This window comes from Halomonas sp. THAF12 (genome assembly GCF_009363675.1).
Taxonomy (GTDB): domain Bacteria; phylum Pseudomonadota; class Gammaproteobacteria; order Pseudomonadales; family Halomonadaceae; genus Halomonas; species Halomonas smyrnensis.
On sequence record NZ_CP045399.1, the window covers coordinates 3,597,796 to 3,707,985 of the forward strand.

Annotated in this window: 112 protein-coding genes, 1 tRNA gene and 3 pseudogenes (2 of these 116 cut by a window edge); 63 read left to right on the forward strand and 53 right to left on the reverse strand. The window is 66.2% G+C overall.

The features are described from left to right. Window positions 1–871, forward strand: partial view of a TRAP transporter substrate-binding protein gene (locus FIU88_RS16725; protein WP_152479937.1) — the 3' portion only. Its footprint begins 236 nt before the window's first position; only the last 871 of its 1,107 coding nucleotides appear in the window; its start codon lies off the left edge, out of view; the stop codon is at window positions 869–871. A gap of 64 nt (window positions 872–935) precedes the next feature. Here the strand turns inward: FIU88_RS16725 and FIU88_RS16730 are convergent, their stop codons facing one another. Next, complete coding sequence (locus FIU88_RS16730) at window positions 936–1,367, reverse strand: YqaA family protein (protein WP_152479938.1); 432 nt, start codon at window positions 1,365–1,367, stop codon at window positions 936–938. Between the two features lie 62 nt (window positions 1,368–1,429). On the opposite strand from FIU88_RS16730, the gene thiD reads away from it, so the two are divergent. The 4 genes from thiD (at window position 1,430) to dtd (ending at window position 4,425) form a co-directional block, all read left to right on the forward strand. Continuing rightward, window positions 1,430–2,251 (forward strand): bifunctional hydroxymethylpyrimidine kinase/phosphomethylpyrimidine kinase, encoded by an 822-nt coding sequence (gene thiD / locus FIU88_RS16735; protein ID WP_152479939.1) that lies wholly within the window; start codon window positions 1,430–1,432, stop codon window positions 2,249–2,251. A 99-nt stretch (window positions 2,252–2,350) separates the two neighbouring features. Then, window positions 2,351–3,196, forward strand: a complete 846-nt coding sequence (locus tag FIU88_RS16740; RefSeq protein ID WP_152479940.1) for a universal stress protein — start codon at window positions 2,351–2,353, stop codon at window positions 3,194–3,196. 148 nt (window positions 3,197–3,344) lie between these two features. Further along, the gene (locus FIU88_RS16745) at window positions 3,345–3,923 is read left to right on the forward strand and encodes a chalcone isomerase family protein (RefSeq protein ID WP_152479941.1); all 579 of its coding nucleotides are present in this window, start codon (window positions 3,345–3,347) and stop codon (window positions 3,921–3,923) included. A gap of 64 nt (window positions 3,924–3,987) precedes the next feature. After that, the gene (gene dtd / locus FIU88_RS16750) at window positions 3,988–4,425 is read left to right on the forward strand and encodes a D-aminoacyl-tRNA deacylase (RefSeq protein ID WP_152479942.1); all 438 of its coding nucleotides are present in this window, start codon (window positions 3,988–3,990) and stop codon (window positions 4,423–4,425) included. A 9-nt stretch (window positions 4,426–4,434) separates the two neighbouring features. Here dtd and FIU88_RS16755 read toward each other — a convergent pair whose 3' ends face one another. Further along, window positions 4,435–6,381, reverse strand: a complete 1,947-nt coding sequence (locus tag FIU88_RS16755; protein WP_152479943.1) for an ABC-F family ATP-binding cassette domain-containing protein — start codon at window positions 6,379–6,381, stop codon at window positions 4,435–4,437. 50 nt (window positions 6,382–6,431) lie between these two features. Between FIU88_RS16755 and FIU88_RS16760 the strand changes: the two genes are divergently transcribed. From FIU88_RS16760 to FIU88_RS16790, 7 genes are all read left to right on the forward strand, one after another. Further along, complete coding sequence (locus FIU88_RS16760) at window positions 6,432–6,947, forward strand: TIGR02444 family protein (RefSeq protein ID WP_016855885.1); 516 nt, start codon at window positions 6,432–6,434, stop codon at window positions 6,945–6,947. A 112-nt stretch (window positions 6,948–7,059) separates the two neighbouring features. Continuing rightward, window positions 7,060–8,082 (forward strand): TRAP transporter substrate-binding protein DctP, encoded by a 1,023-nt coding sequence (dctP, locus tag FIU88_RS16765; protein ID WP_152479944.1) that lies wholly within the window; start codon window positions 7,060–7,062, stop codon window positions 8,080–8,082. Between the two features lie 183 nt (window positions 8,083–8,265). Next, complete coding sequence (locus FIU88_RS16770) at window positions 8,266–8,844, forward strand: TRAP transporter small permease (protein WP_016855887.1); 579 nt, start codon at window positions 8,266–8,268, stop codon at window positions 8,842–8,844. A gap of 31 nt (window positions 8,845–8,875) precedes the next feature. After that, on the forward strand, window positions 8,876–10,162 hold the full coding sequence (locus FIU88_RS16775) for a TRAP transporter large permease (RefSeq protein ID WP_026068539.1): 1,287 nt from the start codon (window positions 8,876–8,878) through the stop codon (window positions 10,160–10,162). 25 nt (window positions 10,163–10,187) lie between these two features. Next, window positions 10,188–10,631: a universal stress protein gene (locus FIU88_RS16780; protein WP_152480264.1), complete on the forward strand. Its 444-nt coding sequence runs from the start codon at window positions 10,188–10,190 to the stop codon at window positions 10,629–10,631. Window positions 10,632–10,764: 133 nt separating this feature from the next. Beyond that, window positions 10,765–11,463 (forward strand): FKBP-type peptidyl-prolyl cis-trans isomerase, encoded by a 699-nt coding sequence (locus FIU88_RS16785; RefSeq protein ID WP_152479945.1) that lies wholly within the window; start codon window positions 10,765–10,767, stop codon window positions 11,461–11,463. Between the two features lie 120 nt (window positions 11,464–11,583). Beyond that, window positions 11,584–12,498 (forward strand): AEC family transporter, encoded by a 915-nt coding sequence (locus FIU88_RS16790; RefSeq protein ID WP_152479946.1) that lies wholly within the window; start codon window positions 11,584–11,586, stop codon window positions 12,496–12,498. Window positions 12,499–12,863: 365 nt separating this feature from the next. Here FIU88_RS16790 and trmB read toward each other — a convergent pair whose 3' ends face one another. The 3 genes from trmB to thiS all read right to left on the reverse strand — a co-directional run bounded on the left by trmB (window position 12,864) and on the right by thiS (window position 14,883). Beyond that, a complete protein-coding gene (gene trmB, locus FIU88_RS16795) occupies window positions 12,864–13,610 on the reverse strand; it encodes a tRNA (guanosine(46)-N7)-methyltransferase TrmB (RefSeq protein ID WP_152479947.1) in 747 nt (248 codons plus the stop codon). 38 nt (window positions 13,611–13,648) lie between these two features. Continuing rightward, complete coding sequence (locus FIU88_RS16800; RefSeq protein ID WP_152479948.1) at window positions 13,649–14,446, reverse strand: thiazole synthase; 798 nt, start codon at window positions 14,444–14,446, stop codon at window positions 13,649–13,651. 236 nt (window positions 14,447–14,682) lie between these two features. Further along, on the reverse strand, window positions 14,683–14,883 hold the full coding sequence (thiS, locus tag FIU88_RS16805; protein ID WP_016855894.1) for a sulfur carrier protein ThiS: 201 nt from the start codon (window positions 14,881–14,883) through the stop codon (window positions 14,683–14,685). Window positions 14,884–15,115: 232 nt separating this feature from the next. Here thiS and FIU88_RS16810 point away from each other — a divergent pair, with 232 nt between their 5' ends. Further along, window positions 15,116–15,508, forward strand: coding sequence for a DUF423 domain-containing protein (locus tag FIU88_RS16810; RefSeq protein WP_152479949.1), 393 nt, complete (start codon window positions 15,116–15,118; stop codon window positions 15,506–15,508). Here the strand turns inward: FIU88_RS16810 and FIU88_RS16815 are convergent. Both FIU88_RS16815 and FIU88_RS16820 read right to left on the reverse strand, forming a co-directional pair. Then, on the reverse strand, window positions 15,484–15,897 hold the full coding sequence (locus FIU88_RS16815; protein ID WP_016855896.1) for a PaaI family thioesterase: 414 nt from the start codon (window positions 15,895–15,897) through the stop codon (window positions 15,484–15,486). The genes FIU88_RS16810 and FIU88_RS16815 overlap by 25 nt on opposite strands. A gap of 153 nt (window positions 15,898–16,050) precedes the next feature. Beyond that, window positions 16,051–18,225, reverse strand: coding sequence for a malate synthase G (locus FIU88_RS16820; protein ID WP_152479950.1), 2,175 nt, complete (start codon window positions 18,223–18,225; stop codon window positions 16,051–16,053). A gap of 230 nt (window positions 18,226–18,455) precedes the next feature. Here FIU88_RS16820 and FIU88_RS16825 point away from each other — a divergent pair, with 230 nt between their 5' ends. Both FIU88_RS16825 and FIU88_RS16830 read left to right on the forward strand, forming a co-directional pair. Then, window positions 18,456–19,439, forward strand: a complete 984-nt coding sequence (locus tag FIU88_RS16825; protein WP_016855898.1) for an alpha/beta hydrolase — start codon at window positions 18,456–18,458, stop codon at window positions 19,437–19,439. Next, window positions 19,436–19,945 (forward strand): hypothetical protein, encoded by a 510-nt coding sequence (locus tag FIU88_RS16830; RefSeq protein WP_152479951.1) that lies wholly within the window; start codon window positions 19,436–19,438, stop codon window positions 19,943–19,945. Before FIU88_RS16825 ends, FIU88_RS16830 begins: the two co-directional genes overlap by 4 nt. A gap of 45 nt (window positions 19,946–19,990) precedes the next feature. Here FIU88_RS16830 and FIU88_RS16835 read toward each other — a convergent pair whose 3' ends face one another. Continuing rightward, entirely contained in the window at window positions 19,991–21,496 is a 1,506-nt protein-coding gene (locus FIU88_RS16835) for a YifB family Mg chelatase-like AAA ATPase (RefSeq protein ID WP_016855900.1), read from the reverse strand. Between the two features lie 74 nt (window positions 21,497–21,570). Then, a complete protein-coding gene (locus tag FIU88_RS16840) occupies window positions 21,571–21,972 on the reverse strand; it encodes an accessory factor UbiK family protein (RefSeq protein WP_152479952.1) in 402 nt (133 codons plus the stop codon). A gap of 301 nt (window positions 21,973–22,273) precedes the next feature. Here FIU88_RS16840 and FIU88_RS16845 point away from each other — a divergent pair, with 301 nt between their 5' ends. The 4 genes and pseudogenes from FIU88_RS16845 to FIU88_RS19460 form a co-directional block, all read left to right on the forward strand. Continuing rightward, window positions 22,274–22,612 carry a P-II family nitrogen regulator gene (locus FIU88_RS16845; RefSeq protein WP_016855902.1) on the forward strand — a complete coding sequence of 113 codons (339 nt, stop codon included), beginning with the start codon at window positions 22,274–22,276 and terminating at the stop codon, window positions 22,610–22,612. 39 nt (window positions 22,613–22,651) lie between these two features. Further along, entirely contained in the window at window positions 22,652–23,974 is a 1,323-nt protein-coding gene (locus FIU88_RS16850) for an ammonium transporter (RefSeq protein ID WP_016855903.1), read from the forward strand. Window positions 23,975–24,118: 144 nt separating this feature from the next. Next, window positions 24,119–24,457, forward strand: coding sequence for a P-II family nitrogen regulator (glnK, locus tag FIU88_RS16855; protein WP_016855904.1), 339 nt, complete (start codon window positions 24,119–24,121; stop codon window positions 24,455–24,457). Between the two features lie 28 nt (window positions 24,458–24,485). After that, window positions 24,486–24,587: pseudogene (locus FIU88_RS19460) on the forward strand (P-II family nitrogen regulator); the annotation flags it as partial. An 83-nt stretch (window positions 24,588–24,670) separates the two neighbouring features. On the opposite strand, the gene FIU88_RS16860 reads toward FIU88_RS19460, so the two are convergent. After that, window positions 24,671–25,447, reverse strand: coding sequence for a ferredoxin--NADP reductase (locus FIU88_RS16860; protein WP_016855905.1), 777 nt, complete (start codon window positions 25,445–25,447; stop codon window positions 24,671–24,673). A gap of 159 nt (window positions 25,448–25,606) precedes the next feature. On the opposite strand from FIU88_RS16860, the gene FIU88_RS16865 reads away from it, so the two are divergent. Further along, window positions 25,607–26,533 (forward strand): LysR family transcriptional regulator, encoded by a 927-nt coding sequence (locus FIU88_RS16865; RefSeq protein ID WP_152479953.1) that lies wholly within the window; start codon window positions 25,607–25,609, stop codon window positions 26,531–26,533. A gap of 25 nt (window positions 26,534–26,558) precedes the next feature. Here FIU88_RS16865 and FIU88_RS16870 read toward each other — a convergent pair whose 3' ends face one another. Beyond that, complete coding sequence (locus FIU88_RS16870; protein WP_152479954.1) at window positions 26,559–28,412, reverse strand: methyl-accepting chemotaxis protein; 1,854 nt, start codon at window positions 28,410–28,412, stop codon at window positions 26,559–26,561. Between the two features lie 225 nt (window positions 28,413–28,637). On the opposite strand from FIU88_RS16870, the gene ftsZ reads away from it, so the two are divergent. Further along, window positions 28,638–29,747, forward strand: a complete 1,110-nt coding sequence (ftsZ, locus tag FIU88_RS16875) for a cell division protein FtsZ (RefSeq protein WP_152479955.1) — start codon at window positions 28,638–28,640, stop codon at window positions 29,745–29,747. A 226-nt stretch (window positions 29,748–29,973) separates the two neighbouring features. On the opposite strand, the gene FIU88_RS16880 is transcribed toward ftsZ, so the two are convergent. Both FIU88_RS16880 and FIU88_RS16885 read right to left on the reverse strand, forming a co-directional pair. Beyond that, window positions 29,974–31,776, reverse strand: a complete 1,803-nt coding sequence (locus tag FIU88_RS16880; RefSeq protein ID WP_253742599.1) for a bifunctional diguanylate cyclase/phosphodiesterase — start codon at window positions 31,774–31,776, stop codon at window positions 29,974–29,976. Between the two features lie 14 nt (window positions 31,777–31,790). Beyond that, entirely contained in the window at window positions 31,791–33,428 is a 1,638-nt protein-coding gene (locus tag FIU88_RS16885; RefSeq protein ID WP_152479956.1) for a methyl-accepting chemotaxis protein, read from the reverse strand. Between the two features lie 230 nt (window positions 33,429–33,658). On the opposite strand from FIU88_RS16885, the gene FIU88_RS16890 reads away from it, so the two are divergent. Next, the gene (locus FIU88_RS16890) at window positions 33,659–34,018 is read left to right on the forward strand and encodes a flagellar protein FlaG (protein WP_152479957.1); all 360 of its coding nucleotides are present in this window, start codon (window positions 33,659–33,661) and stop codon (window positions 34,016–34,018) included. Between the two features lie 172 nt (window positions 34,019–34,190). Here the strand turns inward: FIU88_RS16890 and fliE are convergent, their stop codons facing one another. Next, window positions 34,191–34,520 (reverse strand): flagellar hook-basal body complex protein FliE, encoded by a 330-nt coding sequence (fliE, locus tag FIU88_RS16895; protein ID WP_152479958.1) that lies wholly within the window; start codon window positions 34,518–34,520, stop codon window positions 34,191–34,193. Window positions 34,521–34,767: 247 nt separating this feature from the next. On the opposite strand from fliE, the gene fliF reads away from it, so the two are divergent. The 13 genes from fliF to fliR all read left to right on the forward strand — a co-directional run bounded on the left by fliF (window position 34,768) and on the right by fliR (window position 45,922). After that, a complete protein-coding gene (gene fliF / locus FIU88_RS16900) occupies window positions 34,768–36,510 on the forward strand; it encodes a flagellar basal-body MS-ring/collar protein FliF (RefSeq protein ID WP_152479959.1) in 1,743 nt (580 codons plus the stop codon). Next, entirely contained in the window at window positions 36,500–37,501 is a 1,002-nt protein-coding gene (fliG, locus tag FIU88_RS16905; RefSeq protein ID WP_152479960.1) for a flagellar motor switch protein FliG, read from the forward strand. The genes fliF and fliG overlap by 11 nt, the downstream gene beginning before the upstream one ends. Beyond that, complete coding sequence (gene fliH / locus FIU88_RS16910; RefSeq protein WP_152479961.1) at window positions 37,494–38,243, forward strand: flagellar assembly protein FliH; 750 nt, start codon at window positions 37,494–37,496, stop codon at window positions 38,241–38,243. The genes fliG and fliH overlap by 8 nt, the downstream gene beginning before the upstream one ends. 10 nt (window positions 38,244–38,253) lie before the next feature. Then, window positions 38,254–39,648: a flagellar protein export ATPase FliI gene (gene fliI / locus FIU88_RS16915; protein WP_152479962.1), complete on the forward strand. Its 1,395-nt coding sequence runs from the start codon at window positions 38,254–38,256 to the stop codon at window positions 39,646–39,648. Continuing rightward, entirely contained in the window at window positions 39,645–40,100 is a 456-nt protein-coding gene (gene fliJ / locus FIU88_RS16920; RefSeq protein ID WP_152479963.1) for a flagellar export protein FliJ, read from the forward strand. Before fliI ends, fliJ begins: the two co-directional genes overlap by 4 nt. 20 nt (window positions 40,101–40,120) lie before the next feature. Then, the gene (locus FIU88_RS16925) at window positions 40,121–41,494 is read left to right on the forward strand and encodes a flagellar hook-length control protein FliK (protein WP_152479964.1); all 1,374 of its coding nucleotides are present in this window, start codon (window positions 40,121–40,123) and stop codon (window positions 41,492–41,494) included. Between the two features lie 120 nt (window positions 41,495–41,614). After that, window positions 41,615–42,091 carry a flagellar basal body-associated protein FliL gene (gene fliL, locus FIU88_RS16930; RefSeq protein WP_152479965.1) on the forward strand — a complete coding sequence of 159 codons (477 nt, stop codon included), beginning with the start codon at window positions 41,615–41,617 and terminating at the stop codon, window positions 42,089–42,091. A 19-nt stretch (window positions 42,092–42,110) separates the two neighbouring features. After that, a complete protein-coding gene (fliM, locus tag FIU88_RS16935) occupies window positions 42,111–43,154 on the forward strand; it encodes a flagellar motor switch protein FliM (RefSeq protein ID WP_152479966.1) in 1,044 nt (347 codons plus the stop codon). Then, complete coding sequence (gene fliN, locus FIU88_RS16940) at window positions 43,147–43,656, forward strand: flagellar motor switch protein FliN (RefSeq protein WP_152479967.1); 510 nt, start codon at window positions 43,147–43,149, stop codon at window positions 43,654–43,656. The genes fliM and fliN overlap by 8 nt, the downstream gene beginning before the upstream one ends. Further along, window positions 43,653–44,084, forward strand: coding sequence for a flagellar biosynthetic protein FliO (fliO, locus tag FIU88_RS16945; RefSeq protein WP_152479968.1), 432 nt, complete (start codon window positions 43,653–43,655; stop codon window positions 44,082–44,084). Before fliN ends, fliO begins: the two co-directional genes overlap by 4 nt. Next, a complete protein-coding gene (fliP, locus tag FIU88_RS16950; RefSeq protein WP_152479969.1) occupies window positions 44,081–44,833 on the forward strand; it encodes a flagellar type III secretion system pore protein FliP in 753 nt (250 codons plus the stop codon). Before fliO ends, fliP begins: the two co-directional genes overlap by 4 nt. Window positions 44,834–44,849: 16 nt before the next feature. Beyond that, window positions 44,850–45,119, forward strand: coding sequence for a flagellar biosynthesis protein FliQ (fliQ, locus tag FIU88_RS16955; RefSeq protein ID WP_152479970.1), 270 nt, complete (start codon window positions 44,850–44,852; stop codon window positions 45,117–45,119). 8 nt (window positions 45,120–45,127) lie between these two features. Next, on the forward strand, window positions 45,128–45,922 hold the full coding sequence (gene fliR / locus FIU88_RS16960) for a flagellar biosynthetic protein FliR (RefSeq protein ID WP_152479971.1): 795 nt from the start codon (window positions 45,128–45,130) through the stop codon (window positions 45,920–45,922). A gap of 100 nt (window positions 45,923–46,022) precedes the next feature. Here fliR and flgL read toward each other — a convergent pair whose 3' ends face one another. The 11 genes from flgL to flgB all read right to left on the reverse strand — a co-directional run bounded on the left by flgL (window position 46,023) and on the right by flgB (window position 56,358). After that, window positions 46,023–47,246 (reverse strand): flagellar hook-associated protein FlgL, encoded by a 1,224-nt coding sequence (gene flgL / locus FIU88_RS16965; protein WP_152479972.1) that lies wholly within the window; start codon window positions 47,244–47,246, stop codon window positions 46,023–46,025. 18 nt (window positions 47,247–47,264) lie between these two features. Then, window positions 47,265–48,926 carry a flagellar hook-associated protein FlgK gene (gene flgK, locus FIU88_RS16970; RefSeq protein ID WP_152479973.1) on the reverse strand — a complete coding sequence of 554 codons (1,662 nt, stop codon included), beginning with the start codon at window positions 48,924–48,926 and terminating at the stop codon, window positions 47,265–47,267. Between the two features lie 104 nt (window positions 48,927–49,030). After that, complete coding sequence (flgJ, locus tag FIU88_RS16975; protein WP_152479974.1) at window positions 49,031–50,047, reverse strand: flagellar assembly peptidoglycan hydrolase FlgJ; 1,017 nt, start codon at window positions 50,045–50,047, stop codon at window positions 49,031–49,033. Beyond that, complete coding sequence (locus tag FIU88_RS16980) at window positions 50,047–51,159, reverse strand: flagellar basal body P-ring protein FlgI (RefSeq protein WP_152480266.1); 1,113 nt, start codon at window positions 51,157–51,159, stop codon at window positions 50,047–50,049. Before FIU88_RS16980 ends, flgJ begins: the two co-directional genes overlap by 1 nt. Window positions 51,160–51,192: 33 nt before the next feature. After that, a complete protein-coding gene (locus tag FIU88_RS16985; protein WP_152479975.1) occupies window positions 51,193–51,876 on the reverse strand; it encodes a flagellar basal body L-ring protein FlgH in 684 nt (227 codons plus the stop codon). A gap of 28 nt (window positions 51,877–51,904) precedes the next feature. Then, window positions 51,905–52,687 carry a flagellar basal-body rod protein FlgG gene (gene flgG / locus FIU88_RS16990; RefSeq protein WP_035594307.1) on the reverse strand — a complete coding sequence of 261 codons (783 nt, stop codon included), beginning with the start codon at window positions 52,685–52,687 and terminating at the stop codon, window positions 51,905–51,907. 25 nt (window positions 52,688–52,712) lie between these two features. Continuing rightward, entirely contained in the window at window positions 52,713–53,465 is a 753-nt protein-coding gene (locus tag FIU88_RS16995) for a flagellar basal body rod protein FlgF (RefSeq protein WP_152479976.1), read from the reverse strand. A gap of 15 nt (window positions 53,466–53,480) precedes the next feature. Next, a complete protein-coding gene (gene flgE, locus FIU88_RS17000) occupies window positions 53,481–54,740 on the reverse strand; it encodes a flagellar hook protein FlgE (RefSeq protein WP_152479977.1) in 1,260 nt (419 codons plus the stop codon). Between the two features lie 73 nt (window positions 54,741–54,813). Next, window positions 54,814–55,518 carry a flagellar hook assembly protein FlgD gene (locus FIU88_RS17005; protein WP_152479978.1) on the reverse strand — a complete coding sequence of 235 codons (705 nt, stop codon included), beginning with the start codon at window positions 55,516–55,518 and terminating at the stop codon, window positions 54,814–54,816. 4 nt (window positions 55,519–55,522) lie between these two features. Then, entirely contained in the window at window positions 55,523–55,930 is a 408-nt protein-coding gene (flgC, locus tag FIU88_RS17010) for a flagellar basal body rod protein FlgC (RefSeq protein WP_152479979.1), read from the reverse strand. Window positions 55,931–55,941: 11 nt separating this feature from the next. After that, entirely contained in the window at window positions 55,942–56,358 is a 417-nt protein-coding gene (flgB, locus tag FIU88_RS17015) for a flagellar basal body rod protein FlgB (RefSeq protein ID WP_152479980.1), read from the reverse strand. Window positions 56,359–56,517: 159 nt separating this feature from the next. Here flgB and flgA point away from each other — a divergent pair, with 159 nt between their 5' ends. The 3 genes from flgA to FIU88_RS17030 all read left to right on the forward strand — a co-directional run bounded on the left by flgA (window position 56,518) and on the right by FIU88_RS17030 (window position 58,027). Then, window positions 56,518–57,198: a flagellar basal body P-ring formation chaperone FlgA gene (gene flgA / locus FIU88_RS17020; RefSeq protein ID WP_172977732.1), complete on the forward strand. Its 681-nt coding sequence runs from the start codon at window positions 56,518–56,520 to the stop codon at window positions 57,196–57,198. 92 nt (window positions 57,199–57,290) lie between these two features. Continuing rightward, the gene (gene flgM / locus FIU88_RS17025) at window positions 57,291–57,581 is read left to right on the forward strand and encodes a flagellar biosynthesis anti-sigma factor FlgM (protein WP_152479982.1); all 291 of its coding nucleotides are present in this window, start codon (window positions 57,291–57,293) and stop codon (window positions 57,579–57,581) included. Continuing rightward, on the forward strand, window positions 57,578–58,027 hold the full coding sequence (locus tag FIU88_RS17030; protein ID WP_152479983.1) for a flagella synthesis protein FlgN: 450 nt from the start codon (window positions 57,578–57,580) through the stop codon (window positions 58,025–58,027). Before flgM ends, FIU88_RS17030 begins: the two co-directional genes overlap by 4 nt. An 8-nt stretch (window positions 58,028–58,035) precedes the next feature. On the opposite strand, the gene FIU88_RS17035 is transcribed toward FIU88_RS17030, so the two are convergent. Beyond that, window positions 58,036–59,751, reverse strand: a complete 1,716-nt coding sequence (locus FIU88_RS17035) for an EAL domain-containing protein (protein WP_152479984.1) — start codon at window positions 59,749–59,751, stop codon at window positions 58,036–58,038. Between the two features lie 324 nt (window positions 59,752–60,075). Between FIU88_RS17035 and FIU88_RS17040 the strand changes: the two genes are divergently transcribed. After that, the gene (locus tag FIU88_RS17040; protein WP_152479985.1) at window positions 60,076–62,196 is read left to right on the forward strand and encodes a bifunctional diguanylate cyclase/phosphodiesterase; all 2,121 of its coding nucleotides are present in this window, start codon (window positions 60,076–60,078) and stop codon (window positions 62,194–62,196) included. Here FIU88_RS17040 and FIU88_RS17045 read toward each other — a convergent pair. Further along, on the reverse strand, window positions 62,180–62,926 hold the full coding sequence (locus FIU88_RS17045) for a sulfite exporter TauE/SafE family protein (protein ID WP_152479986.1): 747 nt from the start codon (window positions 62,924–62,926) through the stop codon (window positions 62,180–62,182). The genes FIU88_RS17040 and FIU88_RS17045 overlap by 17 nt on opposite strands. A gap of 391 nt (window positions 62,927–63,317) precedes the next feature. Between FIU88_RS17045 and FIU88_RS17050 the strand changes: the two genes are divergently transcribed. From FIU88_RS17050 to mobV, 9 genes are all read left to right on the forward strand, one after another. Beyond that, window positions 63,318–63,698 carry an Arm DNA-binding domain-containing protein gene (locus FIU88_RS17050; protein ID WP_152479987.1) on the forward strand — a complete coding sequence of 127 codons (381 nt, stop codon included), beginning with the start codon at window positions 63,318–63,320 and terminating at the stop codon, window positions 63,696–63,698. 42 nt (window positions 63,699–63,740) lie between these two features. Next, window positions 63,741–64,994, forward strand: a complete 1,254-nt coding sequence (locus FIU88_RS17055) for an IS256 family transposase (RefSeq protein WP_152478300.1) — start codon at window positions 63,741–63,743, stop codon at window positions 64,992–64,994. A gap of 105 nt (window positions 64,995–65,099) precedes the next feature. Further along, window positions 65,100–65,999, forward strand: coding sequence for a site-specific integrase (locus FIU88_RS17060; RefSeq protein ID WP_152479988.1), 900 nt, complete (start codon window positions 65,100–65,102; stop codon window positions 65,997–65,999). 803 nt (window positions 66,000–66,802) lie between these two features. Continuing rightward, window positions 66,803–67,015 (forward strand): AlpA family transcriptional regulator, encoded by a 213-nt coding sequence (locus FIU88_RS17065; RefSeq protein WP_152479989.1) that lies wholly within the window; start codon window positions 66,803–66,805, stop codon window positions 67,013–67,015. Further along, on the forward strand, window positions 67,012–67,953 hold the full coding sequence (locus FIU88_RS19350) for a toprim domain-containing protein (RefSeq protein ID WP_216647285.1): 942 nt from the start codon (window positions 67,012–67,014) through the stop codon (window positions 67,951–67,953). The genes FIU88_RS17065 and FIU88_RS19350 overlap by 4 nt, the downstream gene beginning before the upstream one ends. After that, a complete protein-coding gene (locus tag FIU88_RS17075; RefSeq protein ID WP_216647286.1) occupies window positions 67,950–68,942 on the forward strand; it encodes an AAA family ATPase in 993 nt (330 codons plus the stop codon). Before FIU88_RS19350 ends, FIU88_RS17075 begins: the two co-directional genes overlap by 4 nt. A 272-nt stretch (window positions 68,943–69,214) precedes the next feature. After that, entirely contained in the window at window positions 69,215–69,664 is a 450-nt protein-coding gene (locus tag FIU88_RS17080; protein WP_152479990.1) for a hypothetical protein, read from the forward strand. Window positions 69,665–69,886: 222 nt separating this feature from the next. Then, a complete protein-coding gene (locus tag FIU88_RS19225; RefSeq protein ID WP_172977733.1) occupies window positions 69,887–70,063 on the forward strand; it encodes a hypothetical protein in 177 nt (58 codons plus the stop codon). Between the two features lie 695 nt (window positions 70,064–70,758). Further along, window positions 70,759–72,171 (forward strand): MobV family relaxase, encoded by a 1,413-nt coding sequence (gene mobV / locus FIU88_RS17085; protein ID WP_152479991.1) that lies wholly within the window; start codon window positions 70,759–70,761, stop codon window positions 72,169–72,171. Between the two features lie 83 nt (window positions 72,172–72,254). Here the strand turns inward: mobV and FIU88_RS17090 are convergent. Continuing rightward, window positions 72,255–73,148: pseudogene (locus tag FIU88_RS17090) on the reverse strand (IS3 family transposase). Between the two features lie 233 nt (window positions 73,149–73,381). On the opposite strand from FIU88_RS17090, the gene FIU88_RS17095 reads away from it, so the two are divergent. The 5 genes from FIU88_RS17095 to FIU88_RS17115 all read left to right on the forward strand — a co-directional run bounded on the left by FIU88_RS17095 (window position 73,382) and on the right by FIU88_RS17115 (window position 77,773). Beyond that, the gene (locus tag FIU88_RS17095; RefSeq protein WP_152479992.1) at window positions 73,382–74,278 is read left to right on the forward strand and encodes a hypothetical protein; all 897 of its coding nucleotides are present in this window, start codon (window positions 73,382–73,384) and stop codon (window positions 74,276–74,278) included. Between the two features lie 14 nt (window positions 74,279–74,292). After that, window positions 74,293–75,015 carry a hypothetical protein gene (locus tag FIU88_RS17100; RefSeq protein ID WP_152479993.1) on the forward strand — a complete coding sequence of 241 codons (723 nt, stop codon included), beginning with the start codon at window positions 74,293–74,295 and terminating at the stop codon, window positions 75,013–75,015. A gap of 378 nt (window positions 75,016–75,393) precedes the next feature. Next, a complete protein-coding gene (locus FIU88_RS17105) occupies window positions 75,394–75,897 on the forward strand; it encodes a hypothetical protein (protein WP_152479994.1) in 504 nt (167 codons plus the stop codon). Between the two features lie 92 nt (window positions 75,898–75,989). Continuing rightward, window positions 75,990–77,054 (forward strand): helix-hairpin-helix domain-containing protein, encoded by a 1,065-nt coding sequence (locus FIU88_RS17110; RefSeq protein ID WP_152479995.1) that lies wholly within the window; start codon window positions 75,990–75,992, stop codon window positions 77,052–77,054. Window positions 77,055–77,104: 50 nt separating this feature from the next. Further along, the gene (locus tag FIU88_RS17115; RefSeq protein ID WP_152479996.1) at window positions 77,105–77,773 is read left to right on the forward strand and encodes an SOS response-associated peptidase; all 669 of its coding nucleotides are present in this window, start codon (window positions 77,105–77,107) and stop codon (window positions 77,771–77,773) included. Between the two features lie 216 nt (window positions 77,774–77,989). Here the strand turns inward: FIU88_RS17115 and FIU88_RS17120 are convergent, their stop codons facing one another. The 3 genes and pseudogenes from FIU88_RS17120 to FIU88_RS17125 form a co-directional block, all read right to left on the reverse strand. Next, window positions 77,990–78,943 carry a hypothetical protein gene (locus FIU88_RS17120; protein ID WP_253742608.1) on the reverse strand — a complete coding sequence of 318 codons (954 nt, stop codon included), beginning with the start codon at window positions 78,941–78,943 and terminating at the stop codon, window positions 77,990–77,992. 84 nt (window positions 78,944–79,027) lie between these two features. Further along, window positions 79,028–79,183: pseudogene (locus FIU88_RS19580) on the reverse strand (DUF4236 domain-containing protein); the annotation flags it as partial. Between the two features lie 878 nt (window positions 79,184–80,061). Beyond that, window positions 80,062–80,138: transfer RNA gene (locus FIU88_RS17125), tRNA-Arg, on the reverse strand. A gap of 233 nt (window positions 80,139–80,371) precedes the next feature. On the opposite strand from FIU88_RS17125, the gene FIU88_RS17130 reads away from it, so the two are divergent. Then, complete coding sequence (locus FIU88_RS17130; RefSeq protein WP_152479998.1) at window positions 80,372–81,523, forward strand: hypothetical protein; 1,152 nt, start codon at window positions 80,372–80,374, stop codon at window positions 81,521–81,523. 262 nt (window positions 81,524–81,785) lie between these two features. After that, window positions 81,786–82,553 (forward strand): cytochrome c5 family protein, encoded by a 768-nt coding sequence (locus tag FIU88_RS17135; protein ID WP_152479999.1) that lies wholly within the window; start codon window positions 81,786–81,788, stop codon window positions 82,551–82,553. 96 nt (window positions 82,554–82,649) lie between these two features. Here FIU88_RS17135 and rep read toward each other — a convergent pair whose 3' ends face one another. From rep to pyrE, 3 genes are all read right to left on the reverse strand, one after another. Further along, on the reverse strand, window positions 82,650–84,707 hold the full coding sequence (gene rep / locus FIU88_RS17140; protein WP_016855913.1) for a DNA helicase Rep: 2,058 nt from the start codon (window positions 84,705–84,707) through the stop codon (window positions 82,650–82,652). Beyond that, entirely contained in the window at window positions 84,704–85,228 is a 525-nt protein-coding gene (gene trmL / locus FIU88_RS17145) for a tRNA (uridine(34)/cytosine(34)/5-carboxymethylaminomethyluridine(34)-2'-O)-methyltransferase TrmL (protein WP_152480000.1), read from the reverse strand. The genes rep and trmL overlap by 4 nt, the downstream gene beginning before the upstream one ends. 111 nt (window positions 85,229–85,339) lie before the next feature. Then, window positions 85,340–86,020, reverse strand: a complete 681-nt coding sequence (pyrE, locus tag FIU88_RS17150) for an orotate phosphoribosyltransferase (RefSeq protein WP_152480001.1) — start codon at window positions 86,018–86,020, stop codon at window positions 85,340–85,342. A gap of 91 nt (window positions 86,021–86,111) precedes the next feature. Here pyrE and FIU88_RS17155 point away from each other — a divergent pair, with 91 nt between their 5' ends. After that, window positions 86,112–86,879 carry an exodeoxyribonuclease III gene (locus FIU88_RS17155; RefSeq protein WP_016855916.1) on the forward strand — a complete coding sequence of 256 codons (768 nt, stop codon included), beginning with the start codon at window positions 86,112–86,114 and terminating at the stop codon, window positions 86,877–86,879. A gap of 137 nt (window positions 86,880–87,016) precedes the next feature. Here FIU88_RS17155 and rph read toward each other — a convergent pair whose 3' ends face one another. After that, window positions 87,017–87,754 carry a ribonuclease PH gene (gene rph / locus FIU88_RS17160; protein WP_016855917.1) on the reverse strand — a complete coding sequence of 246 codons (738 nt, stop codon included), beginning with the start codon at window positions 87,752–87,754 and terminating at the stop codon, window positions 87,017–87,019. Between the two features lie 110 nt (window positions 87,755–87,864). On the opposite strand from rph, the gene FIU88_RS17165 reads away from it, so the two are divergent. The 3 genes from FIU88_RS17165 (at window position 87,865) to FIU88_RS17175 (ending at window position 90,571) form a co-directional block, all read left to right on the forward strand. Beyond that, window positions 87,865–88,728, forward strand: a complete 864-nt coding sequence (locus tag FIU88_RS17165; protein ID WP_152480002.1) for a YicC/YloC family endoribonuclease — start codon at window positions 87,865–87,867, stop codon at window positions 88,726–88,728. A gap of 375 nt (window positions 88,729–89,103) precedes the next feature. Further along, complete coding sequence (locus FIU88_RS17170; protein ID WP_152480003.1) at window positions 89,104–90,324, forward strand: site-specific integrase; 1,221 nt, start codon at window positions 89,104–89,106, stop codon at window positions 90,322–90,324. Window positions 90,325–90,385: 61 nt separating this feature from the next. Beyond that, window positions 90,386–90,571: an AlpA family transcriptional regulator gene (locus FIU88_RS17175; protein ID WP_035414227.1), complete on the forward strand. Its 186-nt coding sequence runs from the start codon at window positions 90,386–90,388 to the stop codon at window positions 90,569–90,571. A 213-nt stretch (window positions 90,572–90,784) separates the two neighbouring features. Here FIU88_RS17175 and FIU88_RS17180 read toward each other — a convergent pair whose 3' ends face one another. From FIU88_RS17180 to FIU88_RS17195, 4 genes are all read right to left on the reverse strand, one after another. Then, window positions 90,785–91,396, reverse strand: a complete 612-nt coding sequence (locus FIU88_RS17180; RefSeq protein WP_035470208.1) for a lambda exonuclease family protein — start codon at window positions 91,394–91,396, stop codon at window positions 90,785–90,787. Window positions 91,397–91,456: 60 nt separating this feature from the next. Further along, window positions 91,457–92,194 carry an ERF family protein gene (locus FIU88_RS17185; RefSeq protein WP_035470206.1) on the reverse strand — a complete coding sequence of 246 codons (738 nt, stop codon included), beginning with the start codon at window positions 92,192–92,194 and terminating at the stop codon, window positions 91,457–91,459. Between the two features lie 11 nt (window positions 92,195–92,205). After that, complete coding sequence (locus tag FIU88_RS17190) at window positions 92,206–92,391, reverse strand: hypothetical protein (RefSeq protein WP_035470203.1); 186 nt, start codon at window positions 92,389–92,391, stop codon at window positions 92,206–92,208. Between the two features lie 96 nt (window positions 92,392–92,487). Continuing rightward, window positions 92,488–93,456, reverse strand: a complete 969-nt coding sequence (locus FIU88_RS17195; protein ID WP_035470200.1) for a DUF932 domain-containing protein — start codon at window positions 93,454–93,456, stop codon at window positions 92,488–92,490. A 147-nt stretch (window positions 93,457–93,603) separates the two neighbouring features. On the opposite strand from FIU88_RS17195, the gene FIU88_RS19230 reads away from it, so the two are divergent. The 3 genes from FIU88_RS19230 to FIU88_RS17210 all read left to right on the forward strand — a co-directional run bounded on the left by FIU88_RS19230 (window position 93,604) and on the right by FIU88_RS17210 (window position 95,774). After that, the gene (locus FIU88_RS19230; RefSeq protein WP_172977734.1) at window positions 93,604–93,918 is read left to right on the forward strand and encodes a hypothetical protein; all 315 of its coding nucleotides are present in this window, start codon (window positions 93,604–93,606) and stop codon (window positions 93,916–93,918) included. 776 nt (window positions 93,919–94,694) lie between these two features. After that, complete coding sequence (locus FIU88_RS17205) at window positions 94,695–95,387, forward strand: inovirus-type Gp2 protein (protein ID WP_152480005.1); 693 nt, start codon at window positions 94,695–94,697, stop codon at window positions 95,385–95,387. 219 nt (window positions 95,388–95,606) lie between these two features. Further along, window positions 95,607–95,774, forward strand: a complete 168-nt coding sequence (locus FIU88_RS17210) for a DNA-binding transcriptional regulator (protein WP_301339555.1) — start codon at window positions 95,607–95,609, stop codon at window positions 95,772–95,774. Window positions 95,775–95,898: 124 nt separating this feature from the next. Here FIU88_RS17210 and FIU88_RS17215 read toward each other — a convergent pair whose 3' ends face one another. The 8 genes from FIU88_RS17215 to merT form a co-directional block, all read right to left on the reverse strand. Further along, window positions 95,899–97,716: a hypothetical protein gene (locus FIU88_RS17215; RefSeq protein WP_152480006.1), complete on the reverse strand. Its 1,818-nt coding sequence runs from the start codon at window positions 97,714–97,716 to the stop codon at window positions 95,899–95,901. Between the two features lie 235 nt (window positions 97,717–97,951). Then, window positions 97,952–100,390: a cation-translocating P-type ATPase gene (locus FIU88_RS17220; protein WP_152480007.1), complete on the reverse strand. Its 2,439-nt coding sequence runs from the start codon at window positions 100,388–100,390 to the stop codon at window positions 97,952–97,954. Between the two features lie 130 nt (window positions 100,391–100,520). Then, window positions 100,521–101,177, reverse strand: coding sequence for a cytochrome c biogenesis protein CcdA (locus FIU88_RS17225; protein ID WP_152480008.1), 657 nt, complete (start codon window positions 101,175–101,177; stop codon window positions 100,521–100,523). Window positions 101,178–101,181: 4 nt separating this feature from the next. After that, window positions 101,182–101,850, reverse strand: coding sequence for a MerR family transcriptional regulator (locus FIU88_RS17230; protein WP_152480009.1), 669 nt, complete (start codon window positions 101,848–101,850; stop codon window positions 101,182–101,184). 88 nt (window positions 101,851–101,938) lie between these two features. Beyond that, the gene (gene merA, locus FIU88_RS17235) at window positions 101,939–103,345 is read right to left on the reverse strand and encodes a mercury(II) reductase (RefSeq protein ID WP_152480010.1); all 1,407 of its coding nucleotides are present in this window, start codon (window positions 103,343–103,345) and stop codon (window positions 101,939–101,941) included. Continuing rightward, complete coding sequence (gene merF, locus FIU88_RS17240; protein ID WP_152480011.1) at window positions 103,338–103,595, reverse strand: mercury resistance system transport protein MerF; 258 nt, start codon at window positions 103,593–103,595, stop codon at window positions 103,338–103,340. Before merF ends, merA begins: the two co-directional genes overlap by 8 nt. A 2-nt stretch (window positions 103,596–103,597) precedes the next feature. Beyond that, window positions 103,598–103,894, reverse strand: coding sequence for a mercury resistance system periplasmic binding protein MerP (gene merP / locus FIU88_RS17245; protein WP_152480012.1), 297 nt, complete (start codon window positions 103,892–103,894; stop codon window positions 103,598–103,600). Between the two features lie 12 nt (window positions 103,895–103,906). Next, window positions 103,907–104,257: a mercuric ion transporter MerT gene (merT, locus tag FIU88_RS17250; RefSeq protein ID WP_152480013.1), complete on the reverse strand. Its 351-nt coding sequence runs from the start codon at window positions 104,255–104,257 to the stop codon at window positions 103,907–103,909. 73 nt (window positions 104,258–104,330) lie between these two features. Here merT and merR point away from each other — a divergent pair, with 73 nt between their 5' ends. After that, window positions 104,331–104,765, forward strand: a complete 435-nt coding sequence (gene merR / locus FIU88_RS17255) for an Hg(II)-responsive transcriptional regulator (protein ID WP_152480014.1) — start codon at window positions 104,331–104,333, stop codon at window positions 104,763–104,765. A gap of 226 nt (window positions 104,766–104,991) precedes the next feature. On the opposite strand, the gene FIU88_RS17260 is transcribed toward merR, so the two are convergent. The 6 genes from FIU88_RS17260 to lspA all read right to left on the reverse strand — a co-directional run. Then, window positions 104,992–105,555 carry an SCO family protein gene (locus FIU88_RS17260; RefSeq protein ID WP_253742612.1) on the reverse strand — a complete coding sequence of 188 codons (564 nt, stop codon included), beginning with the start codon at window positions 105,553–105,555 and terminating at the stop codon, window positions 104,992–104,994. A 25-nt stretch (window positions 105,556–105,580) separates the two neighbouring features. Then, window positions 105,581–106,045, reverse strand: a complete 465-nt coding sequence (locus FIU88_RS17265) for a copper chaperone PCu(A)C (RefSeq protein ID WP_152480016.1) — start codon at window positions 106,043–106,045, stop codon at window positions 105,581–105,583. After that, window positions 106,023–106,877, reverse strand: a complete 855-nt coding sequence (locus FIU88_RS17270) for a cytochrome c oxidase assembly protein (RefSeq protein WP_216647330.1) — start codon at window positions 106,875–106,877, stop codon at window positions 106,023–106,025. Before FIU88_RS17270 ends, FIU88_RS17265 begins: the two co-directional genes overlap by 23 nt. Before the next feature lie 276 nt (window positions 106,878–107,153). Further along, a complete protein-coding gene (locus FIU88_RS17275) occupies window positions 107,154–108,137 on the reverse strand; it encodes a L,D-transpeptidase family protein (RefSeq protein WP_152480018.1) in 984 nt (327 codons plus the stop codon). Between the two features lie 106 nt (window positions 108,138–108,243). Beyond that, complete coding sequence (gene lnt / locus FIU88_RS17280; RefSeq protein WP_253742621.1) at window positions 108,244–109,746, reverse strand: apolipoprotein N-acyltransferase; 1,503 nt, start codon at window positions 109,744–109,746, stop codon at window positions 108,244–108,246. A gap of 4 nt (window positions 109,747–109,750) precedes the next feature. Next, window positions 109,751–110,190 carry the 3' portion of a signal peptidase II gene (lspA, locus tag FIU88_RS17285; RefSeq protein ID WP_253742629.1) on the reverse strand. 40 nt of this gene lie beyond the right edge of the window, so only the last 440 of its 480 coding nucleotides appear in the window; its start codon lies off the right edge, out of view; the stop codon is at window positions 109,751–109,753.

Below are 110,190 nucleotides of genomic sequence, written 5' to 3' on the forward strand. Positions count from 1 at the left end.
CTTCGAGGTCTTCGACGCCGTGTCCGAGGGCACCGCCGAGCTGGGCCACTCCGCCTCCTACTACTGGAAGGGCAAGGCCCCGGCGGCCCAGTTCTTCGCCGCCGTGCCGTTCGGCATGAACGCCCAGGAGATGAACGCCTGGCTGCACTACGGCGGCGGCCTGGAGCTGTGGAACGAGCTCTACGAGCCGTTCGGGGTCGACGTCATGGCCGCCGGTGCCTCCGGCGTGCAGATGGGCGGCTGGTACAACGAGGAGATCAACTCGGTCGACGACCTGGACGGCCTGAAGATGCGCATGCCGGGCCTCGGCGGCGAGGTCATGAACCGCATGGGCGTGGCCATCGTCAACATGCCCGGCGGCGAGATCTTCACCTCGCTGCAGTCCGGCGCCATCGATGCCACCGAGTGGATCGGCCCCTACAACGACCTGGCCTTCGGCCTCCACCAGGCCGCGGACTACTACTACTATCCGGGCTGGCACGAACCGACCGTGATGTTCGAGGCGATCGTCAACGACGAGGCTCTTGCCGAGTTGCCGGACGACCTCCAGGCGATCCTGCGCACCGCCATCCGCGACGTGAACGCCGACGTGCTCGACGAGTACACCGCCCGCAACAACGACGCCCTGGAGACGCTGATCAACGAGCACGACGTCGAGCTGCGTCGCCTGCCGGACGACGTGCTGGCCCAGGCCAAGGCGCACTCCGAGGACGTGGTCGCCGAGCTGGCCGAGTCCAGCGAGATGGCCGGCAAGATCCACGAGTCCTACCGCGCCTTCCAGGAGAAGGTGGAGAACTACCACGCCATCTCCGAGCAGGCCTACTACAACGCCCGCAACCCGGAAGGCGACACCACCGGCGACGCCGAGTAAGACCACGGGTCAACCGTCAACAGGGCCGCCTCCGGGCGGCCCTGTTGCGTTTGCAGGGGCCCGCCTATCCGCAGTAGGGCGCCAGCCAGGCCTCGGCCAGCGCCAGCACCAGCGCGTAGCGCCCGCCCTTGGCGACCAGGATCCACAGCGTGGCCCGCCACCAGGGCAGCCGGAAGATGCCCGCCAGCACGGTCAGCGGATCGCCGATCACCGGGGCCCACGAGAGCAGCAGGCTGGCCTCGCCGAAGCGCCGGTAGCCGCGCTCCGCCCGTGCCAGGCCTCGCGGCGAGGCCGGAAACCAGCGGCGATCCTGAAAGTGCCGGGCATAGCGGCCCAGCGCCACGTTGATCAGGCTGCCCAGCACGTTGCCCGCGGTGGCCGCCGCCCACAGCGCCGGCAGCGCCCCGCCCTGGCACCACTGCCGGGCCAGCCACGCCTCGGAGCCGCCCGGCAGCAGGGTGGCGCTGGCCAGGGCAACAAGGAACAGGCTCAGCATGGCCGCCTGCCCGGCCGCTGGCGTATGCTAGGCGCCGGATTCACGCCACGAGACGACACACGATGTCCTCCATTCCTCATACTCTCACCATCGCCGGCTCCGACCCTTCCGGAGGCGCAGGCCTGCAGGGCGACCTCAAGACGCTCTCGGCGCTGGGCACCTATGCCACCAACGTGATCACCGCGGTGATCGCCCAGAACACCCGGGGCGTGGCCGCCGTTCACCCGGTGCCGGCACCGGTGATCGGCGAGCAGCTCGAGAACCTGCTCGACGACGTGCGCATCGACGCGGTGAAGATCGGCATGGTCGCCGACCGCGCCGTGGCCGAGACGCTGGCCGAGGTGCTCGGCCGCCGCCGGCCGCGCTGGATCGTACTCGACCCGGTGATGGTGGCCAAGAGCGGCGATATCCTGGTCGACGCCGCCGGCATCGCCGCGGTGCGCGACGTGCTGGTGCCGCTGGCCGATGTCATCACGCCCAACCTGCCCGAGGCCGCGGTGCTGCTCGACGCCGAAACGCCGCGCAGCCCGGACGCCATGGAGGCCATGCTGCCCGCCCTGCAGGCCCTGGAGGCGCCCTACGTGCTGCTCAAGGGCGGCCACCTGAGCGGCGAGACCTGCCCCGACCTGCTGGCCACGCCCGAGCGCAGCCAGTGGCTGCCGGCGCCGCGCATCGCCACCGAGAACCTGCACGGCACCGGCTGCGCGCTGTCCTCGGCCATCGCCGCGCATCTCGCCCACCTGCCGCCGGGGGCCGACGGCGAGGCCATCGTCAACGCCATCGGCGAGGCCAAGCGCTGGCTGCATGCCGCCCTCGACGCCAGCCCGCAGCTGGCGGTGGGCCAGGGCCGCGGGCCGGTGCACCACTTCCACGCCCTGTGGTGACGACGCCCGAGCGGGCGGTACCGGAAAACCCACCTTGCAGGGGCCGCGGGGGGCGCCCATCCTGAAACGGCCATCTTCCGGCCGTACGAGGGTTGTGCCATGTCCCGCACCCTGCTGTTCGCCTGCGATCTCTCCGCCGAGAACCGCGCCGCCTTCGCCCGGGCCATCCGGCTGGCGAACGAGTCCGGCGCCCGGCTCGACATCGTCCACGTGCTCGACCCCTACCTGCCCCGCCGGGTCCTGCACGATCTGGAGGAGGCGGTGGTGGCCGACATCGCCGCCACCCTCACCGACCTCCGCGAGGACTACGCCCTCGACGAGCCGGCCAGCCTGATCCAAACCGTGGCCGGCGCGCCCTACGCCGAGATCATCCGCGAGGCCCACGAGCGCGAGGCCGACATGATCATCCTCGGCGCCCACCGCAAGCGCGGCCAGCCGGACCTGGTCACCGGCACCACCCTGGCGCGGGTGCTGCGCGGCGCGCCCTGTCCGGTGCTCTCGGTGAGCCATCCCGCCACCCAGCCGTGGCAGGACATCCTGGTGCCGGTGGACTTCTCGCTGACCTGCCGCCGCACCCTGCGCGAGACCCTCAAGCGCTTCCCCGAGAGCCGGCTGACCCTGCTGCACGCCTGGAACATCCCCGGCGAGCGGGAGCTGGGCTCGTCGAGCGACTACGCCCGCTGGCGTGACCGCGAGGTCGCCACGCTGCGCCGCCACCTGGAGCAGGAGACCGAGCAGCTGATGAGCGAGCTCGAGCGCGTGCCCGAGGTGGAGCTGGAGCTCGAGCAGGGCGACCCGCTGGAGGTCCTGATGACCCGCCTGCGCCGCCAGCCGCCCCAGCTGCTGGCGCTGGGCAGCCGCGGCCAGCTCGGCCGCCACGGGCAGATCACCGAGCGGCTCCTGGCCGAGCCGCACTGTGACATCATGCTGTGCCGCAGCTGGTAGGCCATCCCCGAGGAGTGCCTGCGCGCGCCGACCTTTCAGGCGGGCCGTGACCGAGGGCGGCCTCCGCGCAAGGCCAGCGCAAAGCTGTACAGAACCATTACAATAAAATAGTGTCTGCATAGGAGATTCCCATCAGGAGGATGCCGTCATGCCGATGCTGCGCCTGCCCTTCGCCGCGCTGATGCTTGCCCTGGCGCTGGCCACGGGCCTCGCCGCCATGCCCGCCGGCGCGGAGGTCGTGGTCAAGAACGCCCGCTTCGACACCGTCCAGCGGGTCGACGGTCGTCCCTTCCGGATGATCGGCCACGGGCTGTTCCGCTACATGATCTGGGACGCCTACGCCGGCGCCTACTACCAGGCCGAGGGCTTTCCGCGGCCCGCGCCCCAGTCGGCCAACGTGCCGCGGCGCCTGGAGCTCGAGTACTTCCACGCCATCGAGGCCGGCGACTTCGCCGAGGTCACCCGCGATACCCTGCGCGACCAGCTCGGTGCGGCCGACTTCCGCTCGCTCGAGCCGGCGCTGTCGGCCTTCAACGCCCGCTACCGCGATGTCTCGCCGGGCGACCGCTATGCCCTGACCTGGGACGGCGAGACCCTGAGCCTGGCGCTGAACGGCGAGTCGCTCTATGCACGACCCGAGCCGGCGCTGGCCGATGCCCTGTTCGGCATCTGGCTCGGCGAGGCGCCGCTGGGCGACGGCTTCCGGGACGACCTGCTGGGGCGCTGAACGCGGGCGTGCTAGGCTGCCGGCTTTTGCCAGCCGCCGAGGGCGGGAAGAGAGGGAAAGTGCCATGAAAGCCCTGATCCAGCGCGTTCGCCACGCCAGCGTCACCGTCGACGACCGCGAGACCGGCGCCATCGACCACGGCCTGCTGGCGCTGATCGGCGTCGAGCAGGAAGACGACGAGCAGAGCGTCGAGCGGCTGCTGCACAAGCTGCTGCACTACCGGGTGTTCTCCGACCGGGACGGCAAGATGAACCTCAACCTGCAGCAGGCCGAGGGCGGCCTGCTGCTGGTGTCGCAGTTCACCCTGGCCGCCGACACCCGCAAGGGGCTGCGTCCCAGCTTCTCCAGCGCCGCGCCGCCCGCCGAGGGCCAGCGGCTGTTCGATGCCCTGGTCGAGCGCGCCCGGGCCGCCTGGCCGCGGGTCGCCACCGGCGAGTTCGGCGCCGACATGCAGGTGGCGCTGGTCAACGACGGCCCGGTGACCTTCCTGCTCGAGGGCTGAGCCGGCGCCTCAGGTCGCCTCGCGCAGCTCCGCTTCCATCGCCTCCAGCGATTCCTCCGCGGCCAGCCAGGCCTGCTCCAGCTCGCCGAGCCGCGACGCCAGCTCGGCCTGCTCGGCGAGCCGCTTGGAGAGCTCCTCCTTGCGCGCCTCGTCGGTGTAGAGCTCGGCGTCGCCCAGGGCATCCTCCACCCTGCCGAGCGAGGCCTGCACCTTCTCCATCTCGCGCTCGGCGCGGTCGCGCTCGCGCTTGAGCGGGCGCAGCTTCTCGCGCAGCTCGGCGGCGGCGCGGCGCGCGGCCTTGCGATCCTCCTTCGGCGCCTCGGCGGCCTCCTGGCGCTCGACCTTCTGGGCCCGGGCCTCGCGGCGCTCGTTCTCGAGCCGCGTCTTGAGCCAGGCGCGATAGTCGTCGAGGTCGCCGTCGAAGGGCGTGACCCGGTGGTCGGCGACCCGCCAGAACTCGTCCACGGTGGCGCGCAGCAGGTGGCGGTCGTGGGAGACCACGATCACCGTGCCCTCGAAGCTCGCCAGCGCCTCGGTGAGCGCCTCGCGCATCTCCAGGTCCAGGTGGTTGGTCGGCTCGTCGAGCAGCAGCAGGTTGGGCTTCTGCCAGGCCACCAGCGCCAGCGCCAGCCGCGCCTTCTCGCCGCCGGAGAAGCGCCGCACCTCGGCGAAGGCGTCGTCGCCCTTGAAGCCGAAGCCGCCCAGGAAGTTGCGGATGTCCAGGTCGGCGGCCCGCGGCGACAGCCGCTGCACGTGGATGAAGGGCGTGGCCGCGAGGTCGAGCCCCTCGAGCTGATGCTGGGCGAAGTAGCCGATGGCCAGGTGCTCGCCGGGCACCCGGCGCCCGCCGAGCAGCGCCAGCTCGCCGGTCAGCGACTTGATCAGCGTCGACTTGCCGGCGCCGTTGGGGCCCAGCAGGCCGATGCGCTGGCCCGGCTGCAGGGTCATGTCGACGCCCTCGAGCTGGACGGTATCGCCGTCCTCGCCGCGATAGCCGAGCCGCGCCTCGTCCAGCACCAGCAGCGGATGCGAGGTGCGGTCGGCGGACGGCAGCGTGAAGTGGAAGGGCGAATCGACGTGGGCCACGGCGATCTCGCCCATGCGCTCGAGCATCTTCAGCCGGCTCTGGGCCTGGCGGGCCTTGGTGGCCTTGTAGCGGAAGCGGGCCACGAAGCGCTCGATCTCCTCCTTGCGCGCCTGCTGCTTGGCCGCCTCGGCCTGCTGCAGGGCCAGCTTCTCGGCCCGGGTGCGCTCGAAGGTGGAGTAGTTGCCGCGGTACAGCACCAGCGAGCGGCGATCGAAGTGCACGATGTGATCGCACACGGCATCGAGGAAGTCGCGGTCGTGGGAGATCAGCAGCAGGGTGCCCGGATAGCGGGTCAGCCACTGCTCGAGCCACAGCAGGGCATCGAGATCCAGGTGGTTGGTGGGCTCGTCGAGCAGCAGCAGGTCGGAGGGCATGAACAGGGTGCGCGCCAGGTTGACGCGCATCCGCCAGCCACCGGAGAAGTCCGACAGCGGGCGCGCGAGGTCGCCCTGGTCGAAGCCGAGCCCGACCAGCAGCTGGGCGGCGCGGGCCGGGGCGCTGTAGCCGTCCAGCGCCTCGATGGTGCCGTGCAGCTCGGCCTCGCGGTGGGCGTCGCCGCTGGCCTGGGCCCTGGCCAGCGCGGCTTCCGCCTCGCGCAGGGCCCGGTCGCCGTCGAGCACGTAGTCCTGGATGCTGCGCTCCAGCGCCTCGACCTCCTGGGCCATGTGGGCGATGCGCTGGCCGCCGCTCATCTCGAGCTCGCCGCGATCGGGGGCGAACTCGCCGCGCAACAGGCCGAACAGGCTCGACTTGCCGGCGCCGTTGGGCCCGACGATGCCCGCCTTGTGGCCGGCGTGCAGGGTCAGGTCGGCGTCCTCGAGCAGCGCTTGGGTGCCGCGTTGCAGGGAAACTTGGCGCAGTGCAATCATGAAGGCTCCACAGGAAGGCATAGGGCCGCCGCCGTGACGACAGCCGAATCATGACGCCCGATTCTACCGAATTGCCGGCCGCTCTGCGGGCCCGGCTCGCCGCCGATCCGCTATGGGACTTCGCCCTGGCGCTCTACGCCCGCCCCGGGGCGGAAGCGGCCTGCCTGCACCTGCAGGACGACGCCGGCCTCGAGGTGATCGAGCTGCTGTGGCGGCTGTGGCTGTTCCACCATGGCCTGGCCGCCGGCCCCATGCCCGACTCGGTGGCCCGCTGGCAGGCCGAGGTGACCGCGCCGCTGCGCCGGCTGCGGCGGTCGCTCAAGGCCGAGGCCGCCGAGCGCGAGAGCGTCGCCGCGCTGCGCCAGCGGCTCAAGGCCGCCGAGCTCGACGCCGAGCGCGAGGCCCTGGCCCGGCTCGAGGCGCACAGCCGCCGCGGCGATGTCACGCATCGTTCTCTCACCTCCGCCGACGGCCTGAAGGATGCACTACCTTTTCACGCCAGGCTGACAAAAGCGTCTCATCGGACGGCGCTGGAAAGGTTGAATGACCAACTTGACCCTCAATGATCGCCCCACTAGCCTGAATAAACACTGCAAAAACAAAACGTTCTTTCGTTAGCGAATTCACCGTGATCCTGCTGGTCGCGTCGCTGACTGAATCTGCAGAGGAAGCATATCAATGAAGTCACACAAGCTGCTGGCCACCGCGGGTATCGGCGCCCTGATGCTGGGCATGTCGACGGCCGCCTACTCGGATAACTGGCGCTATGCCCACGAGGAATACGAGGGCGACGTACAGGACGTCTTCGCCCAGGAATTCAAGCGCTACGTGGAAGAGAACTCCGACCACAACGTTCAGGTCTATCGCTTCGGTGAGCTCGGCGAGTCCGACGACATCATGGAGCAGACCCAGAACGGCATCCTGCAGTTCGTCGACCAGTCGCCCGGCTTCACCGGCGCCCTGATCCCGGCGGCCCAGATCTTCTTCATCCCGTATCTGATGCCGACCGACATGGACACCGTGCTCGAGTTCTTCGACGAGAGCAAGGCCATCAACGAGATGTTCCCCGAGCTCTACGCCGAGCACGGCCTGAAGCTGCTGCAGATGTTCCCCGAGGGGGAAATGGTGGTCACCGCCGACGAGCCGATCACCTCGCCGGAGGACTTCGACAACAAGAAGATCCGGGTGATGACCAACCCGCTGCTGGCCGAGACCTACAACGCCTTCGGCGCCACCCCGACCCCGCTGCCCTGGGGCGAGGTCTACGGCGGCCTGCAGACCGGCATCATCGACGGCCAGGAGAACCCGATCTTCTGGATCGAGTCCGGCGGCCTCTACGAGGTGTCCCCGAACCTGACCTTCACCAGCCACGGCTGGTTCACCACCGCCATGATGGCCAACCAGGACTTCTACGAAGGCCTGTCCGACGAGGACCAGCAGCTGGTGCAGGACGCCACCGACGCGGCCTATGACCACACCATCGAGCACATCAAGGGCCTCGCCGAGGACTCGCTCGACAAGATCATGGAAGCCTGCGACGAGTGCACCGTGACCCGTCTGGACGACGAGCAGATCGCGGCCTTCAAGGAGCGCGCCCCCCAGGTCGAGGAAGCCTTCCTCGAAATGACCGGCGACGACGGCGCCGCGCTGCTCGACCAGTTCAAGGCCGACCTCGAGGCCGTGCAACAAGCCGAAGAGTGATCGCGATCACCTGATCGGTACGACGGGGGGCAGCCTGGCTGCCCCCGTTTTGTTTCCGTCCGGGCAACGTTCACCCAACGTTGATCCGCGAGGCTCCCGGCATGGCCTCCAGCCGTTACGCTGCTCGACAGGGACGTCGCTCTCGCGTCATGCCGTTCGCCACGATTCCAGGGAAATACGCCCATGACCGACGAAGATTCCGAAAAACGCTATCGCTCCGGACTGCCGGGCTTTCTCGGCGTCATCGACACCTTCATCAGCAGGGTCGAGGCGGTGATCCTGGCCCTCGGCGTGCTGCTGATGGCCGCCAACACCATCGCCAACGTCATCGGCCGCTTCGCGTTCGGCGAGAGCATCTTCTTCTCCGGCGAGATCAACCGCATCCTGATCATCATGATCACCTTCGCCGGCATCGGCTATGCGGCACGCCACGGCCGCCACATCCGCATGTCGGCGATCTACGATGCCCTGCCGGTGGGCGGACGACGGGCGCTGATGATCGTGATCTCGCTGTTCACCTCGCTGGTGATGTTCTTCCTGCTCTACTTCTCGGTGCTCTACATCCTCGACCTGTACGACAAGGGACGCATCCTGCCGGCGCTCGGCTTCCCCATCTATCTGATCTACATCTGGGTGCCGCTGGGCTTTCTGATCACCGGCATCCAGTACCTGCTCACCGCCATCAAGAACCTGACGTCGCGCGACGTCTACCTGTCGACCTCGGTGCTCGACGGCTACAAGGATACGGAAACGGAAGTCTGACGATGATGGGCACGACCCGGGGGAACGCAAAATGACGACCATTATGGTGGTGACCATGATCGCCCTGCTGCTGCTGGGCTTTCCGATGATGATTCCGCTGATCACCGCGGCGGTGATCGGCTTCTTCATGATGTTCAACGGCCTGGGCCAGATGGAGACGCTGATCCAGCAGATGATGGCGGGCATCCGGCCGGCCTCGCTGATCGCGGTGCCGATGTTCATCCTCGCCGCCGACATCATGACGCGGGGGCAGTCGGCGGAACGGCTGATCAACATGGTGATGTCCTTCATCGGCCACGTGAAGGGCGGCCTGGCGGTCAGCACCGCCGCCTCCTGCACCCTGTTCGGCGCGGTCTCCGGCTCGACCCAGGCCACGGTGGTGGCGGTGGGCTCGCCGCTGCGCCCGCGCATGCTCAAGGCCGGCTACTCGGACTCCTTCACCCTGGCGCTGATCATCAACTCCAGCGACATCGCCTTCCTGATCCCGCCCAGTATCGGCATGATCATCTACGGGGTCATCTCCGGCACCTCCATCGGCGAGCTGTTCATCGCCGGCATCGGGCCCGGCCTGCTGATTCTCGCCATGTTCTCCGCCTACTGCGTGGCCTACGCCGTGATCCGCAAGGTGCCCACCGAGCCCAAGGCGAGCTGGGGCGAGCGGCTCGGCGCGGTACGCATGGCGCTGTGGCCGCTGGGCTTCCCGGTGATCATCGTCGGCGGCATCTACGGCGGCATCTTCAGCCCCACCGAGGCCGCCGCGGCCTGCGTGCTGTACGCCATCCTGCTCGAGTTCGTGATCTTCCGCTCGCTGAAGATCAACGACATCTACGCCATCGCCAAGTCCACCGGCCTGATCACCGCCGTGGTGTTCATCCTGGTCGCCGTCGGCAACGGCTTCTCCTGGATCATCTCCTTCGCCCAGATTCCTCAGACCATCCTCGAGGCGGTGGGCATCAACGAGGCCGGCCCCACCGGGGTGCTGATCGCGATCTGTGTGGCCTTCTTCGTGGCCTGCATGTTCGTCGACCCCATCGTGGTGATCCTGGTGCTGACGCCGATCTTCGCGCCCGCCATCGAGGCCACCGGCCTGGACCCGGTGCTGGTCGGCATCCTGATCACCCTGCAGGTGGCCATCGGCTCGGCGACGCCGCCCTTCGGCTGCGATATCTTCACCGCCATCGCGATCTTCAAGCGGCCCTATCTGGACGTGATCAAGGGCACGCCGCCGTTCGTGTTCCTGCTGATCCTCGCTGCCGCCCTGCTGATCATCTTCCCGCAGATCGCCCTGTTCCTGCGCGACCTGGCCTTCAGCGACTGATCGGGATTGAAGAGGAGAGCTCATGATGTTCAAACGGATCATGGTACCGGTGGACGGCTCCAAGGGCGCCATCAAGGCGCTGGACAAGGCGGTCGCGCTGCAGCGGCTCACCGGTGCCGAACTCTACATCCTGTGCGTGTTCAAGCATCACAGCCTGCTCGAGGCCTCGCTGTCCATGATCCGGCCCGAACGGCTCGACATCCCCGACGATGCCCTCAAGGAATACGCCACCGAGATCGCCGTGCAGGCCAAGGCCCATGCCGCCGAGCTCGGCGTGCCCGCCGATCGGGTGCGCGCCTTCGTCAAGGGCGGGCGCCCCTCGCGCACCATCGTGCGCTTCGCCCGCAAGCGCGACTGCGACCTGATCGTGATCGGTGCCCAGGGCACCAACGGCGACAAGGGCCTGCTGCTGGGCAGCGTGTCGCAGCGGGTGGCGGGCTCCGCGCACTGCCCGACGCTGGTCGTCTGACACCGCCAAGACTCCCCTGTGCCGGGTCGGTCCGCGCGCCGTAGCGACGGGTGCGGAACCGACCCGGCCCTGTTAGAGTCCCAAGGGTCCCATTCACCGATGGCGCCAAGGCGCCGGAGTACAAGGCATTTTCATGAAGCGACTGCTGACTACCGCATCCCTGACGGCGCTGCTGACCGCTGCCCCCCTGGCACTGGCCGCCCCCGATACCGACGGCGAGAAGCTCGGCTACAGCCTCGGCGTGACCCTGGGCAAGAGCATCCAGCAGGACGTCTCCGACCTCGACGTCGACGCCTTCACCCAGGCCGTGCAGGACGTCTTCGACGACAACGAGCTGGAGATGACCGAGGACGAGATGAACGCCACCATGCAGGCCTTCCAGCAGCAGGCCATGCAGCAGCGTGCCGCCGAGGCCCAGCAGCTCGCCGAGGAGAACCGGTCCGCGGGCGAGGCCTACCAGGCCGAGAACGCCGAGAAGGATGGCGTGACCGTCACCGACTCCGGCCTGCAGTATCGCGAGATCGAGGCCGGCGACGGCGCCTCGCCCAGCGACGGCGACACCGTCCAGGTCAACTACGAAGGCAAGCTGATCGACGGCACCGTCTTCGACAGCTCCTACGAGCGCGGCGAGCCGGTCAGCTTCCAGGTCGGCCAGGTCATCGAGGGCTGGCAGGAGGCCCTGAAGATGATGAACGTCGGCGACACCTGGGAGGTCGTGATCCCGGCCGACCTCGCCTACGGCAGCCGCGGTCAGGGCCCGATCGGTCCCAACGAGACCCTGGTGTTCAAGGTCGAGCTGCTCGACGTGAACCCGGACAACGCCGAAGGCTGATCGCCCGCGGCGAGCGCGCCTCGATGGCGTGACCGGCGGCCGGCCTCCCTCGGGGCCGGCCGCCTTGCGTTGTGCGGCCCGACGCGCCGCGCTCACCACTGACCAGGGAATGGCATCGTCATGGAAAGCATCATCGGCGCCCTCGGGCCACTGTTCCTGCTGATCCTGCTCGGCGCCCTGCTCGGCCGCGGCCCCTGGCCCGGCGGCGACTTCTGGGCACGCCTCGAGGGCCTGATCTACTACCTGCTGTTCCCGGCGATGCTGGTGGCCACCCTGGCCGAGGCCGACATCCGCGCGGTGCCGGTCGCCCGCCTGGCCCTGGTGCTGCTCGGCAGCCTGCTGCTGCTGGCCGTCGGCCTGTGGACGCTGCGCCCGCGGCTGGGGCTCGACATGCCGGCCTTCACCTCGGTCTTCCAGGGCGCGCTGCGCTTCAACACCTACGTCGGCGTGGCCGGCGCCGCCGCCCTGCACGGCTCGGCGGGCGCCACCGTGGCGGCGGTCGCCGTGGCGCTGATGGTGCCGCTGGTCAACGTGCTGTGCGTGCTGACCTTCCTCGCCGCCGGCACCCTGGGCAAGGGCGGCGTGGGCGCCAGCCTGAGGGCCCTGGCCCGCAACCCCCTGATCCTGGCCTGCCTGGCCGGCGCCGGACTCAACCTCACGGGGGTCGGCCTGCCCGGCTGGAGCCACGAGGCGGTGGCCCTGCTCGGCCGGGCGGCGCTGCCGCTGGGCCTGGTGGCGGTGGGCGTGGCGCTGCGCCCCCAGGCGATGCTGCGCCGCGACGGCGGCCTCTGGACCTCGACCCTGATCAAGCTGGCGCTGCTGCCGGCGCTGGTGCTGGGCCTGGCCACCCTGCTCGGCCTGGGGCCGGTGAGCCGCGACGTGGTGCTGCTCTTCGCCGCCCTGCCCACCGCCACCTCGGCCTATATCCTGTCGCGGCAGCTGGGCGGCGATGCCGAGCTGATGGCGGCACTGATCACCGCCCAGACCCTGCTGGCCATGATCAGCCTGCCGCTGTGGCTGCGCCTCGTCGCCTGAGCAGGGCCGCCCCCTTCAAATAAAAAAGATTCTCGTTAGTGTTGACCACACAAATGAGAATGATTTACTCTATATCCATGACATCGCCGAGGTGCGTGTCAGACCCCACGGAGCCTTGCCAGTCCTCCGCGGGGATTCTCCTCCTCATTGCTAGTCACGGTCTTTCGCCGCCCCGCCCAGGGCGGCTTTCTTTTGCGCTCGCGTTCGTTCGAGATCGTCCAGGCTTCTGCGACCCCGCAGGGGAAGTGCCTCGGCCGCCGTCACGGCGGCCTTTTTTATGCACGCGCGCCTCGCCGGCCGCCGCCAAACGCGAGCGCCCCGGCACGAGGGCCGGGGCGCAGGAGGAAGCGTGGGCTCGGGCGAGCTCAGTCGACGCGGCGGAAGATCAGGTCCCAGACGCCGTGGCCGAGCTTCTCGCCGCGCTGCTCGAACTTGGTCAGCGGGCGGAACTCGGGGCGCGGCACGTAGGGCGCCGTGTCGTCGGTGGCGGTGTTCCGATAGCCCGGGGCCTCGGCCATCACCTCGGCCATCCATTCGGCGTAGGCCTCCCAGTCGGTGGCCATGTGCAGGGTGCCGCCTGGCTTGAGGCGGGTGCGCACCAGCTCGACGAAGGCCGGCTGGACGATGCGCCGCTTGTGGTGCTTCTTCTTGGTCCAGGGGTCGGGGAAGAACAGCTGCAGGGTGTCGAGGCTGCCCTCGGGCAGGCACCGCTCGAGCACCAGCAGGGCGTCCTCGCGATAGACGCGGAGGTTGGTGAGGCCGCGCTTGTCGGCCTCGTCGAGCAGCTTGCCGACGCCGGGCGCATGCACCTCGATGCCGATGAAGTCGGTATCGGGATGGGTCTCGGCCTGCTCGATCAGCGAACCGCCCATGCCGAAGCCGATCTCCAGCACCACCGGGGCGCGACGCCCGAACAGCGTCTCGAGGTCCTGGCGGCCGTCCTCGAGGGTCAGCCCCAGACGCGGCCACACCTCCTCGAGGCCGCGGGTCTGGGCGGCGGTCATGCGCCCGGCACGCAGCACGTAGCTCTTGATCCCGCGGCGATGCAGCGGGGCGTCGGGGCTCTCGGGACCCTCGGTCGAGGGCGTGTCGGGGCGTTGTTCGTCGTTCATGCGCGGCGTCGAAACTCGTGAAGGTCGAAAGGTCAGGATCAGGCGTTGATGCGCCCGGCCAGCGGCGAGGAGGGCTCGGCGCCCTGGCGGCGCGGCATGCGTCCGGCGAGGAAGGCCTCGCGGCCGGCCTGCACCGCCTGCTTCATGGCGCCGGCCATCCGCACCGGCTGGCGGGCGTGGGCGATGGCGGAGTTCATCAGCACCCCGTCGCAGCCCAGCTCCATGGCCTGGGCGGCCTCGGAGGCGGTGCCGATGCCGGCATCCACCAGCACCGGCACGCTGGCCTGCTCGATGATCAGGCGGATGTTGTGCGGGTTCTGGATGCCGTGGCCGGAGCCGATCAGCGAGCCCAGCGGCATCACGGCGCAGCAGCCGAGGCGCTCCAGCTCGCGGGCGACGATGGGATCGTCGCTGGTGTAGACCATGACGTGGAAGCCGTCGTTGACCAGGGTCTCGGCGGCGGCCAGGGTCTCCACCACGTTGGGATACAGGGTGGTGTCGTCGCCCAGCACCTCGAGCTTGACCAGGTTGTGGCCGTCGAGCAGCTCGCGGGCCAGCCGGCAGGTGCGCACCGCGTCCTGGGCGGTGTAGCAGCCGGCGGTGTTGGGCAGCAGGGTATAGCGCTCCGGGGACACCACGTCGAGCAGATTGGGCGCCGAGGCATCCTGCCCCAGATTGGTGCGACGCACGGCGAAGGTCACCACCTCGGCCCCGCTGGCGGCGATGGCCTCGCCGGTCTCGTCGACATCCCGGTACTTGCCGGTGCCCACCAGCAGGCGCGAGGCGAATTCACGGCCGGCGACGCGCAGCGGCGCGTCCTGGAAGAAGTCGGTCATGCGTATATTTCTCCTATGGCTCAGGGGAAAGCGCTGATTTTTCTTGCGAGCGAAGATAGGTTGGGCGACGCCGGAACGGAAATACCGGAGTTTACACGCCAGTAAATGAGGATATTGGCCGGGCTCGCGCTCGAGTACCTCCGGCGGCCAAGATGGCTAGGTTCGTTCCCGACGAACCAACGCACTTCCCACTTCCCTATGGGTCGTCGAGCGCAGCGATAAATCAGTGTTTTCCTTCAGCCGCCACCGATGGCATGGACAATTTCCACCCGGTCACCGTCGGCCAGGCGCGTCTCGCCGTGGGCGCTTCGGGGCACGATCTCCTCGTTGACCTCCACGGCGATGCGCCGTCCGGCCAGGCCGAGGGTCTCGACCAGCTGGGCCACGGAGGCCTCGGCCTCCAGGGTGCGCGCCTCGCCGTTGAGCTGGATCTGCATGGCATCCTCCGGGCTGCGATTTCGCGGGCCCATATTGTAGCGCCTCGGGGCGCCCCCGGGTACGGTATGGCGCAGACCTGGCGGGGCCGGCCTGGCAACAGGCCGCCGCGGGGCGCTGTGACCCCATCCCTGGGCGCTACCTTTTGCCGTCCCTGGCAAAGACCCCGCTCTGGCCTGTCCCCGGCCCCCTGCTCAGACATCACGGAACACACCCCAACGGGAGAAAGACAGCATGCAGGATCGCGGCTGGTGGATGGCGGTGGCGCTGTGCGGCGCCCTGACGGTGATGGCCGGGGCCTTCGGCGCCCATGCCCTGAACGGCACGCTGCCGCCGAGGCTGATGACGGTGTTCGAGACCGGGGTGCGCTACCAGGCCTGGCATACCCTGGCGATGCTCGGCGTGCTGGCCTGGCGCGCCGCGCGGCCGCTGGCCGGCCAGCGCTGGGTCCTCGGCCTGTGGCTGGCCGGCATGGCGCTGTTCTCGGGCTCGCTCTACGCGCTGGCGATCGGCGGCGCGAAGATGCTCGGCGCCGTCACGCCGATCGGCGGCGGGCTGCTGATCCTCGGCTGGCTGGCACTGGCCGTGACGGCCTGGCGGGGTCAGTCATTATCGGGCAAGGCATAGGTCGCGGTGACCAGCGCCACCGGCGCCTCCTCGCCGTCGGAGAACAGCTGTACCTCGCCCACCGCCAGCCGCCGGCCCAGCTTGAGCAGCCGGGCATTGGCGATCAGGTCGCGATCGCTTCGCGGGCGACGCAGGAAGCGGCAGTGCAGGTCGCTGGTGACCGCCATCGGCTCGGGGCCGATCTGGGCCAGGATCGCCACATAGAGGCAGACGTCGGCCAGGCCCATCAGGGTCGGGCCGGAAACGCTGGCGCCGGGGCGCAGGTGCTCGTCCTCGATGGCCAGGCTCATGGTGGCGCGGCCCTCGCCGACGCCCTCGATGGTGCCGGCACGCTGGGGAAACACCTCGTCGAGGAATTCCTCGATGGCGGCGGCGGTCATCACGGTCATGGGCGCGCTCCCTGCGGCTGAACGATGGCCACAAGATAGCCCAGCCCGCGCGCGACGCACACCCGGGGCATCTCCCTTTTCCCTTCTCTCATTGTTCTCGCCCCCAACGAACGCCGCCCCCATGAAGGGGGCGGCGAACGGCGCGTTTGGCGATCAGCCGGCCTTGTGGACGGCGCGCCAGTGGTGCAGCAGCGGCTCGGTGTAGCCGGAGGGCTGCTCGATGCCCTTGAAGATCAGGTCCGAGGCGGCCTGGAAGGCGTGGGAGCCGGCGAAGTCGGCGCTCATCGGCGAGTAGGCCGGGTCACCGGCGTTCTGCTCGTCGACCACCTTGGCCATGCGTTCCAGGGTGGCACGCACGCGGTCCTCGTCGACCACGCCGTGGTACAGCCAGTTGGCCACGTGCTGGCTGGAGATGCGCAGGGTGGCGCGGTCTTCCATCAGGCCCACGTCGTGGATGTCCGGCACCTTGGAGCAACCGACGCCCTGTTCGACCCAGCGCACCACGTAGCCGAGGATGCCCTGGCAGTTGTTGTCCAGCTCCTGCTGCAGCTCGTCCTCGGACCAGTCGGTGTTCTCGGCCACCGGCACGGTCAGCAGCTCGTCGAGCAGGTCCGGCTCGCCCTGGGCCTCCAGCTCGCGCTGCACCTCGGTCACGCTGACCTGGTGATAGTGCAGGGCGTGCAGGGTAGCGGCGGTCGGCGACGGCACCCAGGCGGTGTTGGCGCCGGCCTTGGGATGGCCGATCTTCTGCTCGAGCATGGCCGCCATCAGGTCCGGCATGGCCCACATGCCCTTGCCGATCTGGGCGTGGCCGCGCAGCCCGCAGGCCAGGCCGACCTGAACGTTGTTGCGCTCGTAGGCGCCGATCCAGGCGGCGCCCTTCATGTCGCCCTTGCGCACCATGGGGCCGGCCTGCATGGCGGTATGCATCTCGTCGCCGGTGCGGTCGAGGAAGCCGGTGTTGATGAACACCACCCGCGAGGTCGCCTCGGCGATGCAGGCCTTGAGGTTGACCGAGGTGCGGCGCTCCTCGTCCATGATGCCCATCTTGAGGGTGTCACGCGCGAGGCCCAGCAGGTCCTCGACGCGGCCGAACAGCTCGTTGGTGAAGGCCACTTCCTTCGGGCCGTGCATCTTCGGCTTGACGATGTAGACCGAGCCCTCGCGGGAGTTGCGGGCCTCGCCCTCGCCCTTCTGCAGATCGCGGATCGACAGCAGGCTGGTCATGACCGCGTCGAGGATGCCTTCCGGCAGCTCGTTGCCGTCGGCGTCCAGCACCGCCGGGGTGGTCATCAGGTGGCCGACGTTGCGCACGAACAGCAGCGAGCGGCCGGGCAGGGTCACCTCGCCGCCGTCCGGCGCGGTCCAGGTGCGATCCGCCGCCAGCTTGCGGGTGAAGCGCTTGCCGCCCTTCTCGATCGGCTCCTCGAGGTCGCCAGCCATCAGGCCTAGCCAGTTGGCGTAGACGCCGACCTTGTCCTCGGCGTCCACCGCCGCGACCGAGTCCTCGCAGTCCATGATCGAGGTCAGCGCGGCCTCGACCACCACGTCCTTGACGCCCGCCGCATCGGTCTTGCCGATCGGGTGGGTGGCGTCGATCTGGATCTCCAGGTGCAGGTCGTTGTTGGCCAGCAGCACCGAGGTCGGCGCGTCGGCCTCACCCAGGTAGCCGACCAGCTTGCCCGGCTCCTTGAGGCCGGTCTCGCGCCCGCCTGCCAGGCTCACCACCAGGTGGCCGTCGCGCAGCGCGTACTTCACGGCCTCGGCGTGGGAGCCGGTGGCCAGCGGCGCGGCGCGATCGAGCACGCCGCGGGCGTAGGCGATGACCTTCTCGGCGCGCTTGGGGTTGAAGCCGTCGCCGCGCTCGGCGCCGTCTTCGTCGGCGATGGCGTCGGTGCCGTAGAGCGCGTCGTAGAGGCTGCCCCAGCGGGCATTGGCGGCATTCAGCGCGTAGCGGGCATTGTTCACCGGCACCACCAGCTGCGGGCCGGCCTGGACGGCGATCTCGCGGTCGACGTTGGTGGTGGTGACCTTGACCTCGGCCGGCGCCGGCTGCAGGTAGCCGATGCGCTCGAGGAAGCCGCGGTAGGCGGCCATGTCGCGCACCGGGCCGCGGTTCTCGCGGTGCCAGGCGTCGAGCTCGGCCTGCATGGCGTCACGCTCGGCGAGCAGTTCGCGGTTCTGCGGTGTCAGATCATGAAAGAGGGCGTCGATGCCGGCCCAGAAGGCCTCGGGGTCGACGCCGGAGCCCGGCAGGGCCTGCTCGTTGACGAAGCGGTCCAGCTCGGCGGCCACCTGCAGGCGATGGCGAGTGATGCGTTGGGTCATGGGTCGTTCTCCTATGCGAGGCGTTTCGGCGCTCCCCAAGCGCCAAGCGGCCGGACAGGCAAGGGTGACTGCGTGCACTCAGTATTGTGGAAAATACTTCCACATGTAAACCCGGCGCCCGCGAACCACCCCCGAGACTCGACCAATAGACGAGGCCGGAGGCGTTGGAAACCGACGCTGGTGACCGTACCGACGGAGCGCTAGCATGGTCAGCCACCACGGAGGACTCGATGACCGACTTCACTCCCCTGCAGGCGCTCGGCCCCATCGCCCCGGCCGATCCGTCCGGCCGCCCGCTCAAGGGCTATCTGGGCCACTACGGCCTGGCGCCGCTGCTCGCCGAGCGGGTGGGCCTGCACGTGGGATACGTGGACGCTCACGGCTTCCGCCTGTGGACCCAGATCTGGCGCCCGCCGTCGCCCCGCGGCACCGTGTTCGTGGTGCACGGCTACTACGATCACCTCGGCCTCTACCGCCACCTGCTCGAGTGCCTGCTCGAGCGCGGCTGGCAGGTGGTGCTGTGGGACCTGCCGGGTCACGGGCTGTCCAGCGGCCCCCGCGCCACCATCGCCGACTTCGATGACTATGGCAGCTGCCTGGACAACCTGCAGACCCAGTTGACCGCCCGCGACCTGGCGCCCCGCCCCTGGGTCGGCATCGGCCAGAGCACCGGCGCGGCGATCCTCGCCACCGACGCCCTGCGCCGGGGCGACGACGGCCACTGGAGCGGCCTGGCGCTGCTGGCCCCGCTGGTACGCCCCTGGGGCTGGAACCAGTCGAGCTGGCTGCACCGCCTGCTGGGCCCCTTCGTGCGCTCGGTGCCGCGCCGCTTCCGCGAGAACTCCACCGACAGCGACTTCGCCACCTTCCTGCGCGAGAGCGACCCGCTGCAGCCGGACCGGCTGGCCATGGAGTGGGTGGACGCCATGCGCCGCTGGATGCCGCGGCTGCTGGCCATGCCGGCCAGCCCGCTGCCGACGCTGATCCTGCAGGGCGAGCAGGACCTGACGGTGGACTGGGAGTGGAACCTGGAGGTGCTGACGCGCAAGTTCCCGCGGGCCGAGGTCCATCGCCACCCCGAGGCCCGCCATCACCTGGTCAACGAGGCCGAGCCGATCCGCCGGGTGCTGTTCGAGGAGCTCACGCGCTTCATCGCCAACCTCGAGGAAGCCGACGCTCCCTCGCCCACCGCCCGGAGGGCCTCCCGCCGATGAGCCGTCGCCGCTTCGCCCTGCTGCCGCCCCTGCTGACGCTTGTGATGACGGTGCTGCTGCTCACCGGCTGCGCCACCGGTGGCCCGGAGCACCCCCAGACGGTCCGCCAGGCGCTGTTCGGCCTCGGCGAACGGGCCGCGGAGCGGGTGGGCGAGGCGCCGCCGCTGCCGAGCCCCCTGACCGACGAGGTGCTGCTGCTGGCCACGCCGGAGGTCGATGCCGGCCTCGGCGTCGGCAGCGATCGCCTGCTCGAGAGCCTGACCCGCGCCCTGCTGGGACTCGAGCAGAGCCCCCAGGTGCTGGACTGGCAGCCCGCGCTGTCACGGGGTGCCGAGGCCAATCAGTGGCGACTGGACAGCCGGCTGATCGCGGCCGGCCCGCGTCTCGCGCTGTCCGACCGCACCCTGCTGCCCTATCGCCTGCAGCTGACCCTGCGCCGCCCCGGCAGCGACACGCCGCTGTGGCAGGCGCAGCTGGATGGCGCCCTGGACGCCAGCGCGCTCTAGGCGAGGCCTGGACCAGCCTCCGGACAAGGCCGACACCTCTTCCCTTCAGCGCCCCTGCAGCAGCCGATCGAGCTGGCGATAGCCGATCGCCTCGATCAGCTGCTCGCGCCCGGGGCGTGCCTCGCCGGCCAGGTCGGCCAGGGTCAGCGCCACCCGCAGCACCCGGTGATAGGCCCGCGCCGAGAGGTTCAGCCGTTCCAGCACCCCGGCCAGCCAGGCCCGATCCGCCCCGTTCAGCGCGCAGGCGTCCTCCAGCTCGCGGCTGGCCAGATGGGCGTTGAGCGCGCCGCGCGCCCACTGGCGCTCGCGGGCCGCCAGCACCCGCTCGCGCACCGCCTCCGAGGGCTCGCCTCGCTCATGGGCGGTCAGCTGCTCCGGCGGCAGCGCCGGCACCTCCACCTGCAGGTCGATGCGGTCGAGCAGCGGGCCGGAGAGTCGCGCCTGATAGCGCTGGATCTGGGCGGCGGTGCAGTGGCAGGCCCGGCGTGGATCGCCGAGATGGCCGCAGGGGCAGGGGTTCATCGCCGCCACCAGCTGGAAGCGCGCCGGATAGCGCCGCTCGTGGCTGGCGCGGGCGATATGGATGCGCCCGGATTCCATGGGCTCGCGCATCACCTCGAGCACCTGGCGGGGGAATTCGGGCAGCTCGTCGAGAAACAGCACGCCGCGGTGGGCCAGCGAGATCTCGCCGGGCCTGGGCCGCGACCCGCCGCCGACCAGCGCCACCGCGCTGGCGGTGTGGTGGGGCGCCCGGAAGGGCCGGCGCCCCCAGCCCTCGTCGAGCGGCAGCCCGCACACCGAGCGCACCGCCGCCACCTCCAGGGTCTCGTCCTCGGTCAGCGGCGGCAGGATGCCGGGCAGGCGACTGGCCAGCATGGTCTTGCCGGTGCCGGGCGGGCCGGCCAGCAGCAGGTTGTGGCCGCCGCTGGCGGCGACCTCCAGGGCCCGCCGGGCCTGATGCTGGCCCCGCACCTCGGCGAGGTCGGCCCCCGCCAACGGGGCCTCGGCGGGACGCGACGCCCGATGGGGTGCGATCGGCGCCTGCCCCAGCAGGTGCGCCACCACCTCGAGCAGATGATCGGCGGGCAGCACCTCGAGGCCGCCGGCCAGCGCCGCCTCATCGGCGTTGGCCCGGGGCACGATCAGCCGCCGCCCGGCACGGCGCGTGGCCAGCGCCAGCGGCAGCACCCCGGCCACCGGGCGCAGCGCCCCGTCCAGGGCGAGCTCGCCCGCGCATTCGGTCTCGGCCAGCGCCGCGGCGGGAATCTGCCCCGAGGCCACCAATATCCCCAGGGCGATGGGCAGGTCGAAGCGCCCGCCTTCCTTGGGCAGGTCGGCGGGCGCGAGGTTGAGGGTGATGCGACGCAGCGGGAAGTCGAAGCCGGCGTTGACGAGCGCACTGCGCACCCGCTCGCGGCTCTCCCTGACGGCCGTCTCCGGCAGCCCGACCAGGGTGATGCCGGGCAGGCCGTTGGCCAGATGCACTTCCACCAGCACCTCGGGGGCCTCGAGGCCGAGACCGGCCCGGGTGCGAACGATCGACAGGGTCATCGGCGGTCCCTCGCGCTGATTCTGCCCTTAAGGCTAGTTCAGCACGGCGGGGACCGCCCGGTGGCGGCTCGGGATCAGCGGCCGGACTCGCCGGCGCCCTCCTCGGGGGAGGACGGGGGCTCCTCGTCCGCCGCAGCACCGGCTGCCGCAGCATCGGCTGCCGCAGCGTCGGCTGCCGCAGCATCGATCGAGGCCTCGTCCGCCACGGCCGGCACCTCGCCGCCCGAGCGGCTGGCGTCCAGCGCCTCTTCCAGGGCGGCGACCTGCTGCTCCAGCGCCTCGACCCGGCCGCGGGTGCGCTGCAGCACGTCCATCAGGATGTCGAAGTCCTCCCGCGACACCAGCTCGAGCCGGTCGAAGGCGCCGCGCACCACCTGCTGAATGCCTTTCTGCACGTCTTCCGGCGCCTGTGAGGCGCCCTGCAGGCGCTCGCCGATCTGCTGGGCCAGGCGGCCGATGCGGTCTTGGCTGACCATGATCTCTCTCCTGAGTGGAATGGGGCTGACTCCAAGGATACGCAAGCCGTTCGACGGGCGCATTCCCGCGTGCCGCGGGCTTCGCCCCCGGATGGTGCGAAGCGATCGCTCACCGGCATCAAATCAGTGCACGGCGCCCTGCCCCGCCTGCACCAGAATCTCACCATCGGGTCAGGTTGGAAAAACAAGATCATGAAAACCATGGCAAATTCGGTTTAGTGGCACGTTTTAAGCAATGACAGGAAAACCTGCACACACACCGCGCGGAGCAGCCCGCGCTCATCCAATGGGGAGATCCGGGATGAAGCTGATTACCGCCATTATCAAGCCCTTCAAGCTCGACGACGTGCGCGAGGCGCTCGCCGACAACGGCGTTCAGGGCATCACCGTCACCGAGGTCAAGGGCTTCGGCCGCCAGAAGGGCCACACCGAGCTCTATCGCGGCGCCGAGTACGTCGTCGACTTCCTGCCCAAGGTCAAGGTCGAGATCGCCGTCGATGATGGCCGCCTCGACACCGTGCTGGACGCCATCTGCAGCGCCGCCAACAGCGGCAAGATCGGCGACGGCAAGGTCTTCGTGACTCCGCTCGAGGATGTCATCCGCATCCGTACCGGCGAGCGCGGTGCCGACGCCGTCTAACCCGACCGCCTCTCTCCCTTTCCGTCTGGAGTGACAGCCATGAACGAGATTACCGAGCTGAGCTATGCGCTCGATACCTTCTACTTCCTGATCTGCGGCGTCCTGGTGATGTGGATGGCCGCGGGCTTCTCGATGCTCGAGGCCGGCCTGGTGCGGTCCAAGAACACCGCCGAGATCCTGACCAAGAACATCGCCCTGTTCGCCATCGCCTGCACCATGTACCTGCTGCTGGGCTACTACCTGATGTACTCCGGCGACGCGGGCGGCATCCTGCCCAACCTGGGCTTCCTGCTGGGTGACGACAACACCGTGGCCGCGGTCACCGCCGGCGGCGACGACGCTCCCTACTACTCCATGCGCGCCGACTTCTTCTTCCAGGTCGTGTTCGTGGCCACCGCCATGTCCATCGTCTCCGGTGCCGTGGCCGAGCGCATGAAGCTGTGGGCCTTCCTGGCCTTCGCCGTGGTGATGACCGGCGTCATCTACCCGGTCTCCGGCTACTGGACCTGGGGCGGCGGCTGGCTCTCCGAGCTCGGCTTCTCCGACTATGCCGGTTCCGGCATCGTGCACATGGCCGGTGCGGCCGCGGCGCTGGCCGGCGTGCTGGTGCTCGGTCCGCGCAAGGGCAAGTACGGCAAGGACGGCAGCATCTTCGCCATCCCCGGCGCCAACATGCCGCTGGCCACCCTGGGTACCTTCATCCTGTGGATGGGCTGGTTCGGCTTCAACGGCGGCTCCGAGCTGAAGGTGTCCGACGTGAGCTCCGCCAACAACATGGCCCAGGTGCTGGTGAACACCAACGCCGCGGCCGCCGGCGGCGTGATCGCCGCGCTGATCCTGGCCAAGGCCTGGTTCCGCAAGGCCGACCTGACCATGGCCCTGAACGGCGCCATCGCCGGCCTGGTGTCCATCACCGCCGATCCGCTGTCGCCCAGCGCCCTGGGCGCCACCCTGATCGGTGCCGTCGGTGGCCTGCTGGTGGTGGTCTCCATCATCAGCCTCGACAAGCTGAAGCTCGATGACCCGGTCGGTGCCATCTCCGCCCACGGCGTGGTCGGCATCTGGGGCGTGCTCGCCGTGCCGCTGACCAACGACGGTGCCTCCTTCGGCGCCCAGATCATCGGCATCCTCGGCATCTTCGCCTGGGTCTTCCTCGCCAGCCTGGTGGTGTGGCTGATCATCAAGGCGATCATGGGCGTCCGCGTCAGCGAGGAAGAGGAATACGAGGGCGTCGACCTGGCCGAGTGCGGTCTCGAGGCCTACCCCGAGTTCACCGTCTCCAAGGTGCACGGTGGCGGCGGCTCCTCCGGTCGTGCCCGCAGCGAAAGCGCCGGCCAGTCGCACATGGCCGCGCGCTCCTGATCGCCCCGTCCTGACGGCAACACGAAATGGCCCCTCGCGGGGCCATTTTTTTGTTCTTCACGCCGTGGGTGTATGCTCTGGCACAATGATTCCGTCAGGGATGGCGAGTGGCGCCATCGGATACGAACCATCGAGGAGATGACCATGAAGCTGGTGACCGCCATCATCAAACCGTTCAAGCTCGACGACGTCCGCGAGGCGCTCTCCGACATCGGCGTCCAGGGCATCACCGTCACCGAGGTCAAGGGCTTCGGCCGTCAGAAGGGCCACACCGAGCTCTATCGCGGCGCCGAGTACGTCGTCGACTTCCTGCCCAAGGTGAAGCTCGAGGTGGCCGTGGACGAGCCGATGACCGAGCAGGTGATCGACGCCATCACCCAGGTCGCGAACACCGGCAAGATCGGCGATGGCAAGATCTTCGTCACCGCCCTGGAGCAGGTCATCCGCATTCGCACCGGCGAGACGGATAAAGACGCCGTCTGATTACCCAGGTCGCGCTTAACCCTGCAGCAAGATCGGCGATGGCAAGATCTTCGTCACCGCCCTGGAGCAGGTCAGCGGAACGCCGCACCGCCGCATTCGCACCGGCGAGACGGATAAAGACGCCGTCTAAGCGGCAAGCTGAAATCGCCGGAAGCAAAAGAAAACCCCGAAGGCTCAACCTTCGGGGTTTTCTTGTAGCTCGGCGCTGGCCGCTTACTTCTCGACGAAGGCGCGCTCGATGACGTAGTCGCCGGGCTCGCCGAGGCGCGGCGAGATGTTGAAGCCCAGCTCGTCCAGCAGCGCACTGGTCTCGTCGAGCATGGCCGGGCTGCCGCAGATCATGGCGCGGTCCTGCTTCGGGTCCAGCGGCGGCAGGCCGGTGTCCTCGGCCAGCTTGCCGCTGCGGATATGGTCGGTCAGGCGGCCCATGGTGTGGAACTCCTCACGGGTCACGGTCGGGTAGTAGACCAGCTTCTCGCTGATCTCCTCGCCCAGGTACTCGTGGGCCGGCAGTTCCTTGGTGATGAAGTCGGCATAGGCCAGCTCGCTGACGGTGCGCACGCCGTGGATCAGCACGATCTTCTCGAAGCGCTCGTAGGCCTCCGGATCCTGGATCAGGCTCATGAACGGCGCCAGGCCGGTGCCGGTGGACAGCAGGTAGAGGTTGCGGCCCGGCAGCAGGTCGTCGGTGACCAGGGTACCGGTGGGCTTGCGGCTGACCATGATCTGGTCGCCGACCTTGAGGTGCTGCAGGCGTGAGGTCAGCGGGCCGTCCGGCACCTTGATGGAGAAGAACTCCAGGTGATCCTCGTAGTTGGGGCTGGCCACGGAGTAGGCGCGCATCAGCGGCTTGCCGTCGACTTCCAGGCCGATCATCACGAACTGACCGTTCTTGAAGCGCAGGCTGCGCTCGCGGGTGGTCTTGAAGCTGAACAGGGTGTCGTTCCAGTGATGAACGCTGAGGACTTCTTCCAGGGCGAACTTGCTCATGCCGACTCCTATGTTTCGCGAGAGCGCATATACCGAAAACTCATAATTGCGCCGATTGATCTTTGCAGAGGATTCTAAGAGACGGCAGGATATCTGTTAAATGGGTTGTATGGATAAAGCTTATCTATACTCCAGATATACTGATCCGGAGCCCTCCCCATGCGCTATACCCTGCGCCAGCTCGAGGTGTTCGTGGCCGTGGCCCAGCACGAGAGCGTCTCCCACGCCGCCCGCGCCCTGGCGCTGTCCCAGTCGGCGGCCAGCACCGCCCTGGCCGAGCTGGAACGCCAGTTCGACTGCCGCCTGCTCGACCGCATCGGCAAGCGCCTCAAGCTCAACGCCCTGGGCTTCCAGCTGCTGCCCAAGGCCGTGGCGCTGCTCGACCGTGCCGAGGAGGTCGAGGAACTGCTGCGCGGCCAGCAGGGCGTCGGCACCCTCGATGTGGGCGCCACCCTGACCATCGGCAACTACCTGGCCACGCTGCTGATCAGCGACTTCATGCAGCAGCATCCGGGCAGCCGCATCCGCCTGCAGGTACGCAACACCCGCACCATCATCGACGGCGTGCGCCACCACGAGCTGGACCTGGGCCTGATCGAGGGCCAGTGCGAGGACGAGGAAGTGATCACCCAGCCCTGGGTGGAGGACGAGCTGGCGGTGTTCTGCGCCCCGGGCCATCCGCTGGCCGGCCAGGGCCCGGTGGAGCTCGACCGGCTGCTGCGCGAGGACTGGATCATGCGCGAGGAAGGCTCCGGCACCCGGCTGACCCTGGAGCAGGCCGCCCGGCACCGGCGCGGGCGCTTCAACACCCTGCTCGAGCTGGAGCACACCGAAGGCATCAAGCGCGCCGTGGAGTCGGGGCTGGGGATCGGCTGCGTCTCGCGCCTGGCGCTGCGCGACGCCTTCCGTCGCGGCAGCCTGGTGCCGATTCCCACCCCCGACCTGGACCTGAGCCGCCAGTTCGCCTTCATCTGGCATCGCCACAAGTACCTGGCCCCCGGCATGCGCGAATTCCTCAAGCTGTGCCGGCAGATGACCGAAGGCATCCGCTGCAGCGACGAGATCGACCTGCCCCACCAGTCCTGAAGGCGGGGCGAGACGCTGCCCGTGATCAGGCGGGCTCGCCGCGGCGGGCCCACGCATCCGGCAGCGCCGCGGCGGCGGCGTGCCGGCTCAGGGTGAAGCCCCCCACGGCCTCGGCCAGCCGCTCGGCCTGCTCCTTGAGCCGCTCGGCGGCGGTGGTCGATTCCTCCACCAGGGCGGCGTTCTGCTGGGTCATGTTGTCCAGCTCCGAGACCGCCACGTTGACCTGGCCGATGCCATCGCTCTGCTCGCCGGTGGCGCTGGTGATCTCGCCCAGCACGTCGGCCACGCGGGTCACGCTCTCGACCAGCTCCTCCATGGTCTCGCCGGCGGCCTGCACCTGGCGCTCGCCCTCCTCGGTGCGGGTCGCCGAGGTATCGATCAGCGCGCGGATCTGCTTGGCCGACTCGGCGCTGCGGCTGGCCAGCTGGCGCACCTCGCCGGCCACCACGGCGAAACCGCGGCCCTGCTCGCCGGCCCGGGCCGCCTCCACCGAGGCGTTGAGCGCCAGCAGGTTGGTCTGGAAGGCGATGCTGTCCATCATCTTCACGATCTCGGCGATCTGGCGCGACGACTCGGTGATGCCCTGCATGGTCTCGCGCACCTGGCCCATGGCCTCGCCGCCGCGGCGTGCCACCTCGCTGGCCGAACTCGCCAGGCCGCTGGCCTGCCGCGAGGCATCCGCGGTGTGTTCCACGGTGCCGGTGATCTCCTCCATCGAGGCCGAGGTCTGCTGCAGGCTGGAGGCGGCGTTCTCGGTGCGCCGCGACAGGTCCTGGCCGCCCTGGGCGATCTCGGTGGCCGCCACGTTGACCGACTCGCTGCTGTCGCGGATGGTCAGCATCACCGACTCCATGCGCGCCACGAAACGGTTGAAGGCGTTGGCGAGCTGGGTGACCTCGTCGTTGCCCTCCTCGGGCAGTCGGCGGGTCAGGTCGGCGTGGCCGCTGGCCACGTGCTCCATGGCGTCGCGGGTCGCCAGCAGGCGGCGGAAGGCGACCTTGAGCAGCGCGCCGAGGATCGCGGCGGCGCCCAGCGCCACCAGCACCAGGGTGATGCTCGAGGCGCTCATGATGCCGCGCAGCCCGGCGGTCGCCTCGTGGTCGTCGAGGGCCACCACCAGCTGCCAGTCGGTGCCGGCGATGGGGCCGGCGAGCAGACGCTTGTCGGCGCCGCCGAGATCGAGGTGCTTCGGCGTGTCACGCTCGGCCAGCGCGGCGAGGCCGGTCCGATCGAGGGCGGGCGAGAGACGCTCGACCGGTTCGAGGCTCAGCGCCGGATCGGGGTGGGCCACCAGGGTACCATCGGCGCTGGCCAGAAAGGCCAGGCTCGAAGGCGTGGGCGCGATCCGGCCGACGATGTCGGCGATGGCGTCGATCGCCACGTCGCCGCCGGCCACCGCCACCAGCTCACCGCCGCGATAGAAGGGCGCGGCGAAGGTCACCACCAGCCCATCGGAGGTGGCATCCTCGTAAGGCGCAGTGACCACGACGTGACCGGCCTCCACGGCCTGCCTGTACCAGGGGCGCTGGCGCGGATCGTAACCCTCCGGCGTGTCGCTGGCCGAGAACACCACGCCGCCCTCGGTATCGCCGAGGTAGGTGTTCATGAAGTCGCCGGACACGCGCAGCTGCTCCAGGGCGGCCAGCGGTTCGTCGGACACGGCCACGGCATCCAGGGCCTCGAGCATGCCGCTGCGGGCATCGACCCATTCCTCGATGGCCTGGGCGTTGCCCTCGGCCACCGCGCGCAGGTTCTGGGCGATCTGGTCGTCGTTGTGGGAGCGGACGGTGAAGTAGCTGATCGCTCCGTTGAGGATCAGGGCCGCGACGATCACCGCCAGGGCGGCGAGCAGGATACGCAAGCGCAGGGAAGTCAGCATGGTCACTCTCATGGGTCATGGGGAGTTGGTCTTGTACCGGTCCACGGCTGCCAGGAACCGGGAGCTCCCCTGCTATCGGCCACGGCACGCGCCGACTTTAGCCGTCGGCGCGTGCCGCCGATCTCCCCGCGCCCTGCGAGGCGCACTTCAGACCTTTCAAGGAGGCGGCACTTTGGCCGATGATGGGGAGACGCCCACTTCCTCACCGACCCCGCGACAGGACGCATGAGCGACCCACAGCTTCCCCAGGAATATCCCGCCGCCCTCAAGGTGGTCGGCATCGGCGGCGGCGGCGGCAATGCCGTCCGCCACCTGATCGACACCACCGATCTCGACGGCATCGACGCCATCGCCGTGAACACCGACCGTCAGGCCCTCGAGCTGCTGCCCCAGGGCGTGGCGATGCCCATCGGCAGCGCCACCACCCGCGGCCTCGGCGCCGGGGCCGACCCCGAGGCCGGTCGGCAGGCCGCCGAGGAGAGTCGCGACGGCCTGCGCGCCCGGCTGGCCGGCGCCGACCTGGTGTTCCTGATGGCCGGCATGGGCGGCGGCACCGGCAGCGGCGCGATCCCGGCCATCGCCGACCTGGCCCGCGAGATGGGCCTGCTGACCGTGGCCGTGGTGACGCGCCCCTTCGGCTTCGAGGGCCAGCGGCGCCAGCAGGCCGCCGACGAGGCCATCGCCGCGCTCGACGGCCGGGTCGACTGCCTGGCCGTGGTGCCCAACGACCGCCTGCTGCCGACCCTCGGCCACGGTGCCTCGATGATGCGCGCCTTCGCCGCCGTCAACGACGTGCTGCGCGAGGCGGTGACCGGCATCGCCGAGGTCATCACCCGGCCGGGGCTGATCAACATCGACTTCGCCGACGTGGCCGCGGTGATGCGCCGGCCCGGCCGGGCGCGCATCGGCACCGGCGAGGGCACGGGCGAGGATCGCGCCGGCGCGGCGGTGCGCGCGGCCCTGGAGCACCCGCTGCTGGAGGCCACCGACCTGGCCGAGGCCGCCGGCGTGCTGGTCAGCATCACTGCCGGCGCCGATCTGAGCCTGGCCGACTTCGACGAGGTGGGGCGCCAGGTCGCCGAACTGGCCGGCGAAGACGCCATGCGGGTGGTCGGCACCGCCCTCGATCCCGACATGGCGGGGCGACTGCGGGTCTCGCTGATCGCCACCGGGCTGGAGGTCGCCCGCTCGAGGCCGCCTTCGCCCGGTCGGACACGGCCCGCCTCCGAGCCGCGCCGGGCCCCGCCGGTCGAGGCCACCGAGCGACGGGACGGCTCGCAGCAGGACTCGCTGCTGGATCTCGACGACTTCCTGAGCCGCCTCAAGCGGCGCTGAGGCGAACGGGCGCGTCGCCGTCGTCGGATAGACGCTGAAGCTCGGGGTCCGCCCCTCCCCGACCACCAGGATCGCGGGCTCAAGCACATGGCGGCCTCGCACAGCGGCGTGTCAGGCCCGCAGCTGAGCAGGCCGGTGTGCATGATCCGTGCGACGGAGAAGGCGTGGGTGCTGGGCAGCCGATCCGGGTCCATTCGCTACCGCATCCGGCCAACCTGGCGCCAAGTCACTTCTCGGCGACAGGCTTACCCGGGCCCGGTTGGCGACGATCGATGAACAGGCTGTTGCCCGGCTGACGCTTGGCCTGCCCCTTCAGCTCGGCGAGCACATTGCCGATGTCCATGGCGGTCTTCTCTGCCCCGGGTGCGACGGCGTGATAGGCCAGCGACAGCGACATCAGCGGCACGAAGCGCTCACGCCCCTCGCGATCGTGGCCCGGAAAGCCGCCGGCCTCGCGATGCACCGACGAATAGAACTCTGGCGCGAAGTGTGCGAAGCGCGACAGGATCGCCTCGCAGCGCTCCCGGGCCGATGTCTCCGGCAGCACCAGCATGAAGTCGTCGCCACCCACGTGGCCGACGAAGCCCTCCTCGCCGACTTCCTCCTGCAGCATCCGTCCCAGCGAGAGGATGACCTGGTCGCCCCGGGCATAGCCGTAGGCATCGTTGTAGGCCTTGAAGGCATCGAGGTCGGCATAGACGGCGACGAAGGCGCGCCCCCGGGCCAGGCAGGCGGCCAGGGTGTCGTGGATCGCCTCGTTGCCGGGCAGGCCGGTGAGTGGGTTGGCCTGGCGCGCCGTGCGCACCTGGATCGCGGTGATCTCGCGCAGCAGATCGATGATCTGCCCCAGGCCGCGATAGCGGCCCGCCTCGTCGACGATCACGAAGTCGTCGCGACCCGCCTTGGGCGAACCGGTGATGCGCCGGCTCAACGCCTCCAGCGGCATCGAGGCCTCGGCCACCAGCATGCGGCGATCCATCAGCTCGTCGATGGCCCGCCGGGCATGCAGCGAGTGGCTGAAGGGGTTGGCGAACACGCCCAGGAACGCGTGCTGGCGCACCACGCCCACCGGGCGATCGTCGTCGTCCAGCACCGCCAGGCAGCGCAGTTCCGGATCGTGGCGGAAACGCTCCACCACCTCGGGCACCGGCGTGCCCTGGCGCACCGGCTCCAGATGCCGGCACAGCATGGCGGCCGTGGTGCCGAAGGAGCCGGACACCTCCTGGCGCGCCGGCAGAGTGGGCTCGAGCCGGGTCGGCGGATGCCGCGACGGCCGGGCGAAGTGATAGCCCTGCATCAGGGTGCAGTTCATCTCCCACAGGCAGCGCTGCTCGCCGTCGGTCTCGATGCCCTCGGCGATGACCTGGCAGCCGAGGCTCTTCGACACATCGAGCAGCGAGCTCAGGAACTGTCGCTTGCCCGGATCGCGATCGATGCCATGGGCGAAGTGACGATCCACCTTGACGAAATCCGGACGCAGCTCGGCCCAGTGACGCAGGCTCGAATAGCCGGCCCCCAGGTCGTCCAGCGCCACCTGGAAGCCCATGCGCCGGTAGTGATCCACGGCCTGGCGCATCAGCGCATAGTCGTGGATCGGCAGGTGCTCGGTGAGCTCGATCACCACCCGCTCCGGCGACAGCCCCACGCCGTCCAGGTAGGCGCGGGTCAGGCCCTCGCGGAAGTCGTGCTCGAGCAGCGAGGCCGGCATCACGTTGAGAAACAGCCGCCCGGGCAGCCCGCCCTGGGCGAAGGCCTCGATGGCCCGCCGGCGGCACAGCAGGTCCAGCTCCAGCAGCCGCCCCGCCTGGCGGGCGCAGTCGAACAGCGCCACCGGCGAGTGCAGCGGCGATCCCTCGGGGCCGCGTGCCAGCGCCTCGTAGCCGAAGATGCCCTGACAGCCGGCATCGACGATGGGCTGGAACAGCGGCGTGATCGCGTCCTCGTCGAGAATCCGCCCCAGCTCGTCGAACTGCCCGGCCGTCTCATGGTGTGCCGTCACCGCCGGTGACGCGTCGTGATCATCCTGCATGCGATTCGCCCTCCTCAGGCCGGCATGGCCGCCAGCGCGGGGTCCTCGTGCGCCGGCGCTTCCTGCGCGTCGCTCGCCTGGGAGGATGCCGCCGTCGTCGCCAGGGTGAAGCCGGCGGTGAACGCGCGCATGCGCTCGGCTTCCTCCTCCAGCGTCGAGGCGGTCAGCTCGGCGCACTCGACCATGTCGCGGTTGCGCTGGGTCACGCCGCCCATCTGGTGCATCGCCTGATTGACCTGCTCGAGGCCGCGCTGCTGCTCGGCGGAGGCGTGGGCGATCTGCTCGATGCGCTCGCCGACGCCCTGGATGGCGGCGACGATGCCGGCCATGTCCTCGCCGACGCGGCGAGACAGGCCGTTGCCGCGCTCCACGCTGCTGCTCGAGGCCTCGATCAGGGTGCGGATCTCGCGGGCGGCGTCCGCCGAGCGGGAGGCCAGCGAGCGCACCTCCCCGGCCACCACCGCGAAGCCGCGGCCGTGTTCGCCGGCACGCGCCGCCTCCACCGAGGCGTTGAGCGCCAGCAGGTTGGTCTGGAAGGCGATGTCGTCGATCAGGCCGACGATCTCGCCGATCCGGCGCGAGCGAGTGTGGATCTCGTCCATGGTGGCGACGAAGTCGGTCACCACCTCGCGGCCCTGGCGCGCCCGGCCGGTGGCCTGCTCGGCCAGCTGACTGGCCTCGCCCACGTGGGCGGTGTTGTCGGCCACCGAGGCGGTCATCTCGTCGAGGCTAGCGGTGGTCTGCTCCAGGGACGCGGCCTGCTGGCGGGTCCGGGCCGCCAGTTCCTGGTTGCCCTCACTCATGCCGGCGGCGCCCTCCAGCACCCGATCACTGCCGTGACGCACCCCCGCCACGGTGGTGGCGAGCGCCCGGCGCATGCCGTCGAGCTCGCGATACAGCCGGCCGATCTCGCTGTCGCTGCGCGATGCCACCGGGGTGGCCAGGTCGCCGTCGGCGATGCGCCGGAAGTGCTCGATCATCCGCGACAGCGGCCGCAGCACGTTGGCCCGCACGCCCCAGATCACTACCAGCACGATGGCCAGGGCGCCGCTCAGCGCCGCCACCAGGGCCAGGTTCAGCCAGCCGGCCACCGTCGAGAAACGCGCGGCCAGGCCGTCGCTGCGCTCGACGGCGCCGGCGAAGAAGGCGTCGGCATCGTCCATGAAGGCCTGGCTCAAGCCGCTGACCCGCGACTGACCGGAGTCGTAGCCGCCCGCGTCGCCCTCCTGCAGCAGCATCAGCTGCAGCGAAAGCCCGGTGCTGTAGAGCGACTGGAAGCGCGACGCCAGGGCCTCTCGTGCCTCCTGCTGCGGCTCGACCACCGGCAGCGCCTGGAAACGTTCGAAGGCCGCTCGGGCCTCCGCCATATGCGACTCGGCCTGCTCGAGGATCGGCCCCGGACGATCGAAGGAAGGCACCCGCACCAGGTGGGCGGCGCGATCCATCGCCACCTGGGCGCGCAGGGTGGCGATATAGGCACGATTCAGCGCCCGGGACTGTGCGGCCTGGACGTCGCGCAGCGTATCGAAGGCGCTGCGGCCGTGGTGATTGGCGTAGAGGCCGAGGGCCCCGGTGCCGAGGATCATCGCGGTGAAGGCGACCAGTACCAGGAACCAGCTGAACCGGATGGTCATTCGATCGAGGAAGCGCATCGGGAAACCTGTCGCTGAGGAAGGGGCGGGCACCGGGCCCGCGAGAAGGCATGCCCGGCGTTATATCAGCGATTCATGACATTTCGGTTTCGACGACAAATCTCTCGAATGGCGGCGAAATCATGGCCACCGAACGCCATCGGAGTCATTCAAGATAGCGCGACATCGGCCGATGACTGGTACCGAGTCGATCCTGAAAAACGCAGCAACAAGAAGAAGGAGCCTCGTCCATGCCAGATGCCGTTAACGAGATCGGCGCGAGTCGCGCGCCCCGGGCCGCCGACGGCGGCACGCCGCCCCGGCGGGTGGAGCAGCTGTTGGCCGGCTGGCTGCCGCCCGAGGAGGCCGTCGACGACGAAGCGGCGGCGGTGCATCAGGGCGAGCTGGTCGGCCCGGTGCAGCGCATCAACGAGGTCATGCGCCCCTATGGCGTGGAGTTCGAGCTCCGCGAGACCACCACCCGAGTCGTCACCCGGCTGGTGGACCGGGACACCGGCGAGCTGATCCGCCAGATCCCCGCAGAGGAAGTGATGCGCATCGCCGAGCACCTGGAGGAGCTTCAGGGCAGCCTGATCGATCTGGAGGCCTGATCCGGTGTCTGACGAATCTCGACAGACTAAGGGAAGCGTTGAGTTATGTTGCGAGCGAAGACAGGCTGACCGCCGCCGGAACGGAGGTACCGGAGTTTACATGCCCGTAAATGAGGATAGCGAGTACCGCCGGCGGTCAGGATGTCGAGCGCAGTAATAAATCAACGTTTTCCTAGACCTGCATGTTCATGATGTCCTTGTAGGCCGTCACCAGGCGGTTGCGGACCTGGAGTCCCATCTCGGAGGCGACGCTGGCCTTCTGCATGTCGACCATGACGTCGTTGAGCTCGACGCCCGGCTCGCCGGCCTGGAAGGCCTGGGCCGAGTCGGCGGCCTGGAGCTTGAGCTCGTTGATGCGCTGAATCGAGGACTGCAGCTCGCCGGCGAAGCCGCCGTTGCCCACGGCGGTATCGAGCCGCTGGCCCTTGGCGACCTCGCCGCCGGCCTGGGTGGCCAGCGACTGCATCTGGGCGAGTGCCGAAGCGAGAGCGGGTGAACTCATCGGGAACCCCTGTGATGGACATGGTGATCGATGGAAGCCAAGGCTAGCAGCGCGTCCTCGGCCACCATGCCGGCAATTGACGCGCAAAACTCGGGTTTTTCATACCTTTGGCGTGACACCCCCTGCGGATAATGGCCGTCATCACAGTTCCGCCCCGGACGGGCGGCGAATCGCGACGGACGGGAACGCAGTCGATGCCTTCATCTAGAGCCCAGGGTCCAGGCGTCATCTCCGACGGGAGGCCCGCATGAGCAGTGGCGCCTCCGCCACCGGCGGCCAACAGGGCCAGACCTCTCCCTTCGCCCAGCTGTCCCGGCAGCTGCGCGGCAGCCCCCTGATCGCCCTGCTGATCGTCGGCGCGGCCGTGATCGCCATCGCGGTAGCGCTGCTGCTGTGGGCGCGCAGCCCCGACTACCGGGTGCTGTTCAGCAATCTCAGCGAAGCCGACGGCGGCAGCATCATCGGCGAGCTCGACAGCCGCGGCATTCCCTACGAGTTCAGCGCCGGCGGCCAGGCGCTGATGGTGCCTGGCGACCAGGTCCACAGCCTGCGCCTGCAACTGGCCGAGCAGGGCCTGCCGCGCGGCGGCAATGTCGGCCTCGAGCTGATGGAGAACCAGGCCTTCGGCATCAGCCAGTTCGCCGAACAGGTCAACTACCAGCGCGGCCTCGAGGGCGAGCTGGCCCGCTCCATGGAATCGCTCGGCCCGGTGGCCGGCGCCCGGGTGCACCTGGCGCTGGCCAAGGACTCGGTGTTCGTGCGCCAGCGCGAGCCGGCCAAGGCCTCGGTGGTGCTGACCCTGCAGCCCGGCCGCACCCTCGGCGAGGGTCAGGTGGCCTCCATCGTGCATCTGGTCTCCAGCAGCGTGCCCGAACTGGCCGCCGACGCGGTCACCGTGGTCGACCAGAGCGGCCGGCTGCTCTCCACGCCCGACGGCGGAGGCTCGGGGCTCGACGGCACCCAGCTCGACTACGTCGCCGAGGTGGAACGCGCCTACCGGCGCCGCATCGAGACCATCCTGGCGCCAATCCTCGGCCGCGCTAACGTCAAGGCCCAGGTCACCGCCCAGGTCGACTTCTCCCGCCGCGAGGAGACCTCCGAGCGCTACGGCCCCAACCAGCCGCCCAACGAGGCCGCGGTGCGCAGCCGCCAGACCAGCCTCAACGTCAACGGCGATGGCGCTCTGGCCCAGGGCATTCCCGGCGCGCTGAGCAACACCCCGCCCGGCGCGGCGCCCTCCCCGATCGACACCCAGGGCGAGGACGACGGCGGCGACCAGGCCCAGGCGAACGAGGAAGAAGACGGCACCACGTCCGAGCAGCGCCTGAGCCGCGACGACGTGGTCAACTACGAGGTCGACCGTCAGGTGTCCCACGTCCAGCATCGCCGCGGCCAGGTCGAGCGCCTGTCGGCGGCGGTGGTGGTCAACTATCGCGAACGCCTCGACGAGGAGACCGGTGAGCTCGCCCCCGCACCGCTCGACGAGCAGGAAATGGCGCAGATCGAGCGCCTGGTGCGTCAGGCCATGGGCTACTCCGACGCCCGCGGCGACCAGATCGCGGTGGTCAACAGCGCCTTCGCCGCCGAGGACAGCGCGGCCGGCGAACCGGCCTGGTGGCAGCGCAGCGACGTCCAGCAGCTGGCCTTCGCCCTGGGCCGTTATCTGCTGGTGGGCATCGCCCTGCTGCTGCTCTACCTGCTGATCCTGCGGCCCTTCATCCGCCGCTACACCGAACAGCCGGCCACGGCCAGCCTTCCGGCATCACCCGGCTTCCAGGCCCGCGTGGGCGGCGACGAGGACGAAGACGAGGCGGCCGACGACGACCGGGACGACCAGGCGGCGAGCGACGAGAGCTCCGCCGCGCGCCGTCGCAAGCGTCGTGCCACGACCTACGAAGCCAACCTCAATGATCTGCGCGAGATGGCCCAGGAGGACCCGAGCATGGTGGCCATGATCGTCCGCGGCTGGATGAACCAACATGACGAGTAATGCGATGACCGGCCTGCGCCGCAGCGCCATCCTGCTGCTGGCCCTCGACGAGGACAGCGCCGCCGAGGTCTTCAAGCACATGTCCAACAAGGAAGTGCAGGCGCTGAGCATGGAGATGGCCACCATGAGCCAGGTCTCCCATGACGAGATGCGCCAGGTGTTGCAGGACTTCAGCAACGAGACCGAGGAATTCATCGCGCTGAACCTCAACTCCAGCGACCACATCCGCTCGGTGCTGACCAAGGCGCTGGGCAGCGAGCGCGCCTCCAGCCTGATGGAAGACGTGATGGAGAGCGCCGGCAACAACTCCGGCATCGACGCGCTCAACCTGATGGAAGCCTCGATGGTGGCCGAGCTGATCCGCGACGAGCACCCGCAGATCATCGCCACTATCCTGATTCACCTGGAGCGCCATCAGGCCTCCGACGTGCTGGAAACGTTCGATGACAAGCTGCGCAATGACGTGGTGCTGCGCATCGCCACCTTCAGCGGCGTGCAGCCGGCGGCGCTGCAGGAGCTCACCGAGGTGCTCACCGGCATGCTCGACGGCCAGAACCTCAAGCGCAGCAAGATGGGCGGCGCCCGCACCGCGGCCGAGATCCTCAACCTGATGAACAGCCACCAGGAAGAGGCCGCCATCGAGACCGTTCGCTCGCACAGCGAGGACCTGGCGCAGAAGATCATCGACGAGATGTTCCTGTTCGAGAACATGGTCGACCTCGACGACCGCAGCATCCAGATGGTGCTCAAGGAGATCGACACCAACTCGCTGGTGGTGGCCCTCAAGGGCTCGCCCGAGACGCTCATGGACAAGTTCCTGCGCAACATGTCCCAGCGCGCCGCCGACCTGCTGCGCGAGGACATGGAGGGCCGCGGGCCGATCCGTGTCTCCCAGGTGGAGGCCGAGCAGAAGGCCATCCTCCAGGTGGTGCGCCGCCTGGCCGACTCCGGCGAGATCGTGCTGAGCGGCGGAGACGACACCTATGTCTGAGACCGACCGGGCGCCCGGCTGGGACGACGAGACGCCCTGGCGCCGCTGGCGCATGGGCGAGCTGCACCGGCCCGAGCCGAAGGCCGCCTCGACGCCCGACCCGCGGACCGCCGCCCGCCAGGCCCGCGAGGCCGAGGCCCGCCGCCAGCAGCGGGCCCTCGATCAGCTGCGCGAACAGGCCCGGCAGGAAGCGCGCGAGGAAGGCCTGCGCGAGGGCCGCGAGGCCGGCCACGCCGAGGGCCTGGCCCAGGGCCTCGAGGAAGGCCGCCGGCAGGCCCGAGAGGAGCTCGAACGGCGCCTCGAGGAGACGCTCGCGCCGCTGCTGCCGCTGGCCCGCCACTTCGAGGAGGCCCTGGCCGACCTGGACGAGGCCCTGTCCGAGGACCTGGTCGACCTGGCCCTGGCCACCGGCCGCCAGCTCGCCGGCGAGGCCCTCGAGGCGCGCCCCGAGCAGGTGCTGACGCTGATCCGCGAGCTGCTTCACAGCGAGCCGCCACTGATCGGCCAGCAGCGCCTGTGGCTGCATCCCCGCGACCTCGAGCTGGTCACCCGACACCTGGGCGGGGAGCTGGAGGCCGCCGGCTGGCGGCTGCAGCCCGACGATCAGCTCAGCCGCGGCGGCTGCCGGGTGACCAGCCAACGCGGCGAGCTGGACGCCACCTGGGAGACCCGCTGGCAGGCGATCCAGGATCAGCTGCGCCGGCGCCAGCCGTCGACCGACACCGACGAAGACGAGGCGTGAGTCGACCGCGATGAACGACACCGCTCCCACCAACCGCCACCAGGCCAGCTGGCAGCGCGCCCTCCGCGGCGTGCGCCAACGCATCGAGCCGCTGCCGACCAGCCGCGCCAGCGGCCGGGTGGTGCGGGCGACCGGCCTGGTGATCGAGGTGGTGGGCCTGCAGGTAGCGCTGGGCAACGCCTGTCGCATCGAGCTGCCCGACGCCCGCGGCCGGCTGGGCCGCCACTACGCCGAGGCCGAGGTGGTGGGCTTCGATGGCGAGCGCCTGTACCTGATGCCGCTGGCCGAGATCAGCGGCCTGCGCCCCGGCGCCCGGGTGCTGCCGCTGGGCGACGGCAGCGACGGCGCCGCCCGCCGCTTCCCCCTCGGCGAGTCGCTGCTGGGCCGGGTCGTGGACGGCAACGGCGCGCCGCTGGACGATCAGGGCTCGCTGGACGAGGCGCCCCGGGCGCCGCTGGCCACGCCGCCGCTCAACCCGCTGTCGCGGGCACCCATCGACACCCAGATCGACGTCGGCATCCGCGCCATCAATGCCCTGCTCAGCGTCGGCCGCGGCCAGCGCATGGGCCTGTTCGCCGGCTCCGGCGTCGGCAAGTCGGTGCTGCTCGGCATGATGGCCCGCTACACCCGGGCCGACGTGATCGTGGTGGGGCTGATCGGCGAGCGCGGCCGCGAGGTCCAGGACTTCATCGACAACATCCTCGGCCCGGAGGGCCGCCGGCGCGCCGTGGTGGTGGCGGCCCCGGCCGACACCTCGCCGCTGCAGCGCCTGCAGGGCGCCGCCTACGCTACCCGCCTGGCCGAGGGCTTCCGCGATCAGGGCAAGAACGTGCTGCTGATCATGGACTCGCTGACCCGCTACGCCATGGCCCAGCGCGAGATCGCCCTGGCCATCGGCGAGCCGCCCGCCACCAAGGGCTATCCGCCCTCGGTGTTCGCCAAGCTGCCGAGCCTGGTGGAGCGCGCCGGCAACGCCGAGCGCGGCGGCGGCTCGATCACCGCCTTCTACACGGTGCTGACCGAGGGCGACGACCAGCAGGACCCGATCGCCGACTCGGCCCGCGCCATCCTCGACGGCCACGTGGTGCTGTCGCGCCCCCTGGCCGAGGCCGGCCACTACCCGGCCATCGACATCGAGGCCTCGATCAGCCGCGCGATGACCGCCATCGTCGACGCCCCGCAGCTCGAGCAGGCCCGTCGCTTCAAGGGCCTGTTCTCGCGCTACCAGCGCAACCGCGACCTGATCAGCGTCGGCGCCTACCACCCGGGCCACGACCCGCAGCTGGACGAGGCGGTGAATCGCTACCCGGCCCTGGAGGGCTTCCTGCAACAGGGCATCGGGGAGTGCGCCGACCTCGATGCCTCGCGTCAGGCACTGCTCGGCGCCCTGGGAGGCAGGCCATGAGCCGCACCGCACTCGACAACCTCACCGAGCTGGCCCGCGAGGCCCGCGACCAGGCCGGCCAGAAGCTCGCCGGCGACCGTCGCAGCGCCGATCAGATCGTCGCCCAGCTGGAGTCGCTGCAACGCTACCGGGCGGAATACGCCGCCCGCCTGCAGACGGCCCTGCGCGACGGCATCGACCCGGCCAGCATGCACAACTATCAGCGCTTCCTGGCCTCGCTGGACGACGCCTTGGGGCGCGCGCGCCAGGCGCTGGCCGAACAGCAGCGCCGCGTCGAGCGCAGCCAGCGCCACTGGCAGCAGGAACAGCGCCGGCTGAGCGCCTACGACACCCTCGCCGAGCGCCGGGCCGATGCCGAGCGCCAGGCCGAACAGCGGCGCGAGCAACGCGCCACCGATGAACTGGTGACCCAGCGCTGGCAGCGCCGGGACGGCGTACCGAGCGGCTACTAGGCGGCCGTCAAGGAGACCTCATGGACATTCAGCAGATCCTCACCGCCGGCACCGGCAAGCCATCAGCCTCGAACGGCGGCGGCCCGGGCAAGGCCGACGCCCTGACCGGCGACGATTTCGCCAGGGCGCTGGCGTCGCTGTCGCCCCGGGCCGGCGCTCGGCCCGCCCCGGGCAGCGGTGCGGAGTCGTCAACGCCGGCCTCGCGGCTGCCGACGGCCACTGCCGACGGCGAGGCCCTGCCCGATCGCCTCCAGCGTCTGCTGGACGCCGAGGGTGAAGACGTCGCGAAGGAACTGGAAGCGCTGCTGGCCTCGGCGGGTGACGGCGCAGAGGCCTCGGCATCGCTGCGCCAGACGCTGGCCTCGCTCGCCAATGACGATGGCCTTGCCGAAAAACTCCAGACCCTGCTGGCCTCAGTGGCCGACGGCCAGGATCCCGCCATCGCGCTTCAGGAATGGAAGGCCGCCGCGGACGCATCCCAGGCGGCCGTGTCTCCCGAGCTCACCGCCGCCCTGCAGACGCTGATGGCTCAGCCCACCCCGGGACAGGGAACCGGTCAGGCCGGAACCACGGCCGCCGCGACTCTCCAGACCCCTGCCAGCGGCGCACCGTCGCCTCTGCCCGGCCTCGCACCGGGCGTCGCGGCCCCGTCGACCAATCCCTTGCTCGAGGCCGCCCGGCCCCGCGCCGACGGCGCCCCCAATGCGGTGACCTCGGCCGCGCTGGCCGCCGCCGAGGCCGTTCGCCAGGCCGCCGGCGGCCGGTCCTCCGCCGCGACCTCGCCGCAGGCCATGATCGAGGCCTTGGCCTCCCGCCAGCCGGCCCAGGGTGGCAACGCTCAGGATGCGCCGCTGCTCGCGGGCAGCGCGGCGCCGGGCGGCCAGGGAAGCATGGCGCCGAACGCCTCACCGGCCTCGATGAGCCCCGGATCCGCGACCGCCACGGCGCAGCAGGCCAGCCTGAGCGCACCGGTGGGCAGCCAGGCCTGGCCGCGCCAGCTCGGCCAGCAGCTGCTGCCGTTTACCCGCCAGGGCGGCGAGCAGCGCATCGAGATGAAGCTGCATCCGGCCGAGCTCGGCCCGCTCTCCGTGACGCTCAGGGTCGTCGACCAGGGCGCCCAGGCGCACTTCCTGTCCGCCCACGGCCAGGTCCGCCACGCCCTCGAGCAGGCGATACCGCAGCTGCGTGAGGCGCTGGCCGAACAGGGCATCTCCCTGGGCGAGACCTCGGTGGGCGAGCAGCGCCAGGGCGGCACCGAGGGCGAGGGCCATCGGTTCGCCGGTGCGGCCGGCGGCACCAGCGGCGGCGAGGTCGATGCACCCGCCGAGGCCGTCACGCCCGCGGCGGTGCCCGGCAGCATGCGCCTGGACGGCCGCGTCGATCTCTACGCCTGACACGGCGCGGCGCAAAATCCGGAGATGGCCCCGTTCATCGGGCCTGTTCACACCATCGTGCCACCCTCGCGGGCGGCATAATCCCTCGCTATCGGCAGAATATTCATCATAGGAACGGTAATGGCGACATCCAGCGGAGGCTCCAGGAAACTGCTGTGGATACTGGTGGTACTGGTGGTGCTCGCCTCCTCGGCGGCGGCCACGGCCCTGTTCATGGTCATGAGCGGCGATGACGACGGCCAGGCACAGGCCCGGGAACCCGAGACCGTCGAACCCCAGTCGCCGATCTTCGTCGAGATCGAGCCCTTCACCGTCAACCTGGCCGACGACGACTACGGTTCCCGGCTGCTCTATGCGGGCATCTCGCTCAAGGTCGCCGACGAGCGGAGCAAGACGCTGCTGACCGAGCACATGCCCGAGGTGCGCAGCCGCCTGCTGATGCTGCTCTCCGGGAAGCAGGCCGCCGATCTGGCCTCGCCGGAGGACAAGCAGCGCCTCGCCGACCAGGTGAAGACCAGCCTCGAGGCGCCGATGGTGGAGCCGCAACCGGAACTGGCCATCGACAGCGTGCTGTTCACCGAATTCATCGTCCAATAACGCCGGGCTCGCAGCGACCATGTCTCAAGAAGATCTGCTCTCTCAGGACGAGATCGACGCCCTGCTCAAGGGCGTCAGCGGGGACGATGAACCCGCGGAAAGCCAGGATGGCCAGCCGCAGGTGCGCCCCTTCGATCCGGCCAACCAGCACCGGATCATCCGCGAACGCCTGCATGCCCTGGACATGATCAACGAGCGCTTCGCGCGCTACTTCCGCATGGGCCTGTTCAACCTGATCCGGCGCAGCGCGGACATCACCGTGGACTCGGTGAAGTACCAGAGCTACAGCGACTTCTCGCGCAACGTGCCGGTGCCCACCAACATCAACATGATCGCCATGAAGCCGCTCAAGGGCTCGGCGCTGATCGTGTTTCCGCCGAACCTGGTGTTCATGGTGGTGGACAACCTGTTCGGCGGCGACGGCCGCTTCCTCACCAAGTCAGAGGGGCGCGAGTTCACCAACACCGAGCAGCGCATCATCCAGCGCCTGCTGCAGCTGGCCATCGAGGCCTACGGCGACTCCTGGAAATCGGTCTATCCACTGGAGATCAGCTTCCTGCGCAGCGAGATGCAGTCGAAGTTCGCCAACATCACCAATTCGCCCAACGAGATCGTGGTCAACACCAGCTTCAATCTCGAGGTGGGCAACCTGGCCAGCAGCTTCCAGATCTGCATGCCCTACTCGATGATCGAGCCGCTGCGCGACCTGCTGACCAATCCGCTCAACGAGGGCCATCAGGACCAGGACGGCAGCTGGTCGAAGCGCATGGCCGGCGAGCTGCGACAGTCCGAGGTCGAGCTGGTGGCCAACTTCGCCGACATTCCCACCCGCATCTCCCAGGTGCTGGCCCTCAAGGCCGGCGACGTGCTGCCGCTGGAACTGCCCGAGACGGTGACCGCCAGCGTGGACGGCGTGCCGGTGATGGAGTGCGAATACGGCAGCCAGCACGAGCAGCGCGCCCTGCGGGTGCAGCGACTGTTCGATCACGCGGCGGGCCACGCGCCGTCCAGCGCCTTCGTCAAGGGGGCTCAGCCGACATCCAAGGAAGCCAAGCATGACTGATCCCAACAAGCCCGACGATCAGAACCTCGACGACGAGTGGGCGGCCGCCATGTCCGAACAGGAAGGGAGCGCCACGCCGAGCGAGGACGACGACCCCTGGGCCGCCGCCATGGCCGAACAGGCCGCCGCCGAGGAGGCCGAGGGCGACGAGACGCCCGAACCGGACGGCGGTGCCGAGGCGCAGCCGGCCAGCGGCAGCGTCTTCCAGCCGCTCGAGGGCGCACAGAGCAGGGCCGTGCCCCGCGACCTCGAGATGATCATGGACATCCCGGTCAAGCTGACCGTGGAGCTGGGCCGCACCAAGCTGACCATCAAGCAGCTGCTGGAGCTCGCCCAGGGCTCGGTGATCGAGCTCGAGGGGCTGGCCGGCGAGCCGATGGACATCCTGATCAACGGCTACCTGATCGCCCAGGGCGAGGTCGTGGTGGTGGATGACAAGTACGGCATCCGCATCACCGAGATCATCACGCCCTCCGAGCGCGTCCAGAAGCTGAATCGATGAGCGAGACCGCCTCGAATGCGGCCGCCGTCGCCGAGGGCCTGGGCGGCGGCGAGGCGCTGATCGGCATGGCCACCCTCGGCAAGACGGCCGCGGCCCTGGCGCTGGTGGTGGCGATCATCGTCGGCTGCAGCCTGCTGCTGCGCCGACTCAACGGCAGCGGGCGCGGCCAGGGCCACCGCCCGCGCCTGGTCGGCAGCACCAGCATCGGCCAGCGCGAGCGGGTGGTGATCGTCGAGGTCGAGGATACCTGGCTGGTGCTGGGCGTCGGCGGCGGTCAGGTCAGCAAGCTTCACGAACTCCCCGCCCCCGACACGCCGGCCCCCGAGGCCTCGTCGCCGATCGATGCGGACGACGGCTTCGCTGCCCGCTTCGCCCAGGCGCTGCGCCACAACGCCGGCCTGGGCCGAAACGACCGGAACCGCTCATGAACCGACTCGCCACGCGTCACGCCCGCTGGTGGCTGCTGGCCCTGCTGCTGGTGCCGGGTCTGGCCCTGGCCCAGCAGGTCCCCGGGCTGATCAGCCAGCCGATGGAGGACGGCGGCCAGCGCTGGTCGCTGTCGCTGCAGACCCTGCTGCTGCTCAGCTCGCTGGCCTTCCTGCCGGCCGGCGTGCTGATGATGACCAGCTTCACCCGCATCATCATCGTGCTGGGCCTGCTGCGCACCGCCATGGGCACCCAGGCCACGCCGCCCAATCAGATCCTGCTGGGCCTGGCGCTGTTCCTGACCTTCTTCATCATGGCCCCGGTGTTCGGCGAGGTGTACGACCAGGCCTGGGTGCCGCTGTCCAACGGCAGCATCGCCTTTCCCGAGTTCCTGACCCAGGCCCAGGGCCCCTTCCGCGAGTTCATGATGGCCCAGACCCGCGAGCCGGACCTGGCGCTGTTCGCGCGCCTGGCCGACATCGGCCCGATGCAGGGCCCGGAGGACGTGCCGCTGCGCGTGCTGGTGCCGTCCTTCGTGACCAGCGAGCTGAAGACCGCCTTCCAGATCGGCTTCACCATCTTCATCCCCTTCCTGATCATCGACCTGGTGGTCGCCAGCACGCTGATGGGCCTGGGCATGATGATGGTGCCGCCGATCACCATCTCGCTGCCCTTCAAGCTGATGCTGTTCGTGCTGGTCGACGGCTGGCAGCTGATCATCGGCTCGCTGGCGGAGAGCTTCTACGTGTGAGCCCGAGGAGGCTGCCATGACCCCCGAGACGGTAATGACCATCGCCTACCAGGGCATGCGCGTGACCCTGCTGCTGGCCGGACCACTGCTGCTCACCGCGCTGCTCACCGGCCTGCTGGTCAGCCTGTTCCAGGCCGCCACCCAGATCAACGAGATGACCCTGTCGTTCATCCCCAAGATCCTGGCAGTGTTCGCCGTGCTGGTCCTCGCCGGCCCCTGGCTGCTGGGCCTGATCACCACCTTCACCCGCGAGCTGTTCGGCAACATCCCCAACATGGTGATGTAGAGGCCGCCATGGTCGAGATCACCTTCGCCCAGCTGCACGGCTGGCTGGTCGCCTTCCTGTGGCCCTTCTGCCGCATCACCGGGCTGATGCTGACCTCGCCGATCTGGGGGCATTCCAGCATCCCGCGCCAGGCCAAGATCGCCCTGGCCGCCTCGCTGACCGTGGTGATGGCGCCAGTCCTGCCACCTATGCCGGACCTGCCGCTGTTCTCCTGGGCCGGGCTCGGCATCGTCATCGAGCAGCTGCTGATCGGCGCCGCCATGGGCCTGGTGATGCGCGTGACCCTGGTGGTGATACAGGCCACCGGCGAGTTCATCGGCCTGCAGATGGGCCTGGCCTTCGCCACCTTCTTCGATCCTTCCAGCGGCACCAACATGATGGTGCTGTCGCGCATTCTCTACACGATCACGCTGCTGATGTTCCTGGCCTTCAACGGCCATCTGATGGTGCTCGAGCTGCTGGCCTCGAGCTTCGAGACGCTGCCCATCGGCCTGGGGCGCTATGACCCCGCGGCCTTCGAGATGCTGGCCCGCTACGGCGGTACCATCTTCTCGTCCGGCATGCTGCTGGCCCTTCCGCTGGTAGCCGCGCTGCTGATCATCAACCTGGGGCTGGGCATCCTCAACCGCTCGGCGCCTCAGCTCACCGTGTTCAATATCGGCTTCCCGGCCTCGCTGACCGTCGGCGTGGTACTGCTGATGGTACTGATGACCGACCTGGGAAGAGTGCTGGAACGGTTGTTTGGTCAGGGCCTCGCCTTCCTCAGGGAGTTTCTCGAGGTGCTGGCACCGCTGGGAGGCTGAGCCGCATCAGGCACAAAAAAACCGCCCTGTCGGGATGAACAGGGCGGAACAAGGGGTCATGGACGGGGCAGGACGGACCATGACCGGCAGGGAAAAGGGATCAGAGGTACTGGAAAAGCGACATGCCCTTCATGTTGGCGAAGGTCTGCTGAGAGGCCTGCAGACCGACCTGACGCAGGCTGTATTCGGAGATCGCCTCGGCATAGTCGAGATCGACCAGATCGGAGAGCGTCTGCTCGTAGTTGAGGGTGCGGTTGCCGCTGACGCCATCCACCACGTCCAGCTCGTTGAGCCGCGCCCCCATGGAGGCGCGCACCGTCAGTACGTTGTCCAGGCTGTTGTCCAGCTCGCGCATGGAGGTGCCCAGGGTATTGGCGAGCGCGGCCTGCCCCGCTTCGGTACCGGATGGGTTCTCCAGCACGGAGATCGCATTCTCGAGGGTGGTGAACAGGTCGGTATTGCCCTGATCGGCAGGATTCACCGCGATGCTGTCACCGGCAACGGGCTGGCCATCCAGCTTCATGGACAGCCCGTCGAAGGCAATCCTCATCCCGTCTTCACCGGGCGAATAGGCGCCATCGTCCACCCTGTCGCCATCATCGTTCAGCACCTCGTAGCTGAATCCCGAGGCCTCGTCACCGGCGAAGTTGATGGTATAGGACTGCCCGGCCTCCAGGGCCTCGTCGTCCACGATCTGAGGGCCTGAAAAGGTCACGCTGCCGGCGTTGTCCTGCTCGGCGGTGGCCACATGGCCGGCGCCACTGGGCACGCTCTGGAAGATCGCCTGCCCGCTGTCGCTGACCTCCATCAGGCGTGAGGCATCGATACGCTGGCGCCGCACCTCGCTGTCGCCCACGTACTCGACCGCCCCATCGTCGCCCTTGATGAAGGGCGCACTGCTGTCACTGTAGCCGCCGAACAGGTAGGTGCCGTTGCCATCGGTGGCATTGGCCTGGCCGAGCAGGGTCTCGTAGGTCCCGCGCAGCTCGGAGGCCACGGACTGGCGATCCGCATCGCTGAGGGTGCCGTTCGATGCCTGGACCAGCAGCGTCTTGGCACTGGTGATCGCATCGCTGACGCTGTTGAGCACGCTCTCGCCCTGTGACAGCGAGTTGCGAGCGCTGACCCGGGAGTCGGCATACTGCTCGGTGACGGCCAGCGACTGGCTGACGCCCACGGCCCGCGAGGCCGCCTGGGGATCGTCGGACGGGTTGACCACCCGGCGCCCGCTGGCGATCTGCATGCTGACGTCGTTGAACCGGGACTGCTGCTGATTCAGCGAGCCAACGCTCTGATTGAAGATGGTGAGGGTACTGATGCGCATCTCGAAAAGCTCTCCCTATCAACCGCGCAGGCCCAGCACGGTGTCGAGCACCGAGGAGGCGGTATCGATGACCTTGGCGTTGGCCTGGTAGTACTGCTGGTAGCGGATCAGGTTGGCCGCCTCCTCGTCCAGGTTGACCCCGGATTCGGACTGCTGGACGGCTTCCAGCTGTTCGCTCAGCCCCTGCTGGGCCTCCAGATTGACCTGCACGATCTTGGTCCGGTTGCCGACGTCGCTGACCATGGAGGCATAGGCTTCGCTCAGCGAGGCCGATCCGCCCACCACGCTGGCCTGCTGGAGATCCTGCAGCGCCAAAGCATTCTCGTTGTTGCCCGAACCGCCTCCCGGGCCGGCCGCAGCGATCTTGTCGGCGTCGCCGATGGCGGACTCGAGGCCACCGGCTGCACGGCGAACCGGCTGAATCTCGAAGCGATCGTTGTCGGCCAGGCTGGCGGGATCATCGAAGGTCAGGGTGATCCCGCCGAAGCCGAGATCGTTGATGCTGCCGTCACCATCGGCATCCGACAGTGCCGCGTCGAACGTCTCGCCGGTGTCCTTGCGCGTGATCTCGAAGGTCGCCGGCGAGGCCGCGGCATCGGTGACGCGTACCGTGTAATCGCTGGCCTTGAGCTGGGCGATGTTATCGGCGTCGAAGGCCACACCGGAAATCCCGGCGGTACCCGCATTGCCCTCTGCCGAGAAGGCCCGTGGCTCACCGATGGTAAAGAAATCGCCGCCCTGCTCATCGTTCATGTCGACGCCCTGGGCATGCTGCTGATTGAGTGCCACCGCCAGCGACGCGGCCATCTGGCCGATCTGGTTCTGGGTCTTGTCCAGGGTCTCGCTGCGGAAGCTCATCAGCCCGCCCAGGGCGCCGCCCGTGACGGCATCCTCGTCCAGCGCACGCACATTGCCGCTGGAATCCGGATAGCCGACCACGGTGCGCTGGGGTTCCTCCAGCGAGGCCATGGCTTCCAGCTTGAAGCTGCGATCGCCCATCACCAGCGGCTGGCCATTGGGCAGGCTGACGTTATAGGACTTGCCGTCCTGGATATCGAGCCGCAGGTCCATGCGCTCGCTGAGCTCGTGGACCAGCTGGTCACGCTGGTTGAGCAGCGCGTTGGGCGCCTCGCCCTGCTTGGCACGGGCCAGGGCGATCTCGCGGTTGATCGAGCCCAGCTGCTCGGTGGTGTTGTTGATCTGGGTGACCTCGTCCTCGATCTGGCCGTTGATGCCGTCCTGCATGTCCTGCAGGTAGCCGTCGAAGGAGCGGAACTGGGCGCTCAGGGTATCCGCCGCGCCGAGTACGCCCTGTCGGGCGGCCGGGTCGGAGGGCGCGCTGGCCAGGTCCTCCATCGAGGAGAAGAAGTCCTGCATCAGCGGCGAGAGCCCGGCCGCCTCGTCGGCCAGCAGGTTGTCGATCTGCTCCACCTGGGTGCCGTAGGTCTGCAGCGCGCTGGTCTTGCTGGTGGCGTCGTTCAGCTGGTCGGCGACATAGCGGTTGAACTGGCGCTGGATATCGTTGACCCGCACTCCCCCCGTACCGGTGCTGCTCTCCCCCAGCACGGTCACCTCCCGGTTGTAACCGGGCGTGTAGACGTTGCTGATGTTGTTGCTGGTGGACGCCAGGGCGTTCTGGGCGGCGTTGAGGCCGCTCAAGCCGGTGGAGAAGATGCTCATGACGATGGTTCCCTGTTGCCGATTCTCAGGCTATCGGCCGCGGCGGGCCGGACTTGAGGTCGGATATCCCTGAAAGATCGTGAAGACGCCCTGCCAGGCGCCGATTAACGCGACGCCAGATGCGGGCCCTCGGGCAGCGGCCCCAGGCTGTCCATCACCGCGATCAGCTTGTCGGCGTAGGCCGGGTCGGTGGCATAGCCGCCACGCTGTAGCGCGCGCGCCGCCTGGTCGGGCGTCGCGGCCGCGCCGACGCCCGAATAGCGCGGATTGTCGCCGATCAGGCGGGCATAGTCGGTGAAGGCCTGCTCGAAGGAGTCATAGACGCGGAAGCGGTCGCGCACCGGCTGGCGGCGGCCGTCGATCACCTCGTGGGTCAGGATCTCGGTGGTCTCGCCCTGCCAGCGGCTGCCGGCCTTGATGCCGAACAGGTTATGGCTGTTGCCACCGCCGGCGGTGGGAATCTCGCGGCGCCCCCAGCCGGTCTCCAGCGCCGCCTGGGCGAGGATCAGCTCGGCCGGCACGCCGCTCTCGCGGCTGGCCGCGCGGGCCGGGCCGGCGAGCCTTTCCAGGAAGGCCTGAACGTGCGCGGGCCGATCCGCCATCGCGGCCGAATCCGCCACGTCGGGCGCCGGCTCATCCACGCCGGTCTGGATCGCCTCGAGGAAGGAGGCCGGCGCCGATGACGCTTCTTCCTCGGCCCGCGCGCCAGCGTCCGGCTCGACCATCAGCGCATCGGTCAGCGGCCGCGGCGTGCCGCGGGGAATCCCGGCGATCAGCGCCTCGATGTCACGACCGCCCGCGGCCGCAGCATCCCGCCCGCCGACCGTGCCCTCGAGCTGGGCCACCAGCTGGTCGGCCAGCCCCAGGCCGCGCTCGGCCACGCTCTGGGACCACTGCTTGTCGAGCATCTCCTGATACATGTCGCCGGCCTGGCTCTGCAGCAGCCCCGAGCTCGGCACCGCCTCGCGCATGCTCTTGACCATCATCTGCACGAACAGGGCCTCGAACTGCTGGGCGGCGCCCTTCAGGCCCTCGCCGGAATCGTTGTGCTTGAGTCGCTCGAGGCCCTGGATGTCCAGGGCGAACTGGCCGCGGGCGGTGTCGGGGGAATCCAGGCTCATCAGATGATCTCCAGTTCGGCGCGCAGCGAGCCCGCTTCCTTGAGCGCCTCGAGGATCGACATCAGGTCGTTGGGCGTGGCGCCCAGGGAGTTGAGGGCGTCGACCACCTCCATCAGGTCGGCGCCCTCGACCACCTTGAGGGTGCCGGGCTGCTGCTGGATGCTGATCTCGGCGTTCTGCGTCACCACGGTCTGGCCGTTGCCGAACGGGTTGGGCTGGCTGACGTCCACGTCGCTGTCGATGACGATCGACAGGTTGCCCTGGGCCACCGCCGCCCGGCGCAGGGTCACCTGGCCGTTGAGCACCACCGAGCCGGTGCGGGAGTTGAGCACCACGCGGGCCGGTTCCTCGGTGGGCGTGACCTGGACGTTCTCGACCCGGGCCATGAAGTTGACCCGGGCATTGGGATCGCGTGGGCCATCCAGGGCGATCACCCGGGCGTTGCGCGCCGAGGCCACCACGCGGCCGAAGGCCTGGTTGATGGCGCTGACCGCCCGCTGGGCGGTGCCGAAGTCGTCGGTCTCGAGCTGCAGCTCGAGCAGGCCGCCGTTGGCGCCCAGGTCGAGGGGCACCTCGCGCTCCACGGTGGCGCCGTTGGCGATCCGTCCGCCGCCCTGCTGGTTGACCTGCACGCTGGAACCGCCGGCCGCCGCACCCGCTCCCCCGACCAGCAGGTTGCCCTGGGCCAGGGCGTAGACGCTGCCGTCGGCGCCCTTCAGTGGGGTCATCAGCAGGGTGCCGCCGCGCAGGCTGTCGGCGTTGCCCACCGAGGACACCACCACATCGAGGTTCTGCCCCGGGCGGGCGAAGGCTGGCATCTCGGCGGTGACCATCACCGCCGCCACGTTGCGCAGCTGCATGTTGGTGCCGGCGGGCACGGTGATGCCGAGCTGGGAGAGCATGTTGGTCAGGCTCTGGCCGGTGAAGGGCGCCTGGGTGGTGCGGTCGCCGGTGCCGTCGAGCCCGACCACCAGGCCGTAGCCGACCAGGGCGTTGTCGCGGACCCCGGCGAAGCTCGCCAGGTCACGCAGCCGTTCGGCCTGGGCCGGCAGCGCCAGCAGGATCATGGCGACGAAGGCCAGCCCGGAGGCCAGCCGCGGGAGTGCGCCCATCGCGCGTCGAGTGCCGGTCATCATGCCACTCTCCTAGAAGGGCGAGACGTTGAGGAAGAAGCGCTGCAGCCAGCCCATGTGCTGCGCCTCGTTGATGTAGCCGTCGCCGACGTACTCGATGCGCGCGTCGGCCACCGAGGTCGAGGGCACGGTGTTCTCGCCGGTGATGTCGCGCGGATTGACCACGCCGCCGAAGCGGATGAACTCGGTGCCCTGGTTGATGGCGATCTGCTTCTCGCCGCGCACCCGCAGGTTGCCGTTGCCCAGCACGTCGATCACGGTGACGGTGATGGTCCCGGTGAAGGAGTTGTTGGCCTGGGAGCCGCCGCCGCCCTCGAAGTCGTTCTCCCCGGAGACATCGAAGCCGTACTCGGCGAGCGTGTCCAGGGCATCCGGCAGCTGCGCCAGATCGAGGCTCGACGAGCCGCTGCGGTCGGCGCTGGACTGGGAGTTCTTGCTGGCGCTGACGTCCTCGTCCAGCACGATGGTCAGGATGTCGCCGATCATCCGCGGCCGGCGATCCTCGAACAGCGGCTGGTAGCCGCTGCGCGGCTGGTAGATGGCGCCGTTGGCGCGCGCCATCGGCCGCTCCGGAATCTCGATCCTCTCCTGCTCGCCGACCACCGAGGCGTGGGGAATCTGCGCGCAGCCCCCCAGCACCACTAATGCCGCGACCAGCAGCCAGCGCCATGCGCCGCCCACAATCGTCCCGCTCATGCCCTCGCCCTCCGGTCCATCACTCGCCTCACAGCTGGGCCAGGCGCGAGAGCATCTCGTCGCTGGTCTGCACGGCCTTGCTGTTGATCTCGTAGGCGCGCTGGGTCTGGATCATGCTGACCATCTCCTTGACCACGCTCACGTTCGAGGTCTCGACGTAGTTCTGCATGATGCTGCCGGTGCCGTTCATGCCGGGGATGTCCTCGGTGCGCGGCCCGGAGGCGGTAGTCTCGGCATACAGGTTGCCGCCCAGGCTCTCCAGCCCGGTGGGATTGACGAAGGTCGAGAGCGTGACCTGCCCGACTTCCTGCAGCTCGCTGTCGCCGGGCACCTTGACCGAGACAATGCCGTCCTCGCCGATGTTCACCGACAGGGCGTTGGGCGGGATGACGATGCCCGGCTCCAGCGGATAGCCGTTGGCGGTGACCATCTGGCCGTTCTGGTCCAGCTGGAAGCTGCCGTCGCGGGTGTAGGCGGTGGTGCCGTCCGGCATCATCACCTGGAAGAAGCCCCGGCCCTCGATGGCCAGGTCGCGGCTGTTGCCGGTCTGCTCGAGCCCGCCCTGGGTGTGCAGACGCTCGGTGGCCACCGGGCGCACGCCGGTACCGACCTGCATGCCCGACGGCAGCCGATCCTGGGCGTTGGTCTGGGCGCCGGGCTGGCGCAGGTTCTGGTACAGCAGGTCCTCGAACACCGCCCGGGACTGCTTGAAGCCGTTGGTGTTGACGTTGGCCAGGTTGTTGGAGATGACGTCCAGCTTGGTCTGCTGGGCCTCCAGGCCGGTCTTGGCCGTCCATAGTGACTTGATCATTCTGGTTCCCTCATGTTCATGCGGCTCAGCTCAAGGAGAGCAGGCTGTTGGCCCGCTGATCGTTCTCGTCGGCGGTGCTCATGACCTTGGTCTGCATCTCGTAGCGCCGCGCCACGTCGATCATCGACACCATGGTCTCCACCGGATTGACGTTGCTGCCTTCCAGCGCACCACTGATCAGCCTGGCGTCGTCATCGGCCGGCAGCAGGCCGGGCTGGCCGTCCTCGCCGGGCGCGCGGAACAGGCCGTCGGTGCCGCGTTCGAGGCCGCCGGGGCCGGGCGTGGCCAGCTTGAGGCGCCCCACGGGCACCAGGGCATCGGGATCCTGGCCGGGAGCGATGGCGCTGATCGTGCCGTCGGCGCCCAGCGAGACCTGCGCGCCCAGCGGCACCTGGACGGGGCCGCCCTCGCCGATCACCGGGTTGCCGGCGCTGCGCAGCAGGCCGTCGCCGTCGACCTGGAGGTCACCGCGGCGGGTATAGGCCTCGGTGCCGTCGGGCGCCTGGACGGCGAGCCAGGCATCGCCCTTCATCGCCACGTCCAGGGTCCGGCCGGTGCGGGTCATCGGGCCAGGCGAGGTATCGGCGCCCGGCGTGGACGCCGCCACCGAGGCGCGGGTGTCCAGGCGGCCGTCGCCCTCCACCGGCACCGCGCGCATGGCGTGCAGCTGGGCGCGAAAGCCGGTGGTGGAGGCGTTGGCCAGGTTATGGCTGACCACCGCCTGCTGCTCCATGCTCTGGCGCGCGCCGCTCATGGCGGTATAGAGGATGCGATCCATGACTCAGCTCCCGGCTTAGCGGCTCAGGTTGATGGCGGCCTGCAGGACCTCATCCTGGGTCGAGATGGTCTGGGAGTTGGCCTGGTAGGCGCGCTGGGTGACGATCATGTCGACCAGCTCGCTGGCCAGGTCCACGTTGGAGGTCTCGACGGCCCCGGAGGTGATGGTGCCCAGCACGCCGGTGCCGGCCTCGCCGACCAGTTCCTGTCCGGAGGCCGCGGTGGCCGCCCAGGCGTTGTCGCCCACCGCCTCGAGGCCTTCCGGATTGCGGAAGTTGGCCAGGGCGATCTGCCCCGCCGGCACCGACTGCTCGTTGGCGTAGTTGCGCATCACGGTGCCGTCGTCCTGGATGGAGATGCCCACCAGGGCGCCGGAGGTATAGCCATCCTGGGTCAGGGAGTTGGTCGCGGAAGTATTGCCGAACTGGGTGGAACCGGCGAGATCGAGATTGAACTGCATAGCGACCGGGCCGGCACCGAGCGGCGTGGTATTGGCGGCGGCCACGTTAATGACCGGTGGTGCGGCAGGAGCCGTCAGCTGGCCGTTGGCATCAAAGGTCACCTGGAAGTCGTTGGCGGCATTGTAGTGACCATCCATGGCGACCTGGGCGTTCCAGGTATTGGCCGCGGCATTATCTTTCTGGTAATAGACGGTGACGTTGCGCGGATTGCCCAGTGAGTCGTAGACCGAGAAGTTGTTAGAGAAGTGATAGTCGATGGTCTGCTCGGTGGCCGTCGTTTGGGCCGGCGTGGACACGTCGGTCGATACCGTGGCCTGGCTGAGCCCCTCACCCGCGACCTCGCGCGCATCCAGGTTGAAGGAGGTCGCGACATTGGCCGTCGCGCTGGCCGGCATATCGTCGGCCGGCACCTGGATCACCTGCGGCTGGCCGCCGGCCTGCACTTCATTCGCCGCGTTGAGCCCGTAGCCCATGATCCTCGCCCCCTGGGCGTTCTCCAGATAGCCGTCCGCCGTCATGCTAAGCTGGCCGTTGCGCGAGTAGACCACCTCGCCTTCCTGCTCGAAGCGATAGAAGCCATCGCCGCTGATCGCCAGGTCCAGGTTGCGGCCGGTGTTCTCGATATTGCCGTCGCTGAAGTCCTGCAGCACGGCGGAGACCTGGGTGCCGAGGCCGGTGGAGCCGGCATAGATATCGGCGAACTGGGCGCCGGAGCTCTTGTAGCCCACGGTCTGGGAGTTGGCGATATTGTTGCCCAGCACGTCGAGGCTGGAGGAGGCGGCATTCAGGCCGCTGAGCGCTTGTGAGAAGCCCATGTCGTGTTATCCCTGCGTTATCGAATCATGAAAGGTGCTGAGCCGCCTCGCCCCTCGAACCGGCCCCGACGCATCACAGAACCTGCTTGATATCCGAGAGCCCCACCTGGCCGTAGACGGCGCCGAGGTCGAGCTGGACGTCACCGTCCGGGGACGGCGTGACACGGTTGACCATGGCGTAGTTGAGCGCCTCGACCGACACCGGGCTGTCGCCCTGCATGGCCTCGATGCGGAACTGGTAGGCGCCGTCGGCGGCGATCTGGCCATCGCGGGTCTTGCCGTCCCAGTTGAAGGACTGCACGCCGGCATCCAGGGCCCCCAGGTCATAGGTGTTGAGCACTTCACCGGAGCCGCTGGTGACGGTCACCGTGACCCGGTCGGCCGGCGCGGCCAGCTCGACGCCCATGGGCGTGGTGGTCACGTCGCCGTTCTCGTTCTGGTCGAGCAGCACGCGATTGCCCGGCACCATCACGCCCTGACCGATCAGCGAGGTGGCCTGCAGCGTGCGCCCGGCGTCGATCTGGCTGGTGATCTCGGACAGCGAGTCGTTGAGCTCCTCGATGCCGCTGACGGTATTGATCTGCGCCAGCTGCGAGGTCATCTCCTCGTTCTTCATCGGATCCATCGGATCCTGGTTCTGCAGCTGGGTCACCAGCATGGTCATGAAGTTGTTGCGCAGCTCGTCCGACTGACCGGAGGTCAGCCCGCCGGCACCGGAGGCGCCGGCAGCGCCGCCGTTGAGGCCGTTGAGCACGCCGGAATCGATGGTGGAAGCCATGGGATCAGCCCTCGCCCAGCGTCAGGGTCTTGAGCATCAACTGCTTGTTGGTGTTCATGACCTCGACGTTGGCCTGGTAGGAACGGGAGGCGGAGATCATGTTGGCCATCTCCGCCACGGGATCGACGTTGGGCAGGCTCACGTAGCCCTGCTCATCGGCCAGCGGGTGCTCGGGGCGATACTCCCGGCGCAGCGGCGCCGGATCCTCGACCACCTCGCGCACGCCGACGCCGCCCACGCCATGGCGCGAGGCGGCCTGGCTCTCGAACATCACCTGCTTGGCGCGGTAGGCCTCGCCGTCCGGGCCGGCCACGCTGTCGGCGTTGGCCAGGTTGCTGGCGGTGACGTTCATGCGCTGCGACTGGGCGCTCATCGCCGAGCCGGAGATATCGAACACGGAAAACATCGACATGCCACCGCTCCTTATTCGGGTTGCATGGCCTTCTTGAGGCCCTGGATACGACTGTTGAGGAGCGTCAGGGAGGCCTGATAGCGCACCGAGTTGTCCGCGAAGGCGGTGCGCTCGCGGTCCATGTCGACGGTGTTGCCGTCGAGGCTCGGCTGGTCCGGCACCCGATAGAGCAGCTCCCCGCGCGGCGACGGCATGCCTTGGCCGGCCATGTGGCCGCCGTCGGTGCGCGCGAGCGACAGCCCACCGCCCGCGCCGGCACCGCCCTGACGGGTCGCCCTGGCCAGTTCGGCACCGAAGTCCATGTCGCGGGCCTTGTAGCCCGGGGTATCGGCGTTGGCGATGTTGCTGGCCAGCACCTTCTGTCGCTCATGGCGCAGGCTCAGGGCCTGCTGGGAGAAGTTGAGGGAGGCTTCGAGCTGATCGATCATCCGGCACGCTCCGGAAAAGGAAATTCGTCGACGATGGAGAATAGCCACGGTGCTGTCAGCCCAAAGGACCGAACAGCCCTCGATAGCCGGGCCATTTCACGGCATCCCCCGTCGAGGCGAGCGCTAGACTGCCGTCAGGAACTTCCTCCGAGCGTGCCCATGTCCCGATTGCTCCGTCGCTGCCTGCTCCCGCTGTTGCTGCTGGCCGCCCTTCCGACGTCGGCGGAGGACACGGCGATGCTCGACGCCGTGCGCGCCTTCCTGACCGCCGAGGCCGCCCCGCTGGGCGACGAGGTCAGCGTGACGCTCTATCCGCCCGCCGCGCACTTCCCGGCCTGCCAGCAGCCGACCCCCTTCCTGAGGGACACGTCTCGCGCGCCGCTGGGGCGGCTGTCGGTGGGCGTACGCTGCTCGGGCGAAGACCGCCGGACGCGCTACCTGCAGGCCGAGGTCAGCGTGATCGGCCGCTATCCGGTCACGGCGCATGCCATCGAGGCCGGCACGCGGCTGACGCGCGACGATCTGGAGGAACGGCGGGGGGAGCTCGACCGGCTGCCCAGGCGGGCACTGCGAACCGTCGAGGCGATCGTCGGCCAGGAGGCGCGCCGCTCGCTGGCGGCGGGACGGGCGATCCAGTCTCATCAGGTGCGTGCGCCACGGCTGGTGGAACGCGGCGCCAGCGTGATCCTGGAGGCCGGCGGACAGGGCTTTCGCGTCACCCGTCGGGCCGAGGCGCTCGGCGCCGGCGGACGCGGCGAACGCATCCGGGTACGGCTGGACGATCGCCGCATCCTCGAGGGGCGCGTCATCGGTCGCAATCGGCTGGCCGTGGATGACTGACCCGGACTGGCCGCCACCCCCGGCCGCGCATTAAAGTAACGGCCTCGAGTGCCGATAGCTCGAATAACGCACCGCTCACGAGGCACTTCAACGTGAAAGTCGACAATCACCATCCCCTGCGCCCCGGGCAGATCGAGTCACGCGACACGACGCGCCAGACCCGGGAAACGCCCGCGGCGGGCCAGGACACGCCGGAATCGGCGACCACGACGCATCTGCGCCAGGGCGCCACCGATCCGAGCCAGGACATCGACGCCACCCGGGTCAACGAGCTGCGCGAGGCCATTCGCGACGGCCAGCTGGAGATCAAGCCCGAGCGCATCGCCGACGGCCTGATCGCCAGCGTGCAGGACCTGCTGACCGACGAGGGCGACGCTCAGTGAGCCTGCAGCGACTCCTCGGCGGTCAGGCCGAGCGCCTGGCGGGTCTGGGGCGGCTGCTCGAGGAAGAGCAGTCACTGCTGGTGGCCGGCGAGATCGATGGCCGGCGGCTCAACGCCCTGGCCGACGAGAAGACGGCGCTCCAGCAGGCGCTGGAGGAGACCGAGGAAACCCGTGCCCGGGTCCAGCGCCAGCTGGGCTACGCCGAGGGCATCGAGGGCGCCCGTCAGGCCGCGGCCGACGCCGGCTGCCTCGACGGCTGGCAGACCATGCTGGATCACGCCCGGCAGATTGCCCGGCTCAACGAACGCAACGGGCGACTGCTGGCGCTGCGCATGCGCCACAACCAGCAGATGCTCGACTATATCCACCGCCTCGCCGATCCCGACACCTATTCCGCCGACGGCCGCACCGGCCTTCAGCCGCGCCGCCTCGACGCGCGGGCCTGACCCCTGGCTCAGCCGGTCGCCGGCCGGGCCTCCCACCAGCCGGCCAGATCGTCCGGCGCCTGCGGCGCTCCCAGCAGATGCCCCTGCCCCAGCGACGCACCGAGCGCCCGCACGGCCTCGAGCTGGCCCGGCGTCTCGATGCCCACCAGCACGACCTCGATACCCAGCGCCTGGAAGCAGCGCAGCAGCGCCTCGAGCACGCCCTCCCGGGCGAGCGGCGCCATCAGCGCCGGGCTCAGCTTGACCCGCGACACCGGCAGGCTCGCCAGCCTTGGCAGGTCCACAGGAGAGGCGCCGATATCGTTGGCCACCAGACCGATACCGAGCTTCCCTAGCCGTCGCAGCAGATGGGCCTGCCCGGCGGCGTGATCGATCAGCCCCTGCTGCCCGAACTCGAGCGACAGCCAGCCGGGCTCTAGCCCCTGCTGTCGCAGGAAGAGATCCAGCGGGCGCCGATCGAAGGTGGCCTGATCGAGCAGATCACCGTCGACGTTTACCGCCACGTCCAGCTCGGCCAGCGGCGATCCCGCCTCCCGCCAGGCGGCATGCTGGGCGATCACCGTGGCGATGACCCAGCGATCCAGACGCACCTGCTCGCCCAGCTCGGCCACCACCGGCAGGAAGTCGGCGGGGGCCAGCAGGCCATCGCGCGGATGCTGCCAGCGCAGCAACGCCTCCAGCCCCACGCAGCGGCCCGTGGCCAGCTCGAGCTGCGGCTGATAGAGCAGCTGGAAATGCCCCTCCGGCGCCAGCACGGCGTCCTGCAGCAGCTGGCGAAACGCCAGTTGCTCGTCCAGATGGTGACGCAGCGCCTCGTCGAAGAAGGCATGCCCGGACGGACCGGCACGCTCCAGCGCCGTTTCGGCACTGGCCAGCAGCTGCGAGGGGAGCTCTCCATCTTCGGGATAGATGGACACCCCGGCGGAGAGGGTCAGCAGGGTCGGATGCATCTCCTGCCAGAAGGGGGGCTCCATGGCCTCGAGACAGCGCATCACCGTGACCTGCAGCCCGCCAAGCGTGAGCGGCGGCTCGATCAGCACCCCCCAGCAGCCGGGCCGCAGCTTGATGAGGCTGTCTTCCCGCCGCAGGGTGCGCGCGAGGCGCTGCTCGACGCGGGCGACCAGGGCCTCGAACGCCGCGACGCTCAGGGACTCGCGCAGCGCCGCATGATCATCGAGCCGCAACACCATCATCCCGACGTGCCCCTCGGCGCGATCGGCCCGCTCCAGGGCGTGTCTCAGGCGATCCTCGAACAGCCACATATTCGGCAGGCGAGCGGGCAGCTGCCGCCAGGCATCCGGCTCAAGGGCGGCGGGAGATTCTCCGGGATCGATGACGCTCAGCAGGCGCAGCCGCCCTCCGTGCTCCTGCTCGACCGGCGTCGCGCTCACCAGCACCAGGCGGCCGTCGGCATGCGAATCGGCGGCGAGGCGCGCCGGCTCCCAGCCTTCCTCCAGTGCGACCCACTCATCGCGCCAGTCGCAGAGAAAGCCGGAATAGCGGATCAGACCATCGATCGAACGCCCCGCCAGCTCGTCATCTTCGCTCTCGAGCAACGCCCGGAAGCCGTCATTGGCCCAGCGGATGCGGCCCTCGTCATCCACCAGCACCAGCCCGAACGGCGCCTGCTCGACGACCAGGCGCGACAGCGCCGCCGGCAGGGCATGTACCTGCGCCTGCTTGCCGTTGTCCTGCGCAGGGGCCCCAACGCCATCGCCTGTCATCGCCGTCGTCCCGAAGTGTCTGTTCACGTCACATCCATGGATGTCGGCCGAATCGGCGCGTTCTTGAGCGCGTCATCGGCATCGGCCACGCATGGCTGCGATCGTCGCTTCCGCCCATAGGCGAAAGCCGTCCCGGCCCGACATCCCTCGCTTCAGTGTAACAACGGTTTGTGAACGCCTCGTCGCAAAAAGCCTCGCAAAACCTTGCTATTCCCGACGTCATCGTGCGCGTCCGCCCGCGCACTCGGTGCGAAACCCATCCGCTTGCCTTCAACTGATGGCTTCAGCAGACTTCCCTCCCCTGTCATTTCCGTGGTCCATCCCATGAGCGCCCCCTACAATCTCGCCCTGGTCGCCCTGTCCTTCGGCATTGCCGCCATTGCGTCCCTGACTGCCCTGGACCTCGCCGGGCGGGTGCGCGCCGGTTCCGGCATTGTCAGCCATGCCTGGCTCGCCGGTGGCGCCTTCGCCATGGGCACGGGCATCTGGGCGATGCACTTCATCGGCATGCTGGCCATGAACATGACGGCCAACCTGGCCTACGGCATTCCTCTGACGGCGCTGTCGCTGATGGCGGCGATTCTGGCCTCCGCGCTCGCTCTGGCCATCGTCCAGACCGGACGCCTGAGACGCCGACGCCTGGGCATCGGTGCCCTGGTCATGGGGCTTGGCATCTGCCTGATGCACTACGTGGGCATGGAAGCCATGGAGACTCAGGGGACGCTGCGCTATCGGCCGGGGCTGTTCATGCTCTCGGTGGGCATCGCGGTATCCGCCTCGGCACTGGCCCTGTGGCTCGCGTTTCATCTCAACCCGACGAACGACCGCCGTGCGCCCTTCTGGCAGAAGGGGCTGGCCGCTCTGATCATGGCCCTGGGCATCTCCGGCATGCATTACACCGGGATGGCAGCGGCGCTCTACCCCGAGGGCGGCATGCAGCCGGCGACAGACGGGCTGTCGACCTATCAGCTGGCCATCACGGTGGCCCTGATCTCGACCTGCATCATGCTCTCCGCCCTGCTGATCTCGCTGTTCGACGCACACCTGTCATCGCGCAACGCCCGGCTCGCCGCCTCGCTGCGCGAGGCCAACCGGGAGCTCAAGGGCATGGTCTATCGCGATGCGCTGACGCAGCTGCCCAACCGGCTGCTGCTGGAGGAGCGCCTGGATGGCCTGCTCTCCGATGCCAGGCGGACGACCTTCGCGGTATTCTTCGTCGATCTGGACCGCTTCAAGCACGTCAACGACTCGCTGGGACATCATGTCGGCGACGAGCTGATCCAGCATGCCGCGGCCCGGCTGCAGGCCGCGGTACGTGAGACCGATACCGTGGCCCGGGTCGGCGGTGACGAGTTCATGGTGCTGATGGAAAGCGCCGCGGCGCACGATGATGCCGCCGCCCTCGCTCGACGCCTCGTCAGCACCCTCGACAAGCCGTTCCAGATCGGCAACGGCGTGGTGAAGGTCTCGACCAGCGTCGGCGTCAGCCTCTATCCCGAGCACGGTCGCGACAAGCATGAGCTGATGGTCCACGCCGATGCTGCCATGTACGGCGCCAAGCAGAAGGGCCGCAACACTTTCCAGTTCTACGAACCGGACATGACGCTGCACGAGGAGCGCCGCGTCCAGCTGGAAAGGCGCCTGCGCCTGGCCATCGAACACGACGGCCTGAGCCTGGCCTATCAGCCCAAGGTTCACGTCGAGACGGGACGCATCACCGGGGTGGAGGCGCTGCTGCGCTGGCAGGATGCCGAGCTCGGCACGGTGGCGCCCGACGAGGTGATCCCCCTGGCCGAGGATTCCGGGCTGATCCTGCCGATCGGGGAATGGGTGCTGTACACCGCCTGCCGCTATGCCCGGGAATGGGAACGCGACACCGGTCACCCCCTCGCCATGGCGGTCAACATCTCGGCCGTCCAGCTCAACAGCCGGCATTTCGTCGACACGATCAAGCGCGTGCTGGCCGATAGCGGCCTGGCGCCGCACTACCTGGAACTCGAGCTGACCGAGAGCGCGCTGATCCAGAACCCGGATCACGCCCTGGAGGTTCTCAACGAGCTGCGCGCCCTCGGCGTGGCGCTCTCCATCGACGACTTCGGCACCGGCTACTCGAACCTGGCCCAGCTGCGACGCTTCCCCATCGACCGGCTGAAGATCGACCGCACCTTCATGTCCGAGGCGGTCACCAGCCTTCAGGACGCGGCCATCGTGAAGGCCGTGGTGGCCATGGCCCAGAGCCTGGACCTGCAGGTGGTCGCCGAAGGCATCGAGAACGAAGACCAGCTGCAGCTGATCCGCCAGCTTCAGAGCCACGAATATCAGGGCTACCTGTGCAGCAAGGCACTGTCCGGCCACGAACTGAAGCGGTTTATGGCGGAAAGACCTAGCGCGGAACGCGGCTCCGTGCTGCCGACCCGAAGCGCCCGACCTACCCCAGCGCCTTGACGATCAGCTGCACGCCGACGATCGCCATGGCCAGCACCACCAGCCGGTAGAACAGCCGCTCGTTGACGCGGTGCTGCAGCCACAGGCCGCTGCGCACCCCCGCCCAGGCTACCGGCACCAGCACCAGTGAGGCCCAGATGCTGGTCAGGTTGATCTCGCCGAGCACCAGGTAGGGCGGCAGCTTCATCAGATTGACGGAGGCGAACATCAGGGTCGTGGTGGCGATGAAGGTCATCTTGGGCAGGTGACGCGGCACCAGATAGAGGTTCATCGGCGGCGCCCCGGCATGGGCGATGAAGCTGGTGATCCCGGTGGCGATCCCCGCCGGCCAGGCCCAGAAGGCGCGGATCGGCCGCGATGAGGCGGGCTTGGCAATCATGTAGGCGACGAACAGCAACGAGATCACGCCCAGCAGCAGGCGCACGTGATCCTCGTTCAGGCTGCCCGCCACCAGGCTCGCCGCCGCCACCCCGATGGCCAGCCCCGGCAGCAGACGCTTCACCTCGGCCATGTCCTGATGCCCCCACCAGGCCTTCACCGCCAGCGCATCCATCACCAGCAGCAGCGGCAGCAGCAGGCCCGCCGCCTCGATGGGCCCGATGGCCAGCGCCATCAGCGGGACCGAGAGGGTGCCGAAGCCGCCGGCGAAACCGCCCTTGGAGATACCGGTGAGATAGGTGGAGAGCACGATCAGCGTCCAGGCGAGCCAGGAGTAGTCGGGCAGAGTCATGTGCGCATCCTTGTGCCCCGCATCGGTCGGCGGGTTCTCATTGCGGTGAGCCAGTCGGAGAGCATACCGGGCCGAGCACGTCTCTTTCATCTCGCGCGGCCGGCAAAGGGGGTGTGGATAACGAGGCGCTGTGGACAAAGGCGAGGCGAACGAAAAAGGGCCCACGGATAACCGTGGGCCCTTTCGAGATTCGGTGGCGCGCCCTAAAGGATTCGAACCTTTGACCTTCGCCTCCGGAGGGCAAAACTCACACACAGGAATATACGACAACCCACATACAAGTAACTGTTTATCCTAGAATAATACAACATCCTTCATCTAAGTTTGTCTTTTGAAAGATGTGGTTATATGCTCTCAATGTGGTTACTATCGTGGTAACAGCAGGGAGCGCATGATGATCACCACCGACCGCCAGATCCAATCACTCAAGCCAGGAGAGCGAGTCTACTGGCAGAGCGTGCGGTCACCGCACGGCGGCGGGTTGGCCATCCGCGTCTCTACCCGAGGCACGCGCTCCTGGTACGTGCGTTACCGCCACGATGGTCGGCAGGATGCTATCTGCATCGGGCATTACCCAGGCATGAAGCTTCAAGCCGCAAGAGATCGTCACTACGAGATTCGCCAGCTCGTAGCTGACAACCTCGACCCCAAGCGAATCCAGCGCCAGCAAAAGGCAGCCAATCTAGAGGCCTGGAGCATGGACCAGTTGTTTGAGAGCTATGGTGATTTCTGGTGTACGGGAGGAGGTAGGAAGGGTGGCGTATCCTGTTGATTGATCACGACCAAGATCTCAATCAACAAGAGCGGATACGCCATGACCGATTCTACTCTCCGAGCCCTGTCGCAGCCAGAACCCGAGACCTCTGACCCGTTGCACGAATTGTTGCGCCAAGGGGCACGAGACCTGATCGCCAAGGCCGTGGAGGCCGAGTTGGCCACCTTCCTGGCTCAGTATGCCGACACGACTCTGGAGGACGGTCGGCAGGCGGTGGTACGCAACGGCTATCTGCCGGAGCGCACCGTGCAGACTGGCATCGGTGACGTCACCGTCAAGGTGCCCAAGGTGCGGGACCGAAGTGGCGGCCAGGCCTGCTTCAACAGCACCCTGTTGCCGCCCTACTTGAAACGGGCCCGTAGCGTCGAGGAGCTGATTCCCTGGCTCTATCTCAAGGGCGTCTCCACCGGCGACTATCAGGAGGCCCTGTCGGCCCTGCTGGGTGACCAGGCGAAGGGGCTGTCGGCCAACACGGTCTCGCGACTGAAGGCCCAGTGGCTCGACGAGCACAAGGTCTGGTGTCAGCGGGACCTGGCGGACCGCCGCTATGTGTACTGGTGGGCCGATGGCGTCTACAGCAATGTGCGGTTGGATGACCGCCTCTGTCTGCTGGTGATCATCGGCGTCACGGCGCATGGCCGCAAGGAACTGGTCGCCGTCGAGGATGGCCATCGCGAGTCGGAAGCCAGTTGGAAAGAACTGCTCACGGGCCTGCGAGAGCGTGGCCTGACAGAGGCCCCCAGGCTGGCGATCGGTGATGGTGCGCTCGGTTTCTGGAAGGCGCTGAGCAAGGTCTATCCGACCACGGCGCACCAACGTTGCTGGGTCCACAAGACGGCCAATGTGCTGAACAAGCTGCCCAAGTCGGTGCAGCCCAAGATCAAGGCCGACCTTCACGAGATCTGGATGGCCGAGACGCGCGAGGCGGCCCATCAGGCCTTCGACCGCACGCTGAAGCGCTTCGGCGCCAAATACCCCCAGGCGATGGAATGCCTGGCCAAGGATCGGGACGAGCTGCTGGCGTTCTATGACTTCCCGGCAGAGCATTGGGTGCACATCCGCACCACCAACCCGATCGAGTCGACCTTCGCCACGGTCCGCCTGAGGACCAAGCGCAGCCGGAACTGCGGCTCTCGGGACACGACCCTGGCGATGGTCTTCAAACTGCTCCAGACCGCCCAGAAACGCTGGAGGCGGATCAAGCACTTCCAGAAGTTGGAGCTGGTCGTCAGCAACGTCAAGTTCCAGGACGGGGAGCAGGTAGCCGATCAGTCAGACAGGAATGCGGCCTGACCGTCATCCACCAGATTTGACAATAACTCGTTGTTTGATCGCTGGGTTGCTCATTATGCCACCACACCGACAGTCCGCACTAAGCGCCCACCTTCAGCAACGGTGGTGGAACAGACCCGCTGGCGCTGGTCGCACTACCTAGCGGGCAGACTCGGTGACTTCCTCGTTAAGTCTATCGAGCGCTCCCATCTCTCCAATGCCATCGCAGAGACTGCCAGCGAGAAGAGCCGTGAGCAGGCACGCAAATGTCTCAGCCTTCTCAAAGCCATGTTGGAATATGCCGAAGCGCGCGGGCAGATAGAAGACAACCCAGCGACTGGTATTCAGCCCAGCAAAGTCGGTGCTCTGCCCGCTCGCCCGCGGGAGCGGCATCTCGATCTTGAGGAGTTGAGGCGTCTTTGGGCAGCCATTGACCAGGCACGCCTAGCGACCTCTACTGCCGCAGCTTTGAAGCTGCTAATCCTGACCGGGCAGCGGCGCGGAGAGCTCCTGCAAGCCCGATGGGCTGACATCGACCTTGAGAAAGGTGTCTGGGCCTTGCCGGCACACACCACCAAAAGCCACAAGGCGCACACGGTCTACCTCTCTGCGCCTGCTATTGGCCTTCTTCGATCTCTCGACAGGCACCGGGAGTATGTTTTTCCCGGTCGCGTGGAGAGTCAGCCAATCGGCGCCCAGTCCCTCACTACGGCCACACTCCGCCTCCAGGGCCGAAAGACCAAAGAGCGTGATCTCGAAGCTCCCCTGGGAGATATGAATCCGTTTTCAGTGCACGACCTGCGCCGTAGCGTCGCCACCGGCCTTGGGGAGTACTGTGCCGTCCAGCCGCACGTCATCGAGCGCATGCTGAACCATGCGAACGAGAACCGGCTGGTCGATACCTATCAGCGGAGTACCTACGAGGCTGAGCAACGAGCCGCCTGGCAGGCATGGGGAGAGCTGATTGATAACCAAGTGGCCCGGACTCGGCAGAACGTAGTCCCCATGAGGAGGGCCACGGAATGACTGGCACTCAGGGGCAGCATCAGGCCGAGAATCAACAAGCTGGCCAGCCGCTCATCATCCTCGATGATCAGAACACGGCCCTCACATGTGGGTGTGCCTCTAGCCATCGCGCCATCGCTCGAGGCATATGGTCGAGAGGTCAGGATCTCGTCGACCAGATGACAGCCCATCGTCGCCAACGGGAGAAGATTTCCTCACCAATCAATATGAATGTGGCGAGACAGAGCCGCAGGGTAAGCTTAGTTTTCCTCAAGCAAAGGGATGCCCGAACACGCAGGCTTTCGCTTGAAAATTGCACCTCATTAGCTTGTCGGACACCTGAAAATCCCGCGCAGAAGGGTCAACCATGGGGGATTAAGAGGAGATGGAAACTCATTCCCAGGAAGGTCACAGTTCATCAGCAAAGTTATCCACTTGCTGGCTTTCCCAAAGGCCAATATCTTATGTGATATCGTTTTAGATACTGGTTAGACAACCAGTGAAAAGAGGGGCCTCAATTCCCTACCCGGCTACCAACCTTCGGGAATTGAGGCCTACCACCCGCCAGCAGGCAGGGAGATTGCGGATGCTCAACATGAAGACGCACCACCCCCGTAAGCCCGATGCGCCAACATCGGCAGAGGTAGTGCGCCGTCATGTAAAAGAGCATGTGCGGTACGTTTCTAGAAGCGTACAAGCAACGGTTGTGAGTTTAGCTAGCACTAGCCTGAAGACGCAACTATGTTGACGCCGACCCAGGCATGTCGCGGCTTTCACAACCGCCCCCCTCCCTCTCTGCTGGCTCCTGAAACAGGAGACCGGCCATGTCCGACATCCCCACCCGACGCTATCTGTCAGAGCGACAAGCCGCTGATTATCTTGGGTTTTCTCCACACACACTACGTCAGAGCCGTTGGAGCGGTAAGCTTGCAGGCATAGAGCCGCCGCAACACATCAAGCTGGGCCGCAATGTCCGTTATGAGCTGAGCACCCTGGACTCCTGGATGGCCACTGCCACCGAGGAGGCGCGCTCATGAGCACACCAACGAAAACGCCCGGCTGGGGGAGCCGGGCGCGATTCGACAGCATCATCGAGGTTGATCAGCTCCATCATAGCATCGATAGCGCCCTGGCGCTGGCGCTCAGCGACCTGTACGGCAGCGGTATCACGCTAAGGGGCAATGGCCAGTGGCAGCGCTTCCAGCCGCCCGGGAAACGCGATCCGGACGGCTATGCGGCGATCCTCAGCCCCGAGGTCGCGCTGTTCGGCCGTTGGGATAGTGGCGAGCAGCACCTGGTCGTGCTGGCCGATGAAGAGGCCTCCGATGCCGAACGTGATCAGCGGCGGGAGCGGGCCCGACAGGCAGCAATGGAGGCTCGAGAGCTCCGGCAAGCGGCTCTCGCTCACCAGCATGCCGAGACCGCTGAACGCGCTCGAGCTCTGTGGGCCAGAGCGATGCAGTCACAGGGGCATCCCTACCCGTTGCGCAAAGGCGTCTCGACAGGGTGGACGCGCCAGCTTGGTCACCTGCTGCTGGTGCCGCTGACCGATGGCTCTGGCCTGGTAAACGTCCAGACCATCGCCGGCGATGGCACAAAGCGCTTCCTGAACGGCGGCCGTAAAAAGGGCTGCTATCACCCCATCGGTTCATTCGACACCAGCAAACCGCTGCTGATCTGCGAAGGCTGGGCAACCGGCATGACGCTGCACGAGGCGACCGGCTCCGCCGTGGCCTGTGCCATGGATGCCGGCAACCTGCTTCCTGTCGCTCGCTACCTGCGCAATCGCTACCCCGGCGCCAGCATCATCGTGGCTTGCGATAACGATCACGCCACGCCAGGCAATCCCGGTATTACCAAGGGAAAAGCCGCGGCTGAAGCGGTTGGAGGTAGGGCGATCTGGCCAGCCCTGGACGGCATCGCAGGAGCGACCGACTACAACGACCTGGCGCAGCTGGGTGAGGAGGTGGCATGAGCACACCCTCAGTAGTCGAGAATATCCGCCGGGAGGTCGAGCAGACTGCAGACGAGATGAGCCTCAAGGCCGTGACGCTGGGTGACTTCCTTCAGATGAAGCTGCCCGAGCGAGAGCTCCTGCTGGCTCCCTGGCTTCCCAGCAGCGGGCTCGCCATGATCTATGCGCCCCGAGGCATCGGTAAAACGTGGATCGCCCTGTCAGTGGCTATGGCCTGTGCTTCTGGTGGCGAACTAATGGGGTGGTCTGCTGAGACTCCACGACGCGTCCTGTATCTCGACGGGGAGATGCCCGGCCGAGCCCTGCAGGAGCGGTTCGCATGCGTTGCTCACAGCAGTGATCGCGATGCCTCGCCGGAGGCTGTCAGCATCCTCACACCCGATCTACAGCCCCGCGGCATGCCCGACCTCTCCACTGTGGAAGGCCAGGCAGCCGTGGAACCGTTCACCAATGATGCCGAGCTGATCGTGGTGGACAACATCGCCACCCTCTGCCGAACCGGCAAAGAGAACGAGGGCGAGAGCTGGCTGATGGTCCAGGAGTGGGCGCTACGCATGCGGGCTCAGGGCAAGACAGTGCTGTTCATCCATCACGCTGGCAAAGGGGGCCAGCAGCGGGGCACCAGCCGTCGAGAGGACGTCCTCGATACCGTCATAGCCCTCAAGCATTGCAAAGGCGATGACGAAGCCCAGGGAGCCAAGTTCGAGCTGCACTTCGAGAAAAATCGGGGTTTCTATGGCGACGACGCCCGCCCTCGGGAGATCACCCTGGTCTCGGCACCGGATGGGCGCATCACTTGGAATTGGCAGACCCTGACCGACAGCACCTATCAGCGTGTGGTGGCTCTGCTGCACGAGGGCCTGACCGCGGCAGAGGCTGCCCGTGAGCTCGATATCAACAAATCGACGGCTCACCGGCACCAAAAGCGCGCCGAGCGTGAAGGGCTCTTCACGCCGCGGAAGCAGGCAAAAGGGGGACAGTCAGCATGAGCACAGCCGAAAAGTTGCAGGTTGCACCCCCTAGGGGGACGCAACCTGCAACCACCAATCAGCTAGATGCAACCGGGCATGCAACCGCTGGTGCAACCGGTGGCCTAAAAGCCTTAGCTGACGCGTACTTGAATCAAGAGGCGTGCAACCAGCCATGCAACCAGAGGGAAACTTCAGCCCCTGAGCCAATGCAACTTTCGCCCCTGAAATCAGAGGAACAAGTTGCATCCCAAGCTCGGGGAAATCCCCCGGGCCCAGCCCGTGACATCGACGTGATCATCGATGTGCTGGCGCGGCAAGTCGGTAGGCCGTTGGGCGAGGAGTTGATGCAGCTGATGCGCCAGGCCATGCACGGAATGGGTCAGCAAGAGCGTGCCGAGCTGGCAGTCTCGATCGACGACTGCTTTGAACATGCCCAGAGCAGCCACTCAGGGCGCCAGCAAGCCGAAACGCTGGTGAGGCAGGCCATTCCTAGCAGCGAGGCTCCGGGCAATCTCAGCAACGCCCTGTCCTGGATCGATGCGCGCTGTGAGTTGGCCCGAGATGACAAGAGTTTCCTGGGCAGACATCTGGCGCCCTTGGCCCAGGCGGAGATGACTGAGACTGCTGAGCAATATGTGGCGACCTGGCAGGCGGTTGCCGAAGCCGAGCCTACCCCACACCGCAAAGACAACGCCGGCAGGCGAGCCGCCAACCGATCTCTGAGAGGTGATACGCCATGAAGCGACGCTCCCCCAGGACCAAGCCCAGCAAGGCTGCTCAGGACGCTTATCGCCGCCTGCTGGAGGATGCCAAGCCCAAGGATGAGGCAGACTCCGATGCGAGTGATGGATTTTCCCGACTATCAAACGACGAGATTCCCGATCTGGACGAAATGCCCAGCATCGACCTGACACTGCCGGCCATTGACCTCGACACCCCGATCAACCTGGAGGGCCTGAGCGATGAGCAAGAACCCACGCCAGCTGATGGATCCGAAACGCCTCATCGTCAGAGTCGAGCGTAACGAGCTGGTGCGCGCCCGCAACCGTGGCATCCTCCTGCTCGGCATGAGCCGGCAAGATGTCGAGCACATCTTGGGGCGCCCGGACGACGTGAACACCTACGTCGGCAGCGCCTGACGCTGCGATGACATCTGGTATCGCGACAGCCCACGCGGTTGGCACGCCCGCGTGGCGACGTGCAATGACCAGCTCGAAAGCTACGGCGCCGACAACCGACAGTAATACATGCCCAGCTCCCTTAGTGTGTTACGGGGGCTGAGTAACTATGGACGCTGCAATCGGCAACCACTCGCCCAGAGCTATCCACTCTCTTGAGACAATCTCCAGCACAAAGCCGTGAAACACGTGCAACAGCGTGAAACGGGTGAAACAGCTGAGACGCCGTGAAACGGGTGAAACACCCTGATACACCGTGAAACAGCTGAGACGCCATGGAACGGGTGAAACACCCTGATACACCGTGAAACAGCTGAGACGCCATGGAACGGGTGAAACACCCTGATACACCGTGAAACAGCTGAGACGCCATGGAACGGGTGAAACACCCTGATACACCGTGAAACAGCTGAGACGCCATGGAACGGGTGAAACACCCTGATACACCGTGAAACAGCTGAGACGCCATGGAACGGGTGAAACACCCTGATACACCGTGAAACAGCTGAGACGCCGTGGAACGGCTCTATAAATATTGCGGAGCTCTCCCGCAATACCTCCCTGCTTGACCCCTGTATCTGAGTAAGCGCCCAAGCAATGGGCCTGTGCCCCTTATCGGGAGCAACACCAGTCGACAGAACAGGGGAAACATAACGATGACTAGCTCTCAGCCGCCGGCGATCCTGCGCGTGGCCAAGCTCAGTACCTGGAGCGCCATCGCCACCAGCGGCGGCCATACCTGGCGCACGGCGCCCGTTCCTCACGCGGATCCGGAGCGATACCACCTCAATGAGGATTGGCGACCTGCAGATACCCCCAAGAGGCTGCGAGTAGCCATTGAGGAACGCCTTGCCGCCGTGACTACGCCACCGTCCAAAGAGGCAGTGCTGGCGCTCGAGTACCTGATCACTGCCCGGCGCGAGGCATTCATCCAGCACGGTGGTGAGACTGACGCCACTGAGTACTTTCGTGATGCCGTCTCTTTCCTTGAGGAGCGCCACGGTGCCGAGAATGTAGTGGCGGTAAACGTCCAGCACGACGAGATCGCCCCCCATCTGGTGGCTTATGTGGTGCCCCTGGTAGAGCGCCCGGCCCGCACCGTGCGCCGTAGTGTGTTCGCGCCTGGCCGTGACGAGTACGGCCGCCAGCATCGAGAGGTGCGAGAATTTCCCAAGCCCGCTGAGGTAGCGTTGTCCTCTGACCACTACAACGGCACACCAGCCAAGCTGGCCAGCCTGCAGTCCGAGTTCGCCACGCGAGTGGCCTCTCGGCATGGGCTGGTGCGTGGGCTGGAGATGTCCGCCGCAACGCACACCACAAACCAGGCCCACCATACGGCGCTTACTCGCGCGATGGCCGGCCATGTAGACCTGGCACCCGAGGAACTAGAGCGCCGGGGTCGTCTGTGGCGCCGCGAGAGCCCGGAGGAGCAAGCGCGTCGGCTGTCCGCCGCGATGCGTGAGCATTACGCTCCTACCGTGGCCCGGGCCGCCACAGCAGAGCATGACCGCCGTCGAGCACGTCAAATGGTCGAAACAGCCCGACGCCATCGAGACCGCTACCGTCGCGAGCGCACTGCTCACGCCGAGACCCATGCCGCCCTGGCACGCCTGACCTTTGGGCTAAGCCCGGAGCAGCGGGCAGCCTTGGAGCGCCAGGCAACCCAGTGCCGACAGGCCAATGAGCGCGCAGCCCAGGAAGAGCGTCAACGCCGAGCGACCGCAGAGGTTGAACGCAACCGTCGGGAGCAGCAACGCCTCAAGGCCGAGTGTCAGGCGAAGCAGGACCGAGAGGAAAGGCTCGCCAGCAAGTTGCGCAGGTCGAGCCCGGAGGAGTTGGCCAAGGCGGGATTAGAGCTTCGCCGTGAGTGCTGGCGCCTGCTGTTCAGTCGACCTGATCTAGAGGAGGCCGCCGATCGCATGGCCGAAAGCGGGCTGTTTGAGCATGGCGGTCACCTGAGCTCCAAGGGGTGCCGCTTAACGGATCCGGCTGCCGGAAGGGCAGAGCCGACTATGCCAAATCAAGCACCATCTATCTCCGGACCATCGCGAGGCCCTGAGAACAGCTGATAGTTCCTGGTTGGGTCAGGCGGCTTTTCTCGAGCCGGATTTGGTCTGGTTCGGGCCGATCTAGCTGAATCGCCCCGGGTATTCTAGACACCCGTCAGGCTCGGGGTATAACGCCGTTCGTACTCGACGGGGGACAGGCCATCGCTCGTGCCGTGACGGCGCCTTGGGTTGTTGAACATCTCGATGTAATCGAACACATCGCTTCTGGCGGCTCTCGGGTCGAATAGATCCGGCGCTTGATGCGTTCTCGTTTGTCGTTTGAGCAACTGGAAGAAACTTTCAGCAACGGCGTTGTCATGGCAGTTACCTCGTCAGCCCATGCTACCCTCCAGTTGATTGGACTTCAGGAAGCTTTGCCAGTCCGCGCTACTGAACTGGCTCCCCTGGTCCGAATGCACGATGAAAACCCCTTGGGGCTTGCGGCGCCAGACAGCTGACAGCAAGGCATCCAAGGCCAGGTCGGTGGTCACACGCGGCTTCATCGACCAGCCCACGACCTGACGCGAAAACAAGTCGATAACCACCGACAGGTAGAGCCAGCCTTCGTGGGTGCAGTTGTAGGTGATGTCGGTGACCCAGGCGACATTGGGTGCCGTTACGTCGAATTGGTGATCCAGACGATTGGGCGACACCACCGCCGGCTTGCCACCATAGGCGCCAGGACGCCGCCGGTAACCAGACTGAGAGCGCAGCCCTTCTCTGCTCCACACGGTGCTTGCCGCAGGTTTCACCGGCCTCTCTGAAGTCCTAGTGAATCTTGCGGTAGCCGTAGACGCCGCCGCTCTCGAGCCAGGCATGCTTGATCAGGCCCAGCAAACGCTGGTCATCTCGTGCCCGCTCGGACAGGGCGTTACGCCGCCAAGCATAGTAGCCGCTCGGTAGGCTTGGCGTAGCGCTTCATCCACTGATAAAGGCTGTAGCCGGAGACGCCAAGTCGAGCAACCACTTCTCGTGACAGGATGGCCTCGTTCTGTCACCTGCTAGACGGCTTCGATCTTGACTTCGGTATATCGCTGGCGGCTCATGGGACCTCCTTGGCGCCTTCAGCATAAGGCCTGGAGGTGTCTACGAGACACGGGGCGCCTCAGGATAAATATCCTTTATTATCAATATGTTACAAATAAATCTTGACGATGGGTTTTTCAATCGTCACTTGCTAAGTATTATAAGATATTCGGTTTTAGCCCTGCCTTCTTCTGGAGCGTGTTCTGTGCCGGATTCTTTGCAAGATTTTATCAAGGCGACATGGGGTGATGATGATGTCGCTCGAATAGCCAGAGTGAGAACAGGTGGCGATAACAATGACAAAGGTGGCAGGTACGAGGCTTTATTTACGACCTACCTGATCGCTAAGCATGCTTTAGAAGATAGGGGGCGCGATGTTCAGGTGAGCGCTCAGGAGCTCGCTTGGGTAGATGATGTATGCGTTCGCATTGGCGGAAAACGAAAAATCAACTATCAGGCTAAGAACTCAGCAGGCGATGCTGCTAACTGGGATCCAGAAATCTCGGCGCGATTTGCGAAGCAGCAGGTCATCGATACTGATCATCATCGGTTCGACGAAGCTCAACAGGTGCTGCTGGTGAGCTGCGAGAATAAGCATCTGAAAAATAAAGAAAAAATAGAAGACGAGATGGCTGACTTTGCCAGCTGCGAATTCTATCCCTTTGCTGAACCTGCTACACACATTTTGTTCTACCACCAGCCAACCATCCAGGTCTTCTCCGGTCTCTGTGCGGAGCCGAGCTTAGATGACATGCAAACCGCCATGAAGGCAATCATGGCCCAGTGGGCGAACCAACCAGCTGCTACCCCTATCGGGGTTTGCGACCTAATCCAGGCCGCCAAAGAAGAGGCAAGACCCAATGTTTTCAAGGAGTTGGACGAACCTGAGAAGCCTGGGTGGTTAGTTGATCTCATCGCCCCCTTCCCTTCTGCTAGCATAAAGGTACAATCTGGCGATTTTATGGTGAGCATCAAAGGTCTCACAGTTAGGTTGCCAGGGGCGCTGGCTGAGGGTGACGCCCCTGAATACGATGGTGAGGTCGGTGGCGAGCAGGAGCTGATAGCGCTACTGTTTTGGCTATCCAGCCAGGCGCAGCTGTAGACAAGGAGTTTCATATGAAAAACTCAACGCGTGAAGGACGGAGCTACAGCGATATCGCTGAGCCCGCTGCGCGCGCGGCTCTGCAGGATCTGCTATACGCTAGCGACAGCAGCGATATCCAGGGTTATCAGACTGCTATGTATACCCTTGGACGCCTGCTGGGCGGAGCCCTTTCACAGCGTAAAAGCTTGGAGTCTGCCAAAACGGTGCTTGTCGTATCTACTGCGGAAGATGCCGACTTCTTGACGAGTGGCGTCATGGCAGCTCTTCGTGACTCACATGATGTTCGCTATGCCGTTTTCTGGAATAACCATTCTGCCCTGTCGAACAGCGAAAGCATCGCTCCGGTGGTTAACAGTTATTACCAGGAAGGCTACGAAGATGCTGATGCTCTAGTGATCGTTAAGTCCGTGATTTCAGGGAGCTGTGTGGTAAAAACAAACCTGCTGCGCCTGATGTCGCAAAATGCGAATCTGCTGCAAAATGTGCACGTTGCATCACCGGTTATGCATGTTGATGCAGAAGATAAGCTTAAGTCAGAATTTCCTATTTCGATCTCCGAAAAGTTCGATTTTGCTTACTTTGCGCTGGATCATCAGAAAGCAGGCAGAGAAGTTTATCCAGGTATCGGTGGTCAGGTTTATCAGCTTCTTGGGCTCAAAGACCAGCCTGCCAAGACTGGATACGTGCCTGAGCTGATTAAACGGCAGTTTTCCTCCAATGTGGCGAATGCCTGACCGTTCAGTAAGTTAAGAAAAAACGCCCCCCAATGGGGCGTTTTTTATTTTGTGGCGGGTCTGGTACGGGCGGCAGTAGCGGACACCGTCGAGCTTGCAGCCAGCTCGACGCTCCGGCGGCAGACGCTATGCTTGAGCAAAGCGCTGCCAGGGAGGGAAGCATGCTCAAGAAGCTCTTACGGACTGCTGTCCGGCAAGGACAAAGAGGACTACCAGAACTTCTCCGACCTGGTGCCTCCTGTCGAGCCAGTACGGCCCAAGTCCAAGCCTGCCACCCGGCGTGACGTCCCTCCCGATACACCATCCCCAACTACCGAAGAGCGCCGCAGCACGGATATCCGGCGCCCAGGCGGACACATCCCCGGGGGAGAGGAGCTCGTGCGTCCTACCCCTCGCGCCAAGCCAGCGCCAGCACCTCGAGAAGAGCCGCACTGGTCTGAGAAGCCCCTTCCTGGTGATCACCTTGGGCTCGCCGCAACTGCCGGCCACGCGGCCAAGCAGGCGATCAAGGAGAAGAGGTTCGATGACGCCTGGCGACACCTCCATGAGCAGCAGGAGCACTACCTGGCACATGCCGCCAAGTCCGGATTCACCGGCCCACAGACGCTGGCGCTAGCGGGCAGCATCCACAAGCCAATGGCGAATATCCTGCGTATGGAGGGACGCCACGATCAGGCGCTGGTCCATATGATGTACTACATGGCCACCGCCCGCCGGCCTCCCAAGGCTGATCAACAGAAGCTGGGCGCCTACTTCCGGCGATGCAAGTTCGGCCTGGCGGACGAAGCCAAGCTGAAACTCGTCATGTCGGCACTGAAGAGGGACCCTGTTTTCGACGCTGCGCGAGGCATCGTGGCCCAGTGGAGAGCCGATGAAGGATGAAGGCGGCGCCTCCCCCGACTTCCATTCGATTCCCTCGCCCCTGATCGATACCATGCAGATGTTTCGATCACGGACATGGAGTCGAAGGAACGATGAAGCTCGCAAGGACGGTCACCCTGGCAGCCGTGGCATTGGGCGTGGCACAGGCCGCCCAGGCCGATATCACCATCGGCAGCTGGAACCTCAAGCATCTGGGGTGGAACAACGGCAAACAGCTGGATGACGTCGCTTATGTGGCTCAGGGAGCCGACTTATGGGCGCTTCAGGAAGTGATGGATGGCGAAGCCGTCACACAGCTCGAGCGCCAGCTAGAGGCCCAAACAGGAGAGTCCTGGAGCTCGATGACCTCACATGAAGTGGGGCGCAGCACCTACCAGGAGAGCTACACCTACCTCTGGCGCGACGCTGCAGTCGAGTACACCCAAGGCGCTGTGGTCTACCTCGATCCGGGCGACGAGTTCGCACGAGAGCCATTCCTGGCAGAGTTCCGCGACATTGAGAGCGATCAGGAGATCGCACTGGCCACCGTTCACATCATCTACGGTGACAGCCGGGCCGATCGGACTCCCGAGATTCGTGAGCTCGCTGAAATCTGGGACTGGATGTCGGAGGTCTATCCTGACACGCCGCGGATCATCGCCGGGGACTACAATCTGGAGCCAGATGAAGCGGCATGGCAGCCGCTGCGCGATGCTGGCGCCGGTCCAGCGATCACCTCCGGGGCTTCTACCCTGAGCAAGACAGACGGCCAATACGCCAATCTCTATGACAACCTGTGGTTCGACCCGAGCACTCTCGACGTGACCAGCCAAAGCGTCGTTCGATTCCCTAACCTGCTCAATATGACCCACGAGCAGGCACGAGACGTTGTGTCTGACCACGCCCCCGTTTACATCACCCTGGGCGATGCCAGCGCCCGCTTTGTCTCACTCGCACTGTCAGATGCCGATGTGGCCAGCACCAGAAGTAGCGACTGCATCGACCTCAACAGCGCCAGCGCCTCACAGCTCGATGAGCTCCCGAATGTTGGGCCCGCTAGAGCCGAGGACATCATTGATGGTCGCTCATGGGGATCAGCGGATGAGCTGGTGGGGATTGACGGTATCGGCCCCGCCCGCATGCAGGAGATCCAGGATAGCGGGCTGCTCTGCGGCTAATTCCCTGAACGCCGGTCGAGCCCGAGCGCCAGCGACACTATGCTTTCAGCATGTGCGGACGCTTTGCGATCTACTCCGACCCACCACCTCCCCTGCAGCGGCTCACGCCGCGTGAGACGTGGGAGATGCTCACCGGGCGCTACAACGTGGCGCCCGGCACGTGGATTGCTGGCGTTCGAAGGAAAGGCGATGAAGCCGAGCCGTCGCTCACCCGGCTGTGGTGGGGATATCGGCCATCTTGGGCAAGTCCCGACGCTCCCCAGCCGATCAATGCCCGCGTCGAGAAGCTGGCCTCCAGCCGCTACTTCCAAGGCGCGTTCAAGCACCACCGTTGCGTGATCCCTGCGGACGGCTGGTATGAGTGGTTTCCCCAACCCGATGGCAAGTTGCCGCACTACCTGTGCCGTGCCGATCGCCAGATGCTCTGGCTAGCCGGTATCTGGGCAGATTACGGGGATGGCTCAGCCTGTTGCGCCATCATCAGCGAGCCTGCCAGAGGCTGCGCCCGGGACATCCATGATCGTATGCCGCTCGTCCTCGCTGATGACAGCTTCAACACCTGGCTCGATCCGGAGCTTCACGAACGCGACACCATTCGATCAGCAGTTCACCACCTTGATGCTCAGATGTTCACGCATTGGGCCGTGAGCACTCGGATCAATCGCCCTGCCAACGACGACCCCAGCCTGATCGAACCGGCCGACGCTGGGCATCAATGATTGCCTACGGGCGCCACCCAGCACCAGCGCTAATATGCGTTGTGTGACGTCAGGCGCGAGCGTGCTCCAGGAGGAGTCCGCTGCCAAGGAGGCATGCCGACGTCGCCCAGTTGTGCACGTCCTGCACTCGGCCCAAGGACGGCCCATCTTTCACGAGGCAGTTTTGGTGCGCAGTGCGGTGCGCGCAATTGGTACGCAGTCAGAGGTGCGCAGCTACTATGTCTCCAGGGGCTCCACCGGGCGGAAGATGCCGGTCTTCGTCATCTGCCGGCGAATCTCGAACTGCCCAAGACACTCCACCGGATCCACCTTATCGAGTTCCCGGAAGTTGAGACCGCTCCACGAACCACGGTCAACCTTCACGCTATACAGGTAATCGTCTCGCTCGTGCCCACTGCTCTTATCGAGACGCTGGGAATATCCGGACAAGGTGATCGCTTGGATGGTCGGCAGAGTCTTGAAGCACTCTCCCAGAAGTCGCACACCGATGGAGTGAATATGCCGGGCGTACTGTTGGCGCTGGTTCGACTGAGACAAGGACTTGATGCTGAGTTTCAGCGCCTTTGCCGGCACACTGGCCTGCTGAATGGGCAGCATCTCGATCTCGGGTAGATCCACGTCCAGGACCAAATGCTCAGGGGAGCGCAGCTCATAGTTGATCAGCGTCTCATAGGGCCACTCGAGGGCCGACAGGGCGTCTCCCAGAGCCTGCTCCATAGCTGGCAGCGTACCTTCTGCGACCTGACGCTGAATCTCGAGCCTGCGCTTCTCTCGATCTGCATGAGCTTTCCAGGCCGATTCCCAGTCCCGACAAGCCTCTGCGTATCGCATAGCGAGGCGCTGACACTCTTCTTGGCGCTTGTTTTCGGCTGGGGGCCAGATTCGATGCAGCCATGATTTCGCCGGCATGATGGGCCGAGTTGGCTCCGGCTCATCGAAAGGCTGGTATTCAGTTGCTCCCCCATCAGGGTGTGGTGTGCCAGTGTGGAGGGTCGTGAGTGACTCAGTAGCGCGATTCACGTTGTCAGCGGCCTTCTGGATGACTTCCTGAATCTGCTCTCGGTAGTCTCGCTTTACGATGCGCTCGATCTTTGGCTCTAGCTGGGCGCCGTGCTCATCGGTGATAGAGAGCTCGCCGCTCTCCTCATCGACCTTGATGTTGATCTTCATGGTGACCGGCACGGAGGCCGGCTTGGGTGCCGCCTGCCTGGCGGGCTTGCGGGACGATTTGCCGACCTTCTGTGACCAAGAAAGGCCTGATCCTGGAATCCCTGCACTGGCGCGCGTGCCAGAGGGAGAGAAGGATATTCCGGCGCCTGGCCCACCCATCCGGACGCCAAGGCCACGATGAGAGGCGCTGAGACGAATGCCTGGCGCGATCTTGACGGACTTACGGAAGCGAAACCCCATAACAGATCCCTGTTGTTGCTGTTCCCATTACGTCACTGCCGGGCCACGGCTCGGCCCAGCCGATAGCTTGTGTCAGTATAGCGACCAGCCCTTTTCGCATTTCAAGTTTTCAGCCCACGCCAGCGTTTCAAGGCTCGATGAAGTCTTGGACCATGGTGCCACCGAGATACAGCAGCCTCGCTTCTACCAGAACCCGAGTCGAGCGCCTAACTCGCGCTCCGCGTCCGTCGACATAGGAAGCCCACCAGTACGGGCAGATGCTGCCTTACGTACGCTGCCCTTCTTGTTTCGCACATGCGGCTCTGCGACGTCCTAGCTTTGCCCTCGGAACCGTTCGGCATAGGCCTCGAGTCCATGTAGTGGATTAGGATTCAGCGCCCCTGGCGGCGTACAGCGGGAATCCTCCCCCGTCGGACCAGCCGCCGGCCCCCCTCGGCGCAGTAGGGGATGATGCGCTGGTCGGCGATTTCATCGGGTGTGTACAGTAGCTTCTCCACCACATCCTCCCATCGTTGGCTTCACTCTGGATGGCTATCACCTGGGGCGAGGATCACTTGGTCGGCCCAGCATCCTCCTTAGGAGGCGGCGGAATACCAATGAACTACAGGCGCCGCCAGGGAGAGTCTCTTGGCTCAACGTAGCCTCGCCCCTGACGCTTGCCAATCATGGAAGGGTGAATCCACAGCAGGCGTGCATCTCTGTTACCCAATGGATTCGAGTAAGGCGCGGGGGTAGCTGTAAGCATCTATCCCCTTCAACCGTATCCTGAGCGAAAAAAGAGAATGGCAGAGCTGCAGTGGCTGGTTACCAGAGTGGTTACCAACAGACGGAAGGCAAAAGAAAAGGGCTCACGGATAACCGTAAGCCCTTGAATTTCTTGGCGCGCCCTAAAGGATTCGAACCTTTGACCTTCGCCTCCGGAGGGCGACGCTCTATCCAGCTGAGCTAAGGGCGCGCGGTGCACGAGGGCTGGCGCCATCGAGCGAGCCACATCCTACCTTGCCGCCTGTCGACTGTCTAGCCGTGACGCGGCCCTGGCCGGTCGGCAGACGGCGTCTCTCGGCGCCGGCGGGGCGAGAGACGCGTGCGCGAAATGTGCAAACGATACCGACGCCTTGAATTCCCCGGTGCTCATCGTCAGGTCATGGAGGACAAGGATGACATCAACCGAGAACTCAGGAGTGCTCCATGGCTAACGCAACAGCGACGGCAAACGAGACTCAGGCACCGGTACTTCAATGGCAGGACATCGACGGGCTGCTCGAGGCGAAGGAATCGCCGTGCATCAGTCTCTACGTTCCCACCACCCCCGTCTCCAACTATCGCGAGGAAAACCGCATCCTCTACAAGGATCAGATCAAGGAGGCGGCACACGAGCTCGAGCGTCAGGACATCGACAAGTCGCTGCGCGCCGAGCTGATCGAACGACTGGAAAGCGTCGGCACGGACGAGGCCTTCTGGACCCACCAGCAGAACGGCCTGGCGGTCTTCGTCTCGCCCGAGCGCTTCGAGGTCAGGAAGATGATGACCCGCCCCGAGAAGGCCCAGGCCATCGTGGGCGATGCCTTCCACCTGCGCCCGGCACTGCGCGAGGCCTCCCACTGGATGCAGTATCGCGTGCTGTGCGTCAGCCTGCATGACGTGGCGCTGTACGACGGCAACCAGGACCAGCTGACCGAGGTGGCGCTGCACAGCAACGTGCCGCGGGGCATGGGCGAGGCGCTGGGCAAGACCGAGACCTCCGCCAACCGCAAGGACGGCGACCGCAGCGGCGACGACAGCACGGACCTCAAGCAGTACTTCCAGGCCGTCGACAAGGCCATCCGCGACCATCACGCCGATCCCCGGCAGCGCCCTCTGGTGCTGGCCATGGTCGCCGAACATCAGGGCCTGTTCCGCGAGGTCAGCGAGCATCCCCAGCTGCTCGAGCAGGGCGTGGATCAGGAGCCCTTCGAGGCGATTCGCCAGCACCGGCTGAGCGAACTCTCCCGCGAGGTGGCCCAGCGCGCCACGCGCACCGACCTCGAACGCCTCATCGAGCAGTACCAGCAGAAGGCCGCCCAGGGCGAAGGCGAGAGCGATCTCGAGCAGATCGCCTACTCGGCCACCATCGGCCAGGTCGGCACGCTGCTGATCGACGAGGAGGCCCGCATCGAGGGCACCGTCGATAGCGAAGGCGGCAGGGTCGACTACGATCGCACCGGCTCGGAGGACGTGCTCGACGCGGTCGCGCGGCACGTCATCGACACCGACGGCGACGTGGTCTTCGTGCCCAGCGAGCTGATGCCCGGCAACAGCGGCGCGGCGGCCATCCTGCGCTACGCCATGGAGCCGGTGTAAGTGCCGATATCGGCGCCGCGGTAGGCCGCGGCCCCCACGGGGCATCCCGGGCGATGCCCCGAACCAGGTCCATCAGCGGCGGCCCTCGGGTCGCCGCTGCTGCGTTGGCCTCCGCGGCTCCCCCCGCCGGCTTCCCTCACCGGCCTCGTTCACCGCGCAGTTGATCGGCGACATTTTCCGGGCCGGGGACTGTCGCTATACTGCGCCCATCACGCCGCCGTCCGTGATCCGATAACAAGACCGTCAATGAGAGGTGGTGAGAGTGAATGCCAGCAAGCTGATCCTGGGATGCCTGACGTTGCTCGGCCTGATGACCGTGGCCTCGGCCCATGCCCAGCAGGAGGTGGACCGCGAGGCCCTCGCCGAGCGCCTGGCGCCGGTGGGCCAGCTGTGCCTGGAGGGCGAGGACTGCGGCACCGCCATGGCCTCGGCCGGCGCCGGCGACACCGGCACCGCCGGCGATGCCATCGACGGCGAGGGCATCTATGGCAGCATCTGCATGGCCTGCCACGAGACCGGTGCCGCCGGCTCCCCGGTCCGCGGTGACGAGGCGGCCTGGGCCGAGCGTACCGGCAAGGGCTTCGCCACCCTGCTCGACCACGCCCTCAACGGCTTCAACGCCATGCCGGCCCGCGGCGGCAATCCCAACCTCTCCGATGCGGAGGTGCGCGCCGCGGTGGCCTATCTGGTCGAGCCGGTGATGGACGTGCCGGCCGCCGATGACACCGCGGCCGCGCCCGACGAAGACGCCAGCGCCACCGCCAGTGACGCGGCGCCGGCCGAGAGCGGCGCGGACGGCGAGGCCCTCTACGCCAGCGCGCCCTGCGCCGCCTGCCATGCCGCCGGCATCGCCGGGGCGCCCAAGCTCGGCGACACCGAGGCCTGGGCACCGCGCATCGACAAGGGCATCGAGACCCTCTACGCCAGCGCCATCAACGGCATCGGCACCATGCCGCCCAAGGGCGGCGCCGGCCTGCCCGACGAGGAGATCAAGGCCATCGTCGACTACATGGTCGGCGAGGCACAGTGACGCTCGCGCCAGGCCGGCAACGACGGAAACGGTAGACATAAAAAAGCGGGGCGCCCGGTGGCGCCCCGCTCGTCGTTCCGCTGGTCTGGATCGCCGTCAGTTCAGCAGCGAACGCAGCCCGGCGATGGCGTCCTTGCCGCGGGCCTGCTTCTTCTCCGGGTCCTCGCGGTCGGCCCGGCCTTCCCACTCCAGGGCGTCTTCCGGCAGCTCGTCGAGGAAGCGGCTCGGCGTGCAGTCCATCAGCTCGCCGTAGGCCTTGCGCTGGCGCGCCAGGGTCATGGTCAGGGTGCGCCGCGCCCGGGTGATGCCCACGTAGGCCAGGCGCCGCTCCTCCTCGACGGTGCCCACCTCGATGGCGTTGCGGTGCGGCAGCAGCTCCTCCTCCAGCCCCATCAGATAGACGTGGGGAAACTCGAGGCCCTTGGAGGCGTGCATGGTCAAGAGCTGCACGCGGTCGGAGTCGTCCTCCTCGGCCTGCTGCTCGAGGATGTCGCGCAGCACCAGCCGCGAGATCGCCGCCTCCACGCCGTCGGTCTCGGTGGCCGTGCTGGCGGTGTCCTCGTCGGGGTCGGCGCCCATCGACTTCTCGAGCTGGTCGATCAGCGTCCAGACGTTGGCCATGCGCCGCTCGGCGATGGTCGGCGCGCTGGCGTTCTGGTAGAGCCAGGCCTCGTAGTCCATCTCGCGCAGCATGTCGCGGATGGCCTCGATGGCATCGCCGCCGTCCATGCGCCGGCGCACGCCCTCGATGAAGTGGGTAAATCTCCCCAGCCTTTCGACGGCTCTCACCGGCAGCAGCTCGGCCAGCCCCAGCTCCTGGCAGGCGGCGAACAACGAGCCGCCACGCTCGGTGGCGTAGTTGGCGAGCTTCTCCAGGGTGCTGGGGCCGATCTCGCGGCGCGGCACGTTGACGATGCGCAGGAAGGCGTTGTCGTCGGCCGGATTGATCAACAGCCGCAGGTAGGCCATGGCGTCCTTGATCTCGTTGCGCGAGAAGAAGGAGGTGCCGCCGGAGAGCTTGTAGGGAATCTGGTAGTGCTGCAGCTTCAGCTCCAGCAGCCGGGCCTGGAAGTTGCCGCGGTAGAGCACCGCGAAGTCGCGCCATTCGGCGCGCTCCTTGATACGCCGGGTGAGGATCTCGCTGGCCACCCGCTCGGCCTCGGCCTCCTCGTGGCGGTTGACCACCACCCGGATCGCCGCGCCCTGCCCCATGTCCGACCACAGGGTCTTCTCGTAGACGTGGGGGTTGTTGGCGATCAGGGTGTTGGCCGCGCGCAGGATGGTGCCGGTGGAGCGGTAGTTCTGCTCCAGCTTGATCACGTTCAGGCGCGGGAAGTCCTCGCCCAGGGTCACCAGGTTCTCGGGCCGCGCGCCGCGCCAGGCATAGATCGACTGGTCGTCGTCGCCGACCACGGTGAAGGTCTGGCGCTCGGCCATCAGCAGCTGCACCAGCTGGTACTGGCTGACGTTGGTGTCCTGATACTCGTCCACCAGCATGTAGTGGATGCGTTTGCGCCACCGCGAGAGGGCCTCGGGGTCGTCGCGCAGCAGGGTCACCGGCAGCAGGATCAGGTCGTCGAAGTCGACCGCATTGTAGGCCTTGAGGTGACGGCCGTAGGCCTCGTAGACCCGGGCGGCGAACAGCTCGTCCTCGCTGTTGGCATGAGAGAGCGCCTGGCCGGGCAGCACCAGGTCGTTCTTCCAGTTGGAGATGGTCGCCTGGACCTGGTTGATCGCCTCGGCGTCGACCTGGGCGTCCTTGTTCATCAGGTCGCGCAGCAGCGCCTTGGCATCCTCGGGGTCGAACAGCGAGAAGCCCGGCTTGTAGCCCAGCGCCTTGAGCTCGCCGCGGATGATGTTGAGGCCGAGGGTGTGGAAGGTCGACACCGTCAGGCCGTGACCCTGGCGGCCCTGGAGCATCTTGCCGACCCGCTCCTTCATCTCGCGGGCGGCCTTGTTGGTGAAGGTCACCGCGGCGATGCGCCGGGCGCTCATGCCGCACTCCTGCACCAGGTAGGCGATCTTGGTGGTGATCACGCTGGTCTTGCCCGAGCCGGCGCCGGCCAGCACCAGGCAGGGCCCGTCGATGGCACGCACCGCCTCCTGCTGGCGCGGGTTGAGCTTGGCGATGCGACTGGCGATGCTCTCGGTCATGCGTCACTCCTCGGCGCGGCCACGGTTTGCCCGGCCCCCGGAAGGCCGGCCCCCGGAAGGCCGGCCCCCACGAACTCCAGCTGGCGCCAGGCCTCGAAGACCAGCACCGCGGCGGCGTTGGACAGGTTCAGGCTGCGGCTCTCGGCCAGCATGGGAATGCGCAGGCGCTGCGATTCGGGCAGGGCGTCGAGCATCGCCTGGGGCAGGCCGCGGGTCTCGGGGCCGAATACCAGGGCGTCGCCCTCGCGATAGGCGGCCTCGTGGTAGCCGGTGCGGCCCCGGGTCGAGACCGCGAACACCCGCGTCGGCGCCACCTCGGCGAGGAAGGCCGCCCAGTCGGCATGCACCCGCACCCGGGCCCACTCATGATAGTCGAGGCCGGCGCGGCGCAGCCGCTTGTCGTCGAGGGTGAAGCCCAGCGGCTCGATCAGGTGCAGCCGGAAGCCGGTGTTGGCGCACAGGCGGATCAGGTTGCCGGTGTTGGGCGGGATCTCGGGCTGGTAGAGCACCACGTCGAGCATCGATGACTCCTGTAGACGGCGGGGAGGACAGGGCCGCCAACGCACTCGGGCCCCGAAACGGGGCCCGAGGCAGCGAGCGGGCGGCCGGTCTCGGCGCCCTGGCGGGCGGGCTCAGTCGCCCGCGATGCCGTAGCGGTCGCGATAGGCGCGGATCGCTTCGGCGTGGCCGCGCAGTTCGTCGCCGGCATGGACCTCGAGGTACTCGAGCACCATGTCCAGGGTGACGATGCTTACCACCGGCATGCCGTAGGCGGCCTCGACCTGCTGGATGGCGCTGCGCGGGTCGCTGTCGTCGCCGCCGCGCTCCTGGCGGTCCAGCGCCACCACCACGCCGGCAGCCTCGGCGCCGGCGTCCCCGATCAGCCCCATCACCTCGCGGATCGCGGTGCCGGCGGTGATGACGTCATCGATGATCAGGATGCGGCCGGCCAGCGCCGCGCCGACGATGTGGCCGCCTTCGCCGTGGGCCTTGGCCTCCTTGCGATTGAACGCATAGGGCAGGTCGCGGTCATGATGATCCGCCAGCGCCACCGCGGTGGTCGCGGCCAGGGGAATGCCCTTGTAGGCCGGGCCGAACAGCACGTCGGCCTCGAGGCCGCTGTCGGCGATGGCCTGGGCATAGAAACGGCCCAGCTTCGCCAGGGCGCGGCCGCTCCTGAACAGGCCGGCGTTGAAGAAGTAGGGGCTGGTACGCCCGGACTTGAGGGTGAACTCGCCGAAGCGCAGAACGCCCTGCTCGATGGCGAACTCGATGAAGGCCTGCTGATAGGGTTGCAGGGTCGATGCGGCCACGGAGCCTCCTATCACGTCTATTGGCGGACGCCATTTACCCAAACGTCGAAACGTCGGGTATCATACACGCGCGACGCAAAAGGGACCATGTATGAAAATCGCCACCATCAATGTGAATGGCATCCGAGAGGCGGTGGGTCGGGGCTTTCTCGACTGGCTGGCCAACCAGGATGCCGATGTCGTCTGCGTGCAGAATCTCAAGGCCAAGAGCTTCGAGCTCGACGACAGCATCCTCTATCCGGAAGGCTACGAGGGCTACTTCCTCGATGCCGAGCAGGACGGCTTCTCGGGCGTCGGCCTGTACTGCCGCAAGATCCCCAAGGCGATCATGTATGGCCTCGGCTTCCCGCAGTGCGACCACGAGGCACGCTTCCTGCAGGCCGACTACGACCGCTTCAGCATCGCCAGCTTCCTGATGCCCGACGGCAGCGATCCGGCCGCCAAGCAGGCCTTCATGGCCCAGTACCAGGAATACCTGTCGAAGATGGCCCGCAAGCGCCGCGAGTACATCATCGCCGGCACCTGGCACATCGCCCACAAGACCATCGACCTGGAGAACTGGGCCGATAACCAGACGACCCCCGGCTTCAAGCCCGAGGAGCGCGCCTGGATGGATCAGGTGCTCGGCCCGACCGGCTTCATCGACACCTTCCGCGAGATCAACCGCGATGCCGGCGAGTACACCTGGTGGCCGGCGCTGGATCAGGACCAGCCCCGCGAACGCCAGGAAGGCTGGCGCATCGACTACCAGCTGGTCGGCCCCAACTTCCGCCGCCACGTGGTGGACGCCTGGATCGACTACGACGCGACCTTCTCCGAGTACGCGCCGCTGATCGTCGAGTACGACCTGCCGCTGTAACGCGTCTCCCTTCGTCGCCGTCATGCCCCGGGCATGACGCAGCACGCCGGCCTGATGGCCGGCGTGCTGCGTTAGGGAACCGCGGATGGCCTGCAACGCTCGCGACGACACTCCGCGTTCCCGGAATGAAGGCTGCCTCAGCCGCGGATGCCCAGCGCCTCGCGCTGATGCGCGAACAGCGAGGCCCCGGCCTGCTCCGCCAGGTCGAGCATGGCGTCGAGCTCGGCGCGGCTGTAGGTGCCGGACTCGGCGGTGCCCTGCACCTCGATCAGCCCGCCGCCCTCGGCCATCACCACGTTCATGTCGGTGCCGGCGCGGGAGTCCTCGGGGTAGTCCAGGTCGACCACCGGCACGCCGTTGTAGATGCCCACCGAGACCGAGCCGATCAGCTGATGGAAGGGGTCGGCCTTGATCAGCTTCTCGCGCTGCAGATAGCGCACGGCGTCGATCAGCGCCACGCAGCCGCCGGTGATCGACGCGGTACGGGTCCCGCCGTCGGCCTGGATGACGTCGCAGTCCACGGTGATGGTGTACTCGCCGAGCTTCTTCAGGTTCACCGCCGCGCGCAGCGAGCGGCCAATCAGCCGCTGGATCTCCAGCGTGCGGCCGCCCTGCTTGCCGCGGGTCGCCTCGCGGCCGCCGCGGGTGTGGGTGGCACGGGGCAGCATGCCGTACTCGGCGGTCACCCAGCCCTGCTTCTTGCCGCGCAGCCAGCGCGGCACGCCGGCCTCGACGCTGGCGTTGCACAGCACCTTGGTATCGCCGAACTCGACCAGCACCGAGCCCTCGGCGTGGCGGGTGTAGTCGCGGGTCAGGCGGATCTCGCGGGGCTCGTCAGCGGCGCGCCCGCTGGGGCGCCGGAAGTCCTCGGCCATGTCAGCTCTCTCGCAGTCGGAAATGGATGGCCCGCCATTCTACACGGCCTGAAGGGGGAATCGGTTACACTGACTCGCCCCGACCCCGACCAACCCACAAGGAGCCCGCCATGGTGCACAGCATGACCGCCTTCTCACGGCAGGATCGCGACGCCGACTGGGGCCGGCTGCAACTGGAACTGCGGTCGGTCAACCAGCGCTATCTCGACCCTCACTTCCGCCTGCCCGAGGCCCTGCGCGATCTCGAGCCCGGCTTCCGCGACGGCCTGAGAAGCCGCCTGGCCCGTGGCAAGGTCGAGTGCACGCTGCGCTTCGAGCCCGCCGAGCGCCGCGCCGAGGCCAGCGTCGATCATGCCAAGCTGCGCGCCCTGGGCGCGGCGCTGGGCGAGGTGCGCGAGGCCGTGCCCGAGGCGCCGATGCCCGACGCCCTGGCGCTGCTCGACCATCCCGGCGTGCTCGAGGCGCCCGGGCTCGATCTCGAGGCGATCAAGGCCGAGGCCAACGCCCTGTTCGACGCCGCCCTGGCCGACCTGGTCGCCGGCCGCGCGCGGGAGGGCGAGCAGCTCGCCGAGCTGATCCGCGAGCGGCTGGTCGGCATCCGCGCCCAGGTCGACGAGGTCCGCGGCCTGCTGCCGACGATCCTCGAGCGCCAGCGCGGCCAGCTGCTCGACCGGCTGGCCGAGATGCGCACCGAGCTCGACCCCCAGCGCCTGGAGGCCGAGCTGGTGCTGCTGGCCCAGAAGGCCGACGTGGCCGAGGAACTCGACCGGCTGGAGACCCACGTCGGCGAGGTCGAGCGCCAGCTCAAGCAGAGGGGCCCGATCGGCCGCCGCCTGGACTTCCTGATGCAGGAGCTCAACCGCGAGGCCAACACCCTGTCATCGAAGTCGGTGGTCGCCGAGACCACCCGCTGCGCGGTGGAGCTCAAGGTGCTGATCGAGCAGATGCGCGAACAGATCCAGAACATCGAGTAGCATCCACCAAAGGCCATCAAAAACCATTAAACTACTGTTTTTCAAAGAAACAAAGACATAAGAAATCCACCAAGACCCACCAGCATCCCCGGAAATCCAGATCATATCGGGGAGTAAACCGGGGAGAAAAAGCATTGCCTCTCCTCCCTCAGACACATACCCTTGAAGATACTCCCCAACCATGTCGATCCGAGTGCATGACCGGGAGAAAGTGGGGGAGGTGCCCGCTGGCACTCTAAATGCCGTTGCAAAAAGGCCCACTGGGCGCCAGTGACGAGCTCATATGACATTGAGCCGCCTATCTAGCCCAAGCCTAGCCCGAGCAGCTATCAAACGGTCGTTTGTTTTATTTTCCACGGGGGACGAGAGGAAATAATGGGAAGCCTTACCGCCAAGAAGAGCCAGTCGCTTGTCAAGGAGGGTAAAGCAGGGCGCTACAGCGACGGCAACGGCCTGTACCTGATGATACCGAGGAAAGGAACTCCTTACTGGATGTTGCGATACACGCTGTTTGGCAAGCGGCGTGAGATGACACTGGGCAAACATGCCCACCTCTCTCTCGCCGAGGCTCGGACGAAAGCGGTTGAAAACCAGAAGTCTATCCGCAAAGGCCTTGACCCCATCGAGGAACGCAAACGCGATAGCCAAGCCTTGATCAGGACAGTGGAGGACCTGTTTGCTGACTGGTACCCGGAGCTAGAGAGAAGACTCAAGCACCCAGCTATTCCAAAGCGGATATACAAAAAAGAAGTGGCGCCCCTCATCGGGGGTAGATCGCTGGATGCTGTCACCCCAATTGATATCCGTGAAATAATTAGACGAGTAACAAATAGTGGTAGGCCGACAATAGCTAATGACACACTGATGTATCTTAAACAGATGTTCAACCACGCCATAAAACTGGGAATTTTAACTTACAACCCAGCATCAGCCTTCAACGTCAACGACGCAGGCGGTATTGAGAAAAGCCGCGATAGGGTTTTGAGCCTCGATGAGATTCGCAACGTTTTCCAAGCATTCAGAGACAATAGCGACAGCTTCAGCCGCGACAACTACCTCGCCTGCGCGCTACTGCTCGTCCTGGGAGTACGTAAGACCGAACTTACCGAAGCCCAGTGGTCAGAATTCGACCTGAAGAACGGCCGGTGGAACCTGAGCGGTGAGCGCAGCAAGACAGGCGCCGGGATCGTCATTCCCCTCCCACCGCAAACCATCGGCTGGCTGGAAGAGCTCAAGATCCGTGCCTGCGGCTCGGACTATGTCTTTCCTAATCGCCGCAGCAGTAAGCGGGCCCACATGGGCAAAGACACGCTGAATCGTGCCATTGCCAAGCTATTTGGCAAGGAGCCTGGCAAGAAGCCGCAACCAGAGAACCGGATGGGCGATATCACCGAGTTTACTGTGCATGATCTGCGCCGCACCTGCCGCAGCTTACTCGCTGCGGTTGGTGTACCGGGGCATGTCGCGGAGCGTTGCTTGAATCACAAGCTCAAGGGCGTCGAAGGCATCTACGACCGTTACGACTACTTCGACGAGCGAAAAGAAGCGATTATCAAGGTCGCAAACCTTCTTGGCCCTGCAATAAATCTGCCCTAACTCACAACGTAAATTTCTACACACCAACAACATCTCATGAGCCAATTCTGGAGAAAGCGCCATGAGACTAATCAAGCTTAAAGATGTCACCAGCCTTACAGGTCTTGCACGCTCCACCATTTACAAATACATTTCCGAAGAAAGATTCCCAAAACCAGTATCCTTGGGAGAAAGAAATGTCGCCTGGGTAGAGGAAGAAATTCAGGACTGGATCCTAGAAAAAATAGCCGAAAGAGACCTTGCATAAATAGGGTAAAAAAACACGCTCGTCATTCCACCTAGCCGCAACATTCCCGCCGACTAAAAAAATACCGCTCCACCAGCCGACACAGCTTCCTAAGCAGGAAGCTGTGTCGGCATTATCATGTTATTTTTTCAAAGGCATCCCCTCTCAGCGAAGGACACCACCTCCTCACTGCCAACCACTAGGCGTGTAAATCCACCAGGTTTTCATCAGGCATCAGGCCGCCATGACCATGGCCATGCGACGATCAAGCTCCTCGTAGAAGGCCTCGACCCGCTCGGCGATGGTGCGAATCATCACCTCGTCCCGGTAGGCCCGCTTCACGAACAGCGGCATCCCCGGCCAGTAGCTAACGAAGTCGATCCATTCCCGCTCGCTGACCCACAGGCCGCCCTGGCACTGAGCGACGTGCTCTTGAGGTAGCTCGTCGGCCAGCAGCAGCTCGATCTGGTACTTGGGCAGCTTGGTCTTGATCTCCACCAAGCCATTGGTATCCACCAGGCAGTCCGGCGAATAGCCCACACCGTGGTTGAGGATGATGCCGACCTGCGCCAGGCGGGGCAGACCGGTGGCCTCGTGATAGAGCTCCCGGGCCACGGGCTCCAGCTCATGGCCGCGCTGGGTGTGGGCATTGCCCTGAAAGGCATCGGACGGCTCGCCGGTGATGCGCTCTCCGATCAGTTGATGCATGTAGCTGAGGGCCCCGGCACCGAAGCCGCCCGGTCCCTTGCCCTTGACCAGCAGAGTCTTCAGCTCGGACATGGTGACGATACCCAGACGGGCGGCATGCCACTCGGGCGTGCCCTGGTCCAGCGCCAGTATCTGCATGACGTTCTCCTTCTCGATGACACGGCATAGGCCGCGAGGGGAGGTCCCTTCGCCGCCCGATCAGTGATGTTGATGGTTGGGCTGCGCCCGCTTCTGCAGGGAGGCACGCAATCTGTCGAAGTCGCCGCGCGGCACCTGCTCAGCGTCGCCGTACTTGCCGACGAACCACTCCTGGGTCGCAGGAGGACAGGCGGCGATCAGCTGCCGGATCTGCCCGGCCTGGAAAGGGGTGACGAGTTTGACCGGGGCGGCGGCCTGACCGTTGTCGTCCTGGCCGCGGGTGGTGATGTTGAGCAGTGCGCAGAGCACGTAGCGCTTGCCGTAGCTGGTAGAGGAGCCGAAGGCCTGAACGGCGTTCTTGCTGCCGCTGGTATCGGCCGGCAACAGCATGCTGGTCTCTTCCCGATGGCCGTCCTGGTGCATCAGCACGCCGGTGACCTGGATGCCGCGTTCCTGGGTCTGAATGCGGAAGCTCACCGCGAAGCCGTACTTTTTCATGATCGGGCGCACGGTATCGACGATGTCCTCCAAGGTGGCGTAGTGACCGTTGTTGGTCTTGCCACGCTCGGCGATGCTCGGCAGTTCGGTCTGCATGGCCGCCATCGCGGCGCTGTAGGCCATCAGCGCCTGGCGGTCGAGCACACGCTCCTGCATCTGGAGCAGACGCTCCATCTTGTCGATGTCGACCTCGGGATTGAGTGCGGCCCGCTCGATCACCTGGATGATCGCGGTGCTGTCCTGGGTGGCCTGTGCGACCGGTGCCTGGTTGGCGGTCTTGGGATGAATAGGGGTTGCCATGATGGCCTCCGTTATCGATAGCGTTGGATGACGTCAGGGAGCTGCTCGATCGGGACCGGCTCCAGGGACACGGCCACGCGATAGACCTGCCCCTTGGCCAGAACGTGGGTTTCGGTTGCCTGTTCGCCGGCCTCCAGCAGCTGACGGGTCAGCTGGGTCAGGGCCCGGCATATCTCGAACGTCATGGGCGATTGCATTGGTATCTCCTGAAACAGTAGCGCCCGGCCTTTGAAGGGGCCGGGCGCTCTGCCGCGATGAGGGAAAGGCTGGGTGGATGTTTTGCTGAGTGATGATCAGCCCACCAGCGCAAGGGCAGACTCCAGCGCCTTGTCCTTGAGGCCGGCGCCCTGGCCGAACCAGGCGGAGTCCATGCGGTAGTCGTTGCTGCGGGCGCGCTTCTCGTGATCCACGTACTCGGTGACCGCATTGAGTAAGCCCCAGGCGGTGCCTTGCGCCGTGCACAGCTGAGAGCCGCGCCCCTCACCCTGATAGAGCTTCTGGACGCGATTGAGGGCGCGAACGTTGGGCAGCTTGGACGGATCGTCCATCGGCGCCTCGGCGTTGCAGACCACCGACTGGAAGTAGGTTCTCGCTTCCTCCTGGCTGACCTTGCGCTCAGCCAGGGTCTTCAAGCGGTACATGAAGTCGTCCCACTGGGACACGGAGATCCCCAGCTGCTGCTTGACCAGCTGAGGGCGAAACTCGGTGCTATGTGGCACTTTCACGCCCTGGGAGGTGCCATCCACCGCGATGGTCAGGGTGTTGTTGCAGACCACCCGCACGGACGTCGGGGTGGCGACGGTGGCCAACGAGCCGTCGCAGGAAGTGGCCAGCAGCAGGTAGTCGTTGACCTGATCCTGGCCCTTCAATGCCCCGCCCAGGCCGCTGCGCGCCAGGGCCCAGAACTTGCGGCCACCCTTGAGCACCCCGGCCGTCTCCAATTCGTATCCCGCGTATTCCGTGAGATCACGGTAGAACTCCAACACCTCCTCCGGTTGCACCACCTTGTAACGCTGGGAGACCACCGACAGTGGATCCTTGGTATCGGAGCGGTAGAGCACTTTCTGCTCGGGGAAGGAATGGATGCTGCCCAGGTGGCCAGCGCCGTCGGCAATGAAGCGCACCAGGGATTCCTCGATGTGCCAGTCCATGCCGGCCTGCTGTCGCCAGACTTCCAGCGGCTGATGACGAGACAGCTGCTGGCCCAGGCCATGCCAGGGGGTATCGCCAACGTAGGCCATTTGTTCGATCAGGTGTGCCATGGGGAAAGCTCCTTGAGAGTCGAGCACTGCATAACAGCCCGCTCCCCAAGGAAGCAGGCCGACCGTGAGCATGTTGATAAAGGGAGTCGCGGGATCATCGCTGAGCAGCGATGGACTCGTGAGACGGATCTTTAGGGGTCAATCGATATGGGGACGAAAGGTGTGGCCGCAGGCACGGCACTCGAGATTGTCGAGCACCTGATCATCCAGCTGACTACCCAGCCGTGCCCCGGCGACGCCGCCCGCCGTACCACCGACCAACCCACCAAATACGGCTCCAGCGATACTGCCGACGGCGATCCCTACCGGACCGCCTACTGCGCCAACCAACGCGCCGGCCTCGGCGCCACTCCAGGCACCGGCCGCCCCACTGGCTGTGCCGGCCACGGCACCCGTGGTGCCACCCACCTTCCGACCATGATGGCGCGACACGACCCGAGACGCGCCGCAGCTGGGACATGACATTGGCATTGCACTGCCTCCTAAGCAGGGAAAGACATGAGAACGAAGCCATCCGTCTGGAGCTTCAAGGAGGTAGTACAGGTTTGAGATTCGGTTAAATCGACAAGGCGCAAGCTCTTGCCTATCAGACCGAACACATCGTCGGGGTGTACGTCAGCCACGGGAAAAAGCCGGGGTTTCCGGCCTCCACCGGCTTCCTGAGCATGTTCCAGAGCATCCATCCGATGAGTGCCGGGATGATGAGTCAAGACGACGTAATATTTTACAGCGCTGTGAGATGGGATGCAGCGAAACCGTGACGTCATCACGTCACGGCGTCTTGTACGGATCGATAACGGAATTTCCCGGAAAGGTGAGTGACACCTCATTCGTCAGGAAACTGGGGCGATTGGCATGTCCAGGGATAGGCGTTTCCTGGGGTTCTGATATGCGTCAGTGACGGGTAAGTAGTATGGGTATACTCACTAGACACCTAACAGGATCTACAGGGATAGGCACTAGGCCATAATGGGCTCACTTGTGAAAGCCCATCCAAGAGCATGAGAGGCCATCCAAGGAGTGGTCCCCCACAGACCACTCCCCATGGTGCCGTCATCATTCATGACACCCCTTTCTAGGGATTGACCTGACAGGCGTCTGGAGAACGCCTGATGTGAACCTCAGATGATCGTCAGCATCATGCCCATGTCAACGCCTACCGTTCCCTACCCACCCTATCGACCGACAAGACAATCGCTGCGGAGTCCTTCATCATTCCCACAGCGAGGTAACTCCTCATGTTTCAACATCACCCTCTTCGTCATCCGCTCAACGACAAGCTGCGTCTTCACTACGACGACACCTATCGAGGCTTTGACGTTCAGCATTGGACAGATGGCCCACTGGTCGCGAACTACCTGGAGCGAGTCTTGAAGACGCTCAATGCCGTGACATGGATCAATCATTCCACCTTCGTCTTCCGCGTAGACCTTCACTTCCCGGATGAGATGTCGCGCCTACCCATGCACGAGACCAATGTCGTTCTGGCAAGGTTCTTTGAAAATTTCCGCAACGAACTCAAGCAGAGGCAAACCAAGTACCCGACCCAGCTGCACTACCTGTGGGCACGCGAGCAGATCAACAGCGACAAGCCTCACTACCACCTGATGATCATGCTCAACAGGAACGCCTACGACAGCCTGGGGGCGTTCACGGCAGATTGGCGTGGTATCTACTCATTCAACAATCTCTACCACCGCATGATGCGCTCCTGGCTGAAGGCGATGGGATTCGCCCCAAACGATCCCCGCTTCCATCAGCTGATCCATGTCTGCAAAGACCCGGTCAAGAAAGAACCTTGGTCCTGCATCATGCACCGGGATGATTGGATGGCCATGAATGAAGCGGTCTACATGGCCAGCTACCTGTGCAAGGCCTACAGCAAACCATTCGGTCAGAAGGCACACGTCTTCGATGGAAGCCGTCTTTGATCACTGAATGACATGGTATGGGGCCGTCTTCTGCGGCCCCGTTCTGTCTCCCTCAACAAGGTGCCTGCCATGTTCCCGACTTCGATGTTTCCTTCCTTCTCTACCCCACACAATACCCGTGACAGCCAGCAAGTACCGTCATCCCACGACCCCAGAGGAGATCGTCGTCTTGCCAGGATGGAATGCAAGGAACCCACTCGTCGACTGCTACGTGACGTCATGGCCCTGCGCCGGATTCGTGGCATGAGTCAGACGGCTTTGGCGGCTCAACTGGGGATCAGCGTGCGGACCTTGCAGGAGTGGGAGCAGGGTCGACGATTGCCCTCGGGGGTCGGCCATTCCTTGCTCAAACAGTGGGTAGAAACCCAACAAAGTGACGGAGGTTGAGACATTGGAATGTATTTTTTAACAAAAAATCGTGGACAAATCCCCGTTTTGTCATGTATTTTGAGATTTTTAAGTCACAATGTCTAAGGCCGTCGACAGTTTTCACGCTCTAGGTAGCCCATCGCTACTGGTAGCGAGAGGCATCAAATGAGGCACGCCAGCGCCCATAGGGGCCACGCCTTTCGAGAGGAACAAGCTGAATCCCGAACGTCGCAAGCAAGGCTCTACTCTGCTTAAACTTGGCCGCCAAGCCTCGGGACGTGACAGGCCAAGCACCTAACGTATCAGGCTCAGGACGATACCCATCAAGCAGCACAAGCCAATCCTTAACCGTGGCCTCTATCAGTCCATCCTCCGACGCATGAATGGCAAGCTTCACGGCCATCGCGACAGGATTCTCCTCCAGCTCATAATCGCGACGGCTTTGCTGGTTGGCGTCGAATTGTTGCCAGAATTCGGCAGTATCTCGACCCAAAGCATCAGCCACCAGCACACCGATTCGGCATAGGTCTCGCAAACCACCATAGCGGTCGAATTGGCGATCATTTTCAACATGGCCCCAAAATTGATTAACATGGCCAAACACCCGCAGCAGGCCGTGGGTGATGGTTGCCTCTGCCATGCTGCGATCCTTCACTGAGTTTTGAGAATCACCCCCTCCTGCATCATCCAACTCTATACTCAGGGTAGCGTCGGATAGCGGTGAATATGTCACCACACTCTCACTACTGTTCAGCATGGCAGCACAACGGACGGTGATATCGACCCCAGATCGCTTCGTTTTAGTTCGCCACTCCACTGCCTTTCCCTGCATGATCGAAAGCAGGCCTCTTTGCTGAGTTTCAGACAACGAGCCCACCTGATGGAAGCTCATCAGATAATGGCATTGAGCCCGAATTTCAAGCTGCTTAATCGTCTTGGGAACCTCACTCTCAAGCAGATTGCTCGCCGGATCTATCACTCTCTTTAGCGTCTTCTGTGAAGCGATCAAGCCAGGGGTCGGTTCGCCTAACAACTCAAGCAATACAGGTGCACTATCTGAACGCCAAGCCATGACCATCCAGGCAATCACCAACAGGTCACTATCTTTCGGCAGCGAAGTTACATCGAACAATGTAGACATCGATTGAGGACTCACATTACCAACGTTATCGGAAACCACCATTGGCAAACTTTCGCGAGGCATGACATGTGGAACCCCTGTATATTGTTCATAGCTCGACAAGCCCGATGAAAAAATCAGACAATGGTGCCCTAGCACCAGTGCGCGTCGACCACCGTTCAACTCGACTCCCGAACGACCATAAACTGGCAAACAAAGCTCGGGAGAAGCGCCATCAACAAAATTGCTTATAGCAGACTTGATGACGCCGTAGGAGACATCCTTCTGACTTCCAAAGGATCCACGCCAATACGCCCCCTTCACTCGCTCAAGGATGACCGGATCCATATACGGCAAGGTCTCCCCCGTAGACTTATCGGTCAGTAATGGGCTTCTCGATTCATTTTGAGTGAGATAATACTGACCGCTTATCATGAACATAACATCTGCCACTTGCTTATCGCGACGGGATTGCTTTGGCGCTTGGCTCCTCCCAAAAAAATCCATACCCCCAGTGCTAAACTGATGCTTCTCATCAGCCGATTCCGGCCAGGAGGGCCAAGAAGCATTGAGGGAAGAGAGCAGGTCAGGATCACGAAAGAGGGACTTCACAGTGATCGGTGGCTCTTCATCGTGTGATGCCTTGGGAAACGAGGAAGAGGGTCCTGTATCAGGCGTAGGCAAAACCTCTGCGGTATCATCAAACTCATCAGCAGCTATCTTCCGAGCTTGCTCACGCCAATGCTCACTCAGGCGAAGCCCCCGCCGCTGATGCTTGGTACTGGCCCCCTCGTGGCCCACCGGATGATTCTCATGGTTATCCTGATCATGATCCGTCATTCCCTACCTCGTGCCTTTTCGCCATCGCATATCTTGCAAAGCCTATCACACAGACCTTTGACATCCTCCTCGTCCTACCCCTTGGCTAACGGTGATCCCCAAGGTTTCTCAAGATACGTGATAGGCCCCCGTAAACTTAGCTCGTCTCTAAATACAGGGTTAAAGGTATTCAACCACCTGGAACCCAGTACCAGTCGCTTGAGGGGCTCTTCAGCAGGTAGCTGAGGACAAGGCTTCACGGGTCATTCGAGCGCACGCTGGCCACGGCATCGAAGAGCAGCGATGGCCGCTGCCACAGTGAGTTGATGAAGATGGCAGTCACACTGGCGGCCATGGCCACCATGGCCCAGACGGGATAGATCAGTCCGGTAGACGCAAGCGGAATCCCCACCCCGTTGAACAGGAAGGCCAGCGAGACGTTCTGCAGCATCTTGCGATACCCCCAGTGGCTGATCCGCCAGGCGGTCACCACGCTGCTCACCCGAGCGTTGAGGATGATGATGTCGGCGGCGTCAATGGCGATATCGGTGCCGCTGCCCATGGCGATGCCCACGTCCGCCTGCATCAGCGCCGGGGCGTCATTGATGCCGTCGCCGACCATGGCCACCCGTCCCTCGTGCTGCATCCCTCGCAACAGGTCAGCCTTCTGCTCCGGCAGTACGCCGGCGTGGACGGTGTCGATGCCTAGCTGTTGCGCAATATGTCGGGCGGTGCGCGCGTTATCGCCGGTCATGAGGGCGGTACGGATGCCCAGCCCACGCAACTGTTGCACGGTCTCCGCTGCATCGGCCCGCAGGCCGTCGCCCAGGGCGATGGCCCCCAGCAGCCGTTCGCCTCGGGCGACGACGATGACCGTCTGGCCCTGATGCTCGTCGGTCTCGATGCCATCGCTCACCGGTGCCAGGTCGATGCCCTGCTCGACGAGAAAGGTCGGGCTGCCGACCCACACCGTTTCGTCGTCCACCTGGGCGGTGACGCCGCGACCGGAGTGCGCCTGGAACTCGGTGACGTCGGGAATCGCTAGGTCCCGAGCCAGGGCCGCTTCGACCACGGCACGCCCTAGGGGATGTTCCGAGGCGGACTCGACGGCGGCGGCCAGCGACAGCAGCGTGCCTTCGTCACCCTCGACACGGGTAACCTCGCGTACCGCGGGGCGACCTTCGGTCAGGGTGCCGGTCTTGTCGAATACCACGGTGGTGACGCGCCGCAGGGCCTGGAAGGATTCGCCGGTGCGCATCAGCACCCCCTGGTCGGCGGCCTCACCGGCGCCCCGTACGATGGAGAGCGGCGCGGAGATGCCCACTGCACAGGGATAGCCCATCACCAGCACGGTTAGCGCGGCGAACACGGCCCGTTCCAGGTCGGCCCCGGCTCCCCAGAGTAGCGGCGCACTCATCCAGAACACGAAGGCCAGCGCGGAGACGATCAGTACCGTGGGGGTATAGACCCGCAGCACCCGGTCGACCAGATGTAGCAGACCCGGCTTGAGCGCCCGCGCATCCTCCAGGCTGCGGACCACCTGCTGCAGGAAGCTCGCCTCGCCGGTGGCCGTCACCCGCACCACCAGCGTGCCGTTGCCATTGATGGCGCCGCCGACCACCGCATCGCCCACGCCTTTCTCGACCGGTAGGGGTTCGCCGGTGACCAGGGACTGATCCACGGCCGAGTCGCCCTCGCTGACCTCGCCGTCCACCGGGATGCGCTCTCCGGGGCGGATACGCACCCGCATGCCGGTTTCCACCTGCGCCACCGGCAGTTCACGTTCGCCATCCCCACCGATGACGTGGGCGGTCTCTGGCTGAAGGTCGAGCAGGCGGCGCACCGACTGGGAGCTGCGGGTCTTGACGATCAGCGAGAGCCACTCGGAGAACAGGTGGTAGGTCAGCACCATGACCGAGACGGCGAAGAAGGCGGCGGTGGGGTAGCTGTCGGGCCGCAGTGCCAGACCGATGCCGCCACCGACCAGGCCCGCAAAGGCCCCGATCTCCACCAGCACGTGTTGGTTGAGAATGCCCCGGCGCAGGGCCTGATAGGCCATGACCAGCATCTGCCGGGCGATACCGAACACCATGGCGAGCGCCAGGATTGCAACCACGGTCGCCTCCTGGCCTGCTAGCAGGCTCCCGGCACGTAGCGCGAACAGGACCAGGCCGCCCAGCGCCAACAGGGCGCTACCGCCCAGGGCGGCTCGGGTGCCCTGGCCACGCAGGACGGCATAGCCGAAGATCACCAGGCTGACATAGACCAGGGTGGAGAGCCCCAGGGTCCAGGGCGAGGTGGGATCGACGATCAGGCCCACCGCCGCCAGGCTGGCGGTCAGCGCGACCAGGAAGCGGTTACGCTCGCGGGCTAGCTCGCGCTCCTGGTTCGCGTAGGGTTCGATCTTGCGGGGGTCGCTGAGGGTGTAGCCGATGGCCTGAAGTGTGCCCATCAGCGTCTCGGCGCTAGTCTCGCGCGTGTCGTATTCGACCAGGGCTTGCTCGTGGGTGAGGCTGACCGCCACGCGGCGTACCCCCGGTTTCTGCCCCAAGGCCTGCTCGATGGTGCCGGTGCACAGCGAGCAGTGCAGCCCGCCGATATGGGCTCTCACCCGCTGGATCTCCGACTCCCCGGTGGCTTCCAGGCTCCAGGGGTGGAGACCTTCCTCGGTTGATGCCGACGTTGCCGTGCTCATTACCTGCCCCTTGGTGAAGATGCGGTCATGCGTCAAGCATAGGGGCCGTACGTTGCTACGGGGTCAAGCGCCGGTGGGGATCAATACGGGAAGGCACAGAGGCACCGCAGTGGTCGAGCCGATCGAGCCCTCATGTCGAGGAGAAGGCCAACCACAGGGTCCAGGCCCCCAGTCCCACCAGGACGGCACCCGTCCAGCGCGGCATGCGCCCGGCGAGTCGCGCGAGGGCCTCGAGCCAGCGCCGGCCACGGGCGGTATAGACAGCAAGCACCAGGGGGCTGGAGAGCGCCAGGCCGAACACCAGTAACGTGGCGGCGCCGAAGATGACACCCCCACCGGCCGCGGCCCGCGCGGCCGTATCCCCGAGCAGGACCGCCAGCAGAGGGGCGGCACAGGCCGGCACATTCAGGCCGAACAGCACGCCCAGCCCCAGGCTGCCCGGGGTACCGGCCAGGCGTGGCAGGAGGCGGTCCACGCGGGCCAGGAGCCAGGGCGCGCCGCCACTGAGGTACAGCAGCCCCACGCCCACATAGAGGCTCCCCAGCACGGCCCAGAGAGTGTACTGAAGCCCCGTGAACGCACTGCCGATCAGTGCCGCGAGCACCCCGAGCCCGGCCATCAACGCGGCCCGGGTCAGGGTGAACAGCAGCGTCTGGATGGCCTGCATCCGGCGAGGCAGCCGTTCAAGATGGCGGATGAACAGCAGGTGGCTACCGACCGAACAGGGCTCGACGAAGCCCAGCAGTCCCAGGCCGGCGGCCAGCGGCAGGGCAACGGCAATTTCCAAGGCGCTAGTCTGCCGCTTTCACGATGCGTGCTGAATACCCGGCACCGCGTACCGCCTCGGCAAGCCGCTCACCGGAGATCTGCCCGGTGTCAATCGCCACCTTGGCCTCGCCGTTCTCATGAGAGACCGAGCACCCCTTGACGCCCGGCTGCTGTTCGAGAACGTGGCGGATGATCTCCGCACAGCCGTTGCAATGCATGCCCGTGATCGTGAGTCTTACTGTCTGCATGCCATTCTCCTTTCGCTTGGCTGTATCGCTGGTCAGCCTCTGGTCGTGCTCCAGGGCGTCGATGATGGAGCAGCAGCGCAATGGTCCTTCTCCGGGACAACGGTCGAGCAGCGTCATCAGCCCTCGGCGGATACGCTGGAGCCGCTCGATCTTGAGATCCACATCCTGGAGTTTGTCGGTGGCTCGCCGCCGCACCTCTCCGGCATCGGTGTCGTGGTCGGTACGCAGCGAGAGCAGCTCGGCGATCTCACGCAGGGAGAAACCGAGCTCCTGGGCGCGGCGAATGAACAGCACCCGCCGCACCGTCTCATCCGAATAGACGCGATACCCTCCGCCCTCTGGTCGAGGCGGCTGTTCGATGAGCCCGCGTCGCTCGTAGAAGCGAATCGTCTCGACCCCAACGCCCACCACTTGGGCGACTTTGCCGATGGTCATGTCACTCATGGCGCCCCCGCGCAGTTTCTGGGAATAGATTAATGGCCGTACTATGGTACGGGGGCAAGGGACGCAGTCGTGTAGGCTACGCTGTCGCTCACCCCGCACAGCAGGACAGCTGCGTCACGTCCTTGGTGAAGGTCTGGGCGCAGAGCTTGAGGCCTTCCACCATGGTCAGGTAGGGAAACAGCTCATCGCCGATGGCCTGCACCGTCATGCGGGCACGCAGCGCCATCACGGCGGTCTGGATCAGCTCACCGGCCTCCCCTGCTACCGCCTGGACGCCCAGCAACCGCCCCGAGTCGCGTTCGGCCACCAGCTTGATGAACCCACCGGTGTCGAAATTCACCAGCGCACGCGGCACGTTTTCCAGATCAAGCACGCGGGTATCCACGCTGAAGCCCTGCTTGAGTGCCTCGGCCTCCGTCAGGCCGACGGTGGCCACCTGGGGGGCGGTGAAGATCACCGCCGGCATGGCGCTGAGGTCCAGGGTGGCGTCGCCTCCCGTCATGTTGACGGCGGCCCGACTGCCCCCGGCGGCAGCGACATAGACAAACTCCGGCTGATCGGTGCAGTCACCGGCGGCGTAGATGCCCGGCACCGTGGTTTGCAGGTGCTCATCCACCAGAATCGCGCCACGCGCGGTTTCCACGCCGATACTCGCCAGGTTCAGGGCCTCGGTGTTGGGTGTGCGGCCGCTAGCCACCAGCAATTGCTCCGCCTGCAGAGTGCCAGCGTTGGTCTGCAGGGTGAACAGCTGGCCGTCGTGGGTCACTTCGTTGGCCTGGGTCTGCTTGAGCACCTCGATGCCCTCGCGGCGAAACGCCGCCTCCACCGCGTCCCCCACCGCCGGGTCCTCCTGGGAGAGCAGGCGGCTGCGGGCCAGCAGGGTCACCCGGCTTCCCAGACGGGCGAAGGCCTGGGCCAATTCCAAGGCCACCACCGAGGCCCCGATCACCACCATCCTTTCGGGAATATGGTCCAGAGCCAGTGCGCTGGTGGAGGTCAGGTACGGGGTATCGGCTAGGCCCGGCACCGGCGGAATGGCCGGACGAGCACCGGTGCCGATGAAGACGCGATCGAAGCGGACGGTTTGCTCGCCGCCTTCACTGAGGGCAACGGTCAGGGTCCGCTCATCGACAAACCGCGCCTCGCCACGCAGGACCGTGATGGCCGGGTGGTCGCGCAGAATCCCCGCGTACTTGGCATCACGCAGCTCCTCGACACGCCCCTGCTGTTGCTCGAGTAGCTTCGCCCGATCCACCACCGGCGCCTGGACGCTCAGGCCTGCATCGAAGGGGCTTTCCGTGCGCAAGTGGGCAATATGGGCCGCGCGAATCATGATCTTCGAGGGTACGCAGCCGGTATTGACGCAGGTGCCACCGAGGGTTCCGCGTTCGATCAGGGTGATGCGGGCCCCACGCTCGGCGGCCTTCAGGGCGGCCGCCATGGCCGCGCCGCCGCTGCCGATCACGGCGATATGCAGGTTCATGTCATCACTCATGAGGGGGATTCCTTGAATCGGTAGAAGCGTTGTCGCCACAGGCGTCGTATTGCTTCTTGCGCCATAGCGCATAGAGGGTCAGGCCGATAAAAAAGGCCAGTGCTGGCAGCAATACATAATCCAGATAACCGGTGAGTGCCGCCAAGCCGAGGGTGCCGAGCAGGATCACCAGGATCGGCGTGAAGCAGCACAGCGCCACCAGGACGGTGCCGATCACGCTCACGCGCAGCAGGGACTTGGGGTTCTTCATGGTCACTCCCGATCCGCTTCCGAGGATGTCGGGGTGGAGGGATAACCGGCGTTGGTCGTCGCCTGGGTCAACGCTTCCACGGACGTCCGGGTGTCGTCGAAGGTGACCACGGCCTCACGATCCGGGTAGCTCACGTCGACCCGCGCGACGCCGTCCACCTTGTTGAGCGCGGCCTTGACCGTGATCGGGCAGGCGGCGCAGGTCATGCCCGGCACCGAGAGCGTCACGGTCTGCGGGGCCGCCAGAGTAGGCGTGCTGAGGAGGGCGACGATCGCGGTCAGGGCGAAACGCATTCTCATGGGAGCATCCTCTCAATAGAACAGGGGCAGGACGTAGGGGAACACCAGGGCGATCAGTACCAGCAGCGTCACGAGCCAGAAGATCAGCTTGTAGGCCAAGTGGACTCGGGGGACGGCGCACACTTCCCCCGGCTGGCACTGTTCCACTGGCCGAAAGATTCGGCGCCAGGCGAAGAACAGCGCCACCAGCGCCACGCCGATGAACAGCGGGCGGTAGGCTTCCAGGGCCGTCAGGTTGCCGATCCAGGCGCCGGAAACGCCCAGCGTGATCAGCACCAGGGGGCCGAGACAGCAGGTCGAGGCCAGAAGCGCCGCGATCCCTCCGGCGGCCAGGGGCCCCCGCCCCGTTTTCGGTTGCGGCATCGCAGGCTCTCCTTTCGTGTCGGTAGTAACTGAGATAAGGTTACTTCCGTAGCTGACTACGGAGTCAAGGGCCATGCAAAGGGAAACTAGCACCATGACCATTGGCGGCCTGGCGAAAGCGACTGGCGTCCATATCGAGACGATACGGTACTATCAGCGCCGTGGGTTGCTACCGGAGCCCGAGCGCCCTCCCGGCGGCATCCGGCGTTACGGTGCCGCCGATGTGGCAAGGTTGACGTTCGTGAAAACCGCGCAACAGTTGGGCTTCAGCCTGAACGAGATCAGCGACCTGCTTCGCCTTGAGGATGGCACCCACTGTCGGGAAGCCAGCGCTCTGGCCGAGCACAAGTTGCAGGACGTGCGAGAGAAGATCGACAGGCTGCAGCGTATCGAGACGGTGCTGACCGAGCTGATCCACCGCTGTCATGCTGAGAGAGGCGATATTGCCTGTCCCCTGATTGATTCATTGCATGCAGGGATCAGGAGGGCAGGAAACCCAGGGGGTTAACGCATCGGGGACGGCATTCAGGCCACACGTGCCAGAGCCAGACGGGCGATGGAGGTCTCGGGCTGCTACAGATGGTGACGATCTTGCCGAGCGTGCCGACTACGCCGGCGAGCCTCACAATCAGTGACTGCGATGGTCATAGTAGGTGCCCCCTTATGAACAGGTGGGCACCTGCTGTCACGCGCTCCTGACCTCGACGGATGACCGAGCGCTGGACGGTGACTACTCAGGCACCGCCGGCAAGCCTTTCGAGGTCGGCAACCACGGCATCCATGGGGTCGCTGTCACGGATCAACAGGCGGACCTCTCCCTGGTCATCGAAGGCGAAGACAGCGCTGGAGTGCGACACATCGTAGTTGCCGTTGCTGTCTTCTTCGCCATACCCGTAGGTCACCCGATAGCGGCGTGTCAGTTCATCGAGGGCCGCTTTATCACCCGTGAGGCCGATGAACTGGGGGCCGAAGGCATCCGTGTACTCTCGCAACGTCTCGGCGTCATCGCGGCGGGGGTCGACCGAGACGAAGAGCACCTGAATGTCGTCGCGCGCCGACTCATCCATGCGTTGGGTGGCGGCGTCGAGGCGCGCGAGTGTGGTGGGACAGACATCGGGGCAGTGGGTGAAGCCGAAGAACAGCAGTGTGCTCTTGCCGAGGAACTGATCGGCGTTGATGTCATTGCCGTTCTCGTCGACAAGCTCGAACGCCAAGGGCGGCATCAGCCCCGAGATATCCTTGGTCTGCCAAGACGGCTCGCTGCAGCCCGCCAGCCATAGCGTCACGAATAGTGCCATGATCCATCGGTGCATCCTGCTCCCCCTACTGTGTTGTGGGTGCCACGGTGCGGAAGGTGCCGGGTTGTTGCTGCCCGTTGGCGAAGATAAGGGTCACTTCGATGTCGTCACCAACGACGAGGGGGCGAGTCCGTTTCATGAGCATGAGATGATAGCCCCCCGGTGCGAACTCGATCTGCTCCCCCGCTGCCAGTTCTAATTGGCCGACGGGTTGCATACTGGTGATGCCATCCTGATTGACAGTGCGATGCATCATGACCTTACCGAAGGCGGGGCTATCCGCCCCTTCCAGGGTGATATCTGCCTCACTGGTATTCGTGAGGGTGAAATAGCCCGCCGCGGGAAGGTCTCCCGGCAGCAGTCGTATGCGTGCCTCGTTGACCTGCAGGTCGGCAGCAGCCAGCGTGCCGGGCGTCGCGATCAGCAGCAGGATGGCCCAGCACCAGCTTTTCGCCAGGCGCGGCAGACTAGGGTGTGGCGTGAGAGACATCAGCGGCATCCTCCTTGCGGGCGTCACGGAACAGAAAGCTGAGAATGATCAGAACCCCGATGGCACTCATCATCGTGGCCGGAATCCAGGTCAGCAGGCCGCCGAGGAGTTGGTCAGTCAGAGGATCCAGCGGCCAGGCGCGACCGCAGACCTCGTAGACATCGAAGATCACGTCGCGACTGAAGGTGATATAGGCGCCCAGGAGAATCTGCGGGGGGATCACCGCCAGCAGAATGGCGATGCGCTTGCCATAACCGAGACCGCCTTGTTGCGGCGAGCGGCGATCCAGGATCAGCCACCAGAACAGCAGGCCATCCAGCGCCATGCTCCAGTTCATCACCTGATAGAGATCAGCGCTGAGCATGGCGTCGAAGTGGATCTCGGGAATCAGCCAGAAATAGATCAGCCCGACGAACAGCACAGGGGCGATCAGTGGATGCTGCAGGGTCCGATAGACGGGGCGCAGCAGGCGCGCGGCTAGGCTCCACCCGGGGAAGTGCCTGATTCGCGTCGGTAAGCCATCGGCCAGTACCGGCAGGGGAGCGGCCAGGGCGATCAGGAAGGGGCCGGCGTGATGCAGCACCAGATGCTGGGCCCGATGGGTAAAGAACATGTACTGGGCGAGGTAGTCGTAATGGGTCTGGGTCACGCCATAGATGGTTGCGACACCCAGCAGATAGGCCAGGTTTCGGCCCACGCCGGTGACCTCGCCGCGCTGTCGGCGCTGCTGCAGGCCTCGCAGGTAGAGCACGATGGCCAGCAGGCAGCTCGCAAACCAAGTCGGTGAGAACTCCCACGGCAGCAGGTAGCCCAGAGCGACGTCGAGGTCGATAGCCCTTCCCTCCCCAGAATCGGCACGCCAATGGTGACCTTAGGAGCCCACCGCATCATGCGGCAAGGTGGGCCTATAAACGCAGGCGAACCCAGAGCCCGCACCTCGGTGCCTGGGGTGCGAGGAAGGCCGAGCCCCAACGCACTGCACTTGTTCGGTGGTTGGGCACACCGCCAACGCACCGCCAGCGGCCTTGCAAATGGCGATAGACCCGGGATGAGCCACGACCGAATTAGCGTCATAAGGCTGACAAGACTCGCCATGTTGTTGTCGTCGTCATGACCTACGCAGCGCGATTTCTGCGTAGATACCTTTATAGATAGTGTCGTGCTTTCTATCCGGCTCCGGCTTGGGGTTTAGGGATATCATGCGACCGCTGGGGTCATCCAGCAGGCCGCGAAGCTGTTCATAATCGAAGCTCAAGCCCTCGACACTGCGTTGGTTGAGGCGTGTGACGGTGTCTTCCAACGCGGACTTACTGTGCCCTTCTTCTTCCAGAGGCGGGAATGCCTGAACCAGCGGCTGCTCTTGATCCCAGCCGATCTTGATGGGCTGGTTGACGATATGGACCTGGGTGCCGGCGGGCACGCGATCGAAAATCGACTCGATGTCCCCAGGAAACATGCGAATACAGCCACGGCTGGCACGCATGCCGATACCATCCGGCTGGTTGGTGCCATGAATCAAGTAGCCGTCGAAACCCAGAATAATGGCATGGTCTCCCAGCGGATTGTCTGGGCCCGGAGGCACCACGCTAGGCGCCTCCTCTCCGCGCGCCCTGGCTTCACGCTGGACCGACTCGGGTGGGTACCAGGCAGGATTCTTGATGTTCATGGTGGTTTCGGTGACACCGAGGGGCGTACCGAAGCCTTCGCGACCGATGCCGATGGGATAGGTCTCGACGCGTGGCGTTTCACTATCGTCAACCTTTGGATAGTAGTAGAGGCGCAGCTCGGCGATGTTGATGACGATCCCGGTGCGCTCCGCATCGGGCAGGATGAAGCGCCCGGGTATGGTCACCTCGGTACCCTCGCCGGGAATCCAGATGCTCACATCCGGATTGGCGCGCACGATCTCCCTGTACCCCACGTTGTGTCGCCTGGCGATATCGAGCAGGGTATCGTCGTAATTCTCCACGGTGACGGTATAGGTATCGCCGATCACATTGCCTTCCTCAGGCAGCGGATAGTGGCCGCGGGGCCACTCGCCCTCCTCTTCGGCCTGGGCAACGCCGATGAGTGCCAGCCAACCGACCAGCATCCCCACCGCTGTGCGTGTTCGGAGCTGCCACAATGGTGCCTCCCTCGCTGTATCAGAGTGAGGTTTCGATAAAGCCATCATTCTCCCCTTTTCGACTGGACCATTATCATCCAGACCGATGTGTGTTGAGTTTCGATCCAAGCAGCACCAGTAATGCGGCCAACAGCCAGGTCGGCCAGCTACCGGTACGGGTGAACGGTGTGTACCCCGCCATGGGCAGGGCCTCGCCGCGCAGGCTCGTCGTCTGGAACGGCGATGCGCGGGCCGTGAGGCGGCCCTGAGGATCGACGATGGCGGTCACGCCGTTGCTGGTGGCTCGGATAAGATAGCGGCCGTTCTCCAGGGCGCGCAGGCGGGCCATCTGCAGATGCTGCAGGGGGCCGATGGAACGGCCAAACCAGGTGTCGTTGGAAACCGTCAGCAGCAGCTCAGCATCGCGCGCCTGCTCGGCGACCCGGTCGGCATAGATGATCTCGTAACAGATGGCGTTGCCGATGGTGGTCCCAGCGGCGTGGATCGGCCCCTGAGCCTCGGCCCCGGGCGACATGATTGGCATGGGCAGGTCGAAGAAGGCGATGGTGCCGGCGAGCAGACGTTCAAGCGGCAAGTATTCGCCGAAGGGCACCAGGCGAGCCTTGCGATACTCGCCCTCGGCGGCACCCAGGCCGATCACGCTGTTGTAGTAGTCGCCACCGTCGCGCCGCAGGATGCCGGTGAGCAGGGCGGTGTCGGACGCGAGGTTGGACTGCGCTCGTTCCAGTATTGGCCGGGCCTCCTCTTCGAACATGGGCAGCGCTACCTCGGGCCAGATAACCAGGTCGAGGTCGTTGGACTGTGCAAGGGTCAACGCCGTGTAGATACTGGCCGCCTCGCGCTGACCCTCGGGCGTCCACTTGATCGCCTGATCCAGGTTGCCCTGCAGCAGGGCGACCCGCAGCGGCTCACCGGCCGGGAAGGTCCACTGGGCCGGCAGGGCCAAGGTGGTGAGCCAGAGAGCGGTGATGGGCGCCGCGGCCCACCAGCGGCGGCGCAGCAGTTCGGCGCCTAGGGTGCCGGTCAGCGCGGTGATCAGTGACAGCAGATAGACCCCACCCACCGGGGCCCAGGGCGCCAGAGGAGAATCTACCTGGGAGGTGCCCAGCAGCAGCCAGGGAAACCCGGTAAACAGCCAGGTGCGCAACCATTCGCTGAGCACCCAGACGCCGGCGAAGCTGAGGAAGGCCAGCCGCGGGCCCGTGACGCAGCGATAGAGCCAGAAGGACACGGCGAAGAACAGCGCCAGGCTGGCCACGAACAAACCGGTGAGGAAAAGCGCCAGGGGCGCCCCCGTACCGCCATAGTCGTGGATCGCGACGAAGACCCAGGAGACACCGGAGCCGAACAGGCCCACGCCGTAGCACCAGCCACGGAGGCCGGCCTGGGCGGGTGTCAAAGAATGGATGCCGAAATAGACCAGTGCCACCGCCACCGGGCCCAGCCACCACAGCGCGAAGGGCGCGGCGCTGAGGGTGGTCAGTCCCCCGGCGGTCAGAGCCAGCAAACAGCCGAGGGCCGGAGAGATCCGGCCGGCAAGCGTCATATACCGGACTGGCAGGTTCTCTGCATCCATGCCGTTACTCAGACGCTCTGGAGGAAGGACGCTCACGCAAGGCCGCAATCGCAAAGGCGAAGACACCCAGGAACAGGGCGATATCCGCCAGGTTGAAGGCGGGCCAGTGCCACTCACGCCAGTAGACGTCCAGATAGTCTACGACATACCCTCGTGCTAGGCGGTCGATGCCATTGCCCAGCGCGCCACCCAGCATCAAGCTGTACCCCAGCGCCTCCAGTCGGGGTCTGGGCCGGCACAGCAGCATCGTCAGGACGATGGTCACCATCCCCGTCAGGCCCAGGAAGAGATAGCGCTGCCAGCCGCCTGCATCGGCGAGGAAGCTGAAGGCTGCTCCCGTGTTCCACCAGTGGCCCCAGTTGAAGAACGGGGCTAGCGGGATGGTCTGGCCATACGGCATCAGCGCCTGCACCAGCCCCTTGATGGCCTGGTCGGCCAGGCCGA

What these genes read in the sequence shown, in the direction of transcription:
- FIU88_RS17040 (WP_152479985.1), top strand. Translation starts at nt 60,076, where the DNA reads ATGAGCGCCCCCTACAATCTCGCCCTGGTCGCCCTGTCCTTCGGCATT.
- rph (WP_016855917.1), bottom strand. Translation starts at nt 87,754, where the DNA reads ATGGCCGAGGACTTCCGGCGCCCCAGCGGGCGCGCCGCTGACGAGCCC.
- fliL (WP_152479965.1), top strand. Translation starts at nt 41,615, where the DNA reads ATGGCGACATCCAGCGGAGGCTCCAGGAAACTGCTGTGGATACTGGTG.
- FIU88_RS16925 (WP_152479964.1), top strand. Translation starts at nt 40,121, where the DNA reads ATGGACATTCAGCAGATCCTCACCGCCGGCACCGGCAAGCCATCAGCC.
- fliF (WP_152479959.1), top strand. Translation starts at nt 34,768, where the DNA reads ATGAGCAGTGGCGCCTCCGCCACCGGCGGCCAACAGGGCCAGACCTCT.
- flgC (WP_152479979.1), bottom strand. Translation starts at nt 55,930, where the DNA reads ATGTCGATGTTTTCCGTGTTCGATATCTCCGGCTCGGCGATGAGCGCC.
- FIU88_RS16740 (WP_152479940.1), top strand. Translation starts at nt 2,351, where the DNA reads ATGTCCCGCACCCTGCTGTTCGCCTGCGATCTCTCCGCCGAGAACCGC.
- thiS (WP_016855894.1), bottom strand. Translation starts at nt 14,883, where the DNA reads ATGCAGATCCAGCTCAACGGCGAGGCGCGCACCCTGGAGGCCGAGGCC.
- fliN (WP_152479967.1), top strand. Translation starts at nt 43,147, where the DNA reads ATGACTGATCCCAACAAGCCCGACGATCAGAACCTCGACGACGAGTGG.
- FIU88_RS17120 (WP_253742608.1), bottom strand. Translation starts at nt 78,943, where the DNA reads ATGAAGATCAACATCAAGGTCGATGAGGAGAGCGGCGAGCTCTCTATC.
- thiD (WP_152479939.1), top strand. Translation starts at nt 1,430, where the DNA reads ATGTCCTCCATTCCTCATACTCTCACCATCGCCGGCTCCGACCCTTCC.
- FIU88_RS16830 (WP_152479951.1), top strand. Translation starts at nt 19,436, where the DNA reads ATGAGCCGTCGCCGCTTCGCCCTGCTGCCGCCCCTGCTGACGCTTGTG.
- FIU88_RS17170 (WP_152480003.1), top strand. Translation starts at nt 89,104, where the DNA reads ATGGGAAGCCTTACCGCCAAGAAGAGCCAGTCGCTTGTCAAGGAGGGT.
- FIU88_RS16825 (WP_016855898.1), top strand. Translation starts at nt 18,456, where the DNA reads ATGACCGACTTCACTCCCCTGCAGGCGCTCGGCCCCATCGCCCCGGCC.
- FIU88_RS16730 (WP_152479938.1), bottom strand. Translation starts at nt 1,367, where the DNA reads ATGCTGAGCCTGTTCCTTGTTGCCCTGGCCAGCGCCACCCTGCTGCCG.
- FIU88_RS16780 (WP_152480264.1), top strand. Translation starts at nt 10,188, where the DNA reads ATGTTCAAACGGATCATGGTACCGGTGGACGGCTCCAAGGGCGCCATC.
- FIU88_RS16980 (WP_152480266.1), bottom strand. Translation starts at nt 51,159, where the DNA reads ATGGGCGCACTCCCGCGGCTGGCCTCCGGGCTGGCCTTCGTCGCCATG.
- fliJ (WP_152479963.1), top strand. Translation starts at nt 39,645, where the DNA reads ATGAGCCGCACCGCACTCGACAACCTCACCGAGCTGGCCCGCGAGGCC.
- ftsZ (WP_152479955.1), top strand. Translation starts at nt 28,638, where the DNA reads ATGAGCGACCCACAGCTTCCCCAGGAATATCCCGCCGCCCTCAAGGTG.
- fliO (WP_152479968.1), top strand. Translation starts at nt 43,653, where the DNA reads ATGAGCGAGACCGCCTCGAATGCGGCCGCCGTCGCCGAGGGCCTGGGC.
- FIU88_RS17050 (WP_152479987.1), top strand. Translation starts at nt 63,318, where the DNA reads ATGATGATCACCACCGACCGCCAGATCCAATCACTCAAGCCAGGAGAG.
- flgA (WP_172977732.1), top strand. Translation starts at nt 56,518, where the DNA reads ATGTCCCGATTGCTCCGTCGCTGCCTGCTCCCGCTGTTGCTGCTGGCC.
- flgB (WP_152479980.1), bottom strand. Translation starts at nt 56,358, where the DNA reads ATGATCGATCAGCTCGAAGCCTCCCTCAACTTCTCCCAGCAGGCCCTG.
- FIU88_RS17065 (WP_152479989.1), top strand. Translation starts at nt 66,803, where the DNA reads ATGTCCGACATCCCCACCCGACGCTATCTGTCAGAGCGACAAGCCGCT.
- FIU88_RS16985 (WP_152479975.1), bottom strand. Translation starts at nt 51,876, where the DNA reads ATGAGCGGGACGATTGTGGGCGGCGCATGGCGCTGGCTGCTGGTCGCG.
- FIU88_RS17205 (WP_152480005.1), top strand. Translation starts at nt 94,695, where the DNA reads ATGTTTCAACATCACCCTCTTCGTCATCCGCTCAACGACAAGCTGCGT.
- FIU88_RS17045 (WP_152479986.1), bottom strand. Translation starts at nt 62,926, where the DNA reads ATGACTCTGCCCGACTACTCCTGGCTCGCCTGGACGCTGATCGTGCTC.
- FIU88_RS17275 (WP_152480018.1), bottom strand. Translation starts at nt 108,137, where the DNA reads ATGCTGGTCGGTTGGCTGGCACTCATCGGCGTTGCCCAGGCCGAAGAG.
- FIU88_RS16840 (WP_152479952.1), bottom strand. Translation starts at nt 21,972, where the DNA reads ATGGTCAGCCAAGACCGCATCGGCCGCCTGGCCCAGCAGATCGGCGAG.
- merR (WP_152480014.1), top strand. Translation starts at nt 104,331, where the DNA reads ATGCAAAGGGAAACTAGCACCATGACCATTGGCGGCCTGGCGAAAGCG.
- FIU88_RS17075 (WP_216647286.1), top strand. Translation starts at nt 67,950, where the DNA reads ATGAGCACACCCTCAGTAGTCGAGAATATCCGCCGGGAGGTCGAGCAG.
- FIU88_RS16845 (WP_016855902.1), top strand. Translation starts at nt 22,274, where the DNA reads ATGAAGCTGATTACCGCCATTATCAAGCCCTTCAAGCTCGACGACGTG.
- FIU88_RS16810 (WP_152479949.1), top strand. Translation starts at nt 15,116, where the DNA reads ATGCAGGATCGCGGCTGGTGGATGGCGGTGGCGCTGTGCGGCGCCCTG.
- FIU88_RS17265 (WP_152480016.1), bottom strand. Translation starts at nt 106,045, where the DNA reads ATGTCTCTCACGCCACACCCTAGTCTGCCGCGCCTGGCGAAAAGCTGG.
- fliG (WP_152479960.1), top strand. Translation starts at nt 36,500, where the DNA reads ATGACGAGTAATGCGATGACCGGCCTGCGCCGCAGCGCCATCCTGCTG.
- FIU88_RS19225 (WP_172977733.1), top strand. Translation starts at nt 69,887, where the DNA reads ATGAGCAAGAACCCACGCCAGCTGATGGATCCGAAACGCCTCATCGTC.
- FIU88_RS16880 (WP_253742599.1), bottom strand. Translation starts at nt 31,776, where the DNA reads ATGCAGGATGATCACGACGCGTCACCGGCGGTGACGGCACACCATGAG.
- merA (WP_152480010.1), bottom strand. Translation starts at nt 103,345, where the DNA reads ATGAGTGATGACATGAACCTGCATATCGCCGTGATCGGCAGCGGCGGC.
- dtd (WP_152479942.1), top strand. Translation starts at nt 3,988, where the DNA reads ATGAAAGCCCTGATCCAGCGCGTTCGCCACGCCAGCGTCACCGTCGAC.
- FIU88_RS16835 (WP_016855900.1), bottom strand. Translation starts at nt 21,496, where the DNA reads ATGACCCTGTCGATCGTTCGCACCCGGGCCGGTCTCGGCCTCGAGGCC.
- flgG (WP_035594307.1), bottom strand. Translation starts at nt 52,687, where the DNA reads ATGATCAAGTCACTATGGACGGCCAAGACCGGCCTGGAGGCCCAGCAG.
- FIU88_RS16785 (WP_152479945.1), top strand. Translation starts at nt 10,765, where the DNA reads ATGAAGCGACTGCTGACTACCGCATCCCTGACGGCGCTGCTGACCGCT.
- FIU88_RS16800 (WP_152479948.1), bottom strand. Translation starts at nt 14,446, where the DNA reads ATGACCGACTTCTTCCAGGACGCGCCGCTGCGCGTCGCCGGCCGTGAA.
- FIU88_RS17195 (WP_035470200.1), bottom strand. Translation starts at nt 93,456, where the DNA reads ATGGCACACCTGATCGAACAAATGGCCTACGTTGGCGATACCCCCTGG.
- fliI (WP_152479962.1), top strand. Translation starts at nt 38,254, where the DNA reads ATGAACGACACCGCTCCCACCAACCGCCACCAGGCCAGCTGGCAGCGC.
- rep (WP_016855913.1), bottom strand. Translation starts at nt 84,707, where the DNA reads ATGACCGAGAGCATCGCCAGTCGCATCGCCAAGCTCAACCCGCGCCAG.
- FIU88_RS16790 (WP_152479946.1), top strand. Translation starts at nt 11,584, where the DNA reads ATGGAAAGCATCATCGGCGCCCTCGGGCCACTGTTCCTGCTGATCCTG.
- FIU88_RS17165 (WP_152480002.1), top strand. Translation starts at nt 87,865, where the DNA reads ATGGTGCACAGCATGACCGCCTTCTCACGGCAGGATCGCGACGCCGAC.
- merF (WP_152480011.1), bottom strand. Translation starts at nt 103,595, where the DNA reads ATGAAGAACCCCAAGTCCCTGCTGCGCGTGAGCGTGATCGGCACCGTC.
- glnK (WP_016855904.1), top strand. Translation starts at nt 24,119, where the DNA reads ATGAAGCTGGTGACCGCCATCATCAAACCGTTCAAGCTCGACGACGTC.
- FIU88_RS16775 (WP_026068539.1), top strand. Translation starts at nt 8,876, where the DNA reads ATGACGACCATTATGGTGGTGACCATGATCGCCCTGCTGCTGCTGGGC.
- FIU88_RS17215 (WP_152480006.1), bottom strand. Translation starts at nt 97,716, where the DNA reads ATGACGGATCATGATCAGGATAACCATGAGAATCATCCGGTGGGCCAC.
- FIU88_RS16865 (WP_152479953.1), top strand. Translation starts at nt 25,607, where the DNA reads ATGCGCTATACCCTGCGCCAGCTCGAGGTGTTCGTGGCCGTGGCCCAG.
- FIU88_RS16885 (WP_152479956.1), bottom strand. Translation starts at nt 33,428, where the DNA reads ATGCGCTTCCTCGATCGAATGACCATCCGGTTCAGCTGGTTCCTGGTA.
- FIU88_RS16995 (WP_152479976.1), bottom strand. Translation starts at nt 53,465, where the DNA reads ATGGATCGCATCCTCTATACCGCCATGAGCGGCGCGCGCCAGAGCATG.
- lnt (WP_253742621.1), bottom strand. Translation starts at nt 109,746, where the DNA reads ATGGATGCAGAGAACCTGCCAGTCCGGTATATGACGCTTGCCGGCCGG.
- merP (WP_152480012.1), bottom strand. Translation starts at nt 103,894, where the DNA reads ATGAGAATGCGTTTCGCCCTGACCGCGATCGTCGCCCTCCTCAGCACG.
- flgK (WP_152479973.1), bottom strand. Translation starts at nt 48,926, where the DNA reads ATGAGCATCTTCTCCACCGGCTTGAGCGGCCTCAACGCCGCCCAGAAC.
- FIU88_RS17210 (WP_301339555.1), top strand. Translation starts at nt 95,607, where the DNA reads ATGGCCCTGCGCCGGATTCGTGGCATGAGTCAGACGGCTTTGGCGGCT.
- fliP (WP_152479969.1), top strand. Translation starts at nt 44,081, where the DNA reads ATGAACCGACTCGCCACGCGTCACGCCCGCTGGTGGCTGCTGGCCCTG.
- FIU88_RS19350 (WP_216647285.1), top strand. Translation starts at nt 67,012, where the DNA reads ATGAGCACACCAACGAAAACGCCCGGCTGGGGGAGCCGGGCGCGATTC.
- FIU88_RS16755 (WP_152479943.1), bottom strand. Translation starts at nt 6,381, where the DNA reads ATGATTGCACTGCGCCAAGTTTCCCTGCAACGCGGCACCCAAGCGCTG.
- FIU88_RS16890 (WP_152479957.1), top strand. Translation starts at nt 33,659, where the DNA reads ATGCCAGATGCCGTTAACGAGATCGGCGCGAGTCGCGCGCCCCGGGCC.
- FIU88_RS16815 (WP_016855896.1), bottom strand. Translation starts at nt 15,897, where the DNA reads ATGACCGTGATGACCGCCGCCGCCATCGAGGAATTCCTCGACGAGGTG.
- FIU88_RS16870 (WP_152479954.1), bottom strand. Translation starts at nt 28,412, where the DNA reads ATGCTGACTTCCCTGCGCTTGCGTATCCTGCTCGCCGCCCTGGCGGTG.
- FIU88_RS16850 (WP_016855903.1), top strand. Translation starts at nt 22,652, where the DNA reads ATGAACGAGATTACCGAGCTGAGCTATGCGCTCGATACCTTCTACTTC.
- FIU88_RS16860 (WP_016855905.1), bottom strand. Translation starts at nt 25,447, where the DNA reads ATGAGCAAGTTCGCCCTGGAAGAAGTCCTCAGCGTTCATCACTGGAAC.
- FIU88_RS16770 (WP_016855887.1), top strand. Translation starts at nt 8,266, where the DNA reads ATGACCGACGAAGATTCCGAAAAACGCTATCGCTCCGGACTGCCGGGC.
- fliE (WP_152479958.1), bottom strand. Translation starts at nt 34,520, where the DNA reads ATGAGTTCACCCGCTCTCGCTTCGGCACTCGCCCAGATGCAGTCGCTG.
- fliM (WP_152479966.1), top strand. Translation starts at nt 42,111, where the DNA reads ATGTCTCAAGAAGATCTGCTCTCTCAGGACGAGATCGACGCCCTGCTC.
- flgE (WP_152479977.1), bottom strand. Translation starts at nt 54,740, where the DNA reads ATGGGCTTCTCACAAGCGCTCAGCGGCCTGAATGCCGCCTCCTCCAGC.
- FIU88_RS17115 (WP_152479996.1), top strand. Translation starts at nt 77,105, where the DNA reads ATGTGCGGACGCTTTGCGATCTACTCCGACCCACCACCTCCCCTGCAG.
- fliQ (WP_152479970.1), top strand. Translation starts at nt 44,850, where the DNA reads ATGACCCCCGAGACGGTAATGACCATCGCCTACCAGGGCATGCGCGTG.
- FIU88_RS16820 (WP_152479950.1), bottom strand. Translation starts at nt 18,225, where the DNA reads ATGACCCAACGCATCACTCGCCATCGCCTGCAGGTGGCCGCCGAGCTG.
- FIU88_RS17220 (WP_152480007.1), bottom strand. Translation starts at nt 100,390, where the DNA reads ATGAGCACGGCAACGTCGGCATCAACCGAGGAAGGTCTCCACCCCTGG.
- flgL (WP_152479972.1), bottom strand. Translation starts at nt 47,246, where the DNA reads ATGCGCATCAGTACCCTCACCATCTTCAATCAGAGCGTTGGCTCGCTG.
- FIU88_RS17005 (WP_152479978.1), bottom strand. Translation starts at nt 55,518, where the DNA reads ATGGCTTCCACCATCGATTCCGGCGTGCTCAACGGCCTCAACGGCGGC.
- FIU88_RS16760 (WP_016855885.1), top strand. Translation starts at nt 6,432, where the DNA reads ATGACGCCCGATTCTACCGAATTGCCGGCCGCTCTGCGGGCCCGGCTC.
- trmB (WP_152479947.1), bottom strand. Translation starts at nt 13,610, where the DNA reads ATGAACGACGAACAACGCCCCGACACGCCCTCGACCGAGGGTCCCGAG.
- merT (WP_152480013.1), bottom strand. Translation starts at nt 104,257, where the DNA reads ATGCCGCAACCGAAAACGGGGCGGGGGCCCCTGGCCGCCGGAGGGATC.
- FIU88_RS17175 (WP_035414227.1), top strand. Translation starts at nt 90,386, where the DNA reads ATGAGACTAATCAAGCTTAAAGATGTCACCAGCCTTACAGGTCTTGCA.
- FIU88_RS19230 (WP_172977734.1), top strand. Translation starts at nt 93,604, where the DNA reads ATGGGGACGAAAGGTGTGGCCGCAGGCACGGCACTCGAGATTGTCGAG.
- FIU88_RS17130 (WP_152479998.1), top strand. Translation starts at nt 80,372, where the DNA reads ATGGCTAACGCAACAGCGACGGCAAACGAGACTCAGGCACCGGTACTT.
- FIU88_RS17260 (WP_253742612.1), bottom strand. Translation starts at nt 105,555, where the DNA reads ATGGCACTATTCGTGACGCTATGGCTGGCGGGCTGCAGCGAGCCGTCT.
- trmL (WP_152480000.1), bottom strand. Translation starts at nt 85,228, where the DNA reads ATGCTCGACGTGGTGCTCTACCAGCCCGAGATCCCGCCCAACACCGGC.
- FIU88_RS17100 (WP_152479993.1), top strand. Translation starts at nt 74,293, where the DNA reads ATGAAAAACTCAACGCGTGAAGGACGGAGCTACAGCGATATCGCTGAG.
- fliR (WP_152479971.1), top strand. Translation starts at nt 45,128, where the DNA reads ATGGTCGAGATCACCTTCGCCCAGCTGCACGGCTGGCTGGTCGCCTTC.
- FIU88_RS17185 (WP_035470206.1), bottom strand. Translation starts at nt 92,194, where the DNA reads ATGGCAACCCCTATTCATCCCAAGACCGCCAACCAGGCACCGGTCGCA.
- fliH (WP_152479961.1), top strand. Translation starts at nt 37,494, where the DNA reads ATGTCTGAGACCGACCGGGCGCCCGGCTGGGACGACGAGACGCCCTGG.
- FIU88_RS17155 (WP_016855916.1), top strand. Translation starts at nt 86,112, where the DNA reads ATGAAAATCGCCACCATCAATGTGAATGGCATCCGAGAGGCGGTGGGT.
- FIU88_RS17110 (WP_152479995.1), top strand. Translation starts at nt 75,990, where the DNA reads ATGAAGCTCGCAAGGACGGTCACCCTGGCAGCCGTGGCATTGGGCGTG.
- FIU88_RS17180 (WP_035470208.1), bottom strand. Translation starts at nt 91,396, where the DNA reads ATGCAGATACTGGCGCTGGACCAGGGCACGCCCGAGTGGCATGCCGCC.
- FIU88_RS17055 (WP_152478300.1), top strand. Translation starts at nt 63,741, where the DNA reads ATGACCGATTCTACTCTCCGAGCCCTGTCGCAGCCAGAACCCGAGACC.
- FIU88_RS17190 (WP_035470203.1), bottom strand. Translation starts at nt 92,391, where the DNA reads ATGCAATCGCCCATGACGTTCGAGATATGCCGGGCCCTGACCCAGCTG.
- FIU88_RS17230 (WP_152480009.1), bottom strand. Translation starts at nt 101,850, where the DNA reads ATGAGTGACATGACCATCGGCAAAGTCGCCCAAGTGGTGGGCGTTGGG.
- mobV (WP_152479991.1), top strand. Translation starts at nt 70,759, where the DNA reads ATGACTAGCTCTCAGCCGCCGGCGATCCTGCGCGTGGCCAAGCTCAGT.
- FIU88_RS16745 (WP_152479941.1), top strand. Translation starts at nt 3,345, where the DNA reads ATGCCGATGCTGCGCCTGCCCTTCGCCGCGCTGATGCTTGCCCTGGCG.
- dctP (WP_152479944.1), top strand. Translation starts at nt 7,060, where the DNA reads ATGAAGTCACACAAGCTGCTGGCCACCGCGGGTATCGGCGCCCTGATG.
- FIU88_RS17035 (WP_152479984.1), bottom strand. Translation starts at nt 59,751, where the DNA reads ATGACAGGCGATGGCGTTGGGGCCCCTGCGCAGGACAACGGCAAGCAG.
- flgJ (WP_152479974.1), bottom strand. Translation starts at nt 50,047, where the DNA reads ATGAGCCTGGATTCCCCCGACACCGCCCGCGGCCAGTTCGCCCTGGAC.